The following is a 113308-nucleotide window of genomic DNA, read 5'->3' on the forward strand; positions in this document are numbered from 1 at the left end:
AGGGCTTCCTCGTCGCCTTCGGGGTCAAGGACACCGGGAACAAGTACTGGTGGAACCTCGGAGGCTGGGGCAACACCCGCTCCGCCGTGGAGAAGACGGTCGACGGCGCCAACCAGACGATGACCGAGGACAGCACGAAGATCGAGACGGGACGCGCGTACGACCTCAGGATCCAGGTGCGCGACCGGCAGGTCACCCTCTTCCTCGACGGGAAGCAATGGGGCACCTTCACCGACGACAAGCCCGCCGAACCCTTCCGGCAGGTGGTCACCCGGGACGACGCCACGGGCGAGCTCGTGGTCAAGGTGGTCAACGCCCAGGCGTCGGATGCCAGGACCAGGATCGACCTGGGGGCCGTGCCGGCCTCACGGACCGCCCGGCTGACCACGCTCCAGGCGGCCCCGGACGCGGTGAACACCGCGGACGACCGGCAGGTGGCACCGCGGAAATCGACCCTGCGGGTCGACGGACGCGTCCTCACCCACACGTTCCCGGCGCACTCCGTGACCTTCCTGCGCATCAGGGAATAGGGCCGGAACAGCGAAAACCCCCAGGGTGACCTGGGGGTTTTCTGCTGGTGTCCGAGGGGGGACTTGAACCCCCACGCCCGATAAAGGGCACTAGCACCTCAAGCTAGCGCGTCTGCCATTCCGCCACCCGGACCGGGTGTGTGCCGACCGGGCAGGGCCCGTTCCGACGTGGAAAACCATAGCAAACATTCGGGGGTGCTCGATCACGCCCCATGACGTGTGAAAGGCACGTAACGAGGAGCGGGCGGTCTTGGGTGTGCGGGGCAGGCGCGCGAGGATGAGGGGGAGCACCACCGCGACAGTGGAAGGAAGCAGCGTGAGCGAGACCAACACGGCTCGGACCGTCTCCGGTGAGGATGAGGTCGTGGACCTCTGTCGTGACCTGATCAGGATCGACACCAGCAACTACGGCGACCACTCGGGCCCCGGCGAGCGGCTCGCCGCCGAGTACATCGCCGAGAAGCTCGCCGAGGTAGGGCTGGAACCGCAGATCATCGAGTCCCACAAGGGCCGGGCCTCCACCGTGGCCCGGATCGAGGGCGAGGACCCCTCCAAGCCCGCGCTGCTGATCCACGGGCACACCGACGTGGTGCCCGCCAACGCGGCCGACTGGACGCACGACCCGTTCTCCGGCGAGATCGCGGACGGCTGTGTCTGGGGCCGGGGCGCGGTCGACATGAAGGACATGGACGCGATGACCCTCGCGGTCGTCCGCGACCGCATGCGCAGCGGACGCAAGCCCCCGCGCGACATCGTGCTGGCCTTCCTCGCGGACGAGGAGGCGGGCGGCACGTACGGGGCGCGCCACCTGGTCGACAACCACCGTGATCTCTTCGACGGCGTCACCGAGGCGATCGGCGAGGTCGGCGGCTTCTCGTTCACCGTCAACGAGAACCTCCGGCTCTACCTGGTGGAGACCGCGCAGAAGGGCATGCACTGGATGCGGCTCACCGTGGACGGCACGGCAGGCCACGGATCCATGACCAACAACGACAACGCGATCACCGAGCTCTGCGAGGCCGTCGGCAGGCTCGGCCGGCACAAGTGGCCGGTCCGGGTGACCAAGACCGTGCGGTCCTTCCTCGACGAGCTGTCCGACGCGCTGGGCACCCCGCTCGACCCGGAGGACATGGAGGCGACGCTCGCCAAGCTCGGCGGGATCGCCAAGATGGTCGGCGCCACCCTGCGGAACTCCGCCGCTCCGACCATGCTCGGTGCCGGGTACAAGGTGAACGTGATCCCCGGACAGGCCACCGCGCACGTGGACGGGCGCTTCCTGCCCGGTTACGAGGACGAGTTCCTGGCCGACCTCGACCGGATCCTCGGCCCGCGGGTCAAGCGCGAGGACGTGCACGGCGACAAGGCGCTGGAGACCGGCTTCGACGGCTCCCTGGTGGACGCGATCCAGCTCGCGCTCAAGGCCGAGGACCCGATCGCCCGCGCCGTGCCCTACATGCTCTCCGGCGGCACCGACGCGAAGTCCTTCGACGACCTCGGTATCCGCTGCTTCGGCTTCGCCCCGCTGAAGCTGCCGCCGGAGCTGGACTTCGCGGGCATGTTCCACGGTGTGGACGAGCGGGTGCCGGTGGACGGCCTGAAGTTCGGCACCCGGGTGCTCGACCGCTTCATCGACCATTCCTGAGGTCCTGGAGCAGCGTGAACGCTGTCGGCAGCCGAATTCGCCAGCGTGTACGCACCTCACCAGAACGGGTGAAAGGGGTCGCGCACTCGTAGCCCCCCAACTCCCTCCTCGTTACAGGTGATGCGGTCCGCGGCTGGGACCGCACTTGTCAACCAGGAGGAATAATGATCAAGAAGGTCGTCGCAATCGCGGCTGCTACCGGTGGTCTCGTGCTCGCAGGTGCGGGTATGGCTTCTGCCGACGCCGGCGCCCAGGGTGCTGCCATCGGCAGCCCCGGCGTGCTCTCGGGCAACGTCGTCCAGGTCCCGGTCCACATTCCGGTGAACGTGTGCGGTAACACCGTTTCCGTGATCGGGCTGCTGAACCCCGCCTTCGGCAACGCCTGCGTCAACGACTGACGTTGAACACCAACCCGTAAGGGTGTGAGTCCGGTCGGCCCCGCAGTGCGCGCCATGCACTCCGGGGCCGCTGGGCATTCGGCCCTCGCACGGTTGTGTCCGAGGGCATTCGGAAGGCAGAAGGCAGGAAACAAACCTATGCGACAGGTCACACGTAAAGGCCTGATCACCATGGCGGCGGCGGGCGGCGTGCTCGCGCTCAGTGGTGGCTACGCACACGCCGACTCGGGAGCCGCGGGCGGCGCGTCGAACTCACCGGGGGTGCTGTCGGGGAACTCGATCCAGGTCCCGATCGACGTTCCGGTCAACGTCTGCGGAAACTCCGTGGACGTCGTCGGCCTGCTCAACCCCACGGGCGGCAACGACTGCGGAAACGGATCGGCGGACGCCGGTCCCGGCCACACCAGGGACGACGGCCCCTCGTCCGGGCACGGACACGGCGGTTCAGGCTCCGGCAGCCAGGCCTCCAGGCACGGGCACGGACACGGCGGTTCAGGCTCCGGCAGCCAGGCCTCCAGGCACGGGCACGGACACGGCGGCTCAGGTTCCGGCAGCTCCGGCAGCCAGGCCTCGGGGCACGAGGGCCGGGGCGGCGGAGAGGGGACCGGCAGGCACCGTGCCCCCGGCGCCTCCGCCCAGGGGGAGGCGAAGGGGTCACCCGGTATCGGCTCCGGCAACCAGGTGCAGGTGCCGGTCGAGATCCCCGTGAACCTCTGCGGCAACAGCGTCACCATCGGTGGCCTGCTCAACCCGGTCTTCGGCAACAGCTGTGAGAACGACGCGGAGGTCGGCCCTCCGCCCGTCGTACCGCAGACGCCCCACACCCCCGAGGAGCCGGCCCTGCCGCCCGCGCAGGTTCCGCCCGCTCCCGAGGCCCAGCTCGTGCCCGGCCCGCAGCTCGCACAGACCGGTGCGGGCGGGCTCGACCTGCTGGTCCCGGCGAGTGCCGGCCTGCTGCTCGCCGGTGCGGGTACGGTCCTGTACCGCCGCTCGCGCAGCGCCGCATAACGGCACCGCGACTTCGGCGTACGGCGTCGTTCAGGGAGCGGGTTCCGCAGGCGCGGGACCCGCTCCGCGCTACCAGGTGGCCCGGAGCTGGCGGATGATCCGGCGGCGCAACCGGACGCGGCGGCTGCCGTCCAGGCGCAGGGTCAGGCGGTCCAACTCCCAGTGCCCGTACTCGGCATGGTCGGTCAGCAGGCGGGTCGCTTCCTTGCGGGAGACCCCGCGCGGCACGTACACGTCGACAAATTCGTATTCCGGCATCGCATCTATTGTGCGTGCAGAGCCCCGGTACGGATAGCGTCTGCACTATGTCTGATGCTGCGCAGCCCACCGCTGCCGAGGTACGCGCCGCCGCCGATGCAGTCAAAACCGCGCTCGACCGCCACCTCGAGGCGGTCGAGCGCCGTACGGGGGACGACGACCCCGCTGTTTTCGACGCGTTCAACGCACTGGCCGCTGCGGCCGAGGTCTACGACGAATTCCTCTACGACCGCTACGACGAGGTCACCCCCTTCGAGATCCCCGGCGCGGAGGACTCGCTGCCGCCGTACGCCGGTCCGGAGGAGCCGCACGCCCTCAGTGTGCTGATCAGGCGCGACTACGCGGTGGTGGAACCCCCGCGGCTGCTGGCCCAGGCACAGCGGCTCGCCGACCTGGACCCGGACCAGCACGACAGCGACACCGTGCCCGTTGTCGGCACCAGCGTGCACGCCGCGCTGGGCGTGCTGTTCGGCGAGTACGAGGTGGACGAGATCGCGTCCCGGCACAAGGAATTCGGGCTGGAAGAGGGCGACTCGACGCTGTGGGTCTCCGCCGTGGACGAGCTTCCCGAGCCGGGGGAGTGGCTCGGGGCACCGTTCGACGACGCCGATCCGGCGCAGGTGGTCTGCCGCTTCGACGTCAGCTCGGTCTTCGACGAGGACGAGCTGGACGGTGACGCGGACGTGTCGGTGGTCGGCGGCTCCTGACTCCTCGGACGGAAGGCCCCGGCGCGCACCGGGGCCTTCGTCGGGCTGTCCGGGGCGCACCGGGTTTCGCTAGGAGGCGTCCGGGGTCGGCAGAGCCTCCAGCAGGGGACGCAGCCGCGTCGTCCGTTCCTGGGCGGGGATCTCGGCGACCGCGCGCGGCAGCGCCTGGTCCACGCCGTGCACCACGGACAGGTGGCGCTCACCGCGGCTGAACGCGGTGTACACCCATGGGCGGCTCAGGCCCTGAGCCGCATCGCCCGGCAGGACGACGACCACGGCCGGCCAGCGCATTCCGGCCGCCTGATGGGCGCTGAGGGCCCAGCTGTGCCGAACCGACGACTCCACCGCGTCCGGGGGTACGACGACGGGAGTGCCCGCACAGTCCAGGTGCAGACCCTCGGCGTCGGCCGAGACGACCGAACCCGGAACGGCCCTGCCGGGAGCGGGTACGTGGACGACCCGGTCGCCCGGGTCGAAGCCGCCGAACCTGCCGGGGCCCGGATTGAGCCGCTCCTTGAGCGCCGCGTTGAGCGCCTTGGTGCCGGCGGATCCACCGTGTCCGACGGTGATCACCTGGGTGTCGGACGATGGCACGCCGATGGCACGCGGTACCGAGTCGGCGACGAGCTGCACGGTGCGGTGGACCGCCTCACCCGCATCGCGGACGGGGACGATCACGACTTCCCGGCCGGGCGCGTCGACCTGGGTGAGCTCACCGATTCCGATGCCCGAGACGAGCTCGCCGATCGGTCCCGGGTCCGGTGTGCGCGACACCACCTGCGGGCAGGCGCGGGCCGCCAGTACATCCGCGAACACCCGGCCCGCACCGGCGGAACCCAGCACACCCGGGTCGCCGCTCAGCACCAGCCGGGTCCCGTCGGCGAGGGATTCCACCAGCATCGCGGCGGTCTCCACATCGAGCTGCGGCGCGTCCAGCACGACCAGCAGGTCCAGGGCGAGAGCACCGTCCGTGTCCCGGCCGGGGCCCGCCGCGCCGGAGAGCAGATCCCGGAGGGTGACCGCGGACTGCGGATCACCGACCGCGGTGGCCAGCCGGTGCCGGCCGTCCACACTGTGGGTCGCGCCTAGTGCGCGCAGCCCCAGACCTCGCGCGGCGGCGACGAGGGCGGCGGGTTCCGCCCGGGCACTCTCGCCACCGCTGTGGGCGACGAGTCCGGCGGTCGCCACCGTCCTGATCAGCTCGGCCGCCGAGGGCGACGGGGCGGCGGCAGCCGCATCCGTCCAGTCGGCGCCCTTCTCGCAGGCGTTGACCAGCCGCGCCAGGCCGTCGGCGAGGCTCTCCTCGGCCAGTGCGTACCGGTCGAGGCCCAGCAGAACCTGAACCGGCTCCTGCTCGTCGTGTGCGTCCTGTGCGCCGTCCCCGTCGTCCCCCTCCGGCTCCTCGGCCTCCGCGGCGTCCGCGGGGTCGAGGCCGTCCTGGAAGACGAGCACGACACCCTCGGCGACGGCGTGCTCGACGGCGGCCTCGGGGTCGGTGACCGCGCGTTCGGCCAGTGCCGCACGTACCTGCGACGCGTCCAGCGCGGTATGGCCCTGGAGGGCGGCACGCTCCAGCAGCCAGCCCACGAGCGCCGCCGTACGCCGCTCGTCGTCCGGGCCGCACTCCGCCCCGAGCAGAGCCCTGGCGAAGCCGTCGGCCTGCTCGGGGCGGACCCCGGGCACGGACAGCAGCTGCCAGGGGTCCTCGCGCAGGAGGCCCGCGGCCTGTTCGCCGAGCGTCACGGCCGCCGGGCGTGCCAGGGCCTCGGGCGCGCCCCCCTCGGCGAGCACCGCGGCGACGGCGTCGGAAGCCTCGGGCGAGGCGGTGGGCGTGGGCTGCTGTCCGGCGGGCCGGGGCCGGGCGGCAGCGGGTACGGACGCGGGTCCGGTGGTGGTCGGGCGGGGCGCGGGCGGCTCGAAGAACGCGGTGGCGGCCTTCTCGCCGCTCTCGACGGCGCGGACGGCCGCGAGCAGGTCGGCAGCCGGGCCGCTCAGCTTCGTACCGGCGGCGATGGGTCCATCCTTCTCCGCCTTGCGCTTCTCGATCCGCTCCAGGAGCTCGCGCTGAGCCGCCAGCTCGATCTCGGCCTCCGAGAGCGCGGGAGCCGCGACGGTCCCGGGCGTGCCGTCGGCCTCGGTGCCGCCGGAGGCCTCGGCGCCTGCGGGGGCCTCAGGGTCCGCGGAGTCTGCGGGGGCCCCGGGGTCGGCCGAGGCCTCGGCGTCTGCGGCGGTCCCGGACTCCGCAGAGGCTTCGGGACTCGCGGGAACCTGCTCCGCACCGCCCTGCACGGCCTCGTCGTCGCCGGGCGCACCGGCGGCGCCGGCGGCGTCGTCGGAGCCCGCGTCCTCGCGGTCCTCGTGGTTCTCGGCCGCGGGGTCCGGGGTTTCCCCCCGGGGAAGGGCAGTCACAGCGTGCTCCAGTCCTGGTCGGGATAGCGGTGCACGGGCGCCGACACATCGTCGAGCGCCTGGCAGATCTCGTCAGGAAGACTAAGCGCCTCCACTGACAGGGCCTCGGAGAGCTGCCGCGCGTTGCGCGCGCCGATGATCGGGGCCACCACTCCCGGGCGGTCCCGTACCCAGGCGAGCGCGACCATGAGAGGTGTCGTGGCGAGGCCGTCCGCGGCTGTGGCCACCGCGTCGACGATCCGGCTCGCAGGGTCGTCGAGATACGGCTCGACGAAGGGGGCGAGGTGCTCCGAGGCGCCCCGTGAATCGGACGGCGTGCCGGTGCGGTACTTGCCGGTCAGTACCCCGCGGCCGAGCGGGGACGAGGGCAGCAGCCCCACTCCGAGATCCAGCGCCGCGGGCAGCACCTCCCGCTCGATGCCCCGCTGCAGCAGTGAGTACTCCATCTGCGTGCTGGCCAGCCGGGTACGCAGACCGGGTGCCGCGAGCTGCCAGGTGGCCGCCTTGGCCAGTTGCCAGCCGCTGAAGTTCGACACTCCGGCATAGCGGACCCGTCCCGAGGACACCGCCAGGTCCAGTGCCTGAAGGGTCTCGTCCAGCGGCGTCACGGGGTCGAAGGCGTGTACCTGCCACAGGTCGACGTAATCCGTCCCGAGCCGCTCCAGGGACGCGTCGAGCGCAGCCAGCAGATGCCCGCGTGATCCGTCGAAGCGGCGGTACGGATCGGGCACGCTGCCGGCCTTGGTCGCGATGACCAGATCCTGCCGGGGCACCAGGCTATCGACGAGCCGGCCGAGGAGGTACTCGGCCTCCCCGCCGCCGTACACATCGGCCGTGTCGATCAGCGTGCCGCCGGCGTCCCAGAAGGCTTTCAGCTGGTCGGCAGCATCGTGCTCGTCGGTGTCCCGGCCCCAGGTGAGGGTGCCGAGCCCGACCCGGGACACGCGAAGGCCGGTACGGCCGAGATGCCTCTGCTCCATGGGCGCTGAGATTACTGGCCAAGGCCCCACAGGGTGGAAGCCTGTGGACAACCGAACTGAGAGCCGTCCAGCCTGCCGGATCCCCGGCATGCGCGCTAGAGTCCGGGACACAGGGACGTTACTCATCAGTAGAGGGAGCGCGGCATGCGGCTCGGCATCAATCTCGGTTACTGGGGCGCGGGCATGGACGGCGACAACCTCGCCGTCGCCCAGGAGGCCGACCGGCTCGGTTACGACGTCTGCTGGGCGGCCGAGGCCTACGGCTCCGACGTACCGACCGTGCTTGCCTGGGTCGCCGCCCAGACCGAGTCCATCGACGTCGGGTCCGCCATCATGCAGATCCCGGCCCGTCAGCCCGCCATGACGGCGATGACCGCGGCCACTCTCGACTCGCTCTCCGGAGGCCGGTTCCGCCTCGGCCTCGGTGTGTCGGGACCGCAGGTCTCCGAGGGCTGGTACGGCGTCAAGTTCGACAAGCCGCTGGCCCGCACCCGCGAGTACGTCGACATCGTGCGCAAGGCCATGTCCCGCGAGCGCCTCTCCTACGAGGGCGAGCACTGGACGCTGCCGCTCCCCGACGGCCCGGGCAAGCCCATCAAGCTCACCGTCCACCCCCAGCGCGAGCACATCCCGCTCTACATCGCCGCGATCGGCCCGAAGAACCTGGAGCAGACCGGCGAGATCGCCGACGGAGCCCTGCTGATCTTCCCCTCCGCCGAACACCTCGAGGACACCGCGGTGAAGCACCTGCGGGCCGGCCGGGAGAAGGCCGGGAAGACCATGGAGGGTTTCGACGTCTGTCCGACGCTGCCGCTCGCCGTCGGCGACGACATCAACGGCCTCGCCGACATGTTCCGCCCGTACACGGCGCTGTACGTCGGCGGCATGGGCAGCCGCAAGCAGAACTTCTACAACCAGCTGGCCCAGCGCATGGGGTACGAGAAGGAAGCCGCCGAGATCCAGGACAAGTACCTGGCCGGCGACAAGGCGGGCGCCGCCGCCGCCGTGCCGCACCAGCTCATCGACCAGACCACGCTCCTCGGATCGGTGGAGCGGATCGCCGAACGCATGCAGGCCTACGCCGCCGCCGGAGTCACCACGCTGACGCTCGCCCCGGCCGGATTCACGCTCGAGGAGCGGCTCGCGGCCCTGCGCGCAGGCACGGACGCCCTGGAGCACTCCGGCCTCGCCGCCTAGGGCCTCTGTCACGCCCCGGGGACAGCACTACGGCCGTGGTGGGGGCTCGGGGGTCCTCCCCGCCACGGCCGTCACAGGGAACAACGCGCACCGCGCCCGACGGTTACGCCCCCGGCCGCGCCGACCGGACGGGGGCCGGGGCCCGTTCGGCCCTGCCTGGCCCCCCTCGTGTTGCCCGCCGCCCGGTTCCGCCTTTGACTTTGTTTCTGCGGACACGGTGCGAAGGGTGGCAGTGATGCTCTCGGCAAAGAGTCTTTTTCAGGAGATCCTCGACGACGACGACGCCTTCCGGCTGTTCTGCTCGATCGCAGCCAGCGGAGAGTCCCAGGGCGGCTGGGAGAACGGCCGCATCGCCGCCCTCGTCCCGGGAAGCCTGCGCGATCTCGCCCCCAAGATCACCCGGCACGGGGCCGACGAGGACAAGCACGGCCGGATCTTCAACGCCCTGCTGAAGCAGCGCGGGCTCGAACCCGTGGTCGTGCCGTACGAGACCGACTACACGCTGCTCCTGGAGAAGCACGGCATCGGCCTCGCCCATGACCAGCTCAACCGTGACGAACCGCTGTCGGAGCGGGACATCATCGTCTACCTCGCCCACAGCAGGGTCACGGAACAGCGCGCCTCCGAGCAGATGCAGCTGCTGCGCAGGCACTTCGCGGACCATCCGTCACTCGGCCGCGCGGTGAAGATGATCTCGCGGGACGAGGACAACCATCTCGCCTACTGCCACGAGGAACTGCTCCGCTTCGCCCGGGCCGGGCACGGCCGGACGATCCAGGCCGTCCTGCGGGACTGCGCCCTCGCCGAGATCCGGGTGTACCGGGACGTCAGCCTCGCCGTGATGAGCCACATGGGCACCGTGCTGCGCTGGCCCCGTGCCAAGGCGGCCGTCCTGGCCGCGGGGATCCACGCGATGTACGCGTACGAGCGGCTGGCCGGCTGGCGGCGCATGGTGAGCCTGGAGCCGCCCGCACGGCGCGACGCGCTGGGCGGCCCGGCGACGCCGGAAGCCGAGTACGCCTGACGGACGGGCCCGGCCCGACCGGAACGCGGGGCGCTACATCCACCCGCGGTGTTTGAACAGGCGGTACAGGCCGAAGACGGCGCAGCCCATCAGCCCGACCACCACCGGGTACGTCCACACCCAGTGCAGCTCGGGCATGTGGTCGAAGTTCATGCCGTAGATGCCGGCCACCATGGTCGGTACGGCGGCCATGGCCGCCCACGCCGAGATCTTCCTCATGTCGTCGTTCTGCCGCACCCCCATCTGTGCCAGATGCGCCGACAGAATGTCCGAGAGCAGCCGGTCGAGCCCCTCCACATGCTCGTTGGCACGCGTCAGGTGGTCGCTGACGTCCCGGAAGAACGGCTGTGAGTGCTTGTCGACGAAAGGCACGCCCGCGCCCGCGAGCCGGGTCATCGGCGCGCTCAGCGGGCCGGTGGCCCGGCGGAACTCCAGTACCTGCCGTTTGAAGGTGTAGATGCGGGCAGCGGTGTTCTTGGCGTCCCCGGTGCCGCTCGGGGCGAACACCTGCGCCTCCAGCTCCGACAGGTCCGCCTGGAGCTCGGCCGCGACCTCGATGTAGTGGTCGACCGCCGCGTCGCTGACCGCGTACAGCACTGCCGTGGGGCCGTGCCTGAGCACCTCGGGCTCGGCCTCGAGCCGACGGCGTACCGCCGCGAGGGGCGCCCCCTCGCCGTGGCGGACCGTCACCACGAAGGAGTCACCTATGAAGATCATCAGCTCATCGGTGCTGACCGTGTCGCTCTCCGGCTCGTAGACCACGGGCTTGATGACGGCGAACAGGGAGTCGTCGTAGACCTCCAGCTTGGGGCGCTGATGGGCGCGCAGGGCGTCCTCCACCGCCAGGGGGTGCAGGCCGAACTCGCTGCTGACGAGGTCGAACTCCTTCTCCGTCGGCTCGTGCAGTCCGATCCAGACAAAGGCGTCCCCGGCCTCCCGCGCTTCGCCCAGGGCATCGGAGAAGTCGGCGGGGCCGTCGGTCCGGCGCCCGTCCCGGTAAATGCCGCAGTCCACGATCACGCGCGCATTCTTCCCTGCATCGTGCCTCCTCGCACCTTCGACGTGCCCTCTACGCTGGCACGTATGCCCACGCTCATCCTTGTACGCCACGGACGCTCGACCGCCAACACCGCCGGAGTGCTCGCGGGGCGGACCCCCGGAGTCTCCCTCGACGAGCGCGGCGCCGAACAGGCCGCCGCGCTGCCCGGACGACTGGCCGCGATCAACCTCGTCGCGGCCGTCAGCAGCCCCCTGCAGCGCTGTCGCGAGACCCTCCAGCCCCTGCTCGACGCCCGGCCGGGCCTCGTCCTGCGCACGGAGGACCGGATCAGTGAATGCGACTACGGGGACTGGTCGGGGCGCAAGCTCGCCGAACTCTCCGACGAACCGCTGATGTCCGTCGTGCAGCAGCACCCCTCGGCCGCCGCGTTCCCCGGCGGCGAGTCCATGCGGGCCATGCAGGCCAGGGCCGTGGACGCCGTACGGGACTGGAACAGCCGCATCGAGGCGGAACACGGCGACGACGCCACGTACGTGATGTGCTCGCACGGCGACATCATCAAGGCCCTCGTGGCCGACGCGCTCGGCATGCATCTCGACCTCTTCCAGCGCATTCACGCCGACCCCTGCTCGGTCACCGCGATCCGCTACACCCGGCTCCGGCCCTTCCTTCTCCGCCTCGGTGACACCGGCGACTTCGCGTCCCTGGCACCGCGCGAACAGCCCCTGGGGGCCGACGCGGCGGGGGAGGAGGCAACGGATGCGGCCGTCGGGGGCGGCGCGGGGGCGCCGTGATCTCTCCGCGCAGTAGGGTGGACGCGCCGTAGAGGCCTTGCGGGGGACATCCCCCCAGGGCCCGGGCGGCCCCCATTCGCCTTCATATTTCAAGGGAGACAGGACGTGTCCCGTCAGGTGTTCCTCTACGACCCCCCGGACCGTTTCGTGGCCGGTACGGTCGGGCTGCCTGGCCGCCGTACGTTTTTCCTGCAGGCATCCTCGACGGGACGGGTCACCAGTGTGGCCCTGGAGAAGACCCAGGTTGCCGCGTTGGCCGAACGGATCGACGAACTCCTCGACGAGGTCGTCCGGCGGACCGGCGGCAATTCACCGGTGCCGGCGGTGGCACCCATGGACGTCACCGACACCGCGCCGCTCGACGCCCCGGTCGAGGAGGAGTTCAGGGTCGGCACGATGGCGCTCGCCTGGGACGGCGAGGAACAGCGCATGATCGTCGAGGCGCAGGCCCTCGTCGAGCTGGACGCGGACTCCGAGGACGACCTCGCGGAGGCGGAGGAAAGGCTCCTGCAGGACGAGGAGAACGGCCCGCCGATGCTCCGGGTCCGGCTGAGCGGCGCGCAGGCCCGGGCGTTCGCCAAGCGCGCCCTGGACGTCGTGAACGCCGGCCGCCCGCCGTGCCCGCTGTGCAGCCTGCCGCTCGACCCGGAAGGACACGTATGCCCGCGCCAGAACGGATACCGTCGCGGGGCCTGACGGAGGCCGGACTGAAGACCCTGCTCGCCCAGGGGGAGCTCACGGTCCTCGGACAGGTCCGCGGCGCGTCGAACGCCGTGCTCTACTGCACGGTCGCGTACGAGGGCGAGGAACGCCCCTGCGTGTACAAGCCGGTGGCCGGGGAGCAGCCGCTGTGGGACTTCCCGGACGGCACGCTCGCCCAGCGCGAGGTGGCGGCCTACGAGCTCTCCGAGGCGACCGGGTGGGGGCTCGTGCCGCCGACGGTGCTGCGCGAGGGCCCCTACGGCGAGGGCATGTGCCAGCTGTGGATCGAGGCGGACGAGACCGCCGAGGAGTCCGTGGCCGACGGCGCCGCTGTCCACGGACTGCCGCCGCTGCTCGGGCTCGTCGAGGACGATGAGCCGGGGGACGGCTGGAAGGCCGTGGGCTTCGCCGAGGTGGGAGAGGGGAAGACCGCGCTGCTGGTGCACGCCGACGACCCCCGGCTGCGCAGGCTCGCGGTCCTGGACGCGGTGATCAACAACGGTGACCGCAAGGGCGGGCATCTGCTGCCCGCTCCCGGGGGCCGGCTGTTCGGCATCGATCACGGCGTCACCTTCAACGCCGACGACAAGCTGCGGACGCTGCTGTGGGGCTGGGCGGGCGAGCCGCTGACGGCCGAGGCGGTCGAGGTGCTGGACGGGCTGTCCGCCGACCTGGAACCAGGTGCGGCGCTGGCCACCCGGTTGGGGGAACTCATCACCGCGGTGGAGCTCGACGCGCTGCGGGGGCGGGTTGCCGGGCTGCGGAAGTCCGGGAGGCACCCGCAGCCGAGCGGGGAGTGGCCGGCGATTCCGTGGCCACCGGTGTGAGAGCGGCGCTCTCGCGGGGGCAGGTGGCCGAAGGCCGGACAGCGGGTCCGGAGGGCGGCCCGACCGGTGCGGGAGCGGGCCTTCGGCGGTCCGTTCCCGGCCTCTAGCGGAAAACTGTCGCACGTACAAGACCGCCTCTTCGGCCAGGATCCTTGATCCGGTTCGTATCCGGAAGCATCGTCCGGTTACGCTCATGACATGCATGCCTGGCCCGCTTCTGAGGTCCCCGCCCTGCCTGGCAAGGGCCGCGACCTTCGGATCCACGACACCGCGACCGGCGGACGGATCACCCTTGACCCCGGTCCCGTCGCCCGCATCTATGTCTGCGGCATCACGCCGTACGACGCGACCCACATGGGTCATGCGGCGACCTACAACGCGTTCGACCTCGTTCAGCGCGTGTGGCTCGACACCAAGCGGCAGGTTCACTACGTCCAGAATGTGACCGACGTGGACGATCCGCTGCTGGAGCGGGCCGTGCGCGACGGTCAGGACTGGACCGAGCTCGCGGAGCGCGAGACGGCACTCTTCAGGGAGGACATGACCGCCCTGCGCATGCTTCCCCCGAAGCACTACATCGGGGCGGTCGAGGCGATACCCGGCATCGTCCCGCTGGTCGAACGCCTCAGGGACGCGGGTGCCGCCTACGAGCTCGACGGCGACGTGTACTTCTCCGTCGACTGCGACCCGCACTTCGGTGAGGTCTCGGGACTCGACGCCGACGCGATGCGCCTCCTCTCCGCGGAACGCGGCGGTGACCCGGACCGGCCGGGCAAGAAGAACCCGCTCGACCCGATGCTCTGGATGGCCGCTCGCGAGGGTGAGCCGAGCTGGGACGGCGGCAGTCTCGGCCGCGGCCGGCCCGGCTGGCACATCGAGTGCGTCGCCATCGCGCTGGACCACCTCGGCATGGGCTTCGACATCCAGGGGGGCGGCTCCGACCTTGCCTTCCCGCACCACGAGATGGGTGCCTCCCACGCGCAGGCACTGACCGGCGAGCATCCGTTCGCCCGTGCCTACGTGCACGCCGGCATGGTCGCCCTGAACGGCGAGAAGATGTCCAAGTCCAAGGGCAACCTCGTCTTCGTCTCGGCCCTGCGCCGCGACGACGTGGACCCCGCGGCGATCAGGCTGGCGCTGCTCTCGCACCACTACCGGTCCGACTGGGAGTGGACCGACCAGGTGCTCGCCGACGCCGTCACGCGTCTCGCGACCTGGCGTGCAGCCGTGTCCCGGCCCGACGGGCTCTCCGCGGACACGCTCGTCGAGGAGGTCCGGGAGGCCCTGGCCGACGACCTGGACGCCCCGGCGGCGCTCGCCGCCGTGGACCGCTGGGCAGCCCGGCAGAACTCCGACGGCGGTACGGACGAGGGCGCACCCGGTCTCGTCTCGCGCACCGTCGACGCCCTGCTCGGTGTCGCGCTCTGACCCGACCACCCTGCCGACACGAACCGGCCCCGGACTTCGAGGAGAAGTCCGGGGCCGGTTCGTGTACGGAGGCGGGTCGTGCGCCGTGCGGAGTCAGTCCCCGGCAGGACCTGCGGGCCCCTCGTCGGTCCCGGCGGACGGGTCCTCCGGCGAGTCCTGGGACCCGGGACCGGAGCCGGCCCCGCCCTCGGGGGCGTCCTTCGGGGTGTCCTTGGGCCGCCCGCTCTCCGGACGCTGCGGCTTCGGCGGTCTCGTGCGACCGCTCGACGTGTCCCGCAGATAGGACACGTCACCGCTCTCCGTGGCATGGCCGCCCGGCCCCTGGCCGGGACCTCCGACATCCCGGCGTCTGAGATACCGCTCGAACTCCCGGGCGATGGCCTCGCCGGACGCCTCGGGCAGCTCCGCGGTGTCCCGGGCCTCCTCCAGCGTCTGCACGTACTCGGCCACCTCGCTGTCCTCGGCGGCCAGTTGGTCGACGCCGAGCTGCCACGCGCGTGCGTCCTCCGCCAGTTCGCCCAGCGGGATCCGCAGCCCGAGCAGATCCTCCAGACGGTTCAGCAGGGCGAGCGTCGCCTTCGGGTTCGGGGGCTGCGACACGTAGTGCGGCACCGCCGCCCACAGACTCACCGCAGGCACACCGGCATGCGTACAGGCCTCCTGGAGGATGCCGACGATGCCGGTCGGGCCCTCGTACCGGGTCTCCTCCAGATCCATCGTCCTGGCCAGATCCGGGTCCGACGTGACCCCGCTGACCGGCACCGGCCTGGTGTGCGGGGTGTCGCCGAGCAACGCCCCCAGGATGACGACCATCTCGACGCCCAGTTCATGGGCGAAACCCAGGATCTCGTTGCAGAACGAGCGCCAGCGCATCGAGGGTTCGATGCCGCGGACCAGCACCAGATCGCGGGGTTTCTCCCCGCCGATACGGACCACGGAGAGCCGCGTGGTGGGCCAGGTGATCTTGCGCACCCCACCGTCCAGCCACACCGTGGGCCGGTTGACCTGGAAGTCGTAGTAGTCCTCGGCGTCGAGCGCCGCGAACACCTCGCCCTTCCATTCCCGGTCCAGATGTCCGACCGCTGTGGAGGCGGCGTCACCGGCGTCGTTCCAGCCTTCGAACGCGGCCACCATGACCGGGTCGATCAGCTCGGGTACCCCCTCGAGCTCGATCACCCAGGCCTCCTTCCGAAGTTTTCTTGCGTACGGACCAACCTTACGGCTTCCGCCCCTTCCCCCCGCAGTCCGTTTGCGTGGGCGGGTGAACCGTGCTTGCTCCCTGATTCATCCGAGCTGTGGGCCAGGAGAACAGGCCGAGTTACCGCTCTGTCCTGGGCTGCGTGCCGCGCGCCACGTCATGCACCGGCTGCCCGGTCCGGCAGTTCCTCCGGCCGAGGCCGTGGAGTGGATGCGCGCGTCCGAGCCGGTACGGCCCGTACCGGCTCGGGGAACCGGCGCGGCCACCGGCGAACACGCCGCGATCCGCGACGTGTTCGGGCGGCCGTTCCGGCAGACCCGGGCGGCTTCGCCGCGTGCGTCCCGCCACCGGCCGACCCCACCGGGCGGTGGACGCGGTCCGCCGGCCGCCGGCCCGTCACAGCGCCGAGCGCAGCCACTGCTCCACACTCGCCACATGCACCGTCGCCCAGGAGCGGGCCGCCTCGGCGTCCCGGTCCCGCAGCGCCGCGAGAATCGCCCGGTGCTCGTGCAGGGTGCGGCTGACCGCGTCCTCCTGGGTCAGCCCACGCCAGACCCTGGCCCGGGTGGTCGGCCCGGAGAGCCCGTCCAGCAACGAGCAGAGGACGGAGTTCCCGGACGCCCGGACGATCCCGCGGTGGAACTCCAGATCGCCGGCGACCAGCTCCTCCACCGAGGGATCGGCACCCAGTGCGTCCAGCTGGGCGTCCAGCGCGTCCAGTTGGGAATCCTCGATCAGCAGAGCCGCCATCGCCGTGGCCGCGGGCTCCAGGATCCTGCGGACCGCGAGGAACTCCAGCACGGTGTCGTCCCGGTGGAAGTCCACCACGAAACTCAGGGCCTCCAGCAGCAGCTGAGGATCCAGACTGGTCACATAGGTGCCGTCACCCTGGCGCACATCGAGGATCCGGATGAGGGACAGCGCCCGCACGGCCTCGCGCAGCGAGTTGCGTGACAGGCCCAGCTCGGCCGCGAGTTCGCTCTCCTTGGGAAGCCGGTCGCCGGGCCGCAGGGCGCCCGAGACGATCATTCCCTTGATCTTCTCGATCGCTTCGTCGGTGACGGCCATGGTGGGGCCTCCTCGCGCACACAAGACATCCGATGTATGCCTCCATTATGTGGCCCTCGGCCCGTGGTACGGCCACCCGCGGGCCCCAAAGGCTCCGGGCCTGCTCCACGAAGAGCCGGTGGAGGGCGCTCGCCGCGTGAGGCGGAGCCCGACCGCGGTGCTCGCCCCGTGGACACCCACTCGACTGCCGGCGCCGTGGATGGCTAGTCTGACGGGCATGAAGGACCGACGGAACCTCACACAGCGACGTCACATCGACCTCGCACGTGTTGCCAGTTCCTTCTGTTGTCGCGAAGTCTGAGGGACCCCTCCTTCGCGCGTCTGCCCATGCCCTCCTGACCAGGACGGGCCGGCCCGTCTCCGGGACCCCCTCCGCCGGTGACCCGGCATTCCCCGCCGACGCCCCGCCCAGCCCCGGGCCGGCCCGGCGCCTGGTGCCCCTCCGTGCCGTCCGGCGCGGGTCCGTGCGCCGTTCCGCGGTTCTGCCTGCACCGCCCCACGAGAAGAGAGCCCATGGCCACCGTCCTGTCCGTCTCGGGAAGCCCCTCCGCCACCTCCCGCACCGCCCGGCTGCTGCGCCACCTCGACGACCGCCTCGCAGGCCAGGGCCACACGGTCATACCGTTCGACGTCCGCACGCTGCCCGCGGACGCCCTGCTCCGCGCCGACTTCGGCCATCCGGCCGTGGTGGGCGCCCTCGACCTGTTCGCGCGTGCCGACGGTGTCGTCATCGGCACACCCATCTACAAGGCCGCGTACTCGGGACTGCTGAAGTCCCTGCTCGACCTGCTGCCGCAGTTCGCCCTCGCGGGGAAGACCGTCCTGCCCCTGGCCACCGGAGGCAGCACCGCTCACGTCCTGGCCATCGACTACGCGCTGCGCCCCGTGCTCAGTTCGATGGGCGCGTCCCACATCACCCAGGGCTGGTTCGTCCTGGACCGGCACATCACGGTGTCCCCCGACGGCGTACTCACCGTCGAGGCGACGGATGCCGAGGCGCTGGACCGGATCGTCGACGGGTTCTCGGCCGCGCTGGAGCGCACGGCACCGGTGGCAGTCCATGGCTGAGATCATCCGCGACGACGCCGAGGCACTGAAGAAGGCTGCCGAACTGGCCGCGGAATTCCGCGAAGGGGCCTCGCGGCGTGACGCCGAACGCCTGCTGCCCCGCACCGAGCTGGAGAAGCTGTCGGCATCCGGCCTGCTGGCCGTGACCGTCCCCGCGGACCACGGCGGCGCGGACGTCAGCGCCCTCACCCTCGCCCACGTCTTCCGGCTGCTCGCCTCGGCCGACGCGAGCCTCGCCCAGATCCCGCAGAGCCACTTCGCGTACGTCAACGTGATCCGCAGGCAGGGCACGCGCGACCAGCAGGCCTTCTTCCACGCGGAGCTGCTGGCGGGCAAGCGGTTCGGCAATGCCCAGTCCGAGGCGGGGACCAGGCACGTCCAGGACATCCGCACCCGGCTGGAACCCGCCCCCGACGGCTCGTACCTGCTCACCGGTGTGAAGAACTACGCGACCGGCGCACTCTTCGCCGACTGGATCCCCGTGCTCGCCCGCGGCGACGAGGACAAGCTGCACGTCGCCCTCGTCCCCGCCGGGGCACCCGGTGTGACCGTCCTCGACGACTGGGACGGCATGGGCCAGCGCACCACCGCGAGCGGCACCGTACGCCTGGAAGGGGTACGCGTGCCCGCAGACCGGGTGTTCGCGCACCATCTGACCTTCGAAGGCCCGCAACTGCACGGCGCGGTGGCCCAGTTGCTGCACGCGGCGATCGACGCGGGGATCGCGGCCGGAGCTCTGGCCGAGGCGGCGGATTTCGTACGGACGAAGAGCCGCCCCTGGTTCGAGAGCGGGTACGACACCGCGGCCGAGGACCCGCTGCTCATCCAGCGGTTCGGCGAACTCGACCTTCGGGTGCGGGCCGGCGACGCGCTCCTGGACACCGCTGCCCGTGCCGTGGACACCGCGCAGGCCACCCTCACCGACGAGACCGCCGCCGAGGCGTCACTCGCCGTCGCCGCAGCCAAGGCGTACGCCGCGAGCGCCGCCGTCGAGGTCGCGGGCGCCCTGTTCGAGGTGGCCGGCACCCGCTCGGCCCTCGACTCGCTCAACCTGAACCGGCACTGGCGCGACGCCCGCACCCACACCCTCCACGACCCGGCCCGCTGGAAGATCCAGCACCTCGGCCGCCACGCCCTCAGCGGCACCCGACCGCCCCGCCACGGCCTGCTGTGACACCCCCGAACGGAGATCACCGGTGACCCTCACCTTCCACTGGTTCCTGCCCACCAACGGCGACAGCCGCCATGTCGTCGGAGGCGGGCACGGCACCCCCGTCACCGCGGCGGGCGGCGACCGTCCGCCCACCGTCCGCTACCTCGCCCAGATCGCCCGTGCCGCCGAGGACCTCGGCTTCGAAGGGGTACTGACCCCCACCGGTGCCTGGTGCGAGGACGCCTGGCTGACCACGGCCATGGTCAGCCAGCACACCGAACGCCTGAAGTTCCTGGTCGCCTTCAGGCCCGGTTTCCTCTCGCCCACCCTCGCCGCGCAGATGGCCTCCACCTACCAGCGCCAGACCGGGGGACGGCTGCTGCTCAACGTGGTGACGGGCGGGGAGAGCCATGAGCAGCGCGCGTACGGGGACTTCCTCGACAAGGACGCGCGCTACGCCCGGACCGGAGAGTTCCTGGAGATCGTCCGGGACCTGTGGGAGGGCAGGACGGTGGACATGAAGGGCGAGCACCTCACCGTCGAGGACGCCCGGCTCACCCGGGTTCCCGACCCGGTGCCCGAGGTGTACTTCGGCGGGTCGTCGCCCGCCGCCGGTGTGGTCGCCGCCCGGCACGCGGACGTCTACCTCACCTGGGGCGAACCGCCCGCCCAGGTCGCGGAGAAGATCGCCTGGATACGCGGGCTCGCCGAGCGCGAGGGCCGCACCCTGCGCTTCGGTATCCGGCTCCACGTCATCGCCCGTGACACCTCCGAGCGGGCCTGGGCCGAGGCGGACCGCCTCCTGGCGGGCTTCGACCCCGCCGTCGTGCGTTCCGTCCAGGAGGGCCTGGCCCGCAGCGAGTCCGACGGGCAGAAGCGGATGCTCGCCCTGCACGGCGGCGGCCGCGACGGCCTGGAGATCCACCCCAACCTGTGGGCGGGCATCGGCCTGGTCCGGGGCGGTGCGGGCACCGCGCTCGTCGGCAGCCACGAGGAGGTCGCCGAGCGCATCGAGGAGTACCACCGGCTCGGCATCGACGAGTTCATCCTCTCCGGGTACCCGCACCTCGAGGAGGCGTACTGGTTCGGCGAGGGCGTCCTTCCCCGGCTGGCGGCCCGGGGCCTGTGGGCCCACCCGGACGGTCCGGCCGACCCCGGCCCCGCCCAGGTCCCCTTCGCGAAGGCCCCGGCAAGGGCCTGAGGGCCCGGCGCCCCGGGCCCCGTGCGGGCCCGGGGTCACTCCCACAGCGTGGAGGGCGCCTCGCGTCGCAGGACCGGGGCGACCTCCTCGGCGAACCGCTGCAGGGTCTCCAGCTGTTCGCCGTGCGGCAGGCCGAAACCGTCCACGGTGATCGACTGCAGGTCGTGCCGGTACACCGAGTGGTAGCCGAGGACCTTGTCGATGATCTGCTGCGGGGACCCGATGAGCTGCGGCCCGTTCGCGATGGCGTCCTCGATCGTGCGGAACGGGGTGTTGTAACCGGCCCGGCCCTCCAGATGCGGTCTGAACGACTGCGCGACCCTGGCCTCGTAGAGCTCCTTGTAGCGTTCGACGGCCCGCTGCGAGCTGTCCGCGATGAGCAGCCCGCCCGACCCCGCCGCCACCCGCGCATCGGCAGGGTCGTGCCCGTGCGCCTCGAACCGTTCCCGGTAGTGGGCGATGAGCCGGGCGTACGCCTCACGGGGCTGGATCGCGTTGGCCGTGAAGAGCGGATCGCCGTGCTTCGCGGCGAGTTCGGGGGAGTTGAGGCTGGTCGCCGAGCCGTGCCAGATGCGCGGCAGCCCGGCGTACGGACGCGGCACGGTCGTCACGTTCTTCAGGGACGGACGGAACTCGCCCTCCCAGTCCACCCCTTCCTCGGTCCAGAGCCGCCGCAGCAGCTCGTACTTCTCCTTCTGCAGATCCCACTGCCGCTCCTCGTCGAGCCCGAACAGATCGAAGTGTCCGGCCTCCGCCCCCTTGCCCACGACGAGCTCGATCCGGCCGCGCGATATCTGGTCGAGCGTCGCGAAGTCCTCCGCCACCCGCACCGGATCGAGGATCGCCACGACCGTGACCCCGGTCAGCAGCCTGATGGTGCTCGTACGTGCGGCCAGCGCGCCCAGGACGACGCCGGGACTGGAGGAGAGGAACGGCCCGGCGTGCCGCTCCCCGACCGAGTAGGCGTCGAATCCGAGGCGCTCCGCAGCCGTCGCGGTCTCGATCACCTCGTGGAACCGGTCGGCCGCCGAAGGGAGTTCACCCGTCAGCGGGTGCGGGGCGTGCCCGATGAGGGAGAGTACGGAGAACTTCACGAGGACCGTTCCTTCCGTTGCGTGGAGAGACGGGGCGTCAGACCCCGGCCGGACCGAGGTGACCGCGCAGGGTCCGGGCGGTGTACTCGGTGCGGAAGAGCCCCCGCCGCTGCAGGACGGGCACCACGCCGGCGGTGACCGCGTCGAGGTCGTCGGGGAGTACGGCGGGCCGCAGCCGGAACCCGTCGGCGCCCCCTTCGCGGAACCACTCCTCGAGGAGGTCGGCCAGACCTTCCGCAGTACCGGTGAAGACCGCCGCGTCCGAGACGAAAGGCACGCCCGCGGCCTCGTCCAGCCGTGCCCTGCGCTCGTCGGCCGCCTCCTGGGTGGCGCCCAGGACGATCTCGACGTCGGCGAAGACCCGCAGTGCCCCCACCGGGCGTCCCGCTTCCTCCCGCAGGGCCTCGACCTCCTTGCGGATGCCGACGAGACCGGCGGTGTCCTTCGGAGTCACGAACACGACATCGGCATGGGCGGCCGCCAGCCGGTAGGGAATCGTCGCGTGCGCCAGCACCACCAGCGGCGGCCGGCCCTGCACGGGACGCACGGCGGTGCCCCACGCCTGCGTCACGGCGTCCAGGAACTCGCCTGCACGCCTGAACAGTTCGGCCAGCTCGCGGTCACCCTCGGGTGTCCCGTACAGCGCCACCAGCCGCGCACGCTCGGCGGTGCTCGTCGCCACGCGCGGCCGTACTCCCGCCCGCCCCGCACTCAGATGGTCGAGCGTCGCGATCCGCGAGGCCCAGGCCTCGGGGTCACCGGTTGCGGGACCCAGCGGGACGAGCCCGATCCGGTCGGTGACCGTGGCCGCCAGTGCGAGCAGCAGCGCGGAGTCGAGCAGTCCGGGGCCGTCCTCCACGGTGATGAAGTCCAGCAGCCCCTCCTCGGCGCCGCGCACCAGTGAGGCGTACGCCTCGGGCGTGAACGACCGTGCGGGCGCGGCAGGATGGGACCCGGAACCGTTGAGTGCCACCGACAGACGGAATCCCTCGTGTGCGGTCATCCCTCCACTGTCCCCGCGTCACGTTGCACCCGTATGGCGGCTGTGTGGCACGTCCCACGGAGAGACACCGCAGGGGCGGCTCCTTCCGGAGCCGCCCCTGCGGTGTGCCGTGCGGGCGGTCAGCGCCTGTCGGCCAGTACGTCCTCGACCTGGGCCCGGATCCCGTCCGTCGCCAGACCCCGGATCGTGAGCGTCGTCCGGCGGCGCAGCACATCGTCCGCCGTCTCGGCCCACTCGCGGTCACGTGCGTACACGACCTGCGCCCAGATCTCCGGCGCGTCCGGGTGGATACGGGCCGCCAGCGCCGGGTTCTCGTTCGCCAGCCGCGCGATGTCGAAGGCGAGCGATCCGTAGTGGGTGGCCAGGTGCCGGGCCGTGTCGGCGGGCATCCGCGGACCGGGCGTGCCGCCGTCGACCATCAGCCGGTGCGCGACCGCGTCGGGATTCGCGATGCCGGGGAGCGGCAGCTTCCGCGGCAGCCGTGACATCGGCTCCATGTCCTCGGTGAGGGGGTGCCCGGGCAGAGCGGCCAGCTTGTTCATCACCGTACGGCCGATGTGGCGGAACGTCGTCCATTTGCCGCCCGCGACCGACAGCATGCCGCCGCGGCCCTCCGTCACGACGGTCTCCCGCTTCGCCTTCGACGTGCCCCCGGGACCGCCCGGCAGCACGCGCAGGCCCGCGAACGAGTACGTGATCAGGTCGCGCGACAGCTGCTGGTCGCGGACGGAGAACGCCGCCTCGTCCAGGATCTGCGCGGTGTCCTTCTCGGTGACCGCGACATCGGCCGGGTCACCCTCGTACTCCTCGTCGGTCGTGCCGAGCAGCAGCATGTCCTCCCACGGCAGCGCGAACGTGATCCTGTACTTGTCGATCGGGGTGGCCAGCGCGGCCTTCCAGGGGCGGGTGCGCTTGAGGACCAGGTGCGCACCCTTGGACAGGCGTATGGAAGGAGCCGCGTCCGGGTTCTCCATCTTCCGGAGGTGGTCGACCCACGGGCCGGTGGCGTTCAGGACGAGACGGGCGTCCACACCGAACTCCGTGCCGTCCTGGCGGTCCTCCAGCTCCGCCCCGGTGACCCGGCCCCGGGTGAAGCGCAGCCCGGTCACCGCGGCGTGGTTGAGGACGACGGCGCCGGCGTCGACGGCCGCGCGGACCGTCATCAGCGCCATCCTGGCGTCGTTCATCTGGTCGTCGCCGTAGACCGCGACGGCCTTCAGATTGTCCGTGCGCAGCTCGGGCACATCGCGCTGTGCCCTCGCCGGGCTGATCACATGGCCGACGCCGTCACCGAACCCGGACAGCGCCGAGTAGGCGAAGACGCCCGCCCCGAGCTTGGCCGCGCCGTGCGGCCCGCCCTTGTAGACGGGGAGGTAGAAGGTGAGCGGGTTGGCCAGGTGCGGTGCGACCTGACGGGACACCGCTCGCCGCTCGAAGTGGTTCTCCGCGACCAGCTTCACCGCGCCGGTCTGCAGGTAGCGCAGACCGCCGTGGAGGAGCTTGGAGGAGGCGGAGGAGGTGGCGCCGGCGAAGTCGCCGGCGTCCACCAGGGCCACCCGCAGCCCGGACTGCGCGGCGTGCCAGGCGGTGGAGATGCCCAGGATGCCGCCGCCGATCACCAGGAGGTCGTACGTCGCCTTGGAAAGCTGCTCCCGGGTCTCGGCGCGGCTCGGAAGGGAGCCGGAGGCCGGATGCGTCCCGAGGGCGGGGACGCTCTGCAGGGTGGTCATGGTTGGTTACTCCTCGCCAGTGTTCTCGTCGAGCCAGCCCATGGAACGTTCCACGGCCTTGAGCCAGCTCTTGTACTCACGGTCGCGGGTGGCCGCGTCCATACGGGGTGTCCACTCGGCGGCCCGGCGCCAGTTGGCGCGCAGTGCGTCGGTGTCCGGCCAGAAGCCGACGGCCAGACCGGCGGCGTAGGCAGCGCCGAGGCAGGTGGTCTCGGCGACCATGGGGCGCACCACGGGCGCGTCCAGGAAGTCGGAGAGCGTCTGCATCAGCAGGTTGTTGGAGGTCATTCCGCCGTCGACCTTGAGAGCGGTCAGCTCGACGCCGGAGTCCTTGGTCATGGCGTCGCTGATCTCACGGGTCTGCCAGGCGGTGGCCTCGAGCACGGCACGGGCGATGTGCGCCTTGGTCACGTACCGGGTGAGGCCGGCGATGACACCGCGGGCGTCGGGACGCCAGTACGGGGCGAACAGACCGGAGAACGCCGGGACGAAGTACGCGCCGCCGTTGTCCTCGACCGAGGACGCGAGCGTCTCGATCTCGGCCGCGGACTTGATCAGGCCCATCTGGTCGCGCATCCACTGCACCAGCGAACCGGTGACGGCGATGGAGCCCTCCAGGGCGTATACCGCCTTCTGGTCGCCGATCCGGTACCCGACGGTCGTCAGCAGCCCGTTGTACGAGTTCACGGGCGTCTCGCCGGTGTTCAGCAGCATGAAGGTGCCGGTGCCGTACGTGGACTTGGCCTCGCCCTCGGCGAAACACGTCTGACCGAACAGCGCGGCCTGCTGGTCGCCGAGCGCGGAGGCCACCGGGATGCCGTCGAGGACGCCGCCCTTGGCATGGCCGTAGACCTCGGCGGAGGAGCGGATCTCCGGCAGCACGGCCGGGGGGATGTCCATCGACCGGACGATCTCGTTGTCCCACTGCATCGTGTGCAGGTTCATCAGGAGGGTGCGGGAGGCATTGGTGACGTCGGTGACGTGGACGCCGCCGTCCGTGCCGCCGGTCAGGTTCCAGATGACCCAGGAGTCCATGGTGCCGAACAGGATGTCGCCCCGCTCGGCGCGCTCGCGCAGTCCCTCGACGTTGTCGAGCAGCCAGCGGACCTTGGGGCCCGCGAAGTACGAGGCGAGCGGCAGTCCGGTCTGACGGCGGAAGCGGTCCTGGCCGACGTTGCGGCCGAGTTCCTTGCAGAGCACGTCGGTGCGGGTGTCCTGCCAGACGAGGGCGTTGTGGACGGGCTCACCGGTGTTCTTGTCCCAGAGCAGGGTGGTCTCGCGCTGGTTGGTGATGCCGATCGCCTTGACGTCGGCGGAGGTGATGCCGGCCTTGACGATGGCGCCGGCGACGACCTCCTGGACGTTCTCCCAGATCTCGGTCGCGTTGTGCTCGACCCAGCCCGGCTTGGGGAGGATCTGCTCGTGCTCCTTCTGGTCGACGGAGACGATCCGGCCGTCCTTGTCGAAGACGATGCAGCGACTGGACGTGGTGCCCTGGTCGATGGCCGCGATGAACGGACCAGTGGTGTGTGCGTCGGTCACGGTGTGCTCCCGGAGGTCTGTGGTGTCGAGGGTTACGGCTCAGGCGAAGGCGAGGTTGTAGAGCCCGCCCGCGAGGGCGGCGCCTACGAGGGGTCCTACTACCGGTACCCAGGCGTAGCCCCAGTCGGAACCGCCCTTGTTCGGCAGTGGCAGCAGCGCGTGCACGATACGCGGACCGAGGTCGCGAACCGGGTTGATCGCGTAGCCGGTCGGGCCACCGAGCGAGAGACCGATTCCGACGACCACCAGAGCGGTGATCAGGACGCCGAGCGTCCCGAGGCCCTTGCCCTCGTTGTTGAGGCCCTGGGTGAGGATCGCCAGGATCAGTACGGCGGTGGCGATGATCTCCGTGACCAGGTTCTGTACGGCGTTGCGGATCTCCGGACCCGTGGAGAAGATCCCGAGCACGGGCCCTGCCTTCGGGGCGGCCGACTGGTCGACCATGCCCTCCTCGGCGGGCCCGCCCTTCACGATCTCCGGGTCGTTGAGGTGCGCGTGGAACTGTCCGTAGTAGACGGCCCAGACCAGCACCGCGCCGATCATCGCGCCGAGCAGCTGCGAAGCGAGGTACAGGGGTACCTCGCTCCACGGGGTGCCGCCCTGAATCGCGAGGCCGATGGTGACCGCCGGATTGAGGTGGGCGCCGGACACGCCGGCGGAGAGATAGGCGCCGGTCAGTACGGCGAAGCCCCACCCGAAGGTGATGGCCAGCCAGCCGGCGTTCTGCGCCTTCGAGCGCTTGAGCGTGACGGCGGCACAGACACCGCCGCCGAGCAGGATGAGTATGGCGGTACCGATGGTCTCGCCGATGAAGATGTCGGAGCTGGACACCCGCGACTCCTTTGTCCTTCGTCCAGGGGAAGGCGAAACACCGGTTCTCCCCGGTGGATCGCGCCCCAGGTGGGTACCCATCAGTAAGGGCACGTCACCTGTAAGGGCTTGACCGGCCCTCGGCACTGTCACACCCTAACGCGTATTGCCGTTAGGTGTTCGGCAATGCCGACCGGTGAACGGCAATGTTTCTCCCCAATGAACGACGCGTCAAGAGTTCTGTGGCTCGGGAGCGGGTGCGGGACTCGATCGTTACCGACGGCGCGGCGCGGGCTCAGAAGCGCCCGGCACCCAGATCCCGGGAGACGGCGCGGGCGCAGTCCCGTACCGCGGCGACGAGCTCGGGACGCAGGTCACCGCCGGGGCTGACCCGTTCCACGGCGCCCGTCACGGCCACGGCGCCCACGGGCATGCGCCTCCGGTCGTGAATGGGGGCGGCCACCGCGGCCACCCCTTCCCAGGTCTCCTCCACGTCGGAGGCCCACCCCTGCGCCCGGATCAGGTCGAGCAGCGACTCGAACTCCTCCTCGCCGGTGACCGTGCGCGGCGTGAAGGGCCGGCGCTCCACCTCGACGACCTCGCTGTGCGCCACGGGGTCGTAGGCGGAGAGCACCTTGCCGAGGGCGGTGGAGTGCAGCGGCTGCATGGCCCCGACCTCCAGGACCTGGCGGCTGTCGTCGGGCCGGAAGACGTGGTGGACGATCAGGACGCCGTGCTGGTGCAGCACGCCCAGGTGGACGCTCTCGCCGCTGGAACGGGCCAGGTCATCGGTCCAGACGAGGGCGCGGGCCCGCAGCTCGTGCACGTCGAGGTAGCTGTTGCCCAGGCGCAGCAGTTCGGCGCCGAGCTGATAGCGCCCGGAGGCGGCGTCCTGCTCGACGAAGCCCTCGTGCTGCAGGGTGCGCAGGATGCCGTGCGCGGTGCCCTTGGCCAGCCCCAGCGAGGAGGAGATGTCGGACAGCCCGAGCCGACGCTCGCCGCCCGCCAGCAGACGCAACATGGCTGCTGCCCGCTCGAGCGACTGGATGTTCTTGGCCATCGCGCCGTACTCCTCCACCTCGGTTCGACAATGCTGAACACTATCGGTCGATGTCGACCTCTGTCCGGTCGGTCGAAGATTCCGCGTCACCGCGCGACCGGGCCCGTTCCTCGCACAGCATGCAGTCCGCCCCGTGGGACGCGATGACCGGGCCGGGCCCCGCCCGGCTACGCTGGCGACGTGCCCTCCTCCGCAGAAGGGTGCAAAGCCGACAGCCGTCGCATCCCAGGGAGAACATCCATGGCCTCGTTGCCGACCCCCGCCGCTGACAGCCGCACCCGAGCCGCAGCCCTCCGCGAGGCGCTCGCCACCCGTGTGGTGGTGGCCGACGGCGCCATGGGCACGATGCTGCAGGCCCAGGACCCCACCCTCGAGGACTTCGAGGACCTGGAGGGCTGTAACGAGATCCTCAACGTCACCCGGCCCGACATCGTCCGTTCGGTCCACGAGGAGTACTTCGCCGTCGGCGTGGACTGCGTCGAGACGAACACGTTCGGAGCCAACCTCGCGGCCCTGGGCGAGTACGACATTCCCGAGCGGGTCTTCGAGCTCTCCGAATCCGGGGCCCGTATCGCCCGTGAGGTCGCCGACGAGTTCACCGCCTCCACCGGGCAGCAGCGCTGGGTGCTCGGCTCGATGGGGCCGGGTACCAAACTGCCGACCCTCGGCCACGCCCCGTACGGCAAGCTCCGCGACGCCTACCAGCAGAACGCCGAAGGCATGATCGCCGGCGGCGCCGACGCGCTCCTGATCGAGACCACCCAGGACCTGCTGCAGACCAAGGCATCCGTCATCGGCGCCCGGCGCGCCCTCGAAGCCACCGGCGCCGACCTGCCGGTCATCTGCTCCGTCACCGTCGAGACGACCGGCACGATGCTGCTCGGATCCGAGATCGGCGCCGCACTGACCGCGCTCGAGCCGCTCGGCATCGACATGATCGGCCTGAACTGCGCCACCGGCCCGGCCGAGATGAGCGAGCACCTGCGCTACCTCGCCCGGCACTCCCGCATCCCGCTCTCCTGCATGCCGAACGCGGGCCTGCCGGTGCTCGGCAAGAACGGCGCGCACTACCCGCTGTCCCCGTCCGAGCTCGCCGACGCCCAGGAGACCTTCGTACGCGAGTACGGCCTCTCCCTGGTCGGCGGCTGCTGCGGGACGACGCCCGAGCACCTGCGCCAGGTCGTGGAGCGCGTGCGGGGCGTGGCACCCACCGCCCGCGAGCCGCGCCCCGAGCCGGGCGCCGCCTCCCTCTACCAGACCGTCCCGTTCCGCCAGGACACCTCGTACCTGGCGATCGGCGAGCGTACGAACGCCAACGGGTCGAAGAAGTTCCGCGAGGCCATGCTCGAGGCGCGCTGGGACGACTGCGTGGAGATGGCCCGCGACCAGATCCGGGAGGGCGCGCACATGCTCGACCTCTGCGTCGACTACGTCGGCCGCGACGGCGTGGCCGACATGGCGGAGCTGGCGGGACGCTTCGCCACGGCCTCCACGCTGCCCATCGTCCTGGACTCCACCGAGCTGCCCGTCCTGCGGGCCGGCCTGGAGAAGCTCGGCGGACGAGCGGTGCTCAACTCCGTCAACTACGAGGACGGCGACGGGCCCGAGTCCCGCTTCGCCCAGGTCAGCGCGCTGGCCTCCGAGCACGGCGCCGCACTGATCGCGCTGACCATCGACGAGGAGGGCCAGGCCCGCACCGTCGAGCACAAGGTCGCCATCGCCGAGCGCCTGATCGAGGACCTGACCGGGAACTGGGGCATCCACGAGTCCGACATCCTCATCGACACCCTGACCTTCACCATCTGTACCGGTCAGGAGGAGTCCCGCAAGGACGGCGTCGCCACGATCGGAGCAATCCGGGAGCTGAAGAAGCGCCACCCCGACGTCCAGACCACGCTCGGCCTCTCCAACATCTCCTTCGGACTCAACCCGGCCGCCCGCGTCGTCCTGAACTCCGTGTTCCTCGACGAGTGCGTCAAGGCCGGCCTGGACTCCGCGATCGTGCACGCCTCCAAGATCCTGCCCATCGCGCGGCTGGAGGAGGAACAGGTCAAGGTCGCACTCGACCTCGTCTACGACCGGCGCGCCGAGGGGTACGACCCCCTCCAGCGGCTCATGGAGCTGTTCGAGGGCGTCAACATGAAGTCGATGAAGGAGGGCAAGGCCGAGGAGCTCCTGGCCCTGCCGCTGGACGAGCGACTGCAGCGCCGCATCATCGACGGTGAGAAGAACGGTCTGGAGACGGACCTCGACGAAGCCCTGCAGACCCGCCCCGCGCTCGACATCGTCAACGACACCCTGCTCGCGGGCATGAAGGTCGTCGGCGAACTCTTCGGCTCCGGGCAGATGCAGCTGCCGTTCGTGCTGCAGTCCGCCGAGGTCATGAAGACGGCGGTCGCCCACCTCGAACCGCACATGGAGAAGTCGGACGCCGAGGGCAAGGGCACCATCGTGCTGGCCACCGTCCGCGGCGACGTCCACGACATCGGCAAGAACCTCGTCGACATCATCCTGTCGAACAACGGCTACAACGTCGTCAACCTGGGCATCAAGCAGCCCGTCGCCGCGATCCTGGACGCCGCCGAGGAGCACCGGGCCGATGTCATCGGCATGTCCGGTCTCCTGGTGAAGTCGACGGTGATCATGAAGGAGAACCTGGAGGAGCTGAACCAGCGCAGGATGGCGGCCGACTACCCGGTCATCCTGGGCGGTGCCGCCCTCACCCGGGCCTACGTCGAGCAGGACCTGCACGAGATCTACGAGGGCGAGGTCCGCTACGCCCGCGACGCGTTCGAGGGGCTGCGGCTCATGGACGCCCTCATCGCGGTCAAGCGAGGCGTCCCGGGTGCCACGCTTCCCGAGCTGAAGCAGCGCAGGGTGCCCAAGCGGGACACCGCCGTACTGGAGGTCGAGGAGCCGGAGGAGGGCGTGCGCTCCGACGTCTCCGTCACCAACCCGGTCCCCGAGCCGCCGTTCTGGGGCACCCGCGTGGTCAAGGGCATCCAGCTCAAGGAGTACGCCTCCTGGCTGGACGAGGGAGCCCTCTTCAAGGGCCAGTGGGGCCTCAAGCAGGCCCGTGCGGGCGACGGGCCGACGTACGAGGAGCTCGTGGAGACCGAGGGCCGCCCGCACCTGCGCGGCTGGCTCGACAAGCTCCACACCGAGAACCTGCTGGAGGCAGCCGTCGTCTACGGCTACTTCCCGTGCGTGTCCAAGGGCGACGACCTGATCCTGCTGCACGAGGACGGCTCGGAGCGCACCCGCTTCACCTTCCCGCGCCAGCGCCGCGGCCGCCGCCTGTGCCTCGCGGACTTCTTCCGCCCCGAGGAGTCGGGCGAGACGGACGTCATCGGCCTCCAGGTCGTCACGGTCGGCTCGAAGATCGGCGGAGCCACCGCCGAGCTCTTCGAGGCGAACTCCTACCGCGACTACCTGGAGCTGCACGGGCTGTCCGTCCAGCTGGCCGAGGCGCTCGCCGAGTACTGGCACGCGCGGGTCCGCAGCGAGCTGGGCTTCGCCGGGGAGGACCCGTCGGACGTCGAGGACATGTTCGCCCTGAAGTACCGCGGAGCGCGCTTCTCCCTCGGCTACGGGGCCTGCCCGGACCTGGAGGACCGCGCGAAGATCGCGGCGCTCCTGGAGCCCGAGCGCATCGGGGTGAAGCTCTCAGAGGAGTTCCAGCTGCACCCCGAGCAGTCCACCGACGCGATCGTCATCCACCACCCCGAGGCCAAGTACTTCAACGCACGGTAGTCAGCTGTTCAACGCGCGGCAGGGCGCCGCTCCATGCGTCGTCCCCGCACGAGTCGTAGACTGGTCGGTCCAGTGCAGGCCGGTCGCCGTTCCCACCGGGAAGGCGGCCGGCCTTCTCGTCCCTCATGGAGGTGTACCGGATGACCAGTACGGTCCCCGCGTCCTTGACCCGTACGGCCGAAGGTTCCGCCCTGCAGGCCGTCCTTCTCGACATGGACGGCACCCTGGTCGATACCGAGGGATTCTGGTGGGACGTGGAGGCGGAGGTCTTCGCCGACCTCGGGCACCGCCTGGACGAATCCTGGCGCGACATCGTCGTCGGAGGTCCCATGAGCCGCAGCGCCGGGTACCTGATCGAGGTCACCGGTGCCGACATCTCCATCGAAGAGCTCACGGTGCTCCTCAACGACCGCTTCGAGAAGCGCATCGCCCGTGGCGTGCCGCTCATGCCGGGCGCCGCACGGCTCCTCGCCGAGCTCGCCGCGCACAGGGTGCCCACCGCCCTCGTGTCCGCCTCGCACCGGCGCATCATCGACCGGGTGCTGGACTCGGTGGGACACCACCACTTCGCCCTCACGGTCGCGGGTGACGAGGTCACCCGCACGAAGCCCCACCCGGAGCCGTACCTTGCGGCGGCCGCCGGGTTCGCGGCCGAACCCCGGCGCTGCGCGGTCATCGAGGACACCGCGACGGGCGTCGCCGCGGCGGAAGCAGCGGGCTGCCGTGTGGTCGCCGTGCCGTCCGTGGCTCCGATCGCCTCCGCGCCCGGACGCGTGGTGGTGCCCTCCCTCGAACACGTGGATCTCGCGTTCCTGCGCCGACTGATCACGGACCAGCACGGGTAATGCAGGTTCATGTCAAGACTTCGTCAACAGTGCGAGCGTGAGCTTCGTCACGCGTCGTGACGGTCGGGTCCTTTCGGGATCGCCCCGACTGTCCGTTTCGGTAGCCCATGTGTCCCGGTTCATGAAGCGGTGTACGAATCATTCCCGAGCGTGATGTGAACGCGCGGTCATCTGTCATCACCGAGTGCGTACGTGGCGGGATCGCCCCGGTCAAGCCCCTCCGCGGCTCCCACTAACCTCGGTCATCTCACATGTCGGAATGAGGGAGTACGTCCAGATGAACCGCAAGACGCTGGTGCTGCCGGCCGTGATCGGCCTGCTCGCGCCCGTTCTCGCCGCCTGTGGCGGGTCGGACGACGGGGGCGATGCCATCGTTGTCGGGACAACCGACCAGTTCGTCGCCTCCAAGGACAACACCGCGCCGCTCGACCCGGCGATCGGCTACGAAGCGGGTGTCTGGAACGTCCTGCGCCAGACGGTGCAGACCCTGACCCACATCCCGCGCGGCGGCGGTGAGCCCGTTCCCGAGGCGGCCCGGAGCTGCGAGTTCACCGACACGGCGAGCCAGAGCTACCGCTGCACCCTGCGCGACGGCCTCACCTTCTCCGACGGCACGCCCGTCACGCCGGAGGACGTGAAGTACTCGATCCAGCGCGTCCTGGACATCAAGGACGAAAGCGGCCCGGTGGGCCTGCTCGCGAACATCGACACGATGGAGACCAAGGGGACGAAGCAGATCGTCTTCCACCTGAAGACCTCTGACGCGACCTTCCCCTACAAGCTCGCCACGCCGCCCGCGGGGATCGTCCAGAAGGACAAGTACCCCGCCAAGGCCGCCCGCGACGGCTTCCAGGTCGACGGCTCGGGTCCGTACACCATGAAGCCCGAGGTCCAGGACGACCAGGTCGTCAAGGTCGTCTTCACCCGGAACCCCGAGTACAAGGGCGACCTGAAGGTCGTCAACGACAAGGTCGAGCTGGACCTCTTCCCCGACGCTGCGGCGATGGGCAAGGCCCTCGAGGACGACGAGATCGACATGATGACGCGCACCATGTCGCCCGAGCAGGCCCAGCAGATGCTCGAGCAGCCGAAGGAAGGCATCGAGCTCACCGAGATGCCCGGCCTCGCCATCAGCTACCTCGCCTTCAACACCGAGGACCCGGCGGTGAAGGACAAGGCCGTGCGCCAGGCGATGGCCCAGGTCATCGACCGGGGGTCCATCGCGACCGGGGTGTACGGCAGCACCGCCGAGCCGCTCTACTCGCTCATCCCGTCCGGAGTGACCGGACACACCAACTCGTTCTTCAACAAGTACGGGGACCCGAGCGTCGCCGGGGCCGCGAAAACCCTGGAGAAGGCCGGAATCGACACCCCGGTGAAGTTCACGCTGAACTACACGACCGACCACTACGGCCCCGCCACCGCCTCCGAGTTCAAGCTGCTGGCGAAGCAGCTCAACGGCTCGGAGCTCTTCGACGTCGACGTCGTGGGCACTCCGTGGTCCAAGTACCGCCCGGCCCAGAAGAACGGTGACTACGCGGTCTACGGCATGGGCTGGTTCCCGGACTTCCCGGACCCGGACAACTACACGGCGCCGTTCCTCGACAAGAACAACTTCCTCAACTCGCCCTACGAGTCGGCGCTCGCCCAGGACACGCTCATTCCCCAGTCCCGCCGCGTGGCCGACCGCAGCGCAGCGTCCGGGACCTTCACGAAGATCCAGGACCTCGTGGCCGACGACGTCCCGGTCCTCCCGGTCTGGCAGGGCAAGCAGTACGTCGCCTCGCGTGTCGGCCTGAACGGTGTGGAGTGGGCGGTCAACGCCTCGGCCGACCTGCAGCTCTGGGAGCTGTCCCGCAGCTGACGGGCACCGTCCGGAACAGCGATGCGGTCCGGGGCCACCGCCCCGGACCGCATCGCCGTACGTACCGTCTGTGCCACCCCGGCTCACTGGGCGCCGGGACGCACCAGACCGCTCTCGTAGGCGTAGACGGCCGCCTGCACCCGGTCGCGCAGGCCCAGCTTCGTCAGCACGTGGCCCACATGGGTCTTGACCGTCGTCTCGCTCACGAACAGGTCGGCGGCGATCTCCGCGTTCGACAGGCCCCGCGCCACGAGCTTCAGCACTTCCACCTCGCGCTCGGTGAGCGTGTGGAGCGCGTCCGGGACGGACTCCTCTCCCGACGGCAGATGGTCCGCGTACTTGTCGAGCAGCCGGCGCGTGATGCTCGGCGCCAGCATCGCCTCGCCCGCCGCCACCACACGGATGGCCTGCACCAGCTCATTGGCCGGGGCGTCCTTCAGCAGGAAGCCGCTGGCTCCGGCGCGCAGCGCCTCCACCACGTACTCGTCGAGATCGAACGTCGTCAGCACGAGGACCTTCGCCGGACCGTCGCGGCCGGGGCCGGTGATCTGACGGGTCGCCTCGACACCGTCCATCCGCGGCATCCGGATGTCCATGAGCACGACATCGGGCTGAAGCGCCCGCACCTGGTCGATGGCCTGCAGACCGTCACCGGCCTCACCCACCACCGCCAGATCGCCCTCGGCCTCCAGGATCATCCGGAAACCGGTGCGCAGCAGTGGTTGGTCATCGACCAGCAGGACGCGGATAGCCACGGAATCTCCTTAAGGGCCTTCGAGGGCCGCCGGTTGGCCGGCCTCTGCCCGGACCGGCTCCATTCTGCCCTGGACACCTTCCTCCGACTCCGCTGGGCGGACCGACAGCGGATAGACCGGGGGAGTCCCACCGAACTCGGGACAGACCGCACGGTGATCGCACCAGCCGCAGAGCTTCGTCGGCCGCGGCCGCCACTCACCCGTCTCCGTGGCCAGCCGGATCGCGTCCCACAGGGCCAGCAGTTTGCGCTCCACCCGCTCCAGGTCGGCCGGAACGGGGTCGTACGTCAGGACGTCGCCGCTGCCCAGATAGACGAGCTGGAGCCGCCTGGGCACCACGTTCTTCAGACGCCAGATCACCAGGGCGTAGAACTTCATCTGGAACAGCGCGCCCTCCGCGTACTCCGCCCGCGGGGCCTTGCCCGTCTTGTAGTCGACGATCCGGACGTCGCCCGTGGGGGTCACATCGATCCGGTCGATCACACCGCGCAGCCGCAGCCCCGAATCCAGCTCCGTCTCGACGAACAGCTCACGCTCGGCCGGCTCGAGCCGGGTCGGGTCCTCCAACGAGAACCACCGCTCCACCAGCTGCTCCGCCTCGCTCAGCCACCCCGCGAGGCGCTCACCCCCGGCGTCCCCGTCGAACAGCTCGGTCAGCTCGGGCTTCGACTCGAGCAGCCGGTCCCACTGGCCGGGGATCAGCGCCTTGGCCTTCGGCGCCGTACGGTCCCCCGCCGGGGAGTCGAACAGGCGCTCAAGCACCGCATGCACCAGCGTGCCCCGGGTAGCTGCCTCACTGGGCTTCTCGGGCAGCTTGTCGATGACCCGGAAGCGGTACAGCAGAGGGCACTGCATGAAATCGCTCGCGCGCGACGGCGACAGGGACGAGGGTGGCCGAGGCGGGCGCGGTACGGACGTCATGTCGAAGACCCTACGACCCGCCACCGACACCGAGCGGCATACCATCGACCACAGAGCTCGCAGACTGCATGATCGTGGCAGGACGCCACCGACCGAGAGGACCCCGTGGACGAGAGCGGCGACAGCGGGCGCCCGAAGCCCGGCGCAGGGGGTTCCGACCCCGGCACCGGGCCGGAGAACGGCAAACCGCGCCGCCCCGCAGATCCGGGCGGCGGCATCCTCATGGGCCGACCTTTCGGTGTGCCCGTGTACGTGGCGCCCAGCTGGTTCGTCGTCGCCGCGCTGATCACGTGGGTCTTCGGCGGTCAGCTCGACCGCGTCCTGCCGGAACTCGGCGCCGCCCGCTACCTGGTCGCACTGTTCTTCGCGATCGCCTTCTACGCGTCCGTCCTCGTCCACGAGCTCGCGCACACCGTCGCCGCCCTGCGCTACAAGCTGCCGGTCCGCCGCATCCAGCTCCAGTTCTTCGGCGGCGTCTCCGAGATCGAGAAGGAGTCCGAGACCCCCGGCCGCGAGTTCGTCCTCGCCTTCGTGGGTCCCCTGCTCTCCCTGGTGCTGGGCGGCCTCTTCTACATCCCCCTGCAGTTCGTCGAAGCCGGCACCGTCCCCGGGGTCCTCCTCGCCGGACTGATGATCTCCAACCTCATCGTCGCCGCCTTCAACCTGCTGCCCGGCCTCCCCCTCGACGGCGGACGCATGCTCCGCGCCGTCGTCTGGAAGATCACCGGCAAGCCGATGAGCGGCACCATCGCCGCCGCATGGGTCGGCAGGGGCCTGGCCGTCGCCGTACTCGTCGGCCTGCCCCTCCTCACCCACACCGGCGCCCTCGGCAACGCCACCAGCGAGATCAGCGGCTTCGAGACCGTGACCGACGCCCTGCTCGCCGCGATCCTCGCCGGAATCATCTGGACCGGCGCGGGCAACAGCCTGCGCATGGCCAGGCTGCGCGAGCACCTCCCGGACCTGCGCGCCCGCACCCTGACCCGGCGCGCGGTCCCCGTCGAGTCCGCCACTCCGCTCTCCGAGGCGCTCCGCCGCGCCAACGAGGCCGGCGCCCGCGCCCTCGTGGTCGTCGACGGACAGGGCAACCCCAAGGGCGTCGTCCGCGAGGCAGCCATCGTCGGAGTCCCCGAACACCGCCGCCCCTGGGTAGCCGTCAGCGGCCTCGCCCAGGACCTCACCGAGGGCATGAAGGTCCCCGCGGAACTCGCGGGCGAGGCTCTGCTGGACCGGCTCAAGGCGACCCCCGCCACCGAGTACCTCGTCATCGAGGACACCGGCGAGATCTACGGAGTCCTCTCCACCGCCGACGTCGAACGCGCCTTCGTCGCGGCGATGGCCCGGCCCGAGGCCTGACCCTCCGCCACCGGGCACACGGGCGGCCGAAAGCTTCCGGAAAGGCCCCCGAAATGGGGGACCCCGAAATACCGGTAGGCTGGCCGCATGTCCGAACCGACCGGTGCCGCCCGCCGTCGCGGCCCATTCAAAGTCGGGGACCAGGTCCAGCTCACCGACCCCAAGGGACGCCACTACACCTTCACGCTCGAGGCCGGAAAGAACTTCCACACCCACAAGGGTTCTTTCCCCCACGACGAGCTGATCGGTGCTCCCGAGGGCAGTGTTGTCCGTACCACGGGAAACGTCGCCTACCTCGCGCTGCGCCCCCTGCTCCCCGACTACGTCCTGTCCATGCCCCGCGGCGCCGCCGTGGTCTACCCCAAGGACGCGGGGCAGATCCTGGCCTTCGGCGACATCTTCCCCGGCGCCCGCGTCGTGGAAGCCGGTGTCGGCTCCGGAGCCCTCAGCACCTTCCTCCTGCGCGCCATCGGCGAGCAGGGCATGCTGCACTCCTACGAGCGCCGCGAGGACTTCGCCGAGATCGCCCAGCAGAACGTGGAGCGCTACTTCGGCTCTCCGCACCCCGCCTGGCAGCTCACCGTCGGCGACCTCCAGGACAACCTCTCGGACACCGACGTCGACCGCGTCGTCCTGGACATGCTCGCCCCGTGGGAATGCCTCGAGGCCGTCTCCAAGGCACTCGTGCCCGGCGGCATCCTCTGCGCGTACGTCGCGACCACCACGCAGCTGTCACGGACCGTCGAATCCATCCGGGAGATCGGCTGCTTCGCGGAGCCGCAGCCCTGGGAGTCGATGATCCGTAACTGGCACGTCGAAGGCCTGGCCGTCCGCCCCGACCACAGGATGATCGGCCACACCGGCTTCCTGGTCACCGCCCGCCGCCTCGCGGACGGCGTCGAGGCGCCGCTGCGCCGCCGCCGCCCGTCCAAGGGCGCCTACGGCGAGGACTACAGCGGTCCCGGCAGCAAGAGCGGATCCGCCACCCGCGACTGACCCGTACAACGCTCAGGCGCCGCCACCCAGTTCCCCGGACCGACCCGGGAGCCGGCAGGCGGCGCCTTTTCGTTGTCCGCGGCAGCGGGCGGTGACCCCGCCGTTCCCCTGCGGTGTGAGGTGTGGCACGATGCTGGCCACCCCCACCCGCCGATTTCCCGTCGGCCGCCGCCTGTCCAGGCCTCCAGGAACCACAGGAGAGAAACCGCGTGCAGTCCTCCGCGCTCCCGGATCTCGCGCACACCGACACCAAGCCGGTGCACTGGCTCGCCACGGCCGCGGCCATGGCCGCCGTCGTCGCCGCGGCGGGCCTGCTCCAGCCGGAGGCGGCCACCGCGACCGCCTCCGCGTCCGAGCACCGCACCAACGCCCAGCACGGTGCCGCGCCCGCCGCCGCAGCACCCGACCCGGCCGACGCCGACTTCCCGCTGGACTGCGGCACAGCCGGATACACCGTGGCCGAACAGGCCGCCGGCGACCTCGACGGCGACAAGAGGCCCGAGACCGTCGCCGTCGTGCACTGCGCCGCGGGTTCCGGCACACCGCCCAGCGGGATCTACGTCCTGACACGGACGAGCGGGGCCGCACCGCGGGTTGTGGCAACCCTGGTGGACCCCGCCCAGAAAACCACGGTCACGGACTTCGCGGTCCGCGACGGCCTCGTCGCGGCGACGCTCCTCGGCTACTCCTCGGCCGATGTGCCGCGCTGCTGCCCCGACGAGCAGGAGAGCGCCACCTGGCAGTGGAAGGGCAACGCGTTCATCAAGTCCGCCGGGCCCGCCGGGGACACCGCGCTGAGCGCCTGAGGCGTTACGCCGCGTCCGGACCGAAGACTTCCACGTTGTCCGAAACGCGACGTACATGAATGCAGTCGCCCGGGCATTCCTTGGCCGAGTCCACCACGTCCTGGAGCAGCGGCAGCGGCACCGGGGTGGTCGCCCCCTTGTCCTGGAGCAGCTCGTCCTCGGCGCTCTTGACGTAGGCCAGACCGTCGATGTCCAGCTCGAACACCTCAGGTGCGTATTGCACGCAGATGCCGTCGCCCGTACAGAGGTCCTGGTCGATCCAGACCTCCAGGTCCTGCGTGTCACTGCTGCCCGGAGCGTCCTGCTGCGCGGTCATGTGTCCTGCCGTTCCCTGCGTATCTGCACCAATTGAAGCCAGCCCTGACGGGTGTTGAACGGTTCGACGATACAACCGGCAGCTTCCGGGTGCCGAAGGGTGGGTATTCCCTTGGCGTGAGGGAGAGCGCAAGGGTGAAGATCGGACACACCACCGGGTCTTTGTGATCTAGGGGTTTCAATCATCACCCACCCAGGTAGGGTCAGGAAGCGTCCAGCTCCCCTTGGAGGAGGTGAGGACCGTGGCAGCCCACGACGACGACATCAACCGCGGCATCCGGCCCGGGCGGGGGTCAGAAGACCCAGCCGGCCAGGTTGCCTATCTCGAGCAGGAAATCGCCGTCCTGCGACGTAAGCTCGCCGACTCTCCGCGTCATACGAGGATTCTCGAAGAGCGGATCGTCGAGTTGCAGACCAACCTGGCAGGCGTGTCCGCTCAGAACGAGCGGCTCGCCAATACGCTCCGCGAGGCCCGCGACCAGATCGTGGCCCTCAAGGAGGAAGTCGACCGGCTTGCCCAGCCACCGGCCGGCTTCGGTGTCTTCCTGCAGGTCAACGAGGACGGCACCTGCGACATCTTCACCGGGGGCCGCAAGCTCCGGGTGAACGTGAGCCCCAGCGTCGAGATCGAAGGCCTTCGGCGGGGTCAGGAAGTCATGCTCAACGAGGCGCTCAACGTGGTCGAGGCCATGGAATTCGAGCGGGCCGGGGACATCGTCACCCTCAAGGAGATCCTCGAGGACGGCGAACGCGCCCTGGTCGTCGGGCACACCGACGAGGAGCGGGTGGTGAGGCTCGCCGAGCCTCTGCTGGACATCACCATCCGCCCCGGCGACGCCCTCCTGCTCGAACCCAGGTCCGGCTACGTCTACGAAGTGGTTCCCAAGAGCGAGGTCGAAGAGCTCGTCCTCGAAGAGGTTCCGGACATCGACTACGAGAAGATCGGCGGCCTGGGCGACCAGATCGAGCTGATCCGCGACGCGGTCGAGCTCCCCTACCTCCACCCGGACCTCTTCAAGGAGCACGAACTCCGTCCGCCGAAGGGCATCCTGCTCTACGGTCCCCCCGGCTGCGGCAAGACACTGATTGCCAAGGCCGTAGCCAACTCGCTGGCCAAGAAGGTCGCCGAGGTCACCGGACAGCCCACGGGGAAGAGCTACTTCCTCAATATCAAGGGCCCCGAGCTCCTCAACAAGTACGTCGGCGAGACCGAGCGGCACATCCGTCTGGTCTTCCAGCGTGCCCGGGAGAAGGCGAGCGAGGGCACCCCCGTCATCGTCTTCTTCGACGAGATGGAATCCCTCTTCCGCACCCGTGGTTCCGGTGTCAGCTCGGACGTGGAGAACACCATCGTCCCCCAGCTGCTCGCCGAGATCGACGGTGTGGAGGGCCTGGAGAACGTCATCGTCATCGGTGCCTCCAACCGCGAGGACATGATCGACCCCGCCATCCTGCGGCCCGGCCGTCTCGATGTGAAGATCAAGATCGAGCGCCCGGACGCGGAGGCCGCGAAGGACATCTTCGCGAAGTACCTCACTCCTTCGCTGCCGCTGCACGCGGACGACCTCGCCGAACACTCCGGTTCGAAGGAGGCCGCCGCCCACGCGATGATCCAGTCGGTCGTGGAGCGGATGTACACGGAGTCCGAGGAGAACCGCTTCCTCGAGGTCACCTACGCCAACGGCGACAAGGAAGTCCTGTACTTCAAGGACTTCAACTCCGGCGCGATGATTCAGAACATCGTGGACCGGGCAAAGAAAATGGCCATCAAGGCATTCCTCGAGCAGCGCCAAAAGGGCCTGCGCGTCTCCCACCTCCTCCAGGCATGCGTGGACGAGTTCAAGGAGAACGAGGACCTGCCCAACACCACGAACCCGGACGACTGGGCCAGGATTTCCGGCAAGAAGGGCGAGCGGATCGTCTTCATCCGCACACTCGTCACCGGAAAGCAGGGCGCGGACACCGGTCGCTCCATCGACACGGTGGCAAATACCGGACAGTACCTGTAAAACGCAGACCGGCTGCGGATGCCCGGCAGGGCATCCGCAGCCGGCCGTTTTCCCGGCAGCTCCGGCCATACCCGAACAATGACGTAATTGATCTCCCCACCGGCGCAGAGGCGCTCTAGGCTCTGCTTTACCGCCGAGTCGCGCAGTGCGGGGACGGGCACCGCACGCGTACCGGACCAGCAGCGGTACTTGAGCGGCGCTCCCGGACGGGGGCACCGCCGGGCAAGGAGGGCCGCATGACCGTACGGCGAGTAATGGGCATCGAGACGGAGTACGGGATCTCCGTCCCCGGTCACCCCAACGCCAATGCCATGCTCACCTCGTCCCAGATCGTCAACGCCTACGCGGCGGCGATGCACCGGGCGCGCCGCGCCCGCTGGGACTTCGAGGAGGAGAATCCCCTGCGCGACGCGCGAGGCTTCGACCTCGCCCGCGAGACCGCCGACTCCAGTCAGCTCACCGACGAGGACATCGGCCTCGCCAATGTCATCCTCACCAACGGTGCGCGGCTGTACGTCGACCACGCGCACCCCGAATACAGCTCGCCGGAGATCACCAATCCGCTGGACGCGGTGCTCTGGGACAAGGCCGGCGAGCGCGTCATGGCCGAGGCCGCCGAGCGGGCCGCGGCCATCCCCGGTGCCCAGCCGATCCACCTCTACAAGAACAACACCGACAACAAGGGCGCGTCCTACGGCACGCACGAGAACTACCTGATGAAGCGGGAGACCCCCTTCTCGGACATCGTGCGCCATCTGACGCCGTTCTTCGTGTCCCGGCAGGTCGTCACCGGTGCGGGCCGGGTCGGCATCGGCCAGGACGGCCACGAGCACGGGTTCCAGATCAGCCAGCGCGCCGACTACTTCGAGGTCGAGGTCGGTCTCGAGACCACTCTCAAGCGCCCCATCATCAACACCCGCGACGAACCGCACTCGGACGCCGAGAAGTACCGCAGGCTGCATGTGATCATCGGCGACGCCAATCTCTCCGAGATCTCGACCTATCTGAAGCTCGGCACCACGGCACTGGTGCTCTCGATGATCGAGGACGGCTTCATCAATGTCGACCTGGCCGTCGACCAGCCGGTACGCACCCTGCACCAGGTCTCGCACGACCCGACCCTGCAGCAGCTGATCACGCTCCGCAGCGGCCGGACACTCACCGCGGTGCAACTTCAGATGGAGTACTTCGAGCTGGGCCGCAAATACGTCGAAGAGCGCTACGGGGCGGACGCCGACGAGCAGACCAAGGACATCCTGGTCCGCTGGGAGGACACGCTGAACCGCCTGGAGACCGATCCGATGAGCCTGGCGGGCGAACTGGACTGGATCGCCAAACGGGAGCTCATGGAGGCCTACAGGCGGCGCGACGGCCTGGACTGGGACGCCCCCCGTCTGCACCTCGTGGACCTCCAGTACGCCGACGTAAGGGCCGACAAGGGCCTCTACAACCGTCTGGCGGCCCGCGGGAAGATGAAGCGCCTGCTCGACGAGAACGATGTCGAGCGGGCCCGTACGAAGCCTCCCGAGGACACCAGGGCCTATTTCCGGGGCCGCTGCCTGGAGCAGTACGCGGACGACGTGGCCGCGGCCTCCTGGGATTCGGTCATCTTCGATCTGCCCGATCGTGACTCACTGCAACGGGTGCCCACGATGGAGCCGCTGCGCGGTACACGTGACCACGTGAAGGAGCTCCTGGACCGCTGCCGCACGGCGGAAGAGCTGGTCCGGACGCTGTCGGGCGGCTGAAATGCCCCTCGGCTGGGAATCAATCAGATGACCTCCGGACGTTGAGACAAGTACCGGGCCAATGTCGGACTCCGTAGGTAGGGTCTGATCAAGTGCTTCGAACCGAGCGGGGTGAGCTACATGGCGACCAAGGACACCGGCGGCGGACAGCAGAAGGCGACACGTTCCACCGAGGAGGCCGAGGAGCAGGCGCAGGAAGCGCAGGCGTCCGAGGACCTCAAGGAGCGGCAGGAGAAGCTGGGCGAGGACGTCGACGACGTCCTCGACGAGATCGACGACGTGCTCGAGGCTAACGCTGAGGATTTCGTGCGCAGCTTCGTTCAAAAAGGCGGACAGTAGGGGCAGATGTCCGAATTGAGCGAGGAGAAGTGGTGCTCCGGCTGCAAGAGGGAATTGCCACTCCCCGCCTTCGCGTCTGACAGGAACCGGCGCGACGGACTTCAGCCGCGGTGCCGGGAGTGCGTGGCGGCCTACGGTGCCGCGCACTACCGGCGCCGCCGGGAGGCTCTAGGTAAGCCGGTGCGGGAGCGTGTGGACGTTCCACACGGGCACAAAGAGTGTCGGACGTGTGGCGAAGTCAAGCCACACAGCGAGTGGCACCGCAACTCGACTGCCCCCGACGGCTTGGCGACGCGCTGCAAAGCGTGCAAGGCGATTCAGGGACGAGCAGGTCACCTGAAGCGTCAGTACGGCATGACCGAGGCTCAGCGCGACGAGATGATCGCGTCGCAGTCGGGCGTCTGCACGATCTGTCTATCTGCTCCCGCCGTACATGTGGATCACTGCCACGAGACGGGTAGGGTCCGAGGCGTACTGTGCTTCAACTGCAATTCGGCCATCGGCAAGTTGGGGGATGATCCTGACTCCTTGCGCAGGGCCATCGCATACCTGGAGGGAAACGCGTGGAAGCCAACACTCGTAGCACCGGGCGTCTACCAGCTGCCTTCCTGACGCCGGGTTCGTCCTCGTTCATGGACTTCCTGTCCGACCAGTCGCCCTCGATGCTTCCGGGCAACCGCTCCCTGCCACCGATGCAGGGAGCCATCGAGGCGCCGCACGGTACGACGATCGTCGCGGCCTCGTTCCCGGGCGGTGTGGTGCTGGCCGGTGACCGGCGGGCGACCATGGGGAACATGATCGCGCAACGGGACATCGAGAAGGTGTTCCCGGCCGACGAGTACTCGGCGGTGGGGATCGCCGGCACGGCAGGTCTCGCCGTGGAGATGGTCAAGCTGTTCCAGCTCGAACTGGAGCACTTCGAGAAGGTCGAGGGCGCCACACTCTCCCTGGAGGGCAAGGCGAACCGGCTCTCCACGATGATCCGCAGCAATCTGGCGATGGCCATGCAGGGCCTGGCGGTCGTCCCGCTGTTCGCCGGCTACGACGTCGACCGCGAGAAGGGCCGGATCTTCTCGTACGACGTCACCGGCGGGCGTTCCGAGGAACACGGTTACGCGGCCACCGGCTCGGGCTCGATCTTCGCCCGCGGGTCGATGAAGAAGCTGTACCGCGAGGACCTGACGGAGGAGCAGACACTCACTCTGGTCGTGCAGGCGCTGTACGACGCGGCAGACGACGACTCGGCGACCGGTGGCCCCGACGTGGCACGCCGGATCTACCCGATCGTCACCGTCATCACGGACGAGGGCTTCCGGAAGCTGAACGACGCGGAATCCTCCGAGATCGCGCGCTCGATCCTGGCGCGGCGGCTCGAGCAGCCCGACGGCCCGCGTGCCGCGCTGCTCTGACCGGTCCCTGATGCTTCTCCGATGCACTCGTCACTGACAGAAAGGGACGGATAGCCGGTGTCGACGCCGTTCTATGTCTCACCCCAGCAGGCCATGGCCGACCGGGCGGAATACGCCCGGAAGGGCATCGCCCGTGGTCGCAGCCTGGTTGTGCTGCAGTTTGCCGACGGCATTGTGTTCGTCGGCGAGAACCCGTCCCGTGCGCTGCACAAGTTCAGCGAGATCTACGACCGGATCGGCTTCGCCGCCGCCGGCAAGTACAACGAGTACGAGAACCTGCGGATCGGCGGTGTGCGCTACGCGGATCTGCGCGGATACACCTACGACCGCGACGATGTGACGGCCCGTGGGCTGGCCAACGTCTACGCACAGACCCTGGGCACCATCTTCTCCAGCGCCGCCGAGAAGCCGTACGAGGTGGAGCTGGTGGTCGCCGAGGTCGGTGCCGGGCCGGAGGGCGACCAGATCTACCGGCTCCCGCACGACGGTTCGATCGTGGACGAGCACGGCTCGGTCGCGGTCGGCGGTAACGCCGAGCAGATCAGCACCTTCCTCGATCAGCGCCACCGTGACGGGATGTCGCTCGCGGAGGCGCTCAAACTGGCCGTGCAGGCGCTGTCCCGCGAGGCCAACGGCAACGAGCGGGAGATTCCCGCCGAGCGGCTCGAAGTCGCGGTCCTGGACCGTACGAGGCCGCAGCAGCGCAAGTTCAAGCGGATCGTCGGCCGGCAGCTGACGCGGCTGCTGGACGCGGACGGTGCGGGAGCGACCCCGACGGACGCCCCGTCCGACACCGAGGAAGCCGATGCCCCGGACGGGACGACCGGCGAGAGCACCGGTGACAGCACCGGCGAGTCCACGCAGGAGTAATCCGCTCGGGCAGGTATCCGTACCGGTGCCCCCGGCAGCCGCGACCGGCTGCCGGGGGCACCGTCACATCCGGGCGCCGTCGGCGGGAGGTGCCGCTGTGGAGCCGCGGATTACCAGGCGCACGGGGAGGCTGCCCGCCTCCGCGGGCCGGCCGTCCAGGACGGCGAGCAGCGCCGCCATGCCGCGCTCGCCCACCTGTTCGGCCGGGAGCTGCACCGTGGTGAGCTCCGGTTCCACCGCCGTGGCGAGGGCGAGGTCGTCGAAGCCGGTCACGGAGATGTCGCCCGGCACCCGTAGCCCGCGCCTGCGTACCGCCTTGCAAGCACCGGCGGCCAGGATGTCGTCGTCGCAGACGATTGCCGTCGGCAACGGCCCGGGGGCGGCCAGGACCGCCTCCGTGGCCTCACGCCCGGCCCGTACGTCCAGCGGGGACGTCACGCGGCGGACGGTGGCGCCGGGGACGTCCCGCACGGCGTCCGCCAGGGCACGGGCCCGCTCCGCGAAGGTCCAGGTGTCCACGCCGGAGGCGAGGTGGACGAGGCGGCGGTGGCCCAGGGCCAGCAGATGCTCCGCCACCTGGCGCATGCCGTCCGCGATGTCGAGGTTCACCTGTGCCGCCGCGCCGTGCTCGTCCGGGTCGCTGTCGAGCATCACCAGGGGCAGATCCGCGCCGCGGAGCGCACCCAGGGTGTCGGCGGCCATGGAGGAGGCGATGACGCCGTCGAGTGCCGCGCGGGCCGACGCGAACGGGTCCCTGGCCGGTCCCGTGCCATCGGGCGAGGGGTAGAGCACGACGCCGAAGTCGTGCTCGGCCGCGACGGCGGCGGCGCCCGTGTAGACCCGGGCGAAGAACTCGTTGGTGAGCGCGGGCACCACGAGGAGCGCGGTGCGGGTGCGGCCGAGCCGGAGGCTGCGAGCGGCGAGGTTGGGCCGGTAGCCGAGGTCGCGGGCGCTGTCGCGGACACGCCCGGCGGTCGCCTCGGACACCCGCCCCTGCCATTTGCCGCCGAGCACGAGCGAGACGGTGGCCTGCGAGACACCCGCGGCCCGGGCCACGTCGCGGCTGGTGGGCCGGGGTGGGGCGGGCCGCTGCGCGCTGCTCACTCGTGCCTCCGTGCTGGACCGGCCAGCTGCCGTGGGATGGACTCGCGGACTGCGCACATGGTACGTATGAACCTCGAAGTTATACGTAAAACTTCGATGGAGCACGAAGCATCGAAGGAGAGAGGCGGACATGGCCGCGGGATATCTGGACATCCTCCGGGCGCGGCATGCCGCCCGACTGCTGGCGGGAACCCTGGTGGGGCGGCTGCCGAACGGCACGGCCCACATCGCGATCGTCCTGTTCACCCGGGCCGAGGGCGGCAGCTACACGCTGGCCGGTGGCCTCGCCGCCGCGTACGGCCTGGCCACGGCCGTGGGGCAGCCCCTCCTGGGCAGGGCCGTGGACCTCCACGGCCAGCCGCGCGTCCAGTTCCCCGCCGCCGTGCTCTCCGCACTGGGCATGGCAGCGCTGGCCCTGGTGGGCCTCGGCTCGCTCCCGCTGGCCGTGGCGGCCGTGATCGTGGCAGGGGTCTTCACACCGCCGCTGGAGGGCGGCCTGCGGGCCCTGTGGCCGAAGGTGCTGGGCAGCGAGGACCGGGTCCACCGTGCGTACGCCATGGACGCGGTGGCCCAGGAAGTGATGTTCACCCTGGGACCGCTCCTCGTCACGGTCCTGGTGTCGCTCTGGTCACCGGCCGCCGCGCTGCTGGTCATCAACGCCATGGGTGTCCTCGGCGCGCTCTGGGTGGTGCTCTCCGAGCCGTCCCGCACCTGGCGCTCCGCTCCCCGCGAGGCGCACTGGCTGGGCGCGCTGCGCTCGCGCGGGCTGCTGGCCCTGCTGGGGGCGTTCTTCTTCGTCGGGCTCGCCCTCGGCTCGATCACGGTGGCGGGTGTCGCGTACGCCGACGACCACGGCCGGGAGTCCGTGTACGGCTGGCTGATGGCCGCGCTCGGACTGGGCGCGCTGATCGGTGGCGTGGCCTACGGGGCGCGCCAGTGGGCGGGAGCCCCCGAGCGGCGGCTGCGGGGCATCGTCGCGCTGCTGGCGCTGTGCTACCTGCCCCTGATGCTGACCCCCGGGGTGCCCGCCATGACCGCGCTGTCCGCGCTCGCGGGAGTCTTCCTCGCGCCGGCCATCGCCTGCTCGTTCATCGTGGTCGACCGGCACGCACCGCGGGGCACGGTGACCGAGGCGTTCTCCTGGCTCGTGACGACGTTCGGTGTGGGCGCCGCGGCCGGAACGGCCGTGGCGGGCCCGGCCGTCGAGCTCGGCGGAACGGCGTCGGGTTTCGCCGTCGCGGGGGCCGGGGGAGTGGCCGCGCTGCTGGTTCTGCTGGCCACCGGAAGGGTCCTCGCAGTTCCCGGGCGTGGGCCCGCTGTTGTGACCGGATCGGAAAATGATCGAAACGGTGCTGCCGAACCCGGTTTCAGCTCAGGCCGTAAGGCGTAATGTTCAGTCATGGACCGCCGCATTTTCGGGCTGGAGAACGAGTACGGCGTCACGTGCACGTTCAGGGGACAGCGCCGACTGTCACCTGACGAAGTGGCGCGCTACCTCTTCCGCCGTGTTGTGTCATGGGGCCGCAGCAGCAATGTCTTTCTGCGGAACGGCGCCCGCCTCTACCTCGACGTGGGATCGCATCCGGAATACGCGACACCCGAATGCGACAACGTGACCGAACTGGTCACGCACGACAAGGCAGGCGAACGCATTCTCGAAGGCCTGCTCGTCGACGCCGAACGCCGCCTGCACGAGGAGGGAATCGCGGGCGACGTCTATCTCTTCAAGAACAACACCGACTCGGCGGGAAACTCCTACGGGTGCCACGAGAACTACCTCGTGGCCCGGCACGGAGAATTCTCCCGGCTCGCGGACATCCTCATTCCGTTCCTCGTCACCCGGCAGCTGATCTGTGGTGCGGGCAAGGTGCTGCAGACCCCGCGTGGCGCGGTCTACTGCGTCAGCCAGCGTGCCGAGCACATCTGGGAGGGCGTCAGTTCCGCCACGACGCGTTCCCGGCCGATCATCAACACCAGGGACGAACCGCACGCCGACGCGGAGCGGTACCGCCGCCTCCACGTCATCGTCGGTGACTCCAACATGTCCGAGACGACCATGCTGCTCAAGGTCGGAGCGACCGACCTGGTGCTCCGCATGATCGAGGCGGGCACGGTGATGCGCGACCTGACCCTGGAGAACCCGATCCGGGCCATCCGCGAGGTCAGCCACGACATCACCGGGGCGCGCAAGGTGCGCCTGGCCAGCGGCCGGGAGGCATCGGCCATCGAGGTCCAGCGCGAGTACTACGAGAAGGCCGTCGACTTCGTCGAACGCCGTGGCATCCGCACCGGCACCGTCGACCAGGTCCTCGAGCTGTGGGGCCGGACGCTGGACGCCATCGAGGCCGAGGACCTCGACCGGATCGACACCGAGATCGACTGGGTCATGAAGTACAAGCTCATCGAGCGGTACCGGGCCAAGCACAACATGACCATGTCGAACCCGAGGGTCGCGCAGATAGACCTCGCCTACCACGACATCCATCGGCGGCGCGGGCTCTACTACCTCCTGGAGCGCAAGGGCCAGACCGCCCGTATCTGCAACGACCTGAAGATCTTCGAGGGCAAGTCGGTGCCCCCGCAGACGACCAGGGCACGGCTGCGAGGTGACTTCATCCGCAGGGCCCAGGAGCAGCGGCGGGACTTCACCGTCGACTGGGTGCACCTCAAGCTCAACGACCAGGCACAGCGCACCGTGTTGTGCAAGGACCCGTTCCGCTCCGTCGACGAGCGGGTGGAGAAACTGATCGCGGGTATGTGATCCGGACGGGAGATCTCCCGCCCCCGCAGGCGACCGGGCCCCGTACGTTCCTCGTGCGGGGCCCTTCGCTCGGCCTAGAGTGTCGGGGACCCATTCACGTGCCGTCTGAGATCTGAGGAACCAGTGCGCCGACTTGCCGGCCTTCTCGTCGTCCCCCTTCTGCTGCTGTCCACGGCGGCATGCGGCGACGACAAGGCCTCCGACTCCGCCTCGTCCGAAGGCAATCCCGCGATCACCGCGGGAGCGAAATTCGGCGAGAAGCCCACCCTGGCGAAGGGTGAGGGCGATCCGCCCAAGGAGCTGAAGACCGAAGTCATCAGTGAGGGTGACGGCGCGAAGCTCAAGAACGGCGACGCGATCCAGGTCAACTACCTCGGGCAGGCGTGGGACTCCACCAAGCCGTTCGACAACAGCTTCGACAAGGGCCAGCCCTTCGACCTGACGCTCGGTGCGGGCATGGTCATCCAGGGCTGGGACAAGGGTCTGGTCGGCCAGAAGGTCGGCAGCCGCGTCCAGCTGGTCATCCCGCCGGCCCTCGGCTACGGCGAGCAGGGCCAGGGAGACATCAAGCCCAACGCCACCCTCGTCTTCGTCGTCGACGTGGTGAAGGCGACGCAGGTTCCGAAGTCCGCCGAGGGCACCCCGGTCGCCCAGGACAACATCGACCTGCCGAAGGTCGGCACGAACACCGACGGCAAGGCACCGAAGATCACGTTCCCCAAGGGCAACCCGCCCAAGAAGCTGGTCTCCAACTACATCCTGGAGTCCGACGGGGACGTCATCAAGGAGACCGACAGCATCGTCGTGAACTACGAGGCCTACCTGTGGAAGGGTGCCAAGAAGTTCGACAGCACCTACGACACGGGCAAGACCGCGACCTTCCCGCTGGCCCAGATCACCGTCAAGGGTCTGAAGAACGGGCTGGTCGGCAAGAAGGTCGGCAGTCGTGTGCTGCTCGTCATCCCGCCGGACCAGGCTTTCGGCAAGGAGGCGCAGCAGACCATCCCTGCCAACTCCACGCTCGTGTGGTCCGTGGACATCCTGACAAAGATGTAAGACTGTCCCGGTTGCCCAGTTCATCATTTAGAGGAGCAGTTCAGTGAGCATCGAGAAGCCCGAGATCGACTTCCCGGGTGGCGAGCCGCCGGCCGACCTGGAGATCAAGGACATCTGGGAGGGCGACGGACAGGTGGCCCAGGCGGGCCAGACCGTCTCCGTGCACTACGTGGGTGTGGCGTTCTCCACCGGCGAGGAGTTCGACGCTTCGTGGAACCGCGGTACTCCGCTGCAGTTCCAGCTCGGTGCCGGTCAGGTCATCGCCGGCTGGGACCAGGGCGTGCAGGGCATGAAGGTCGGCGGCCGTCGCCAGCTGACCATCCCCGCGAACCTCGCCTACGGCGACCGCGGCGCGGGTGGCGGCGCCATCGCGCCCGGCGAGACGCTCATCTTCGTCTGTGACCTGGTCGGCGTCTGATCCGGCCGGACTACAGGAGCGAGGGCCCGCGCCGCAAGGCGCGGGCCCTCGCTTTGGTCCGGACACCCCGGGGCGGTACGGTCGACGGTCGTAGCACGTAGAGAAAGGGCGTCGATGGCGATTGCCAAGGCCGAACGGCTGATGAACCTGGCACTGTGTCTGCTGGGTACCCGGCGCCCGCTCAGCAAGCGTGAGCTCCGCGGGTCCATCGAGGCCTACATGGAAGCGGGCTCGGACGAGTCCTTCAACCGGATGTTCGAGCGCGACAAGGACGATCTGCGCGAACTCGGTCTGGTCATCGAGACCGTGGAGAACCTGGACGGCGACACCGGCTACCTCGCGCGCCGCGACAGCAACCGGCTGCCCCCCATCACGCTGGACGCCGAGGAGGCGGCCGCCCTCGGGCTCGCCGCCAAGGTCTGGCAGCAGGCAAGGCTGGCCGGGGCCGCCAGCGGCGCCCTGCAGAAGCTGCGCGCGGCGGGCATGCCGGAGGCCGAGGACGCGTACGAGGTGCACAGCGCCCTCGAACCCCGTATTCCGGTCCATGAGGCCGCCTTCGAGCCGCTGATGCTCGCCTGCCGGGACCGCCGCCCCGTCACCTTCGACTACCGCAAGGCCAACGCCGCCCGCCCCGAGCAGCGCCAGGTGGAGCCCTGGACGCTCGAGTGCTGGCGCGGCCACTGGTACCTGGCCGGCTGGGACCGGGACAGGGGCGCCGAGAGGGTCTTCCGGCTGTCCAGGATCGCAGGCAGGGTCCGCTCCCGGGCCGGGGCCTTCACGGCCCCGGTGCCCGATGTGGTGACCGTGCGCGAGACCGTGGAGAGCTGGGCGGGGGAGACCGCGACCAGGACCGCCCGGATCAGGCTGCGCGCCGGGTCCGGCTACCCGCTGCGCTCCCGCGCAATATCCGTACGGGAACTCGGCGACGGCTGGGACGAGTTGGAGATTCCGTACGGACACGGACTGGACGCCTGGCTCGTCGAGTTCGGACCCGACGTCGTCGTGAGGGAACCCGCCGATCTGCGGGCCGATGTGATGGACCGGCTGCGCGCCGTGGCCAAGGACTGAGGGGAACCGTACTCGTGGCCACGAACGCGATCGACCAGACCAGGCGGATGCTCTCCCTGGTGACGTACCTGCGCGAGCGCCCCGGCGCCCACGTCCAGGACGTCGCCAGGGCCTTCGGGATCACCGAGGACGAGCTGATCTCCGACCTCGACGTGCTTCCCATGTGCGGGACCAGCTTCCGCGGCGGTGACCTGCTCGACATCGACACCGACGGCGACCGGATCTGGTGGCACAACCCGGACGACGTGGCGGAGCCGCTCCGGCTGGCCGCGGACGAGGCCACGGCGCTGCTCGTCGCGGCCCGCGCGGTGGCCACGCTGCCCGGACTGCGTGAGAGCGACCGGCAGGCGCTGGTGCGCGCGACCGCGAAGCTGGAGACGGCGGCCGGAGAGGTCGGGGCGGCCAGTTCGCGGCTCTCGGTGATCTTCGAGTCCGAGGGCGGGGTCTTCGCCGAGGTCGACCGGGCGATCTCCGAGCGCCGCCGCCTCTGGCTGCGCTACTACTCTCCCGCGCGCGACGAGCTCACCGAGCGCGAGGTGGACCCGATCCGCCTGTTCGCCGTCGGCCACACCTATATGGAGGGCTGGTGCCGGCTCTCCGAGGCGCGGCGTACGTTCCGGCTCGACCGGGTCGCCGAGATCCGGCTGCTCGACGCCCCGGCCGCACCGCCGGAGCTCGAACTGCGTGATCTTTCGGAGGGACTGGTACAGCCGGCGGCCGAGGACCCGGAGGTCGTCGTCGAGGTGGGACCCGGGGGCCGGTGGGTCGCCGAGTACTACCCGCACGACAGCGCGGAGGAACTGCCCGACGGGGGCCTGCGGATCACCCTCCGCACCCCCGACCCGGCCTCGCTGCGCAGGCTCGCCCTGAGGCTGGGCGGAGAAGGGCGCATCACGTCGCCGGAGGACCTCGCGCAGAGTGCGCGGCTGGCGGCCCGGGAAGCACTCGCCGCCTATGACGGCGCCCTCTGAGCGGCGGCTACCGGAACACGGAGGAGACAGAGGCCGTATGACTGCGATATCGAGTAGGCAGACCGGGCCGGTAGCGGTACCGGTGCCCGCCACCGTACGGTTCCGGGCCGCCTGCCCGGACTGCCGCGAGAGATTCGAGCTGGCGGCGGGTGCCCTGCGCCTCGCGATAGGCGCGAGCCGTCGCACTACCTTCTACTCCTTCACCTGCCCCGAGTGCGGCTCGGCCGTCCGCAAGCCCGCCGGGGAGCGCATCATCGAACTCCTCACCGGCGGCGGAGTGCGGACCCTTCGCCTCCACACCGCCCTGCGGTGACCGCCGCGCAGTAACGAGAAGACATCGAGGCTCCGTCCATGTTCTGGCCCATGCTCGCCATCGCGCTGGGATTCCTCGGCCTGGCCGTGCTCGGAATCCTGGCTGTCAAGGTCTTCGTCGAGGCGCAACGGCTCGGCCGCCAGGTTTCGGCCACCACGAAGCGGATCAACCGAGCGGCGGAGGATCTCGAACGAGCGGCAACCGGTCTCGCGGACACCGGAGAGGCCCTGCGATAGCAGGGGAGCGGCCTTAAGGATTCACCGGTTCGGGGGGTACTCTGCTGGAGTCGGCCCAGGCTAGGGAGGTGCGGGCCGCCGACGGGAGTATGCACGGGCATTGCCTCGCGTTTACCCCTGCGGGTTACGATCGCTGCCAGCGCGCAGGTCGGACGTACGTCCGGTCGAACGGGTAGCGAGCCCACCCTCCAGTCGCCTCAGTGAGAAGGAAGTCGCACATGATCGGCAATCTGAAGCCCCTCGAGATCGTTCTGATCATCGCTGTCATCCTGCTGCTCTTCGGTGCCAAGAAGCTTCCTGACATGGCGCGTTCGCTCGGCAAGTCGGCCCGCATCCTCAAGAGCGAGGCCAAGGCCATGAAGAAGGACGACGCGGAGCCTGCGGCGCACACCACGGAGACCGTCGCGGACACCACCCCGCAGCCGGCCCCCGCCAAGACGATCCAGGCCGCCCCGGGAGACGTCACCAGCTCCCGCCCGGTCAGCGAGGCCAAGCCCACCACCCAGAGCTGACAGCTGCCACGCTCCACCTACAGCTGCCGCACGAGACGAGGGAAGTGGGTTGCTCAAGTCTGCCCGCAAGCAGGAGAAGGACGACGAGGGGCGGATGCCCCTCCTCGATCACCTGCGTGAGCTGCGCAACCGACTGCTGAAGTCGGTACTTGCCATCGTGATCGCCGTGATCGCGGCAGCGTTCTTCCAGAAGGAAATCTTCGAGTTCCTGATGAAGCCGATCCTGGACTCGGTCGGCTGCAAGAACGGCGCCGTGACCATGGTCAACGGTCGGCCGTGTGCGGAGATGACCACCAACGGTCTGCTGTCGCCCTTCACCATCGCACTGAAGGTGTCCCTGATGGCGGGCGTTCTGGTGGCCACACCTGTCTGGCTGTACCAGTTGTGGGCGTTCGTCGCCCCGGGCCTGCACAAGCAGGAGAAGCGCTACTCGATGGCCTTCGTGGCTGCCGGGGTTCCGCTCTTCCTCGCCGGCGCCTACCTCGCGTACATGATCCTTCCGCAGACCGCGGAGATCATGCTCGGCTTCACGCCGGACAACGTGAAGAACCTGCTGCCCCTCGACGACTTCCTCGACCTGATCACGCGGATGGTGCTCGTCTTCGGACTGGCCTTCGAGCTGCCCCTGCTGCTCATCCTGCTCAACATGACCGGGGTCCTGTCCGGAGCCCGCATGCTGCGCTGGTGGCGCGGGATGCTGGTCGGACTCACCGCGTTCGCGGCCATCGCGACGCCGGGCGGCGAGCCCATCTCGATGCTCCTGCTGGCGGGCCCGCTCGCGGTGCTCTACTTCATCGCGGTCGGTTTCTCCCTCCTCAACGACAAGCGCAGGCGGCGCCGCAACCCGGACGCCGACCTCGACGACGACGAGGCCTCGCAGCTCGACCTCACACCCGAGGACGTCGGCGCGGTCGAGGGCGTCTCCGCCTCACGGGCCGCCCTGCCCGAGCAGGCCAGTGGTGACTCCGACGGTGCCCGATCTCACCGCGTCAACGGTTACGACGACATCACCTGATCTTGTAGGGTCCTCCCCCAGACTCCGTCCAAGGGGACCCCAGTGACCAGCGAGATCACCCTCTTCGTCAATCCCACCGCAGGACGCGGCCGGGGCGCGCGTGCCGCGCAGCCGGCCGCTTCCGCGTTGCGGGACGCCGGTTTCTCCGTGCGGACCGTGCTCGGTGAGGACGCCGACGACGCCCTGAGGCGGGCCCGCGAGGCCGTGGCCGCCGGGACCGGCGCACTGATAGCCGTGGGCGGGGACGGCATGATGTCTCTTGCCCTGCAGGCTGTCGCCGGGACCGGAACACCGCTGGGCGTCGTCGCGGTCGGCACCGGCAACGACTTCGCCCGCGCGCTCGGGCTGCCGATCCGTGACCCTGCTGCGGCGGGACGGCTGGCAGCCGAGGCGCTCAAGGCGGGGACGGAGCGCGAGATCGACCTCGGCCGGGTCGGCGAGCGCTGGTTCGGCTCCGTGCTCGCCTCCGGGTTCGACTCGCGGGTCAACGACCGCGGCAACCGGATGCGCTGGGTCGGCGGACGGTTCAAGTACGACCTGGCGATCCTCGCCGAACTGGCGGCCTTCCGGCCGATTCCGTACCGGATCCGGCTGGACGGAGGTCCGGTGCGCGAGATCGAGGCGACACTGATCGCCGTCGGCAACGGGTCCACGTACGGCGGGGGCATGCGGATCTGCGCGGACGCGGTCATGGACGACGGGCTCTTCGACGTCACCGTGGTCGGGGACTGCAGCCGGGCCACCCTGCTCAAGGTGTTCCCGAAGGTGTACAAGGGGACGCATCTCGGCCACCCCGCCGTCACGGTGCACCGGGTCGCCTCGATCGAGATGGCCGCCGCGGGTGTCACCGCGTACGCCGACGGCGAGCCGCTGGGGGCGCTGCCCCTCACGGCGACCTGTGTACCCGGTGCCGTCCGGGTCCTCTCACCGTGAAATAAAGATCGGGCTGACTGTCATACCTGGCGGGTAGGCTCGTATCAAGATGACAGAGGACCTCTCACCAGCTGAGCGATACCAGGCTTCCCGGGTCCGTGCGGCCGAGCAGGCCACCGCCCTCGGGCCCTTCCGCGAGATGTACGAGTTCGGACTGGACCCGTTCCAGATCGAGGCCTGCCAGGCCCTGGAGGCGGGCAAGGGGGTGCTGGTCGCGGCCCCCACGGGGTCGGGCAAGACGATCGTCGGCGAATTCGCCGTACACCTGGCCCTGGAGCAGGGCCGCAAGTGCTTCTACACGACGCCGATCAAGGCGCTGTCCAACCAGAAGTTCACCGACCTGGTCAGGCGCTACGGCGCGGACAAGGTCGGACTGCTCACCGGGGACAACAGCGTCAACGCGGACGCACCCGTGGTCGTCATGACCACCGAGGTGCTGCGCAACATGCTGTACGCGGGCTCCCAGTCGCTCACCGGCCTCGGCTATGTGGTCATGGACGAGGTGCACTACCTCTCCGACCGCTTCCGCGGTGCCGTGTGGGAGGAAGTGATCATCCACCTGCCGGAGTCGGTGACTCTGGTGTCGCTGTCGGCGACCGTGTCCAACGCCGAGGAGTTCGGCGACTGGCTGGACACCGTCCGGGGCGACACCCAGGTGATCGTCTCCGAGCACCGGCCGGTTCCGCTGTGGCAGCACGTCATGGCCGGACGGCGGATGTACGACCTCTTCGAGGAGGAGACCGACCACGGCGGCCGGGGCACCGGCCGGCGCGAGGTCAACCCCGACCTCGTCAGGCTTGCTCGCATGGAGAACCAGCGCGGGTACAACCCGCGTGAGCGCCGCCGGGGCAAGATGGTGCGCGAGGCCGACCGCGAGCGCGAGCGGCGTCAGCGCAGCCGGATCTGGACCCCGGCCAGGCCCGAGGTCATCGACCGGCTCGACGCCGAGGGCCTGCTGCCCGCCATCACGTTCATCTTCAGCCGGGCCGGCTGCGAGGGGGCCGTGCAGCAGTGCCTGCAGGCGGGGCTGCGGCTCAACGACGAGGACAAGCGCCGTCTGGTGCGGGAGATCGTCGAGGAGCGGACCGCGTCCATTCCGCCCGAGGACCTCCATGTCCTCGGGTACTACGAGTGGCTCGAAGGCCTGGAGCGGGGCATCGCCGCGCACCACGCCGGCATGCTGCCCACCTTCAAGGAGGTCGTCGAGGAGCTCTTCGTCCGCGGCCTCGTCAAGGCGGTCTTCGCGACGGAGACACTGGCGCTCGGCATCAACATGCCGGCGCGTTCCGTCGTGCTGGAGAAGCTCGTCAAGTGGAACGGCGAACAGCACGCCGACATCACTCCCGGCGAGTACACCCAGCTGACCGGGCGGGCCGGGCGCCGGGGCATCGACGTCGAGGGCCATGCGGTGGTCCTGTGGCAGCGGGGCATGGACCCGGGCGCGCTCGCCGGACTCGCGGGTACGCGCACGTATCCGCTGCGTTCCAGCTTCCGGCCCTCGTACAACATGGCCGTGAACCTCGTGCAGCAGTTCGGGCGGCACCGGTCGCGCGAGCTGCTGGAGACCTCCTTCGCGCAGTTCCAGGCGGACCGTTCGGTCGTCGGTATCTCCCGGCAGGTCCAGCGCAACGAGGAGGGCCTGGAGGGCTACCGCGAGGGCATGACCTGCCATCTCGGGGACTTCGAGGAGTACGCGCGGCTGCGCCGCGACCTCAAGGACCGGGAGACGGACCTGGCCAAGCAGGGTGCGGCGCAGCGGCGGGCCGCTGCCGCGTCGTCGCTGGAGAAGCTGAAGCCCGGTGACATCATCCATGTGCCGACCGGCAAGTTCGCGGGACTGGCTCTGGTGCTGGACCCGGGGCTGCCGGGAGGGCGCACCAACGGGCACCGCGGGCTGGAGTACCACGACGGACCGCGTCCCCTGGTGCTGACCGTCGAGCGTCAGGTCAAGCGGCTGGCCCACATCGACTTCCCGGTGCCGGTGGAGGCGCTGGAGCGGATGCGGGTCCCCAAGTCGTTCAACCCGCGTTCCCCGCAGTCGCGCCGTGATCTGGCGTCCGCGCTGCGCAGCAAGGCGGGGCACATCGATCCGGGCCGCCACCGCAAGGAGCGGGCCGCGGCGGCCGACGACCGGGAGATCGCCCGGCTGCGTACCGAGCTGCGCGCGCACCCGTGCCACGGGTGCGACGAGCGTGAGGACCACGCCCGGTGGGCTGAGCGGTACCACCGGCTGCAGCGCGACACCCGGCAGCTGGAGCACCGGATCGAGGGGCGGACGAATACGATCGCCCGCACCTTCGACCGGATCGTCGCCCTCCTCACCGAGCTCGACTACCTGCGGGGCAGCGAGGTCACGGACAACGGCAGGCGGCTGGCACGGCTCTACGGCGAGCTGGACCTGCTGGCGAGCGAGTGCCTGCGCGAAGGCGTCTGGGAGGGGCTGAACCCCGCCGAGCTCGCCGCGTGCGTGTCGGCGCTGGTCTACGAGTCGCGTCAGGCGGACGACGCGGTGGCGCCCAAGCTGCCGTCCGGTCCGGCGAAGGCGGCGATGGGTGAGATGGTCCGTATCTGGGGCAGGCTCGACGCCCTGGAGGAGGACTTCAAGATCAGCCAGACGGAGGGGGTCGGCCAGCGTGAACCCGACCTCGGTTTCGCCTGGGCCGTCTACATGTGGGCCTCGGGGCGGACGCTGGACGAGGTGCTGCGGGAGGCGGAGATGCCGGCCGGTGACTTCGTGCGCTGGTGCAAGCAGGTCATCGATGTCCTCGGCCAGATCGCGGCCGCCGCACCCAGGGACGGGAGTTCGGTGGCGAAGAACGCGCACAAGGCCGTCGACGGGGTGCTGCGGGGCGTGGTGGCGTACAGCTCCGTGGGGTGATCCCGGACGGGGTGATTCCGGCGGGTGATCCCGTCGGGGTGATTCCGTCGGGGTGGCCCCGACGGGTCGGAACAGCGGAGTGGCCGCAGGCGTGTTCGTGCCTGTGGCCACTGCTGTGTGTTCGCGGTCCTCTCCCTACGTCTTCTTGTTCATCACCGCGAGGCCCGCGCAGACCGCCCCGAGCACGACAGCCAGGCCTCCGACGATCACGTTGTTGAGGATGACGCCCATATCGGGACTCGAGCCCACGATCCAGGGCGACACGATGAGCCAGGCGCCCAGGGCGCAGATGGCGATGCTCATGCCGGTCATCCGTTCCGGCATGGCGGTGAAGCACAGCGCCAGAACGGCGATCGCGATGCCGATGACGAGGTTGTGTGTCACCAGGGCCGGCTGGCTTGCCGTGAAGTGGAGCACCCAGGGCGAGACGGCGCAGTACAGACCGAGGAGGAACACAGGCGCGTCGGCCAGAGCGGTACTGCGGCCGCCGCCGCTCATCACACGGTCGTGGCGCTCCCGCATCTCATCGACGTCGGGATGGCCCGACAGATCACTCCTGTGCGAGACGTTACTCATGAGATCGTCTCCTTCGAACCTTGGAGGGGCGACCGCGGTACGGATGGCGCGGTCATCGTCTCTTCAGCCAGTGTGCTCTTATATGTCTCTTATGTGTAGGTTTTCTGGCGGTGGTTTCCTGCGTTTCCGTCGAGCCGCTCGGCCAGGGACACCAGGTCCGCGGCTCGCAGCACCCGGTCCCCGTACCCCGGCAGCGGCACGTGCAGGGTCCGCGTCCAGCGTTCCGGGACGGCGCCGAGCCCGTACACCGCTCCCGCCAGTCCTCCGGTGACCGCCGCGACCGTGTCGGTGTCCCCGCCCACGTCCACCGCGGCGGCGAGCGCGCCCTCGAAGTCGGAGGTGGTGCGCAGGGCCCAGAGCGCGGTGCCGAGGCAGGGCCACACCGCACCGTTGAACTCGGTCGCGTCGTCCGGATGCCAGTCGGGTGCCAGCACGGCCGCCCAGCGGTCCCGGTGGTCGGCATGGACCTCGGTGAGCGCGCCGGGGAGGGCGGCGAGGGGATCGTCGCCGTCCAGGGCGACGCGCACCAGCTCGTGGAAGACGGCGGTGCCTTCCCACGCTGCGCGGTCGCCATGGGTCAGGGCCGCGATGCGGCGTGCGGCGTCCATGGTCGCCGCACGCCCCTGCCGCGCGAAGTACACGGCGGAGGTGGTCGCCCGCATCAGCGAACCGTTGCCCGCCGCACGCGCGTTGATCTGGAAGTGCAGAGCGGCGGCCATGTCCCAGGGGTCCCCGCTCGTCAGGACGTCCTCGGTCTGCAGCCCGATGTCCTTGGGTTCGCCGGCAGCCCAGCGCCTGAACCGGTCGAAGATGTCGGAGAGTTCGAGACCGCCGTTCTCCAGCAGGGACTCGCCGACCAGAACGGCCATCTGCGTGTCGTCCGTGGCCTCGCCCGGATCCCAGCCCCCGCCCCCGCACAGCGTCCCCACGCGGTCCGGGAAACGTGCGCCGAACACACCGGGCGCCCCGAACTCGAAGGGGGCGCCCAGTGCGTCGCCGGCCGCGGAGCCGACCACGGCGCCGGCGGCCCGGTCCCTCCGGGCCGCCTTCACCGGTTCGTTCGTTCCAGGAGTGCGGCCCTCGGGGCCCGTTCCGCTCATACGGTCAGCGTACGAGCGGTAGAAGCCGTCAGGCGGCCGGCATCAGGACGGTGTCGATGATGTAGACCGTGGCGTTGGCGGTCGGGACGTTGCCGCAGACGACCTTCGAGGAGTCGTTCACGGTGTACGTCATGTCCGAACCGGACGTCGTCAGCGGCGTCTTCGCCAGAGTGTCGAAGGAGCCCTTGTCCAGCTGCGAGGGCGCCAGCTTCTCGCCCACGACGTGCGAGGTGAGCACCTTGGTGAGCGCCGCCTTGTCGGCGAGCAGCTTGTCCAGGTCTGCCTTCGGGATCTTGGCGAAGGCGTCATTGGTCGGGGCGAACACCGTGATGTTCTCGGCGCTGTTCAGGGTGTCGACGAGGCCGGCCTGCTTGACCGCCGTGACCAGGGTGGACAGCGCCGGGTTGTTCGACGCCGCCGTGGCGACCGGGTCCTGCGCCATTCCGGCGAAGGAGCCCGCGCCGTCCTTCGGGACCGTCGCACAGGCCGGGCCGAACGGCTCGTCCATGGGCTGGGTCTCCTTGGCCGGAGCGCTCGACGCGGCCTTGTCCGCGCCGGAGTCGGAGCCGGACGCCGCGGTGTCGGAGTCGCCGGAGCAGGCGGTCATCGCCAGCGGCAGCAGGGCGGCGGCGGAGACGGCGACGGCGACGCGGCGAAGGTGACGGTTGTTCATGGTGTTCTCCTGTGAGGTTTCTTGATCAATGAGGGGAAGGGGAAGAAGGGACCGGTGGAAAGGCCGGGCGGTCAGGACACGTCGACCACCACCGAGTGCCATCCGGTCGCACCGTCGGGCACGGTGCCGACCCGCTTGTCGGTCTGGGTGACGCCGCTGCGGTCCGTCGCGCGGACCTCGAGGGTGTGGTGGCCGGTCGTGGCCGGCCACTCCCACACCCATTGGCGCCAGGTGTCACGACCCGCTTCGGCGGCCAGACGTGCGATGTGCCACGCGCCGCCGTCCACCCGGACCTCCACCCGGGCGATGCCCCGGTGCTGGGCCCATGCGACGCCGGCGACGGGCACCGTGCCCGCGCGCGGGGAGGCGAAGGGACGGGGCGTGTCGATGCGTGACTGGGTCTTGATCGGAGCCTCGCGCGACCAGTCGCGCTCGACCCAGTACGCGTCGTACGCGTCGAACGTCGTGAGCTCGATGTCCCGGATCCACTTGCAGGCCGAGACGTAGCCGTACAGACCGGGAACGACCATCCGGACGGGGAAGCCGTGGTCGAACGGCAGCGGTTCGCCGTTCATACCGACCGCGAGCAGTGCGTCGCGGCCGTCCATGACCGCCTCCACCGGGGTGCCGATCGTCATGCCGTCGACGGAACGCGCCACGATCTGGTCAGCCGGCCCGCCCTTCGACGGGGGTTTCACCCCGGCCTCGCCCAGCAGGTCGGCCAGTCGTACGCCGATCCACCGGGCGTTGCCCACGTACGGGCCGCCCACCTGGTTCGACACGCAGGTCAGCGTGATGTCCCGCTCGACGAGTTCGCGCCGCAGGAGGTCCTGGAAGCCGAGGGTGACGGGTCGCGCCACCCCCTTGCCGTGGATCCGCAGCCGCCACCGGTCGGCGTCGACGCGCGGGACCACCAAGGCGGTGTCCACCCGGTAGAAGTCCTTGTTCGGCGTCACGAAGGAACTCAGCCCACGGATCCCCAGATCGGCGCCCCCGGGTATCGCGGGAGCCGGTGAGGCGGGTGCCGGGAGTGCGATGTCGCCGCGTGAGGCGGAGACCCCGGCCAGTTCGGACGCCTGGAGCCGACGGCCCAGGAGCCCCGCACCGGCCGAGGCCGCCGCGGCAGCGGTCGCCGCGATCACGAATCCGCGGCGGTCGAAGGCACCCCGCGTCCCGCCGTCCGTCTCCTCAGCCGCGGGAGACGGGCCGGCTGCCGACGTGAGCCGTCCGGCCAGGAGGTACAGGACCCCCGCGGCCACCACGGCGCCCACGACCGACGGCAGCGCGTCGGCCGGGCGGCCCTCCGGCCGCCCGGCCGCCGCGACCGCGCCGACCACACCGAAGACCAGTACGGCCGCGGCGCCGCTCCGCCGGTGCCGCAGCGCGAGGACCCCGACCGCCATGGCGAAGAGCCCCAGCAGTACGAGGATCCCGAGCCGCAGCACCAGCTTGTCGTCGGTGCCGAAGTTCCGTACGGCGAAGTCCTTGACCGCCGGGGGAGTCCGGTCGATGACCGCTCCGCCCACAGCCGTGACCGGCCCCGCCTCCGGACGTACGGCAGCCGCGACGAGTTCGGCCACGCACAGGGCCGTGAACCCGGCGATCAGACCGCTGAGCGCGGCGAACGCGGCGCGCGCCCAGCGGGATCCCCGGGACCCCGGGGCCCCGTGACTCTGCGAAACGTATCGGTCTGTGCTCACACCAGGAGTTCGGCACCGGGGACCCCGCGGATTGGTCGTTCACCCGATCGAAGGAAGTCCGTCCGGTGGCCAATCCGCGGGCCCACCTGCACCGAATGACCTCTGAGGGGCTCTCCGGCGAGCCCCGGTAACCGTGCAGCACCGGGAGGAACCCCCATGACAACGAAGCGGCGGCGCACAGCCGTGATCGGCAGCGGAGTGGCGGGGCTGACCGCCGCGTACGTCCTGGGCAGCGCACGGGACGTGACACTCCACGAGGCGGACGAGCGCGTCGGGGGACACGCGCACACCCACGACCTGACCTCGTCGGACGGCCGCATACACCGCGTCGACTCCGGGTTCATCGTGCACAACCGGCGTACGTACCCCCATCTGCTCCGGCTCTTCGACGAACTCGGTGTGACGACCCAGGAGTCGGAGATGAGCATGTCCGTGCGCTGCGAGGGCTGCGGCCTGGAGTACGCGGGAGCCCGGGGAGCCGCAGGACTGTTCGCCCGGCCGGGCGCCGTCCTGAGGGGCCCGTACCTGCGGATGCTCGCGGAAGTGCCCCGCTTCCACCGGGCAGCCCGCGCCCTGCTCGCCGGGGACGACGGCGCGTCCGCCATGACCCTGGGGCAGTTCGCCGCCCGGGGCCGCTTCTCCCCCTACTTCAGCGCCCACTTCCTGACACCTATGGTCTCCGCCGTCTGGTCCTGCGACCCGGTGACCGCGCTGCGCTACCCGGCCCGCTACCTCTTCCGGTTCCTGGACCACCACGGAATGCTCTCGATCGGCGGGTCACCGGTGTGGCGGACCGTCACCGGCGGATCGCGCGCCTACGTCGAACGCATCACCAAGCAGGTGCACTCCGTGCGCACGTCCACCCCCGTGCGGGCCGTGCGCCGGCACCGCGACGGCGTGGAGATCGTCACCGAGGACGGCGTCACCGAGGAGTACGACGAGGTGGTCGTCGCCACCCACCCCGACCAGGCGCTCCGCCTGCTCGCCGACCCCACCGACGACGAACGGCGCACCCTCGGCGCCTTCCGCTACTCCCACAACCCCACGCTGCTGCACACCGATACCGCGGTCCTTCCACGCAGCCGGCGCGCCGCTGCCTCATGGAACTACCTGATGCCGTCCTGCGCGGCCGACGCCGACCGGGTCACCGTCAGCTACGACATGAACCGGCTCCAACGGCTGGACGCCCCCGAGCGGTTCGTCGTCACGCTGAACGGTGCGGACAGGGTCGACCCGGACCTCGTCCGGGCCCGCATGCTCTACGAGCACCCCGTCTTCACCCCGGAATCGGTCGCCGCCCAGGCCCGGCTGCCGGCCCTTTCGGGACCGGTCACCGCCTACGCCGGGGCGTACCACGGCTGGGGTTTCCACGAGGACGGCTGCCGTTCCGGAGCCGAGGCCGCCGCCGCCCTGGGGGTGACCTGGTGACCGCCCTCTACCCGTGCGCCATCACCCACGTACGCACCACGCCCCGCCGGTACGACCTGCGGCACCGCGGCTATCTGTGGCTGATCGACCCGGACCGGCCGCCACGACTCCCGTCCTTCCTGCGCCCGTTGGCCCGCTTCGACGCGCGCGACCACTTCGGCGGCACGGCTCCCACGATCCGGGCCGGGCTGGAGCGGTTCCTCGCCGCCCGGGCCGTCGACCTCGCCGACGGCACCGTCACCATGCTCACCCAGGCCCGGGTCCTCGGCCATGTCTTCAACCCGCTGACCGTCTACTGGTGCCACCGCCCCGACGGCACGCCGCTCTGCGTGGTCGCCGAGGTGCACAACACCTACGGGGAACGTCACTGCTACCTGCTGCGCCCCGACGCGGCCGACCGGGCGGTGACCGGCAAGGACTTCTACGTGTCGCCGTTCTTCCCCGTGGACGGCGACTACCGGATGCGGCTGCCCGAACCCGGCCCGCGACTGAACCTGACGATCCATCTGGAACGCGACGGCACACGCCCGTTCACGGCGACCGTACAGGGCACGCGACGACCCGGTACGCCCGCCCAGCTGCTCCGGCTGTTCCTCCGACACCCCTTTTCCACCGTTGTCGTATCCGCCGCCATCAGGCTGCACGGCATCCGGCTGTTCCTGCGCCGGCTGCCCGTGCAGCCACGTCCCCGTCACCGCACACAGGAAGGCATGCAGTGAAGGTGCCCACCTCTCCCACTCCATCGGCCCCGACCGTGGCTCCCGCCCGCAGCCGTAGCATTCCGGCCCAGATCAGAGGCGCCACGGCCTCCCTCACGGGCGTCGACCCGGACAGATGGCCCGATGTCGCGGCCCAGCCGCGGGTGTCCGGGGCCAGGACCGCCGTGGCCGAACGGCTCGTCCGGCACGCCCTCTCACGGCTCCCGTTGCGTGCCCGGCTCGCCGGCCGCGACAGCATCGGGCTGGGCGGGCCGCTCATGGAGATCCGGCGGCCCGACGCGTTCTTCCGGCGGATCGGCGCGAGCGGACTGGTCGGCTTCGGCGAGTCGTACATGGCCGGCGAATGGGACTCGCCGGACCTCGTCGGCGTCCTGACGGTCCTCGCCGGCAACGCGGCGGACCTCGTCCCCGCACCGCTGCAGAAACTGCGGAGGCTGTGGGCACCGCGGCAGCCCGCCGCTCAGGCCAACACCCCCGAGGGCTCGCGCGACAACATCAGTCACCACTACGACCTGTCGAACGACCTCTTCGCCCTCTTCCTCGACGACACGCTCACATACTCCTCGGCCGTCTTCCGCGGATTCCCGGCCGAGCACGACCTGCTGGCCGCCGGCCAGCACCGCAAGATCGACCGGCTGCTCGACATGGCCGGCGTGGGCCGGGACACCGAACTGCTGGAGATCGGCACCGGCTGGGGCGAACTCGCCCTACGGGCCGCCGCTCGCGGCGCCCGCGTCACCACGCTGACGCTCTCCCGGGAACAGCAGGAACTGGCCAGGAACAGGATGCGCGAGGCCGGCCACGAGGACCGCGTGGACGTGCGGCTCTGCGACTACCGGGACGTCACCGGGGAGTACGACGCCGTCGTCAGCGTCGAGATGATCGAGGCCGTCGGCCAGGAGTTCTGGCCGGTGTACTTCCGCACGCTGGACCGCTGCCTGGCCCCGGGCGGGCGCATCGCACTCCAGGCGATCACCATGCCGGACGACCGCATGCTCGCCAGCAGCAGCACCCACACCTGGATCCAGAAGTACATCTTCCCGGGCGGGCTGCTCCCCTCCACCGAGTCGATCGAGCGCGTCACCACCGCACACACCGCCCTGCGGACCAGGCGGCGCAGCACCTACGGCATGCACTACGCGGAGACGCTCAGGCTGTGGCGTGAGCGCTTCGAGGAGCGGGCGGACCGGGTCGACGCGCTCGGCTTCGACGCGACCTTCCGGCGCATGTGGACGTTCTACCTCGCCTACTCCGAGGCCGGATTCCGGTCCGGCTATCTCGACGTGCAGCAGATTCTCCTGACCCGTGAGGACACCGCGTGAACACCATCACCCACACCCCGGGGTACGGGGCCGCGCAGCGCGTCGCGCCGGTCATCGAGCAGTTCCTCGGTGGGCCGCCGCCGGTCAGGATCAGGATGTGGGACGGCAGCGAGACCGGCCCCGAGGGCGCGCCCACGGTGCATGTCCGTTCGCGCAGGGCGCTGCGACGCCTCCTCTGGCAGCCGGGCGAACTGGGCCTGGCCGAGGCCTACATCACCGGTGACATCGACATCGCCGACAACCTCGCGGCCGGACTGCGCGCCATGCGCCGCGCGTCACGGGAGCAGGGCACGCACCTGCCCCGCCCCCGCGTAGCCGACCGCCTCCGTGCGGCCGGGACCGCCCTGCGCCTCGGAGCGGTCGGCCCCCGCCCGCCGGTTCCCGCGGCCAGGGCCGCGATCGGCGGGGCGCTGCACAGCAGGGCGCGGGACCGGGCGGCCATCAGCCACCACTACGACCTGTCCAACGCCTTCTACTCCCTGCTGCTCGACGAGACCATGGCGTACTCGTGCGGATACTGGACCGGCACCGGGCCGGACTACGGACCGGCCGACGCCCAGCGCGACAAGCTGGAGCTGATCTGCCGCAAGCTCGGGCTCCGGCCCGGGGCACGCCTCCTCGACATCGGCTGCGGCTGGGGGTCCCTGACGCTGCATGCGGCCGGCAGGCACGGGGTCCGCGTCACCGCGGTCACGCTGGCCGAGGAGCAGGCGGCGTACGTACGCGGTCAGGTGGCGGAGCGCGGCCTGGAGGATCTCGTCGAGGTGCACTGCTGCGACTACCGCGACGTCGCCGCCCTGCCAGGCTTCCGGGGAGGGTACGACGCCGTGTCCACCGTCGAGATGGGGGAGCACGTCGGGGACGCCGAGTACCCGGCCTTCACCGCGCTGCTGCACGCGGTGCTCCGGCCGCGGGGCCGCGCGCTGGTCCAGCAGATGTCCCGCGGCTCCACCGCTCCGGGCGGCGGGGCCTTCATCGAGTCGTACATCGCGCCGGACATGCACATGCGCCCGCTCGGTGAGACGGTCGGACTCCTCGAAGGGGCGGGGCTGGAGGTACGCGACGTGGAGTCGATGCGCGAGCACTACGTGCGTACCGTCGAGGCCTGGCACCGGACCCTGGAGGAGCGCTGGCCCGAGTTCGTCGCCCTGGTCGGCGAGGAGACCGCGCGAGTGTGGCGGCTCTACCTGGTGGGCGGCGCCCTGGCGTTCGAGGAGCGGCGCATGGGGGTCGACCAGATCCTGTCCGTGCGGCCCGACGCGGAGGGATCGGCCGGTCTGCCCGCCACCCGCCACGACTGGTACGCGGGCCTCGGCGCCACGGCCGGACAGGACGGCCGCACCTCCGCCGAACCCGTCGTCGCGGTGCCGCGCCCGGGGGCCGGCCGGTGAACGGCTTCGCCTGGGCGGCATTCGCCCAGAACCTGGCCGCGGCGGCGGGTGCCGCCCTCGTCGTCATGCTCGTGACGTTCCTGATCGCCCTGCGCAAGCGCCTGCACCGGATCGTCGACGTGGCGTGGGGCATCGGCTTCGCAGCCGTCGCAGTTGTCTCGTACGCGCTCTCGGAGGGCGACGGCGATGACGCGCGCCGGCTCCTGGTGACCGCGCTGACGGTCGTCTGGGGGCTGCGGCTTGCCGTGCACATCGGCCTCCGCGGCCGGGGCCACGGGGAGGATCCCCGCTACGCCGCCATGCTGGCCAAGGCTCCGGGGCACCCGGACCTCTACGCCCTGCGCAAGGTGTACCTCCTCCAAGGGGCTCTGGTCTGGCTGATCTCACTGCCCGTACAGGCGGCGCAGTATCTGACGGGACCGCTGTCCTGGTGGGCCTGGGCGGGCACCGCGCTGTGGGCGGTGGGGATCGTTTTCGAGGCGGTGGGGGACCGGCAACTGGCCCGGTTCAAGAGCGATCCGGAGAACAGGGGGCGGATCATGGACCGGGGGCTGTGGTCCTGGACCCGGCACCCGAACTACTTCGGCGACTTCTGCGTCTGGTGGGGTCTGTTCCTCTTCGTGTGCTCCGACCCCGCGGTCGCGGCGGCGACCCTCGTGGCGCCCGTGGTGATGAGCTTCCTGCTGATCAAGGGCAGCGGCAAGGCGCTGCTGGAGCGGCACATGGCCGGACGGCCCGGATACGACGACTACCGGGCCCGCACCAGCGGATTCCTCCCGTGGCCGCCGGGCAGAGAACGCTGAACAGCCCCTGGGCGCATGCGCCCAGGGGCCCTCGCTCCGACTCAGGCGCCCGGGAAATCCATCAGGGCCACGGGCGCCGAGGTCGGCTGCTCGGATCCACCCGCCGGCTCGACGGTGATACCCATGCCGGACGCCCCGTCGACCGGCCCGTCCAGCAGTACGGCGTCGTCCGTCGCCGACGGGTTCATCAGACCGGCCGACCGCATGGACCCGTCGTCGTTGAACCACAGCTGGTAGACCTTGCCCCCGGGCGGCGGGGCCAGGCCGGAGGCCAGGAAGACCGCCTGGTTCTCGCTCCGCGAGACGACGACCGCCCCGCGGGCGCCGTCATCCAGGGCCCCCGAGCCGGTCCTGGCATCCGGCGCCGCGAGCACCCGGGCCAGCTGCTCGTTCTGCTCCTGTGCCCGGTCCGCCTCCTGACGGGCGTCCTGCGCGACCTGGTTCTGCCACACGGCGACCCCGCCGAACGCGGCAGCGGCGGCGACGCACGCGGCGAGCGCGTACGTCGACCAGCGGCCCGCCCGGCCCGGAGGGGCACCGGCGAGGCCGGTCCGGCCGCGGGCCGGCGGCTCCTGCCGTACGGTCGTGATCTCCCGCAGCACCCGGTCGCGCAACCCGGGCGGCGCGGTGGTGGACACCGCGAGCCCGAGCCGGGCGGCGGTGGCGGACAGCTCCCGTACCTCCTGGGCGCACGCCTCGCAGGCGTCCAGGTGCCGCTCGAACGTGAGGCGTTCGTCCTCCGGCAGAGCGTGCAGGGCATAGGCCCCGGTCAGTGTGTGCAGATCGGCGGCGCTCATGCGTTCACCCCCAGGCAGTCGCGCAGCCGGATCAGCCCGTCGCGCAACCGTGTCTTGATGGTTCCCAGTGGTACGGAGAGCAGCTCGCCGACCTCGCGATAGGTCAGCCCCCGGTAGTACGCCAGGGTCACGGACTGCCGCTGGAGTTCGGAGAGCGTCCGCAGACAGCGCCGGACCTGTTCCCGCTCGAGCCGGGTCTCGACCTGTTCGGAGACCTCGTCGAAGTCGGGCGTGCGGTCCAGCAGCGCCGCCCTGTGCTCCCGCGCCGCGCTCGCCTCGGCCGAACGGACCCGGTCGACGGCGCGGTGGTGGGCGAGGGTGAGCACCCAGTTCATGGCGCTGCCCCGGGACGGCTGGAAGCGGGCGGCGGTGCGCCACACCTCGACCAGCACCTCCTGGGCGACCTCCTCGGACTGGGCGGGATCGCGCAGGACACTGCGCACCAGGCCGAGGACCGACCCGCTGACCATGTCGTACACCTCGGTGAAGGCGTCCTGGTCCCCACGGGCGACCAGGACGAGCAGCGCCTGCAGGTCGGGCCCCGGCGCGGGTGCCCCGCTGATGTATACGGCCTCTTTCACGCGGATGTTCCTCCCAGGGCACGCAACGGTTTCCTGGGTGATTCGAAGCCGGCGGCCGTGCGGATTGGTCGATGGGCCGGAATCGTCGCACGGCCCGGCCGCCGTCGGTGACGGGGACCGGGCCGCAGGGGTGCGTCGGGCTCGCTACGCGGCCTTCTCCTGCTCGCGCTCGACCTGCTCGTTCCACTCGCGCTTGACCGCGCGCCAGGCGTCGTCGTTCTTGCCCTCGCGCCAGTAACCGGAGATCGACAGCTGGGCGAGCGGGATCCCGCGCTCCAGCCGGAGGTGACGGCGGATCTCCTTCACGAAGCCCGCCTCGCCGTGGACGAAGGCCTGCACCTCGCCGTCGGGGAACTCAAGACCCTTCACCGCGGCGGTCAGAGCCTCTCCGACGGGACGGTCGCCCCGGTGCAGCCAGGTCACCACCACTCCGTCGGGCGTGACGATCTTCTGCTCCTCCGCGGCGTCCGCGACCTCGACGAAGGCGTGCACCAGCGCGCCCGCCGGCATCTGCTCCAGGGCCACGGCGATCGCGGGCAGCGCGCTCTCGTCGCCGACGAGCAGGTGCCAGCCGGCCGAGGCCTGAGGCCCGTACCCGCCGCCGGGGCCCAGGAACGTCACCTGGTCACCGGGCCGCGCCCGGCTCGCCCACGGACCCGCGAGCCCCTCGTCGCCGTGCACCACGAAGTCGATGGCGAGCTCACGGGCGGCCGGGTCCCAGAAACGCACCGTGTACGTACGGGTGGTGGGCCACTGCTCGCGCGGGTACTCCTCGCGGATCCTGGCCATGTCGAAGGGGTGTGCGTAGTCCGCGCCCTCGGGCGCGAAGCACAGCTTGACGTAGTGGTCGGCGAACCCCGCGAGCTCGAAGCCTGCCAGGCCGTCGCCGCCGAGAACCACCCGCACCATGTGCGGGGTGAGCTGCTCGGTGCGCACGACCTGCGCCCCCTGTGCCGTCGGTGCCTGGCGTGCCTGCCGCTCTGCCACAAGGGACTCCCTGCTCCGGTTGTGCGATGAACCTCTGGACTTAGGTATGCCTAAGTTAGCACTCTCACGCCTGGAGTGTGACGAGCAGGCGTTGCAGGGAACCGCCCAGACCCCACTGGGCCGCGAGGGCCTCGAGGGCCGCGGGGTCCCGCGGCTCGTCGGGGAGCGCGGCGTCGAATTCGGGCAGCGGTACGTCGCCGGCGACCCGGACCACCTTCGGCGCGACCGCCACGTAGTCCCGCGCCTCGTCGAGGCGCTTGCGCTGCGACGGGGTCAGCTTCGAGGCCGGATCGCCGACCGCGGCCATGATCCCGGCCAGATCACCGTAGGCGTCCAGCAGCTTCGCCGCCGTCTTCTCACCGATGCCGGGGACCCCCGGCAGGCCGTCGCTCGGGTCCCCGCGCAACAGCGCGAGATCGACGTAGCCGGCGCCGTCGACACCGTACTTCTCCCGCAGCCATGCCTCGTCGGTCATCTGGAGCGTGCCCACGCCCTTCAGCGGGTACAGCACCCGCACCCGGCGGGCGTCGTCGACCAGCTGGTACAGGTCACGGTCGCCGGTCACGATGTCCACCGGGCCGGTGGCCCGGCCGGCGAGCGTGCCGATCACGTCGTCCGCCTCGTACGGAGCGACGCCCACCCTGGCGATGCCGAGGGCGTCCAGGACGTCCTCGATGATCGGGACCTGCGGGGAGAGGGTGTCGGGGGTCTCCTCCTCGTCCGGGACCCCCGCGGGCGTCTCGGCCGCCACCCGGTGCGCCTTGTAGGTGGGGATCAGCTCGACCCGCCACTGCGGCCGCCAGTCCGCGTCCATGCAGGCGACCAGGTCGTCGGGCCGGTGGTCCTGGACCAGCCGGGCGATGAAGTCGAGCAGTCCGCGCACGGCGTTGACCGGGGTGCCGTCCGGTGCGCGCACCGAGTCCGGGACGCCGAAGTAGGCGCGGAAGTAGAGGGAGGCGGTGTCGAGGAGCATCAGGCGTCGCGTCACACCCCGATGATGCCGCACGGCACCGACACCGCCGGCTGTCGACGCCTGCGGTCCCGCCGCCGTCGCCCCCCGGAAGTGAACTGAATCACACACGTGTTTGGGCTGCGTAAGTGAGGGCAGGCGCGCCATCGGAGCGGACCACGTCCATTTTTCAACTGATGTGCGTGCTTTGCGGACCGAATCCGCACTGCTCCACGGTCTGCCGGAGGGGGTGGCAGACCGTTTTTGGTTCAACGCGTGAGGTGTATGTGTCAAGGCTGCAAGCGGAGCACCTGTACAAGGTGTTCGGCAGACGACCCGATCAAGCCGTGCAGAAGCTCGAGAGCGGAACCCACCGCGACGAACTGCGCGCCGACGGAACGACCGCAGCGGTGATCGACGCCTCGTTCACCGTGGAACCCGGTCAGATCTTCGTCGTCATGGGGCTCTCCGGATCCGGAAAGTCCACCTTGCTGCGGATGCTCAACGGGCTGCTCGACCCCACCGCCGGGCGTGTGCTGTTCGACGGGCAGGATCTGACCGCCCTGAGCCCGCGCGAGCTGCGCGGTGTCCGCTCCTCCAAGATCAGCATGGTCTTCCAGCACTTTGCGCTCTTCCCCCACAGGAGCGTGCTCGAGAACGCCGCGTACGGGCTGGAGGTGCAGGGCGTACCGCGTGCCGAGCGTGAGAAGCGCGCCGCCGACGCCCTGGAGATGACGGGCCTCGCCGGCTGGGAGAAGTCCTGGCCCGACGAGCTGTCCGGCGGCATGCAGCAGCGTGTCGGCCTGGCCCGCGCGCTCGCCACCGACGCCGACCTCCTGCTGATGGACGAGTCCTTCAGCGCGCTCGACCCGCTGATCCGCCGCGACATGCAGGACCAGCTGCTCGAACTGCAGAAGCGACTGAAGAAAACCATCGTCTTCATCACCCACGACCTCAACGAGGCCATGCGCCTCGGCGACCGCATCGCCGTGATGCGGGACGGCGAGATCGTCCAGCAGGGCACCGCCGAGGACATCCTCGTCCGGCCGGCCAACGACTACGTGGCGTCCTTCATCCAGGACGTCGACCGCTCGCGCGTGCTCACCGCCGGTTCGATCATGGAGAAGCCCGAAGCGGGCCGCTCCGACGAGGACCTGATGGCCGAGGCCCCCGCGACGGTGTCCGCCGAGACGCCCATCGCGGAGCTCTTCACCCCCTGTTCCACCAGCGGGGTCGCCGTCGCCGTCACCGACGCGGAAGGCGGCGTCATCGGCGTCGTGCCGCGCAACCGTCTGCTCGCCGCGCTCGGCGAGGAACCGAAGGTCGAGAACGTGTTGCCGGCCCAGCGTGACATCAAGAAGGTGAACGCCGGTGCCTAGGATCTCCTTCGGCGCATGGGTCGAGAGCGCCGTCGACTGGCTCCAGACGAACCTCACCTGGATCTTCGACGCCATCAAGGCCGTCCTCGGCGGCATGTACGACGGTGTCAACGCCGTACTCGGCGGCGGCGAGCCGCTGCTCATGGCCGCGATCTTCGCCGTGATCGCCTTCTGGCTGCGCGGCGTCGTCCCGGCCGTGCTCACCTTCGCGGGCTTCGCGCTGATCGACTCCCTCGCCCTGTGGGACGAAGCGATGGCGACGCTCTCGCTGGTCGTGGTGGCAGCCGTCATCACCATCGTGATCGCGGTGCCCATGGGTATCTGGGCCGCGCGCAACAACAGGGTCAGCGCCGCGCTGCGTCCGGTGCTCGACGTCATGCAGACGATGCCCGCCTTCGTCTACCTGATCCCCGGCGTCATGTTCTTCGGCGTCGGCGTCACCCCCGGTGTCATCGCCACCATCGTCTTCGCGATGCCCCCCGGCGTCCGGATGACCGAGCTCGGCATCCGCCAGGTCGACAGCGAGCTGGTCGAGGCGGCCGCGGCGTTCGGCACCACGCCCAAGGACACCCTGACCCGGGTACAGCTTCCGCTCGCGCTTCCGACGATCATGGCCGGAATCAACCAGGTCATCATGCTGGCCCTGTCGATGGTCGTCATCGGCGGCATGGCCGGCGCCGGAGGCCTCGGCGAGAAGGTGTACGCCGCGATCACCCAGCTCCAGGTCGGCCTCGCCGCCGAGAGCGGGATCGCCGTCGTCATCCTCGCCATGTACCTCGACCGGATGACCGGAGCGCTCAACGAGCGGGTCTCGCCGCTCGGCCGCCGGGCGGCGGCCAAGGTCGCCGCCGGTGCGCGTCGTCTGAAGTTCACGCACTACAAGCCCGGAACCGCTGTCGCGATGACCGGCGTCGTCGTGCTCGCGCTCGTCGCGGGCGGTCTGAACATCGCCGGCTCGGGCTCGAACGACTCCGGGACCGCCACGGCCGACAGCGGAAACGTCGGCAAGGGCCAGAAGATCAACCTGGGCTACATCCCCTGGGACGAGGGCATCGCCTCCACCTTCCTCTGGAAGGAGCTCCTGGAGCAGCGCGGCTACACCACGGGCATCACCCAGCTGGACGCCGGCCCGCTCTACTCCGGCGTCGCCCGCGGCGACATCGACTTCCAGACGGACTCCTGGCTGCCGACCACGCACAAGGACTACTGGGACAAGTACAGCGACCAGCTGGACGATCTCGGTTCCTGGTACGGGCCGACCTCGCTGGAGCTGACGGTTCCCTCGTACGTGAAGGGCATCGACTCGCTCGATGACCTCAAGGGCCAGGGCAAGAAGTTCAACGGCAAGATCATCGGCATCGAGTCGAGCGCCGGGATGATGGGCACGCTGAACAAGAAGGTGCTCAAGGAGTACGGCCTGGAGGGCGAGTACGAGGTCGTCTCCTCCAGCACCTCCTCGATGCTCGCCGAGCTGAACGCCTCCATCAAGAAGAAGGAGCCGGTCGTGGTGACCCTGTGGTCGCCGCACTGGGCCTACGGCAAGCACGAACTGAAGAAGCTCAAGGACCCCAAGGGTGCCTGGGGCAAGGGCGAAGAGGTCCACACCGTCGCCCACAAGGGCTTCGCCGAGAAGGCACCCGCGGTCGCCGACTGGCTGAAGAAGTTCAAGCTCACCGAGAAGCAGCTCACGAGCCTGGAGAACGAGATCCAGGGAGCCGGCCAGGGCCAGGAGCAGGACGGCGTACGCAGCTGGCTGAAGAAGAACCCCGGCCTCGTCGACAAGCTGGCACCGGTGCCGGGCGGCGCGGGCGGCGCGAAGCAGGGCAAGGACGCGGGCAAGACCGTCAACATGGGGTACTTCCCGTGGGACGAGGCCATCGCCAGCACCTACCTGTGGCAGAACATGCTCGAGGACCGCGGTTACAAGACGACGGTCAAGCAGCTCGACCCGGGTCCGCTGTACACCGGTCTCGCGCAGGGACAGCTGGATGTCCAGTTCGACTCCTGGCTGCCGACCACGCACAAGGACTACTGGGACCGGTACAAGGACAACCTCACCGATCTCGGTTCCTGGTACGGGCCGACCTCGCTGGAGCTGACGGTTCCCTCGTACGTGAAGGGCATCGACTCGCTCGATGACCTCAAGGGCCAGGGCAAGAAGTTCAACGGCAAGATCATCGGCATCGAGTCGAGCGCCGGGATGATGGGCACGCTGAACAAGAAGGTGCTCAAGGAGTACGGCCTGGAGGGCGAGTACGAGGTCGTCTCCTCCAGCACCTCCTCGATGCTGGCCGAGCTGAACCGGTCGATCAAGAAGAAGGAGCCGGTCGTGGTGACCCTGTGGTCGCCGCACTGGGCGTACGGCAAGCACGACCTGAAGAAGCTCGAGGACCCCAAGGGCGCCTGGGGCGAGGGCGAGCAGATCCACACGGTCGCCAAGAAGGACTTCGCCAAGGACTTCCCGGAGTTCACCGGCTGGCTGAAGGACTTCAAGCTCAGCGAGGCGCAGCTGGCCTCGCTCGAGGTGGAGATCCAGAAGGGCGGCGCGGGCAAGGAGAAGGAGTCCGCCCGCCACTGGATGGACGCCAACCCGGACGTGGTGGACCAGCTGGCCCCCGTCGGCAGCTGAATCGGTCCGCGTCAGCCGTCAACACCCTGAAGGGGACGGTCCCGGCATTGCGCCGGGGCCGTCCCCTTCGGGCTGGTCGGAGGCTTCCCGGAAGGTTTCCCGGCCATTCACTTCGGCTCCATCCCGCAAACGACATGCGTAGGGTGCTGGCAACCGGGAGGATGGCGATCCGGGGAGGGAGCCGGACATGGACGACAAGGAAGCCCTTCGAGTGGGTGCCGCGGTTCGCCGACGGCGCAGGACCCTGGGTCTCACACTGGCCGCGGTGGCCGGGCGCAGCGGCCTGTCCGTGCCGTTCCTCAGCCAGATCGAGAACGAGCGGGCCAGACCCAGCGCCCGTTCCCTGGACCGGGTGGCCGAAGCACTGGAAACCACGCCGGAGCGGCTGCGGGCAGCGGCGGACTCGGCGCGCTCCGTGGATGTCGTCCGGGCGGGTGACGACGACGGCGTACGCAGACTCGTGCGAGGACGCCACCAGCTCAGCGTCCTGGAATTCGTCGGCGAGCAGGACCTCGGACGCGAGTTCCAGCACCGCAACGACGAGGTGATGTACGTCGTGGAGGGCGCGGCCGAGGTCGAGGCCGAGGGCCAGGCCTACCGGCTGGGCCGCGGCGACACCCTCTTCCTCTCCGGAGGGGTCCGGCACCGGTGGCGCGCGACGGTGCCCGGCACGCGGCTGCTCGTCGTCGCGGTCGCCGAGCACATCGACGCGACGTACGACTCGCGTCGCTGAGCCGAAAGGGTCCTGCCGTGCGCGTCGTGTCCCTGGTTCCCTCGCTGACCGAGGCGGTGGCCGTCACCGCGCCCGGCCTGCTGGTCGGTGCCACCGACTGGTGCACCCACCCGCCGGAGCTCACCGCCACCCGGATCGGCGGTACCAAGAATCCCGACGTGGCGGCCGTCGTGGCACTGCGCCCCGACCTCGTGGTCGCCAACGAGGAGGAGAACCGGGAACCCGACCTCGCCGTCCTGCGGGAGGCCGGGCTGAACGTCCTGGTCACCGAGGTCCGCACCCTCGCCCAGGCCTTCACCGAACTGGAGCGGGTCCTCGTCGCCGGATGCGGCCTGAGCCGGCCGCGCTGGCTGGACGAGGCCGAGACCGCCTGGGCGGCGCTGCCGCCTCCCGGCACCCTGCGGCCCGCGGTCATCCCGGTCTGGCGCAGGCCCTGGATGGTGCTGGGCCGCGACACGTTCGCCGGTGACCTGCTGGCACGGTTCGGCGTACGCAACGTCTACGCGGACCACCCCGAGCGTTATCCCCGCATCCCGCTGGCAGAGCTGAACGCGGCAGGCGCCGAGCTGGTCGTCCTGCCCGACGAGCCGTACCGCTTCACCGCGACCGACGGCCCCGAGGCCTTTCCCGGACTGCACGCCGCGCTCGTCGACGGCCGCCACCTCACGTGGTACGGGCCGTCGCTGACCGAAGCGGCTGCGGCGCTGCGAGCAGCACTCCGCTGAGCAGCCCCCGCAGCGTCCGCGCGCCCGCCACCGCCCAGGCGGCCACCAGCAGCACGTAGAGCGCGACGGCCAGCCAGACGAAGGCGGTGAGCCCGGTGTGCCGGGCCAGTCCCGCCGCGCCCGTGACACACGTACCGACCGGGAACGTGAAGCCCCACCACGTCATCGTGAACCGCATGCCACGCCGCGCGGCCCGCACCACCATCGCCACGGACAGCGCCAGCCACAGCAGTGCGAACCCCATCACGGGTACCCCGTACAGCACGGCGAACGCGCCGAACGCCGAGGCGTACGGCGCCCCGATCGCACCCGGCGCCACATCGGCCAGCTGATTGACCGCGGTCGTCGACTGGCCCAGGGGGCCGAGCACGAGGAAGAGGGTCGGTGTCAGCGCGAGCGGCAACGGGCCCTGGTGCACCAGCCGGCCGAAGACCAGCGGGACGATCACCAGGGTCGCCAGCAGCGACAGACCGAACATCGCGTAGCAGGCGAGCAGCAGCGCCTCGCGCCACTGGCCCGCGGGCAGTTCCGGCACGAGCAGCGGACCGACGGCGGCGGAGACCATCGGCGCCACGAGGGGGAGCAGCCAGACCGGCGACGCGGTGCCGGGTTCCGGACGGTGACGTACGACCATGAGGTACGGGATCGCGACCGCGGCGGCGAGTCCGGCCACCGTGCCGAGCGTGAACAGCACCGCGTCCACGGCTACCGCGGCGGAGTGCCCGATGACGTCCCGGCCGACCAGGAGGGTCCCCGCGCCGACCGCGAGCAGCGCCATGGAGAGACAGCCGTAGAACGGGGCGACGGCAGGATCCAGGAGGTGGGCACGGGCCTGGTCCGGGTGCAGGATCCAGTGTCCGGCGCGGGCCGCGAGGACCACGACGAGCAGCACCGCGGACACCGCCCAGACCGCGAGGCAGGCACCGCGCAGCCCCGGCACGTGCACGGGCAGCCCCACTCCCGCCGTGGCCACGATCGCGGTGCCCATGACCGTCGCGTACCAGTTGGGGCCGATGTACCGCAGGGACGGGAGCCGGAGGGGGGCGGGAGCGGGGGCGAGCACCCGGGACTGGATCTGCGGAAAGATGGCCATGCCACGATTCTCGGCGGGCGTGTTCCCGCCCACCAGGGAGCCCGGACCTATGACGTCATAAGCTGGACTTATGTCCCTACCGATGTCCAGCGCCCCGCCGCCCAGCCACGGTGACGAACACGGTCCCCTGTCCCACCGGGTCCCCGACCTCGGGGCGATGGTGCTGCTGCTGGCCGTCGCCCGGCACGGCAGCCTGGGCCGGGCCGCGCGGGACGTCGGCATCACCCAGCCCGCCGCCTCCAGCCGGATCCGGTCGATGGAGCGGCAGCTCGGCGTCGCGCTCCTGGACCGTTCGCCGCGGGGCTCCCGGCTGACCGACGCGGGCGCCCTCGTCACCGACTGGGCGCGCAGGGTCGTCGAGGCCGCCGAGGCGTTCGACGCGGGTGCGCAGGCGCTGCGGGACCGGCGCGACTCCCGGCTGCGGGTCGCGGCGAGCATGACCATCGCGGAGTACCTGCTGCCGGGCTGGCTGATCGCGCTGCGTGCCGCACGCCCCGGAACCGCCGTGTCCCTGACCGCGGGCAACTCCGCGGTGGTCGCCCTGCGGCTGCGCGCGGGCGAGGCCGATCTCGGCTTCGTCGAGGGACTGTCGGTGCCGGAGGGGCTCGACGGCACGGTCATCGCGCACGACCGCCTCGTCGTCGTGGTCGCGCCCACCCACCCGTGGGCCCGCCGCCGCAGTCAGCTGACCCCGCAGGAGCTGGCGGCCACACCGCTGATCCTGCGGGAGCACGGCTCGGGCACCCGACAGGTCCTGGACGCCGCACTCGCCGTGCACGGCGGACTCGCACGGCCGCTGCTGGAGCTCTCCTCGACCACGGCGGTGAAGGGGGCGGCGGAGAGCGGGGCCGGTCCCTGCGTCCTGAGCGAACTGGCCCTCGGCGAGGAGCTGTCGGCCCGGCGCCTGGTCAAGGTCCCCGTGGCGGGCGTCCGGCTCAGGCGTCAGCTGCGGGCGGTCTGGCCCGCGGGCCACCGCCCCACGGGCCCCGCCCGTGACCTGCTCTCACTGACCGCCGACGGGGCGTAGGCCCGAGGCCTGTCCCCTCACCGGCCCGCTCCGCCTTCTCGGCCCGGTCCTCAGACGGCGGACGGGCTCGTCCGTGCCAGGGCCGCCGTGACCAGGGCCCGCATGATCCGGAGGTCCTCGCCCATCTCCGGGTGCCACTGCACCCCGAGCACCCACTGCGGGCCCGGCAGCTCGACCGCCTCGACCGTGCCGTCCGCCGCGTGCGCGGACACCACGAGACCCGGAGCGAGACGGTCCACGGCCTGGTGGTGGTAGGTGGGTACGGACGCCTCCTCGGGCACGAGCGAGGCGTACAGCGTCCCCGGCACCGGCGACACCGCGTGCTCGCCGAGCACCCCCGCCTTGCCGAACGGACCGGTGTGCCCGTCCAGATGCTGGGTCAGTGTGCCGCCCAGCGCCACATTGAGCAGCTGCATGCCGCGGCAGATGCCGAGCACGGGGGTGCCGGCCTCCATCGCCGCGCGGAGCAGCGCAAGCTCCCAGGCGTCGCGCTCGTGCGCGGGCGGCCCGGTCCTGAAGTCGCGCTCCGCGCCGTACAGACCGGGGTCGACGTCGGCGCCGCCCGCGATCACCAGCCCGTCCAGCCTGGCCACGACGGCCGACGCGCGCTCGGGGGCGTCCGGCGGCAGCAGGGCCGCCAGGCCGCCGGACCGCTGGACCAGCCGGGGATACGCCGAGGGGAGCACCGCTGCGGGCAGCTCCCAGACACCCCAGCGAGCCGCCGGCTCCAGGTAGGTGGTGACGCCGATGAGCGGTTCGTGCATGGTGCGGTCCCTCCGGCGGGCGGTCCGCGGACCGGGCCCGGTGCAATGGTGATGCGTCATACCTTTGTGCGTACCGGGCCGGTGCGCAAGAGACACGATCCGGAAGATCGGGTTCAAGCCAGGAAACCCCGGAGCAGTGCCGCCGTTCCGGCGCAGTGCTCGCGCATCACCGCGCGCGCGGCCTCCTCGTCGCCGTCGAGCACCGCGTCGACGAGCACCGCGTGCTGGTGCTGCGAGTGCTCGAGGTTCCGCACCAGCAGGGGTATGCAGTCCAGCAGGTCGTTCAGGCTCGCCCGCACGGCGGCGTACTGGGCGGTGAGGGACGGGGAGCCGGAGAGCTCGGCCAGCGTCAGGTGAAACAGGGTGTCGAGCCTGCGGTAGTCGGGCAGAGGTGCTTCGTGTGTCGCGATCAGTGCCCTGCGCAGCCGGTCCACGCCCTCCTCGTCGAGGCCGTGCGCCGCGCACAGCCCGGCCGCTCCGGCGTCCAGCACCTCGCGGAAGCGCAGGACGTCCTCGATGTCGACCCCCTCCACCCGGCGGCGCAGCTCGCCGCCACCGGCCCCGCCGGCGCGGGGGAGCACGAACGTGCCGCCGTACCTGCCCCTCCTGGCCTCGACCAGCCCCTGGTCCTGGAGCACCTTCAGGACCTCGCGCAGGGTGACGCGGCTGATCCCCAGCAGCTCCGCCAGATCCCGCTCGGCGGGCAGCCGCCCGCCGCCGGGCACCAGACCGAGCCGGACCACCTGGAGGATCTGCTCCAGCGCCTCCTCGAAGCCGTTGCCCGCGCGCACCGGCCTCAGTACGGGCAGCAGCCGGTCGAAGGGCCCGGTCCCACCGGTCTCCTGCGCCACGTCCCGATCCCCTTCCCCTCAATGGTTCTGTCCCATACCTTAAGCCTTCCGGCTGACCGAACGAGGAGTACCCCGTGGCAGACCGAACACCCCCGCTCAGGCCCGAGGAGCTGCGTCTGCTCGTCGCGAGCGGCGAGATCGACACCGTCGTCCTTGCCTTCCCCGACATGCAGGGCCGGCTGCAGGGCAAACGGTTCGCGGCGTCCTTCTTCGTCGACGAGGTGCTGGAACACGGCACGGAGGGCTGCAACTACCTGCTCGCCGTCGACACGGACATGAACACCGTCGACGGATTCGCGATGTCCTCCTGGGCCAACGGCTACGGCGACTTCGCGATGCACCCCGACCTGGCCACCCTGCGCAGGGTGCCCTGGCACGAGGGCACGGCCATGCTTCTCGCCGACCTCGCCTGGGAGGACGGCTCGCCCGTCGTCGCCGCGCCCCGCCAGATCCTCCGCCGCCAGCTGGAGCGGCTCGCCGCGCACGGCCTGACCGCCCACGTCGGCACCGAGCTCGAATTCATCGTCTTCAAGGACACCTACGAGCAGGCCTGGGACCGCAACTACCGCGACCTCACCCCGGCCAACCAGTACAACATCGACTACTCCGTCCTCGGCACCGGCCGCATCGAGCCCCTGCTGCGCCGCATCCGCAACGAGATGGCGGCGGCCGGCCTCACCGTCGAGTCGGCCAAGGGCGAGTGCAACCCCGGCCAGCACGAGATCGTCTTCCGCTACGACGAGGCACTGGTCACCTGCGACCAGCACGCCGTCTACAAGACGGGCTCCAAGGAGATCGCCGCCCAGGAGGGCGTCTCGCTCACCTTCATGGCCAAGTTCAACGAGCGCGAGGGCAACTCCTGCCACATCCACCTCTCGCTCCGGGACGAAGACGGACAGAGCGTCATGGCGGGTGAGGACGGCACGATGTCACCCGTGATGCGGCACTTCCTCGCCGGACAGCTCGCCGCCCTGCGCGACTTCTCCCTGCTCTACGCGCCGAACATCAACTCCTACAAACGCTTCCAGCCCGGCTCCTTCGCCCCGACGGCCGTCGCCTGGGGCCACGACAACCGCACCTGCGCCCTGCGCGTCGTCGGACACGGCCGCTCGATGCGCTTCGAGAACCGGCTCCCCGGCGGAGACGTCAACCCGTACCTCGCCGTCGCAGGCCTCGTCGCCGCCGGACTCCACGGCATCGAGCACGCACTCGAACTCCCCGACGCGTGCGAGGGAAACGCCTACACCGCCGGATACGACCAGGTCCCCACCACCCTCCGCGAAGCGGCCGACCTCTGGGAGGACAGCGACGTGGCCCGGGAGGCCTTCGGCGACGAGATCGTCGCGCACTACCGCAACATGGCGCGCGTCGAACTCGAGGCCTTCGACGCCGCGGTGACCGACTGGGAGCTCCGCCGCTCCTTCGAACGCCTGTGAGGCACCTGTGATCACCGAGCACCGAGTACTGAACCCGGCGACCGAAGGGCTCGTCGCCACCGTTCCCGCCACCACCGTCGCCGAGGTGGACGCCGCCGTCACACGGGCCGCGGCAGCGCAGCAGATCTGGGCAGCACTCGCCCCAGCCGACCGCGCCCGGCTGCTGCGCCGCTTCGCCGTCCTCGTCGACGAACACGGCGAACGGCTCGCGCGGCTGGAGGTCACCGAGGCGGGCCACACCCTGGGCAACGCGCGCTGGGAGGCCGGCAACGTCCGCGATCTGCTGGACTACGCGGCCGGGGGAGTGGAGCGCCTCACCGGGCGTCAGATCCCCGTGCCCGGCGGCATCGACGTCACCTTCCTCGAACCCCTCGGCGTCATCGGGGTGATCGCCCCCTGGAACTTCCCCCTGCCGATCGCCGCCTGGGGACTCGCCCCGGCTCTCGCCGCCGGCAACGCCGTACTCCTCAAACCGGCCGAGACGACCCCGCTCACCGCCCTGCACCTGGCCGGGCTCGCCCGGGAAGCGGGTCTGCCCGAGCACCTCTTCCAGGTACTGCCCGGCGCGGGCGAGGTCGCGGGCAGGGCGCTGGTGGAACACCCCGGGGTGGCCAAGATCGTCTTCACGGGCTCCACCCGTGTCGGCAAGCAGATCATGGCCGCGTGCGCCGACCGAGTGAAGCGGCTCACCCTCGAACTCGGCGGCAAGAGCCCCAACATCGTCTTCGCGGACGCGGACATCGAGGCCGCCGCAGCCGCCGCACCCATGTCCTTCCTGGACAACGCCGGCCAGGACTGCTGCGCCCGCAGCCGCATCCTCGTCCAGCGTTCCGCCCACGAACGCTTCCTGGAACTCCTCGCCCCCGCCCTCGCCTCGGTGGTCGTGGGCGATCCCTCGGACGAGAAGACCCAGATGGGCCCGCTGATCTCCCGCACCCAACTGGAGCGGGTCCGCGGTCACGTCCCCGAGGGCGCGGCCGGCATCCGGGGCAGCGCCCCCGAAGGCCCCGGGTTCTGGTTCCCGCCCACCGTCCTCACCGACGTCCACGCGGACGCGCCCGTCGCCACCGAGGAGGTCTTCGGGCCGGTCGCCGTCGTGCTGCCCTTCGAGGACGAGGCGGACGCGGTCCGGCTCGCGAACGCCACCGAGTACGGCCTGGCCGGATCCGTCTGGACCCGCGACGTGGGCCGCGCCCTGCGGGTCTCCCGGGCGGTGCGGGCCGGGAACCTGTCCGTCAACTCCCACTCCGCCGTCCGCTACTGGACACCGTTCGGCGGCTACAAGCAGTCCGGACTCGGCCGTGAACTGGGGCCCGACGCCCTCGCGGCATTCACCGAAACCAAGAACGTCTTCATCGGCACGGAGGCCTGAACACGCATGACCACCGACACCGGGAACATCTGCCGCCGCCTGGCCGGCCGTACCGCCGTCATCACCGGAGCGGGCAGCGGAATCGGTCGCGCCACCGCCCGCAGACTGGCGTCCGAAGGAGCGCACGTCGTCTGCGGCGACATCGACGAAACCGCCGGCAGAGCGGCCGCCGAGGAAGCCGGAGGCACCTTCGTACGGGTCGACGTCACCGACCCCGAGCAGGTCGAGGCGCTGTTCAAGGCCGCGTACGACACCTACGGGTCCGTGGACATCGCCTTCAACAACGCCGGTATCTCGCCACCCGACGACGACTCCATCCTCACCACCGGGCTCGAGGCGTGGAAGCGCGTCCAGGACGTCAACCTCACCTCCGTCTACCTCTGCTGCAAGGCGGCCCTTCCCTACATGCGGCGTCAGCGGCGCGGCTCGATCATCAACACCGCGTCCTTCGTGGCCCGGATGGGCGCGGCGACCTCCCAGATCTCGTACACCGCGTCCAAGGGCGGCGTGCTCGCGATGTCCCGCGAACTCGGTGTGCAGTTCGCCCGGGAGGGTATCCGGGTCAACGCCCTGTGCCCCGGGCCGGTCAACACCCCCCTGCTGCAGGAACTGTTCGCCAAGGACCCGGAGCGGGCAGCCCGCAGGCTGGTGCACATTCCCGTCGGCCGGTTCGCCGAGGCGACGGAGATCGCGGCTGCCGTCGCCTTCCTGGCCAGCGACGACTCCTCGTTCGTCAACGCCACCGACTTCCTCGTCGACGGCGGGATCTCGGGGGCGTACGTGACTCCCCTCTAGGGCTTCCCGCGCCGGAATCTAGAGTGGGGGCATGAGCAACGCGACCCCTCCCGGCTGGTACCCGGACGCGAGTACCTCCGGCACCGAGCGCTGGTGGGACGGCACGGCCTGGACCGCGCACACCAGGCCGTCCGCCGTCGCGCAGCCCGTCGCGTTCCAGCAGCAGTTCGCACCGCAGGTCCCAGCGGCCCCCGCCCAGGGCGGCGGCCGGACCACCCGGGTCGTCGCGGTCGCGCTGGCGGTCCTCGTGGTCGCCGGCGCGGCCGTCACCGGAATCCTGGTGCTGGGCGAGGACGACGGGACCGGCACGCAGGCGGGCCCCGGGCCCAGCAGCTCCGCACCGGCGACCGACACCCCGAGCACGGACACCCCGTCGGCCGACGACGCCCCCGCGGACGACCCGAAGGTGCTCGTCGACCAGCTCAACGGGATCACCCTCCCGATCCCCGAGGGCTGGGAGAAGCCGGAGAGCACGCTCGACGACGCGACCACGATGCGTACGGTCGAGTCCTACACCTGCCCCGGCGATTCCGGCAGTTACTGCTACCACGGCACCGTCACCGTCCGTACCGCGAGCGGCACCGACGTCACGTCCGTCGAGACTCTGGCGAAGCAGGACATCAAGACCGCCGCCGACAAGGCCTACGGGGAGAGCTTCGTCGGGGAGCCGATCCACGGCGGCATCACGTCGCAGAAGGAACTGGCGTCCAAGTCCGTGAGCGTGGCCGGGCGGACCGGATACCTGGTGCGCCGGCAGGTCACCACGGGCAAGGGCCCCGGCGGATTCGTGCAGTCGCTCGTCTTCCCCTCGGCGGTGGGCAGCGAAACACCCGTCATCGTCCGCTTCGCGTTCGACGCCGGCCAGGACAAGCTGCCGGTCTCCCTCATGGACACCCTCACCCGGGGCATCCGCCCGCTCGGTGACAGTGCCACCGGTGGAGGCGTCGGCAGCTCGGTCGGACCCTGACCCCGTACGGGTCCCGATCCGGGCGAACGACCTAGAGGAACGTACGGCCCTCGCCCCGGTACGTCGGCACGGTCGCCGTGATCCGGTCGCCCTCGATCAGCTGCAGTTCGTCGAAGCGCTCACACAGCTCACCGGCCTTGGCGTGCCGGAACCACACCTTGTCCCCGATCAGCAGATCATCGGCGGGCGAGCCGAGCAGGGGCGTCTGGACCTCTCCCGGACCCTCCTGCGGGTCGTAGCGCAGCCCCTCGGGCAGGTACGGGACCGGCAGCCGGTCCGCGCCCGCGGCCCCGGACGCCGGATAACCGCCACCCAGCACCGTCACCACGCCCACACCCGGCCGCCGCACCACGGGCTGGGCGAACAGGGCGGCCGGACGGCCCGTGAACGAGGTGTAGTTGTCGAACAGCCGCGGTACGTACAGTCCCGAACCGGCCGCGATCTCCGTCACCGCCGACTCGGCCGCGGTGTGCTGCACACTGCCGGTGCCGCCCCCGTTCACGAACTCCAGGTCCGGCGTCACCGCCCGGACGGCCCGCACGACCTCCGCCCGCCGCGCCGCCAGCTCCTTGCGGGCCGTGGCCTGCATCAGGCGGACCGCACGCGACCGCAGCGGCCGGCCGGCGACCGAGTCCCCGACTCCCGCGACATGGCCCTCGTACGCCATCAGCCCCACCAGCCGGAAGCCCGGCCTGCGGGCCACGGAACGGGCCAGCTCGGCCAGTTGGGCGGGCGAGCGCAGGGGCGAGCGCAGCGCGCCGATCCTGACCCGGCCGCCGAGCATCCGCAGCGAGGTGTCCAGCTCCAGACAGACCCGGATCTCCTCGGTGCCGCCGGCCCGTGCCGCGTCGATCAGCTCCAGCTGCGCGTGGTCGTCCACCATCACGGTCACGGCCGCCGACAGCTTGGGATCCGCCGCCAGCTCGGCGTAAGCGGCCCGGTCGGCCGACGGATAGGCCAGCAGCACGTCGTCGAAACCGGCCCGGGCCAGCCACAGCGATTCCGCGAGCGTGAACGACATGATCCCGGCGAACCCCGGACGCGCGAGCACCCGCTCCAGCAGAGCGCGGCAGCGCACCGACTTGCTCGCCACCCGGACGGGCTTCCCGCCCGCCCGGCGCACGAGGTCGTCCGCGTTGGCGTCGAAAGCCTCCAGGTCCACCACCGCCACAGGGGCGTCGAGATGGGCGGTGGCCCGGTCGTAACGGGTCCGGTCAGCGGCGCGGGCAGTCATGGCCGCAGCTTGCCAGACGGTCGTACCACTGGGTAGGGGGACGTTCGGTGCAGATCCCCCGCACCCCCAGGTCCTGTGCCCACGGGGCGCCTTCCACCCCGTAGAGTGACGGTCACGCGGATGACCGACGGCCGGTCCGGGAAAGTGATCCGCAGGCGGTACGGGGACGTGAACCAGGGGGCCGGATGAGTACCGAAGCGCAGCGCGCTCCTGTGCCGCCCCGCCCGACCACCCCGCCGCCCGTCCCCGCGCAGCCCCCGGCTCCGCCCACTGCGCGGCCTCCGGCTCCGCCCGCGCCTCCCGCCGCACCGGGCACGGGCGCGCAGCCCACGCAGGCCCCCGCGCCCCGCCCTCAGGCCCCCGCGCCCCGCACCTCGGACGACGCGCACCCGCCCGTGGAGACGACCACCCAGCTGCGCATCGTGCCGCCCGCGCCTCCCGCCGCGCCCCCTCCGCCCCCGCCCGCGACCCGGCGCAGGCCCGTCGGCGCGGTGGATCTCACCCCGCGCCCCGGAGCCGTCCCCGCCCCGCCGGGGGCGTACTACGCGTACGCCGAGACGCCCGTCGAGACCACCACCCGCCTGCGCCCCATAAAGACCCGGAACCCGGGCAGGGCCGCGGCCGCCGTGGCCTGTGTCGTGCTCGGCCTCGGACTGATCGGCGGTGCGGTCACCGGCACCTGGCTCACGGGGGACTCCGCGGCCGAGCCCGGAGCCGGTACCGCGTACTCGGCCGGCCGCTCCGCCTGGCACAGCGTCCCCGTCGACACCCTTTTCCCCCGCACCCTCAAGGGCGACGGCGCGGGACCGGGGGCCACCGACCGGGTCTGGACCCGCGTCGCCGTCGCCACCGACAGCGACTGCGCGGCGGGCCTGGACCCCCTGCTCCTCAAGACGCTCCGCCCGGTCGGCTGCGAACGCATGGTGCGGGCCACCTACACCGACGCGACGCGCAGCAGTGTCACCACCGTGGGCATGGCCTTCACCGAGGCGGACGGTGAAGGGATGCGCGCGCTCAGCACCCGGTTCACCGGCCAGCACCTCGACGTACGGGCCGACCTGATGCCCCGTACCTACCCCGCCGAGGGCACCGCCGCAGCGGACTTCGGTGACCGGCAGCGTGCCAGCTGGACGGTCAGCGTTCTGACCGAGGTGCCCGTCGTCGTGTTCGCCGTCTCCGGTTTCGCCGACGGCCGTACGGTCGCCGAGCCGCAGCCCGCAGCCGTCGCCATGGCGGCAGGCGCCACGACCGCGGTCGCCCAGGCCGGGCTCGGCCACGAGGCGAAGGGCATCGCCGACCGGGTGGAGCGTTCGCTGCGCAGGACCGTCACCGACCTCACGGAGAAGCCGGAATGACCCGCCCCCGCAGGCTCCGCGCGTTCGCCGCGGTGGCCTTCGCCACAGCCTTCGCGGTACTGCCCGCGGTCCCCGCCCAGGCCGACGCCCTGCGGGACCGGCAATGGGCCCTGGAGGCCCTCCACACCGACCGGGCCTGGCAGACCACGAAGGGCAAGGGCATCACCGTCGCCGTCCTGGACACCGGGGTCGACGGCAGCCACCCCGACCTCCGGGGCCAGGTGCTCCCGGGCAAGGACCTCATCGGGTTCGGGGCCGGACAGGGCGACCCAGCCTGGGCCGTGCACGGCACCGCGATGGCCGGCATCATCGCAGGCCACGGCAGCGGGCCCGGGCGGGGCGACGGCGTCCTCGGAGTCGCACCGGAGGTGAGGATCCTGCCCGTGCGGGTCATCCTCGAGTCCGACGACGCGTCCCGCGCCAAGGCCCGTCAGTCGCGCGGTACCGCCCTTGCCGACGGCATCCGCTGGGCCACCGACCACGGTGCCGACGTCATCAACCTCTCCCTCGGCGACGACAGCAAGTCCGCGCACCCCGAACCCGGTGAGGACGCTGCCGTCCAGTACGCCCTGAGCAAGGGCGTCTCCGTCGTCGCCTCGGCCGGAAACAGCGGTGAGAAGGGCAACGGCGTCTCCTACCCCGCCGCCTACCCCGGGGTGATCGCTGTCGCCGCCATCGACAAGTACGGCACCCACGCCGCGTTCTCCACCAGCCGCTGGTACGCCACCGTCAGCGCGCCGGGTGTCGACATCGTCGTCGCCAACCCCGACCGCCACTACTACATCGAGTGGGGCACCTCGGCCGCCTCGGCGTTCGTCTCCGGAGCCGTCGCCCTCGTACGCGCCGCCCACCCCGGGCTGTCGCCCGCCCAGCTCAAGACGCTGCTCGCGGACACCGCCCGCAACTCCCCGGCAGGCGGCCGCGACGACGCCCGGGGCTACGGGCTGGTCGACCCCGCCGCCGCGATCGAGGCCGGGGAGAAGCTCCGCCCCGACAACCTGGATGCCAAGTCCGCCCCGGCCGGTTACCGCAAGCAGTACTTCGGATCCGGCCCCGACCCGAAGGCCGGGGACGACGGCCCCGCCGGCTGGCTGGCCCCGTCCGCCGGGGCGCTCGGCGCCGTGCTGCTGGCCCTGGCCGTGGTCCTGTGGCGCGGCAGGGGAGCCCACACCGGCGGAAGCGGCACCGTCGCCGGCATCAGCCGGTGGCGCTGACCCGTCCGGCCACGCCGACGGCGGCCTTCGCCACCGACTCGACGAGGGCGACACCGGCCTCCTTCGTCGCGTGCCCGCGTGACAGCACGGCCACCAGGTAGGTGCTCCCGCCGCTCTCCACCCGCCCGATGCTGTTGATGTCCCACAGCCCGGTCGTCGTGCGGGGCATCCACCCGTTCTTCAGCACCGCGCCGCTTCCCGCCGCCGACACCCCCCACCGCTGGTCCGCCTGGACGTCACCCATCAGCTCCGTCAGGTACGCGCGCGAGCTCTCCGACAGTTCCGAATCCGTACCGAACACCGTCTCCAGCAGACGCACCTGGTCGGTGGCCGTCGTCTGCGTCAGCCCCCACGCATGTGCCGCGGTCGTCCCGGAGAGCCCCAGCCGCTCGTTCGCCGCGTCCAGTCCCTCGGCACCGCCGACCGCTTTCAGGAGCTCGGTGGCCGAGGTGTTGTCGCTGCGCCGGATCATGGCCTCCGCCCACGCGTGCTCGGCGCCGTTCAGCTCCCGCCCCTCGTCCTGGGCGAGGAGCAGCAGGGCCGCCAGGATGTCGACCTTGACGATGCTCGCGGTGTCGTACGCCCCGTCCCCGTACACCGCGCCCGCCCTGCTCGCCGTGTCCAGCACCGCCACCGACACGTCGGCGCTGCCGGTCAGGGGCGCCAGCGCGTCGGCCAGCTCCGCGTCGAGATCCACCTCGGGCTCCTCGCTCGTGCTCGCCCCGGCCGACGGGCTCGATGCGGACGATACGGATGCCACGGCGGCGGGCGCGCGATCCGCCGGGCGACCCACCAGATACGCGCCCCCGGCGGCGGAACCCGCGAGCAGCACGACAGCCGTCACGGACGCGGGCAGTGCGGACCTGCGAATTCTTCTGCGGGACATGATCCGGACGCTAGGAACCGCAGCTGGCAGCAGCCTGTGCCCGACCTGTCGCCGGGATGAGAGAACCGGTCCACTACGCTCGTCGTGTGGCGCTCAAGAACATTCCGGACCCCGGCTTCTCCGACGACGACGGCACGGCCGCCCCCGAACTGACGGCGGCGCTCGCCGCGTGGGCGGAGGACCGGACAGCCGTGGGCCCGGTCCTGGCGGCGCTCCGCGGTGCCAGGCTCCTCGTCCCGGTCGTCGCCGTCCTCGGCGAGGTCGAGGAGGACGAGAACGGGCTGCGTCGCGAGAAGACCAGTGACATGGCCGTGCCGACCCTGCAGGCCGGCGACCGGCGCGCCCTGCCCGCCTTCACCTCCACCGCCTCGCTGGCCCGCTGGGACCCGCAGGCCCGCCCCGTCGCCGTACCCCTGCACCAGGCACTGCAGGCCGCCGCCCATGAGAAGGCGGACACGGTGGTCCTGGACCTCGCCGGGCCCGTCGCCTTCGAACTGACCGGCCCGGCGCTGCTCGCGCTGGCCGAGAACCGCAGCAGCACGGATCCGCTCGACGACCCGGCCGTGGTCGCCGCGGTACGGGAAGCGGTCGCCGCCGAACCTGCGGTGATCCGGGCCCATCTGGGACCGGGGCAGGCCGACGGCACTCTCGCCCTGGTCCTCCGCCCGGACGCGGTGGTGGCCGAAGCCGCCCGGCGGGTCGCCGACGCGCTGTCCGCCAGCGAGGTCCTGCGCGCCAGGCTGGTGCGCGGTATCGACCTCGCGCTCCTGCCGGCCGGGGCCGAGGCACCCGGCGAGCCCCTCTTCACCCGCTGACACACGCGAGAGCCCGCCGCCTGTCGCAGGCAGCGGGCTCGGAGGTGTGCGGTGGGGAAGGATCAGCCGTAGACAGGACCCGTGTACTTCTCGCCGGGGCCCTGGCCCGGCTCGTCCGGTACGAGCGAGGCCTCGCGGAAGGCCAGCTGGAGCGACTTCAGGCCGTCGCGCAGCGGGGAGGCGTGGAAGGTGCTGATCTCGGTGGTGCTCGCGTCGAGCAGACCGGCCAGTGCCTGGACCAGCTTGCGGGCCTCGTCCAGGTCCTTGTGCTGCTCGCCCTCCTCGGTCAGACCGAGCTTCACGGCGGCCGCGCTCATCAGATTGACGGCGACGGTCACGATCACCTCGACCGCGGGGACCTCCGCGATGTCGCGGGCCATGTCGTCGAAGCCGGGGTTCTCGGTGCTGGGGGTCGCGTCACTCATGCCCCACACGATAAGGCCACGTCCGCACGGCTCTGTCCGTGGGAGCACCTGTGGGAGCACCCGCGAGGCGGTGCGGGGCGGCGGGTTAGCCGCCGCCCCGCGAAGCTGCTAACCTTGTGTAACGACCGGCCGGACACCTATGTGCTCGGCCCACAAGTGGAGGCTCCGATCTCCCACCTGACCGTCCTCACGGACGGCGGGTCACCGGTCAGGTAGCGACCATCGTTCCGTACGGACGATGGAGCTGCTCGATGCGCCCCGCGGTTGACCGCGCGGTGTTCCGGTATTTCCTGGAGCCCCGCCTGTGTCCCGTCCGGGGCATTTTTGCTTCCCCGGCTCGGTTGGTCTTACGAAACAGACGCTACGCGGCTGTCCGCCAGGCGGTCGCGTGGCGCTACCGAGGAGGATCCATCAGCGCCGAGCCCCGCATCAACGACCGGATTCGCGTTCCCGAGGTGCGACTTGTCGGTCCCAGCGGCGAGCAGGTCGGGATTGTTCCGCTTGCCAAGGCCCTGGAGCTTGCACAGGAGTACGACCTCGACCTGGTCGAGGTGGCGGCGACAGCCCGTCCCCCCGTGTGCAAGCTCATGGACTACGGAAAGTTCAAGTACGAGTCGGCCATGAAGGCCCGTGAGGCGCGCAAGAACCAGGCGCACACGGTCATCAAGGAAATGAAGCTCCGGCCGAAGATCGACCCGCACGACTATGACACCAAGAAGGGTCACGTCGTCCGGTTCCTCAAGCAGGGGGACAAGGTCAAGATCACGATCATGTTCCGTGGTCGTGAGCAGTCCCGTCCCGAGCTGGGTTTCCGACTGCTCCAGCGTCTCGCTTCGGATGTCGAGGACCTCGGCTTCATCGAGTCCAACCCGAAGCAGGACGGCCGGAACATGATCATGGTTCTGGGCCCGCACAAGAAGAAGACCGAAGCCATGGCCGAGGCCCGCGAAGCCCAGGCCGCCCGCAAGGCGGAGCGTCAGGGTTACGCCCACGACGCCGAGTCCGAGGGCGAAGCAGCTGAGGCCCCGGCCGCAGCTGCCGAGGCTCCGGCCGAGACACCTGCAGAAACACCTTCCGAGGCGTGACCTCTGGGGGCTGCCATCCAGGCGCCCCCAGGTCCCTCGGGAACCACCCAAAGATCTGACGCCCCTGCAGTCCGGTGCCCGCACCGAGAGGGGCGCCACTGACGAGGAGAGAACGGCGCGATGCCGAAGAACAAGACGCACAGCGGTGCCAGCAAGCGCTTCAAGATCACCGGCTCCGGCAAGGTGCTCCGTGAGAAGGCCGGCAAGCGCCACCTGCTCGAGCACAAGTCGTCCAAGAAGACCCGCTCGCTGACCGGCACGGTCGTCGTGGCTCCGGCCGACGTCAAGAAGGTCAAGAAGCTTCTCGGCAAGTGAGGACGCTGCCTCCGGTGAACCCGGAGGCGCGACCTCGATCCGACCGGGACCAATTCGTATCCGGGCCGTGTGAGTCCAACCACGGCCCCGCTGTAAGGAGTCAAAAGTGGCACGCGTCAAGCGGGCAGTAAACGCCCACAAGAAGCGCCGGGCGATCCTCGAGGCCGCCAAGGGTTACCGCGGTCAGCGTTCGCGCCTGTACCGCAAGGCCAAGGAGCAGGTCACCCACTCCCTGGTCTACAACTACAACGACCGCAAGAAGCGCAAGGGCGACTTCCGTCGGCTCTGGATCCAGCGCATCAACGCCGCTGCACGCCAGAACGGCATGACGTACAACCGCCTCATCCAGGGTCTGAACGCCGCCAACATCGAGGTGGACCGCAAGATCCTGGCCGAGCTCGCGGTCAACGACGCCAACGCGTTCGCCGCTCTCGTCGAGGTCGCTCAGAAGGCCCTTCCGAGCGACGTCAACGCCCCGAAGGCCGCCTGATCCAGGCAGTCCTTCCAGGTGTGTGAGCCGGACCCGCAGGCGCAAGCCGTCTGCGGGTCCGGTGCGTTGCAGGACGCTGTGCGTACGTAGTCATCCGTACGCAGAGAAAACGTACGCAGAGAAGCAGAGATACGCAGAGAGGCTCGCCGCCGACCATGGGCACCCCCGAACTGATCTCCGCGCGGTCGCCGCGCGTCGCCGCCGCACGACGGCTGGCCAGGCGCAACTTCCGCGGCAAGGAGCGCAGGTTCATCGCAGAGGGGCCGCAGGCCGTGCGGGAGGCCGCGGCGCACCGGGGCAGCGACGGCGAGCCCACGCTGACCGAGCTCTTCGCCACCGTCGAGGCCGCCGACCGGTACGCCGACATCGTCGACGCCGCCCACGCCGCGGGTGCCCGGGTGCATCTCGCGGACAGCGACGTGCTGGCCGACGTCTCGCAGACCGTCACCCCGCAGGGCCTGATCGGTGTCTGCCGCTTCCTGGACTCGCCCTTCGAGGAGATCCTCGCGGCGAAGCCCACACTGGTCGCCGTACTCGCCCACGTACGGGACCCCGGGAACGCCGGTACCGTGCTGCGCTGCGCCGATGCCGCGGGCGCCGACGCCGTCGTGCTCACCGACGCGTCCGTGGACCTGTACAACCCCAAGTCGGTCCGCGCCTCGGTCGGTTCGCTCTTCCATCTGCCGGTCGCCGTCGGCGTGCCCGTCGAGCATGCCGTGCAAGGGCTGCGGGACGCCGGTGTACGCATCCTGGCGGCCGACGGCGCGGGCGCGGACGACCTCGACGACGAGCTCGACGCGGGCACCATGGGCGGTCCCACCGCCTGGGTGTTCGGCAACGAGGCCTGGGGTCTGCCGGAGGAGACCAGGGCGCTGGCCGACGCCGTCGTCCGGGTCCCGATCCACGGCCGGGCGGAGAGCCTCAATCTCGCCACTGCCGCCGCCGTGTGCCTCTACGCCTCCGCACGGGCCCAGCGCCCGCGGCACACCAGCTGAGCCGGCCCGCTACCGGAGCTCCACCGATCGATCCAAGCCACACCCGCCGGTGCGCCGCCTCGGGGTGTCGCTCGCCGTCCGGCGCCTAGTAGGGTGACGAACTCGGGGGCCCACTGCACCGGTTCGAGAGGTGGGGTACGGGAATATGGCTGTCGGCATGAGCAGGCCGCGTCAGACACACACGGCCGCCGTGCGCGCCATCACCGACGGGGACGACACGAGCGGCATCATCGGGGACGCGGCAACGGGCATCGACCCGGACGACCTGCCCGACGGTCTCGTCGTCGCCGACGAGAGCGGCCGGATCATCTGTTTCAACTCGGCCGCGGCGCGGATCACCGCCACACCGCGGGCCGCGGCCCTGGGCCGCCCCCTCGAGCTCGCGCTTCCCCTCGAAGACCTCAAGGGCCGCCGCTGGTGGGCCCTGACCGACCCGTACGGGGGCCTCGCCACCAGGGTCGGACAGCCCGAGCGGAACCTGCTGCTCCCCGGAGGCCGTGAGGTCCTGGTATCGGCGCGGTACGTACGCGACGCCCCGACCGGCCCGGTCCGCCGGCTGGTCGTCTCGCTCCGCGGCACCGAGGCGCGCCGCCGCACCGAGCGCAGTCACGCCGAGCTGATCGCCACCGTCGCCCACGAGCTGCGCTCCCCGCTGACCTCGGTCAAGGGGTTCACCGCGACCCTGCTGGCCAAGTGGGAGCGTTTCACCGACGACCAGAAGCGGCTCATGCTGGAGACCGTCGACGCCGACGCCAACCGCGTCAACCGGCTCATCGCGGAGCTGCTCGACATCTCCCGCATCGACTCCGGGCGCCTCGAGCTGCGCCGCCAGCCCGTGGACATCTCCGCCGCCGTCGAACGCCACGTCCAGGCCCTCACGGCGAACGGCCAGGCACCGGACCGTTTCCTCGTACGCACCCGGCAGCCCCTGCCCGACCTCTGGGCCGACCCCGACAAGGTCGACCAGGTCCTGGGCAACCTCCTGGAAAACGCGGTGCGCCACGGCGAGGGAACCGTCACTATTGAGATCGCCCCTGCACCCGCACCGGGGAAGAGCGACGAGAGCGGAACGGCAGTCACCGTGAGCGACGAAGGTCCCGGCATCCCCGAGGAGTCGATGGGCCGCGTCTTCACCCGCTTCTGGCGGGGGAGCAAGCGCGGCGGGACCGGCCTGGGCCTCTACATCGTCAAGGGCATCGTCGAGGCGCACGGCGGCACGATCACGGTCGACCGGGGGCCCGGCGGAGGCGCCGAGTTCCGATTTATCCTGCCCGTGAGCGCCCCGGCCTACCTGGCCTGAGCGGCCCACGGGCTTCTTCGCCCCTCCCCGGCCCTTAGACTCGACTTTTGGCACCTTTGCGTCCTCAGTCGTCGAGCGAGGGTCCGCGGGGTCCGGGGTTTCCCCGGTTCAGCGCAGTATCAGCCAATCGGAAGCACGGGAAGAGATGTCGGCACCGAACAAGTCGTACGACCCAGTCGAGGTCGAGGCACTGAAACCGGAAGAGATCGAGCGCATGCGGGACGAGGCGTTCGCCGCCTTCGCCGCTGCCGGCGACCTCGACGCGCTCGCCCAGGCGAAGACCGCGCACACCGGTGGCACCTCGCCCCTGTCGCTCGCCAACCGGGAGATCGGCGCCCTGCCGCCGCAGGCCAAGGCCGAGGCGGGCAAGCGCGTGGGCCAGGCCCGTGGCGCCGTCTCCAAGGCCCTCGCCGCCCGCCAGACGGAGCTGGAGGCCGAGCGTGACGCCCGTGTGCTCGTCGAGGAGGCCGTGGACGTCACACTGCCCTACGACCGCACTCCGGCCGGTGCGCGCCACCCCCTCACGACCATCATGGAGCGCGTCGCCGACGTCTTCGTCGCCATGGGCTACGAGATCGCGGAAGGCCCCGAGGTCGAGGCGGAGTGGTTCAACTTCGACGCCCTGAACTTCGTGCCGGACCACCCGGCCCGGCAGATGCAGGACACCTTCTTCGTCCAGGGCGCCGACGGTGCCAGGAACGACGAGTCCGGTGTCGTGCTGCGCACGCACACCTCGCCGGTCCAGGCCCGTTCGCTGCTCAGCCGCAAGCCCCCCGTCTACGTGGTCTGCCCCGGCAGGGTCTACCGCACCGACGAGCTCGACGCGACGCACACCCCGGTCTTCCACCAGATCGAGCTGCTCGCCGTCGACGAGGGCCTCACCATGGCCGACCTCAAGGGCACCCTCGACCACATGGTCCAGGCGCTCTTCGGGCCGGACATGAAGACCCGGCTGCGGCCGAACTTCTTCCCGTTCACCGAGCCGTCCGCCGAGATGGACATGGTCTGCTACGTCTGCCGCGGCGAGTCCGTCGGCAACCCGGACCGCCCCTGCCGCACCTGCGGCAGCGAGGGCTGGATCGAGCTCGGCGGCTGCGGCATGGTCAACCCCAAGGTGCTCGTCGCCTGCGGCGTCGACCCCGAGAAGTACAGCGGATTCGCCTTCGGGTTCGGCATCGAGCGGATGCTGATGTTCCGCCACAACGTCGAAGACATGCGAGACATGGTCGAGGGTGACGTCCGGTTCACCCGGCCGTTCGGGATGGAGATCTGATGCGCGTCCCGCTTTCCTGGCTGCGGGAGTACGTCGACCTGCCGGCGACCGAGACCGGCCGTGACGTACAGGCCGAGCTCGTCGCCGTGGGCCTCGAGGTAGAGACCGTCGAACCGATCGGCGCGGGCCTCAAGGGCCCCCTCGTCGTCGGTCAGGTACTGACCATCGAGGAGCTGGAGGGCTTCAAGAAGCCCATCCGCTTCTGCACCGTCGACGTCGGCACCGCCAACGGCACCGGCGAACCGCAGGAGATCGTCTGCGGCGCCCGTAACTTCGCCGTCGGCGACAAGGTCGTCGTGGTCCTCCCGGGCGCCGTCCTGCCCGGCGACTTCGCGATCGCCGCGCGCAAGACGTACGGCAGGACCTCGCACGGCATGATCTGCTCCACCGACGAGCTCGGCATGGGCGACGACGGTACGCACGGCATCATCGTGCTGCCCCCCGAGCACGAGGTCGGCACCGACGCGATCGAGCTCCTCGAGCTCATCGACGAGGTCCTCGACATCGCCGTCACCCCGGACCGGGGCTACTGCCTGTCGATGCGCGGCGTCGCCCGCGAGACCGCGATCGCGTACGGCCTGCCGCTGCGCGACCCGGCGCTCCTGGACGTGCCCGCGCCGAACGCGTACGGCTACCCGGTGAAGGTGTCCGACCCGATCGGCTGCTCCCGCTTCACCGCGCGCACCGTGGTCGGTCTGCAGCCCGAGGCACGCTCCCCGATCTGGATGCAGCGCAGGCTGCAGAAGGCCGGGATGCGTCCGATCTCGCTCGCGGTCGACGTCACCAACTACGTGATGCTCGAGCTCGGCCAGCCGCTGCACGCCTACGACCGCACCCGTATCGAGGGGACGATCGGGGTGCGCCGCGCCCAGCAGGGCGAGAAGCTCACCACGCTCGACGGCACGGTACGCGTCCTGGACGCCCAGGACCTGGTCATCACCGACGACCGCGGGCCGATCGGGCTCGCCGGCGTCATGGGCGGTGCCGACACGGAGATCGCCGACGTGCAGGCCGAGGAGGCCGGCACCACCGAGGTCGTCATCGAGGCCGCGCACTTCGACGCGATCTCCATCGCCCGGACCGCGCGCCGCCACAAGCTGGCCTCGGAGGCGTCCAAGCGCTTCGAGCGAGGCGTCGACCCGCAGGCCGCCGCCGCTGCCGCGCAGCGCACCGTCGACCTGCTGGTCCTTCTCGCCGGCGGTACCGCGGAGTCGGGCGTCACCGAGATCAGCGCCCCGTCCGCGCCCCGCACCATCGCCATGCCCGCCGACCACCCCGACCGGGTGGCCGGTGTCGCGTACGGCCGCGAGATCGTCGTACGCCGCCTCCAGCAGGTCGGCTGCGACGTCTACGGGCAGGACGAGCTGATCGTCACGGTGCCGTCCTGGCGCCCCGACCTCGCAGCTCCGAACGACCTCGCCGAGGAGGTCATCCGGCTCGAGGGCTACGAGAACCTCCCGTCCACGCTGCCGACGCCGCCGTCCGGCCGGGGGCTCACCGACCGGCAGCGGCTGCACCGGCGCATCGGCCGCGCACTCGCGGGCGCCGGTTACGTCGAGGCGCTCAGCTACCCGTTCATCGGCGAGGCCGCCCTCGACCAGCTCGGCCTGGACAAGGACGACGCCCGCCGCCGTACGGTCACGCTCGTCAACCCGCTGTCCGACGAGGAGCCCGCACTGCGCACGACGCTGCTGCCGGGTCTGCTCGGGGCACTGCGGCGCAACGACGGGCGAGGCAGCCACGACCTCGCGCTCTTCGAGACGGGCCTGGTCTTCCGGCCGACCGGCGAGGAGACGAAGGCCGTACGGCTGCCCGTCGACCGCCGTCCCACCGACGAGGAGATCGCCGGTCTCGACGCGGCGCTCCCGCGCCAGCCGCGCCGCGCCGCCGTCGTCCTCGCGGGCGCCCGCGAGCAGGCCGGCTGGTGGGGCAAGGGCCGTCCCGCCGACTGGGCGGACTCCGTCGAGGCGGCACGCACGATCGCCCGTGAGGCGGGCGTCGAGCTGACCGTCCGCGGCGATCAGCACGCCCCGTGGCACCCCGGCCGGTGCGCCGCGCTGTACGTCACGGTCAACGGCGAGGAGACCCTCTTCGGGCACGCGGGCGAACTGCACCCGCGCGTCATCAAGGAGCTCCACCTGCCGGAGCGGAGCTGCGCCATGGAGGTCGAGCTCGACGTCCTGGAGCAGGCCGTGGACGGTGCGCTCCAGGCGCCGCGGATCTCCACCTTCCCGGTGGCGACCCAGGACGTGGCGCTCGTCGTCGGGCAGGACGTGTCCGCCGACGCGGTCGAGAAGGCGCTGCGCGAAGGCGCCGGCGACCTCCTCGAGTCGCTGCGGCTGTTCGACGTCTTCACCGGCGACCAGATCGGTGAGGGAAAGAAGTCCCTGGCGTACGCGCTGCGCTTCCGCGCCACCGACCGCACGCTCACCGTCGACGAGGCCTCCGCGGCCCGCGACACCGCGGTCGCCCTGGCCGCCGAGCGCACGGGCGCGGTGCTGCGCGGCGCGTAGCACCCCTGCCCTTGCCGACAAGGTCTCGGCGCAGGGCTCGCGCGCTGTTCGCGCACAGTGAGGAGGGGCGTATCCGGCCACCGGATACGCCCCTTCCTCTTTCTCGCCGGGCGTGTGGACCGCACGCGGGCCCCGGGACGGCGCCGGGGGGAACCCCGGTCCGGCCGGTCCCGCATCCACCCTCCTGTTCATCGGGGCAGTAGGTCGTGCGATCCGGCGCCGCCCGCCCTGCCACGGAGTGTCGGGCAGGTCGGCAGAACGGACGGCGCGGGTGCGGGTCGTCGAACTTTACGAGGGGGAGCCGACGACCCGGCCGCCTCTTGCGAGGCACTCATTCAAGCGACCGGTGCCCCGGCGCGGCAGAGCGCACAGCAGGATGGTTCGGGCATTCCGTTCACACCCCGTGTGAATCGTGCTCCACTAGGGTCATTGCGACGCGCACATGGGGGGGGCAATGGAGCCCAACGTCCTGCTCGAATCCCTGATCGACGAGGCGGGTGTGTCCCGCGCAGGGCTCGCCGGCCATGTCAACCAGGCAGGCCGCGCCCGCGGCCTGTGCCTGAAGTACGAACACACCGCGGTCTCCCGCTGGCTCAAGGGCCAGCGCCCACGCGGTCAGGTGCCGGACCTGATCTGCGAGGTCCTGGGCAGCCGGCTGGAGCGGCCCGTCACGCTCGACGACATCGGCATGGGTACCTCGGGGGTGTACACGGTCGCGCACGGTTCGACCCTCCCGGGATTCGTCGAGCACGCGACCGCGCTGTGGCGCTCCGACGAACAGCAGCGCCCCAACCTCGTCACGGCTCCCGCTGTCACGGGTACGACGGCCGTGATGCCCGTCTGGGAGTGGGAGAACCCGCCCGAGGACGCCGACGTGTCCCGCCCCGGGCCGTCCCGCGTGAGCATGGCCGACATAGCGATGCTGCGCGCGGCCCGCGCCCACTACGAACAGATGTACCGAAAGGCGGGCGGCATCGCGACCAGGGCCAGGGTCGTGGGCTTCCTCAACGCCGAGACGGCACCGCTCCTGCGCAGCGGGTACAGCGATGCGACGGGCCGTCAACTGCACCGTGCGACGGGCGGGCTGGTGGCCGTCGCGGGGATCTGCGCCTACGACTCGGACGCCCACGGGCTCGCGCAGCGCTACTTCCACCAGGCGCTGCGACTCGCCAAGGCCAGCGGGGACCGGGGGCTCGGCGGCTACGTGATCGCGCTGCTGGTCAACCAGTCGCTGTTCCTGGCCGACTACCGCCGGTCCGTCGCGTTCGCCGAGGCCGCACTGCGGGCGGCGGGCTCCCACATCACCCCGGCCCTGGCAGCCGATCTGTACGCGATGCAGGCCAAGGCCTACGCGCAGCTCGGCGACCACAGGAGCGCCCTGGAGTGCATCAGGCGCGCAGAGTCCCAGGACGGCCGCATCCACCCGGGCCACGAACCGGACGAGACGGGATACGTGCAGCCCGGACTCGTCAACGTCCAGGTGGCGGAGGCGCTGCTCAGGCTCGGGGATCTCCCCGGTGCCAGGGAGCACGCCGCGGCGGCCGTACGCTCCCCGGCGCACGACCGCGGCACCGTGCACAGGCTGGCGATGCTCACCCATCTCGAACTGCTCCAGGGAGAGCCGGACAAGGCGGCCCGCACCGCCTCGGAAATGGCGGAACGCGCCCGGGGCATGGAGTCGCGGCGGCTGCGAGACCGGCTGCGCTCCGTGCGGGAACACCTGGCCGCGAGCGGCTCCGCCGACGCCGAAGCGGCGGCCGGCCTCATCGACGGGGCGCTGCGCGTGCCTCTGTGAGCTCCGCCCGAGGCGCCGCCGCACGTTCCCTTGCGGGGCTGACCCTGCTCCGATGTTGCCATCGACCAGTCGGAAGGTGGCAAAACTGTGCAGTGGATGAACTTAGGCGAACAGACTGTTTATGAGAACCGCTGGTTCCGGGTCAATCTGGCAGATGTCGTTCTGCCTGACGGCCGGCATCTCGAGCACTTCCTCATCCGGCTGCGGCCGGTGGCCGCGGCGACCGTCGTGAACGAGGCGAACGAGGTGCTCCTGCTGTGGCGGCACCGGTTCATCACCGACAGCTGGGGCTGGGAGCTCGCCGCGGGTGTCGTCGAGGACGGCGAGGACATCGCTGCCGGGGCGGCCCGGGAGATGGAGGAGGAGACCGGCTGGCGCCCGGGCGAACTGCGCCCGCTGATGACGGTGGAGCCGGCCAACGGCCTCATCGACGCCCGGCACCATCTGTTCTGGACGCGGGAGGCGACGTACACCGGCCCCCCGGCGGACGGCTTCGAGTCCTCGCGCCGCGAGTGGATACCGCTCAAACTCGTGCCCGACATGATCGCGCGCGGCGAGATCCCGGCGGCCAACATGGCGGCCGGCCTGCTGATGCTCCATCACATGCAGCTGGGCTGAGCGCATACGGACATGCGAAAGGCCGGCCGGGGATGTCCCGGCCGGCCCCTTCGCGTACATGTGCGGTGCCTGACGCGTGGTCACGGCGCCGCGAAAATTCAGCCGTACGGGTAGAAGCCCGAGCCCGTCTTGCGGCCGAGGCGGCCCGCGTCGACCATCCGCTGGAGCAGCGGGGGAGCGGCGTACAGGGGCTCCTTGTACTCCGCGTACATCGAGTCGGCGACGGAGGCCACGGTGTCCAGTCCGATCAGGTCGGCGAGCTTGAGCGGACCCATCGGGTGGGCGCAGCCCATCTCCATGCCGTTGTCGATGTCCTCGCGGCTGGCGATGCCCGACTCGAACATCCGGATCGCCGAGAGCAGGTACGGGATCAGCAGGGCGTTGACGACGAATCCGGAACGGTCCTGGGCGCGGATCGCGTGCTTCTCGAGCACGTTCTGCACGACGGCTTCGGCGCGCTTTATCGTCTCGTCCGACGTCGTCAGAGCGGGGATCAGCTCGACGAGCTTCTGCACCGGGGCCGGGTTGAAGAAGTGGATGCCGATGACCTGGTCCGGCCGGGACGTGGCCACGGCGAGCTTCACCAGCGGGATGGAGGAGGTGTTCGAGGCGAGGATCGCGTCCGGCCGGGTCACCACCTGGTCGAGCACCTGGAAGATCTCGGTCTTGACCTGCTCGTTCTCCACGACGGCCTCGATGACGAGGTCGCGGTCCGCGAACTCACCGAGGTCGGTGGTGAAGCTGAGGCGGCCGAGTGTCTCGTCGCGCTCCTCCGCAGTGATCTTGCCGCGTTCGGCGGCCTTCGACAGGGAGTTGTGCAGCCGGGTACGCCCTATTTCCAGGGCCTCGCCGGTGGTCTCGGCCACCATGACATCGAGGCCGCTGCGGGCGCACACCTCCGCGATGCCTGCGCCCATCTGGCCACAGCCCACCACTCCGACGCGTGCAATGTCGGCCATAGAGTCCGTCACCTCGTGCCTTTCGCTGATCTTCGTGCGGCAGTTCCCGTCTGATTCCGGTGCCCGCCTCGACCCCACGACGTTACTCCGCAATCCGGCCGCGGTGACCTGCGGGTCGGGAGGTCCCGGGGCAGGCATGATCTGCGTCACAGGCCATGTCCGGTGTGAGACCGGAACGGTGCAGGGGACAGACGCGTGAAAGGTGTGATGAATGCGGCATATGGGCCGAAGATCCTTCGCGATGGGCGCGGCCGGGATGGTGGCCGCGCTGATGACGGCGGGCGACGCGGTCGCCGGCCCCCGGCCGGGCTCCGCACGCAGGCGCCGCAGGGCGGTTCCGGGTGAGCTGCGGGGTGTGTGGATCGCGACGGTCGCCAATCTGGACTGGCCGTCCGCCCCCGGCCTGAGCGCCGCGGCCCAGCAGGCGGAACTGGCCGCCCATCTGGACCGGGCGGTCGAGCTGCGGCTGAACGCGGTGTTCCTCCAGGTGCGGCCGACCGCCGACGCCCTGTGGCCCTCGCCGTACGAGCCGTGGGCGCAGTGCCTGACCGGGGTGCAGGGCCAGGACCCGGGCTGGGACCCGCTGGGGACCGCGGTGCGTGAGGCGCACGCCCGCGGTCTGGAGCTGCACGCCTGGTTCAATCCGTACCGGGTCGCGAACCACACGGACCCTTCACGGCTCGTCGCCACCCACCCGGCCAGACTTCATCCGGAATGGGTACTGCCCTACGGCGGGAAGCTCTACTACAACCCGGGGCTCCCCGAGGTCAGGACGTTCGTCCAGGACGCGATGCTCGACGCGGTCACCCGCTACGACATCGACGGGGTCCACTGGGACGACTACTTCTACCCCTACCCGGTGGCGGGCCAGGTCTTCGCCGACGACGCCGCGTACGAGGAGTACGGCGCGGACTTCCCGGACAAGGCCGCCTGGCGCCGGGACAACACTGACCGGCTCGTCAGCGGGACGGCCGAACGGATCAAGGAGATCAAGCCGGCCGTCCGCTTCGGGATCAGCCCTTTCGGGGTGTGGCGCAACGCCGCGACCGATCCGCTGGGCTCGGACACCAGGGCCGGAGTGCAGACCTACGACGACCTGCACGCCGACACCCGCAAGTGGGTGAAGGAGGGCTGGATCGACTACATCTGCCCGCAGATCTACTGGAACATCGGCTTCGCCGCCGCCGACTACGCGAAGCTGCTGCCCTGGTGGGCCGAGACGGTCCGGGGCACGGGAGTCGGTCTGTACGCGGGGGAGGCGCTCTACAAGGCCGGTGATCCCGCGCAGCCCGCCGCCTGGCAGGACCCGGCGGAGCTCTCCCACCACCTCGACCTCGCCGCCACCCACCCGGAGGTGGGCGGCCACGTCTTCTTCTCCGCGCAGCACGTGAAGGCCGACAGGATCGGAGCGATGGCCCGTGTGGTCGCCGACCACTACCAGGTGCGGGCCCGCACACCGCGCTGATCCGGGGGCGCGTGCAGCCGGGGGCCGCACCCCCGGCTGCTCGCGCGCGGCCCGGTTACCGGTCCCGGTCCTCGGGGGCGGTGTGCTGGACGACGCTGTCGGGGCCGGGGGACATGATCGACTCATGCCCGTCCTTGAAGCGCAGGCGGAAGGGGGGACTGCCCCCGTCGCCGAGCACTTCGATGATGTCTGCGACGCGGTCGTGCTGTCCCACGGTCCTGCCGTGCATCAGCAGCCGGTCGCCCGCATGTGCCTCCATCGGGAGTGACCTCCTCACGGGTGGCGATCCATGTCGACAAGTCTATGACCGGACGCGGGCGCCGCCTCTCGTACGGGCCGTCCCGCGGGTTCCGGGGCGTCCTGCGGGCCTGCCCGCGCGCTGGGTGACGGCGATGCACACCAGTACGGCCACCGCCGCCACCGGGGCGGCCGCGGGCACCTCCTCGCCGAGGGCGAGGAACGACCAGACCAGGGTGAGCAGCGGCTGCGCCAGCTGGAGCTGGCTCGCCCGCGCGACCCCGATCTCCGCCATGCCGCGGTACCAGACGTACAGCCCGAGGAAGGTGGAACCCCCCGCGACCCAGACCAGGCCGATCACCCCGTGCGCGGTGATCCGCACCGGTTCGAGGGGCAGCGCCACGGCCGCGCCCGCGACGGCGAGCGGCAGGCAGAGCACCAGGGCCCACCCGGCGACCTGCCAGCCCGGCATGAGGCCGGCGAGCCTCCCGCCCTCGGTGTACCCGGCCGCGCAGACCAGCAGCGCGCCGAACAGGTACAGATCGCCGCGTGCGAGGACCCCACCGCTCTGCTGGACCGTGAAGACGATCACCACGGCGGCACCCGCGCACGCGGCGACCCAGAAGGCGCGGGGCGGACGGGAGCCGGTGCGCAGCGACGCGAAGAGGGCGGTCGTCAGCGGGAGCAGCCCGACCACCACGGCCGCGTGCGAGGTCGTGGAGGTCTGCAGGGCGAGCGTCGTCAGCAGGGGGAATCCGACGACCACACCGCCCGCGACGACCACGAGACCACCCCAGTGCCGGCGATCCGGGAACGGGACGCGGCCCGCGAGCAGGAAGCTGCCGGCGATCAGCGCGGCGAGCACGCTGCGCAGCGCGACCAGCGACCAGGGGCCGAAGCTCTCCAGCCCCCACACCGTGGACGGAAAGGTCAGTGAGAAGGCGAGGACGCCCAGCCCGGCGAGCAGGGCGCCGCCAGGGCCTGTGTGCCGCCCGACCGCTATCGTTGTGGGCGCGATAGCGCTATCCTGTACTGTCATGCATGAGCGTAGCAGTGTGGCAGAACTGGTGAGCCGCCTCCGTGAAGAGCTCAACCGCTACTCACCTGGTGGAAAGCTCCCGTCGAGCCGCGCTCTCGTCGAGCGCTTCCGGGTGAGCCCCGTGACCGTCTCACGGGCCGTCGCGCAGCTCGCCGCCGAAGGCCTGGTCGTCACCCGGCCCGGCTCCGGAGCCTTCCGGGCCGAGGACCGCACCGACGCCCGCGCGCCGGGCGACACGTCCTGGCAGGAGGTCTCGCTCAGCGGCGACAGCGGACCGGAGGTCGTACCGCGGACCGTCGACGCCTCCGGAGTGCTGGTCACGCTCGCCGCGCCGCGCCCCGGAGTCATCGAGTTCAACGGCGGCTACCTCCACCCCTCGCTCCAGCCCGAGCGAGCCATGTCCGACGCGCTGGCCCGGGCCGGCCGTCGACCCGGAGCGTGGGGGAGACCGCCCACCGACGGCCTGAGCGAGCTCCGCGCCTGGTTCGCCCGCGAGATCGGCGGCACGCTCACCGGCGGCGACGTCCTGATCACCGCGGGCGGCCAGAGCGCGCTGGCCACCGCACTGCGGGCCCTCGCGCCGCCCGGTGCCCCCGTTCTCGTCGAATCCCCCACCTACCCCGGCATGCTGGCCGCCGCCCGTGCCACCGGGCTGCGGCCGGTGCCCGTGCCGGTGGACACCGACGGCGTACGCCCCGACCTGCTCGCCGCCGCCTTCCGTGCCACCGGGGCACGGCTCTTCGTCTGCCAGCCGCTCTTCCAGAACCCGACCGGCGCGGTACTCGGACCGGACCGGCGTGCGCAGATCGTGCGGACCGCCCGGGAGGCGGGCGCCTTCGTCGTCGAGGACGACTTCGCCCGCCGCCTCGCCCACGCGGACTCCGGCCCGCTGCCCGAACCTCTGGTCGCGCACGACCAGGACGGTGTCGTCGTCCACGTCCGCTCCCTCACCAAGGTCACCTCGCCGAGCCTGCGCGTCGGCGCGCTGGCGGCCCGTGGTCCCGTCCTGGAGCGCCTGCGGGCCATCCAGGTCGTCGACAGCTTCTTCGTGCCCCGTCCGCTCCAGGAGGCGGCACTCGAACTCGTCGGCTCACCGGCCTGGGGCCGTCATCTGCGTGCGGTGGCCGCCGAGCTCGGCAGCCGCCGCACCGCGATCACCGCCGCTGTCCGGAGCCGGCTGCCGGAACTCGCGCTGCCCCACGTGCCGTCGGGCGGAGGCAGCCTCTGGCTCAGGCTCCCCGGGCCGGGGGCCGAGGAGCCCGCCCTGGTCTCCGCCGCCCTGCGGGCCGGCGTCGCCGTGGCCCCGGGCCGCCCGTACCACTGCGCCGAGCCCCCGGCCGGGCACATCCGGCTGAGCTTCGCCGCGGTCGCCGGCCCTGCGGAGATCGCCGAGGGCGTACGGAGACTGCGCACCGCGTGCGACGAGCTGTTCGACCGCCAGGGCCCGGCGGATAGCCTGCGCGCATGACCGACACAGACGCCTCAGCCACCGCCGCCTCCTCTGCCGACGCCGCCTCCACAGGGACCCGCGGGCAGCGGTACGAGATCTCCAGCGACCCCTCCCGGCTGGACCCCGCCCGCATTCACCACTGGCTCTCCACGGACGCCTACTGGGCCCTGGGCCGCAGTCGTGAGCAGCAGGACCGTGCGCTGGCCGGATCCCTCAACTTCGCGGCGTACGACGTCACCTCGGGCGAACAGGTTGCCTTCGCCCGGGTGGTGACCGACCACGCCTCGTTCGCCTGGATCTGCGACGTGTACGTCGACCGGGCGGCCCGCGGCCACGGAATCGGCACCCGGCTCGTCACCGAGATCCGGGACCGGCTCGCGCCGGCGGGCGTGCGCAGGTTCCTCCTCGCCACGGACGACGCCCACGGGGTCTACGCGAAGGTCGGCTTCATGCCGCTCGAAGCACCGGGAAAGTGGATGTGCCTCCAGGTGGCCTGACCGGAAGCGCTTGTGTCCGCCGCGCCGCCCTCTTGACCGGCGCGGCGTTCGGCTCCACGATCGCGCCCATGAGTGTTCGTGTCTCCCTGGTCGCAGCCGCGCGCAGCTCCGCCCTGCTCGCCGAGCGTTTCGACGACGACCGGCCGCTCGACCACACGGGCTGGCACGAGGTGCAGCTCGCCGCGCACGCCCTGGTGCCGCTCGGCGCGGCCGAGCTGCGCTACTGCTCGCCCACACCGCGCAGCCGCGCCACCGGGGACGCCCTCGGCTTCGCGCCCATGGCCCAGCCCGCGCTCCGGGACTGCGACATGGGCCGTTGGCGCGGCCTGACCCTCGCGGACGTGGCCGCCCGGGAGCCCGCTTCCGTGGACGCCTGGCTCGCCGACCCGCGATCCGCTCCGCACGGCGGCGAACCGCTGCTCGCCTTCATCTCGCGGATAGGCGGCTGGCTCGACACCCGTCCGGCGTGCGACGGATTCATCGTCGCCGTCGCCGAACCCGCCGTCGTCCGGGCCGCCCTCGTCTACGCGCTCAAGGCCCCGCCGTCGACGTACTGGAACGTCGACGTCCGCCCGCTCTCCACCGTCACGCTCACCGGAATGCCCGGCCGCTGGAGCCTGAGCCTCGAAGCGCTTCGGCGCTGACGGTTCCCCTCGATCGAAGGAACCCGGAGTACGGCTTCTTCCCGCCAGTCCGACCAGTCGGTACGGTGAGGGCTCCCGAGACGAGGAGTGATCCGTGCCGCACTTCCATGGCCACTGCGACGACCGGTTCGCCGCGGTGCGCGACGCGTTCGCGGCGAACTTCGAGCAGCGCGACGAACTGGGTGCGGCCGTCACCGTCCTCGTCGACGGTTCCCCCGTGGTGGACCTCTGGGGCGGCTGGGCGGACAAGGACCGGACCCGCCCGTGGGAGCGGGACACCGTGGTCAACGTGTGGTCCACGACGAAGGGCCCGACCGCGCTCTGCGCCCACATCCTCGTCGACCGCGGGCTCCTCGACCTGGACGCTCCCGTAGCCACGTACTGGCCCGAATTCGCCGCCGCAGGCAAGGAGTCCGTGCCCGTACGCCATCTGCTCTCCCACCGGTCGGGCGTCGCGGGCCTGCGGGATCCGCACACCCTGGCCGAGCTGTACGACTGGGAGCTGACCACGGCCCGCCTCGCCGCGACCGAACCGTGGTGGGAGCCGGGCACCCGCTCCGGCTATCACGCCATCTCGTACGGATTCCTCGTCGGCGAGGTCGTCCGCCGGATCACCGGCCTGCTGCCCGGGGAGTTCCTGCGGCAGGAGATCACCGGGCCGCTGGACATCGACTTCACCATCGGTTTCCCGGAGAAGGACGCCCACCGGGTCGCCGAGCTCGTCCAGCCGAAGACCGTCTCGCGTGAACAGGCCGCGCTCTTCGCCCGGATGGAGCCGGTGGCCATCGCCTCACTGCTCAACCCTGGTACGGGCACGGCCGCCGCCAACACCCCCGAGTGGCGGGCCGCCGAGATCCCCGCCGCGAACGGCCACGGAACGGCCCGCGCGGTCGCCGCTCTCTACGGCATCCTCGCCGGACGGGGCAGCGCCGACGGTCGACGGATCCTCTCCGAGGAGGCCGCGGAAAGGGTCCGTGAGGGGCAGGGCAGCTGCCGGGACCTGGTGCTCGGCGCGGGCTTCGCCCACGACACCGAGCTGGGCCTCGGCCTCTGGCTGAGCGGCGAGAACGCCTCCTACGGTCCCAACCCGCGTGCCTTCGGGCACGACGGGGCGGGCGGTTCCTGCGGCCTCGCCGACCCGGAGGCCGGCATCGCGCTCGGCTACGTCATGAACCGCATGGGCGCGAACATCGCCGACGACCCACGCAAGATGGCACTGATCGACGCGGTGTACGCGTCCCTCTGACCGGTCGGACGACGTGCCCGCCGTCCCTCGTGGACGGGTGGACGGCGTGCCCCGTACCCGGCCGCGGGCGGCGTCCGGTCAGTAGCCGGCCGGGCGCACCAGCCCCGACTCGTACGCGAACACCGCGGCCTGCGTCCGGTCGCGCAGGCCCAGTTTCACCAGGATCCGGCTCACATGGGTCTTCACGGTCTGCTCCGCCACGACCAGCCGCCCGGCGATCTCCGCGTTGGACAGCCCCTGCGCGACGAGGAACAAAACCTCGGTCTCGCGTTCCGTGAGATCACCGACGCGGTCCCTGCTCGGGGCGCGCGGCGCGGTGCTCACACGGGAGAACTCGGCGATCAGACGCTTGGTGATGTTCGGGGCGAGCAGCGCGTCCCCGGCCGCCACCACCCGTACCGCCTGGGCGAGTTCGGCTGCCGACGCGTCCTTCAGCAGGAATCCGGAGGCGCCCGCGCGCAGCGCCTCGTACACGTACTCGTCGAGGTCGAAGGTGGTCAGGACGAGGACCTTGACGGTGGCGCCCGGCGCTTCGGTGATGCGGCGGGTGGCGTCGATCCCGCCGAGACGCGGCATCCGTATGTCCATCAGGACGACGTCGGGAGCCAGCGCGGCGACCTTCTCCACCGCGTCGAGACCATCCACCGCCTGGCCGACGACCTCGATGCCGGGCTCGGCGTTCAGCAGCACCGTGAAGCCCTGACGGACCATCATCTGGTCGTCGGCGATCAGCACGCGGATGGTCATGCGGGTTCCTCCAGGGGAAGCGTCGCCACTACTTCGTAGCCCCCGCCGGGGGTGGGGCCGTGGGTGAGTTCGCCGCCCAGCATGGCGGCCCGTTCGTTCATTCCGAGCAGCCCGTGACCGACGCCCGCGGACCGTGCTTGCGGGGTGTCCGGGGCGGAGTTGGTGACCCGGACCGTGACGGCCGCGGTGTGGTAACCGACCTCCACCCGAGCGCGTGCCCCAGGGGCGTGCCGCATCACGTTGCTGAGCGCCTCCTGCACGATGCGGAACGCCGACAGCTCGACGCCGGGCGGCAACGGCCGCCGGGTGCCCGCCGTCTCCGAGGTGACGGTGATGCCGGCCCCCCGCACCTTGCCGATCAGCTCGTGCAGCATGGCGAGGGTGGGCTGCGGGGCGTGCCGTACGCCGTCCGCCAGGGCGTCCTCCGAGCGCAGCACGCCGAGCACGCGGCGCAGTTCGGCGAGCGCCTCCACGGCGTTCTCCCGGATGCCCGCGAGGTTCTCCCTGAGCTCGTCCGACGGGTTCTCCACCAGGTGCGGGGCGACCTGCGCCTGGATGGAGATCACGGACATGTGGTGGGCGACCACGTCGTGCAGCTCGCGCGCGATCCGGTTGCGCTCCTCCAGGAGCGTGCGCCGGGCCCGCTCCTCCTCCGTCAGCTCCGACTGCTCCACCAACTGGGTCCGGGCCACCCGCAGGGCCCGCAGCGCGCTGCCGGCCACGACGGCCGCCACGGCGACGAGGCCGCCGCGGTCGAGCGCGTAGTTGTGGGCCTGCGTGGCGAACGTGGCGGCGGCGAGCCCCGCCAGGAGACTGACCGCCAGCGCGGTGACCGCCCGGCGGGGCTGGACCCGGAGTGCCAGCAGGAACAACGCCCCGCTCTGCAGGGCGATTTCGGGCATGGTCCACGGGAACAGCTCGTCGGGCCGCAGCACCGGCTCGGCAAGCCGCACGCTGACGACCATGAGCCCCAGCGACGCCCACCAGGCAAACAGCGGCCGGGACATACCGGCGATCAGCGCCACCGACTGGAGCACGGCGAGAAGAACCGCGTACAGGGGTATGCCGGAGCCGTGCGGTATCAGGTCGTACACGTGGAACAGCGCGATCGCCGACGCGGCGATCCCCAGCAGCATTCCGAACACCGGCCGCCATATCGGTGCGCCCGGCCGGCCCGGTGGCGGTACCGGATCGACGGGCGAGGTCCACAGGTCCTCGCGCAGCGTGCGCGGCAGCCTCCACAGAACGGCCGCCAGCCGTCGCCCGGCCGTCCCGGCCCCCGCCCACCCCGTCATGTTCTCCACCTTAAGCACGTCGCGACTCCTGGATCAGGGCCGGGGAACTCTTGCGTACGATCGTCGATCCGCTGCTCCGCCCCTGCTCGTACGCACCGAAGGCGTGCCGGAGCACCAGCAGCACCAGGGCGAAGACCGGCAGCCAGGCCAGCCGCGCCAGGACCCAGACCGGGCCGTCGGGCACGGTGTGCAGACCGGGCAACGGGCCGCCGAGGAACAGGACCGTCGAGGTCACCACGATCATCGCGGTCTGGTGCCACAGGAACACGGTCATCGCGGACAGGTTCACCAGCGCCACGGCCGCCCAGACGGCGGGACGCGCCAGGACCCGGCGCAGCGGTCCGAGCAGCAGCAGTGCCGCCCCGCACTGGGCGAGGCCGAAGGTGACGACCGCGAGCGTCGGAGGATCGAGGTTGGACAGCTCACCGCCGGGCACCCCGACCATGGACGCCGGATAGCCGGCGAACAGTACGAGCCCCGCGGTGGCCGCCGCGCCCCCGAGCAGCAGCGCCCAGGCGGTCCGGCGGCTGCGCAGCCCGCCCCGCGCCCAGGCGGCGCCCAGGCAGTACGGGACCAGCCAGCCCGCCGCCACGTTGACCCGGCCCAGGGCGGCCGGGCCGTCGAGGCCCAGGCGGATCAGGTCGACGTGGAGGACCACGGCGAGCGGCCACAGCGGATGCAGCCGCGCCACGAGCGGGGTCGCCGCCGTCAGCGCCGCGAAGACCAGCAGGAACCACAGCGGCGACCACACCAGCTTGCCCAGCGCGCGCACGGTGTCCTGGTCCACCCCGGAGGCCAGCATCACGCACGCCGCCACCGCCCACACCACCAGGACGACGGCGACCGGCCGGAACAGCCGCCCCATCCGGGCCCGCAGCCACCGCCCGTAGGACTCGCCCCTGGCCCGGGCGGAGGCATAGCCCTTGGCTCCCACGTGCCCGCCCACCAGGAAGAAGACCGCGAGCGTCTGGAACACCCAGGAGACCGGGGTGAACTGCGGCATGTACTGGAGCGGACTCGAACCGTGCACCGTGCCGCTGTCGGCGACCAGAGCCGTCACCAGCCAGTGGCCGCACACCACGCCCAGGATGGCGAGGCCGCGCAGGGCGTCGAGCGCACGGTCGCGGTCCGGAGGCGTCGCGGACCCGATACGCCGCACGAGCTCACGCATGACGGCCCGCCGTACCCGCGACGATCCGGCCGATGCTGCGCAGCGAGACCGATCCGGGCTTCAGATAGTCGCTGTGTCCGCCGTCGCCCGCGTCGAAGACCTCGGCGCCGAACTCCGGCGAGACCGGGTCGGTACCGAACCCGACCGTGACGAACGGCAGTCGCACCCGTATATGGGGTACGTCCGCGATCCAGTCGGCACCGCCCCGGCCGGCCCGGACGGTGGCCCGGGTGTGCAGCGCGGCGGCGCTGTCGGCGCCGGTGCCGGGACTGCCGTACAGCACGATCTCCGCGACATCGAGCCGGGACGCCGCCCGGGCACAGACGACGGAACCGTAGGAGTGGCAGAGCACGGAGACCCGGGCGG

General features: G+C 70.9%; 107 protein-coding genes and 1 tRNA gene (2 of these 108 only partly in view). 70 read left to right on the forward strand and 38 right to left on the reverse strand.

What is annotated here, in order from left to right; translation table 11 throughout:
• Window positions 1-530: the final stretch of an alpha-L-arabinofuranosidase C-terminal domain-containing protein gene (locus tag ACFW9O_RS00775; RefSeq protein ID WP_384603567.1), read on the forward strand. The gene continues 2023 nt to the left of window position 1, outside the view; only the last 530 of its 2553 coding nucleotides appear in the window; its start codon lies beyond the left edge, outside the window; its stop codon occupies window positions 528-530.
• Between the two features lie 45 nt (window positions 531-575).
• Here the strand turns inward: ACFW9O_RS00775 and ACFW9O_RS00780 are convergent.
• A tRNA-Leu gene (locus tag ACFW9O_RS00780) sits at window positions 576-663 on the reverse strand.
• 183 nt (window positions 664-846) lie between these two features.
• On the opposite strand from ACFW9O_RS00780, the gene ACFW9O_RS00785 reads away from it, so the two are divergent.
• The 3 genes from ACFW9O_RS00785 (at window position 847) to ACFW9O_RS00795 (ending at window position 3578) form a co-directional block, all read left to right on the forward strand.
• Window positions 847-2172, forward strand: a complete 1326-nt coding sequence (locus tag ACFW9O_RS00785) for a M20/M25/M40 family metallo-hydrolase (RefSeq protein WP_384603569.1) — start codon at window positions 847-849, stop codon at window positions 2170-2172.
• Window positions 2173-2336: 164 nt separating this feature from the next.
• Complete coding sequence (gene chpH, locus ACFW9O_RS00790) at window positions 2337-2570, forward strand: chaplin ChpH (RefSeq protein WP_384603572.1); 234 nt, start codon at window positions 2337-2339, stop codon at window positions 2568-2570.
• A gap of 138 nt (window positions 2571-2708) precedes the next feature.
• A complete protein-coding gene (locus ACFW9O_RS00795; RefSeq protein WP_384603575.1) occupies window positions 2709-3578 on the forward strand; it encodes a chaplin family protein in 870 nt (289 codons plus the stop codon).
• A 69-nt stretch (window positions 3579-3647) separates the two neighbouring features.
• Here the strand turns inward: ACFW9O_RS00795 and ACFW9O_RS00800 are convergent, their stop codons facing one another.
• Window positions 3648-3836: a DUF5703 family protein gene (locus ACFW9O_RS00800; RefSeq protein WP_185301746.1), complete on the reverse strand. Its 189-nt coding sequence runs from the start codon at window positions 3834-3836 to the stop codon at window positions 3648-3650.
• 47 nt (window positions 3837-3883) lie between these two features.
• On the opposite strand from ACFW9O_RS00800, the gene ACFW9O_RS00805 reads away from it, so the two are divergent.
• A complete protein-coding gene (locus tag ACFW9O_RS00805; RefSeq protein ID WP_384603578.1) occupies window positions 3884-4543 on the forward strand; it encodes a hypothetical protein in 660 nt (219 codons plus the stop codon).
• A 69-nt stretch (window positions 4544-4612) separates the two neighbouring features.
• Here the strand turns inward: ACFW9O_RS00805 and ACFW9O_RS00810 are convergent, their stop codons facing one another.
• Both ACFW9O_RS00810 and ACFW9O_RS00815 read right to left on the reverse strand, forming a co-directional pair.
• A complete protein-coding gene (locus tag ACFW9O_RS00810) occupies window positions 4613-6952 on the reverse strand; it encodes a helix-hairpin-helix domain-containing protein (protein WP_384603581.1) in 2340 nt (779 codons plus the stop codon).
• Window positions 6949-7932, reverse strand: coding sequence for an aldo/keto reductase (locus tag ACFW9O_RS00815; protein WP_384603583.1), 984 nt, complete (start codon window positions 7930-7932; stop codon window positions 6949-6951). Before ACFW9O_RS00815 ends, ACFW9O_RS00810 begins: the two co-directional genes overlap by 4 nt.
• A gap of 144 nt (window positions 7933-8076) precedes the next feature.
• Between ACFW9O_RS00815 and ACFW9O_RS00820 the strand changes: the two genes are divergently transcribed.
• Window positions 8077-9129 carry an LLM class F420-dependent oxidoreductase gene (locus ACFW9O_RS00820; RefSeq protein ID WP_351167999.1) on the forward strand — a complete coding sequence of 351 codons (1053 nt, stop codon included), beginning with the start codon at window positions 8077-8079 and terminating at the stop codon, window positions 9127-9129.
• A gap of 235 nt (window positions 9130-9364) precedes the next feature.
• Entirely contained in the window at window positions 9365-10153 is a 789-nt protein-coding gene (locus ACFW9O_RS00825; protein WP_384605196.1) for a ferritin-like domain-containing protein, read from the forward strand.
• A 33-nt stretch (window positions 10154-10186) separates the two neighbouring features.
• On the opposite strand, the gene corA is transcribed toward ACFW9O_RS00825, so the two are convergent.
• Complete coding sequence (corA, locus tag ACFW9O_RS00830) at window positions 10187-11173, reverse strand: magnesium/cobalt transporter CorA (RefSeq protein WP_384603586.1); 987 nt, start codon at window positions 11171-11173, stop codon at window positions 10187-10189.
• 63 nt (window positions 11174-11236) lie between these two features.
• Here corA and ACFW9O_RS00835 point away from each other — a divergent pair, with 63 nt between their 5' ends.
• From ACFW9O_RS00835 to mshC, 4 genes are all read left to right on the forward strand, one after another.
• Window positions 11237-11947, forward strand: coding sequence for a histidine phosphatase family protein (locus tag ACFW9O_RS00835; protein WP_384603587.1), 711 nt, complete (start codon window positions 11237-11239; stop codon window positions 11945-11947).
• Window positions 11948-12052: 105 nt separating this feature from the next.
• Window positions 12053-12643: a DUF3090 domain-containing protein gene (locus ACFW9O_RS00840; RefSeq protein WP_329212756.1), complete on the forward strand. Its 591-nt coding sequence runs from the start codon at window positions 12053-12055 to the stop codon at window positions 12641-12643.
• A complete protein-coding gene (locus ACFW9O_RS00845; protein WP_384603590.1) occupies window positions 12607-13476 on the forward strand; it encodes an SCO1664 family protein in 870 nt (289 codons plus the stop codon). The genes ACFW9O_RS00840 and ACFW9O_RS00845 overlap by 37 nt, the downstream gene beginning before the upstream one ends.
• A 198-nt stretch (window positions 13477-13674) precedes the next feature.
• Window positions 13675-14904: a cysteine--1-D-myo-inosityl 2-amino-2-deoxy-alpha-D-glucopyranoside ligase gene (gene mshC / locus ACFW9O_RS00850; protein WP_351167991.1), complete on the forward strand. Its 1230-nt coding sequence runs from the start codon at window positions 13675-13677 to the stop codon at window positions 14902-14904.
• A gap of 93 nt (window positions 14905-14997) precedes the next feature.
• On the opposite strand, the gene ACFW9O_RS00855 is transcribed toward mshC, so the two are convergent.
• Window positions 14998-16080 carry a PAC2 family protein gene (locus tag ACFW9O_RS00855; protein ID WP_351167989.1) on the reverse strand — a complete coding sequence of 361 codons (1083 nt, stop codon included), beginning with the start codon at window positions 16078-16080 and terminating at the stop codon, window positions 14998-15000.
• A 418-nt stretch (window positions 16081-16498) separates the two neighbouring features.
• Window positions 16499-17170, reverse strand: a complete 672-nt coding sequence (locus ACFW9O_RS00860; RefSeq protein ID WP_384603592.1) for a FadR/GntR family transcriptional regulator — start codon at window positions 17168-17170, stop codon at window positions 16499-16501.
• Window positions 17171-17387: 217 nt separating this feature from the next.
• Here ACFW9O_RS00860 and ACFW9O_RS00865 point away from each other — a divergent pair, with 217 nt between their 5' ends.
• From ACFW9O_RS00865 to ACFW9O_RS00880, 4 genes are all read left to right on the forward strand, one after another.
• Entirely contained in the window at window positions 17388-17471 is an 84-nt protein-coding gene (locus tag ACFW9O_RS00865) for a putative leader peptide (protein ID WP_383805710.1), read from the forward strand.
• A 212-nt stretch (window positions 17472-17683) separates the two neighbouring features.
• The gene (ssuE, locus tag ACFW9O_RS00870) at window positions 17684-18238 is read left to right on the forward strand and encodes an NADPH-dependent FMN reductase (RefSeq protein WP_384603594.1); all 555 of its coding nucleotides are present in this window, start codon (window positions 17684-17686) and stop codon (window positions 18236-18238) included.
• Entirely contained in the window at window positions 18231-19412 is a 1182-nt protein-coding gene (locus ACFW9O_RS00875) for an SfnB family sulfur acquisition oxidoreductase (RefSeq protein ID WP_384603596.1), read from the forward strand. The genes ssuE and ACFW9O_RS00875 overlap by 8 nt, the downstream gene beginning before the upstream one ends.
• Before the next feature lie 22 nt (window positions 19413-19434).
• Complete coding sequence (locus ACFW9O_RS00880; protein WP_384603599.1) at window positions 19435-20592, forward strand: LLM class flavin-dependent oxidoreductase; 1158 nt, start codon at window positions 19435-19437, stop codon at window positions 20590-20592.
• A 35-nt stretch (window positions 20593-20627) separates the two neighbouring features.
• Here the strand turns inward: ACFW9O_RS00880 and ACFW9O_RS00885 are convergent, their stop codons facing one another.
• The 6 genes from ACFW9O_RS00885 to ACFW9O_RS00910 all read right to left on the reverse strand — a co-directional run bounded on the left by ACFW9O_RS00885 (window position 20628) and on the right by ACFW9O_RS00910 (window position 27831).
• Window positions 20628-21686, reverse strand: a complete 1059-nt coding sequence (locus ACFW9O_RS00885; RefSeq protein ID WP_384603601.1) for an LLM class flavin-dependent oxidoreductase — start codon at window positions 21684-21686, stop codon at window positions 20628-20630.
• A 37-nt stretch (window positions 21687-21723) separates the two neighbouring features.
• Window positions 21724-22689, reverse strand: a complete 966-nt coding sequence (locus ACFW9O_RS00890) for an LLM class flavin-dependent oxidoreductase (protein ID WP_384603602.1) — start codon at window positions 22687-22689, stop codon at window positions 21724-21726.
• 119 nt (window positions 22690-22808) lie between these two features.
• Entirely contained in the window at window positions 22809-24419 is a 1611-nt protein-coding gene (locus tag ACFW9O_RS00895) for an FAD-dependent oxidoreductase (RefSeq protein WP_384603604.1), read from the reverse strand.
• Between the two features lie 6 nt (window positions 24420-24425).
• On the reverse strand, window positions 24426-25961 hold the full coding sequence (glpK, locus tag ACFW9O_RS00900; RefSeq protein WP_384603607.1) for a glycerol kinase GlpK: 1536 nt from the start codon (window positions 25959-25961) through the stop codon (window positions 24426-24428).
• Between the two features lie 39 nt (window positions 25962-26000).
• Complete coding sequence (locus tag ACFW9O_RS00905; protein WP_384603610.1) at window positions 26001-26792, reverse strand: MIP/aquaporin family protein; 792 nt, start codon at window positions 26790-26792, stop codon at window positions 26001-26003.
• Between the two features lie 274 nt (window positions 26793-27066).
• Window positions 27067-27831: an IclR family transcriptional regulator gene (locus tag ACFW9O_RS00910; RefSeq protein ID WP_351175706.1), complete on the reverse strand. Its 765-nt coding sequence runs from the start codon at window positions 27829-27831 to the stop codon at window positions 27067-27069.
• A 240-nt stretch (window positions 27832-28071) separates the two neighbouring features.
• Between ACFW9O_RS00910 and metH the strand changes: the two genes are divergently transcribed.
• The 3 genes from metH to ACFW9O_RS00925 all read left to right on the forward strand — a co-directional run bounded on the left by metH (window position 28072) and on the right by ACFW9O_RS00925 (window position 34293).
• Window positions 28072-31584, forward strand: coding sequence for a methionine synthase (gene metH, locus ACFW9O_RS00915; RefSeq protein ID WP_384603614.1), 3513 nt, complete (start codon window positions 28072-28074; stop codon window positions 31582-31584).
• Window positions 31585-31724: 140 nt separating this feature from the next.
• Window positions 31725-32429, forward strand: a complete 705-nt coding sequence (locus ACFW9O_RS00920) for an HAD family phosphatase (RefSeq protein ID WP_351175710.1) — start codon at window positions 31725-31727, stop codon at window positions 32427-32429.
• Between the two features lie 277 nt (window positions 32430-32706).
• Window positions 32707-34293 carry an ABC transporter substrate-binding protein gene (locus ACFW9O_RS00925; protein ID WP_384603617.1) on the forward strand — a complete coding sequence of 529 codons (1587 nt, stop codon included), beginning with the start codon at window positions 32707-32709 and terminating at the stop codon, window positions 34291-34293.
• An 83-nt stretch (window positions 34294-34376) separates the two neighbouring features.
• Here the strand turns inward: ACFW9O_RS00925 and ACFW9O_RS00930 are convergent, their stop codons facing one another.
• On the reverse strand, window positions 34377-35048 hold the full coding sequence (locus tag ACFW9O_RS00930) for a response regulator transcription factor (protein WP_307127887.1): 672 nt from the start codon (window positions 35046-35048) through the stop codon (window positions 34377-34379).
• Window positions 35049-35057: 9 nt separating this feature from the next.
• The gene (locus ACFW9O_RS00935; protein ID WP_384605199.1) at window positions 35058-35903 is read right to left on the reverse strand and encodes a RecB family exonuclease; all 846 of its coding nucleotides are present in this window, start codon (window positions 35901-35903) and stop codon (window positions 35058-35060) included.
• A 171-nt stretch (window positions 35904-36074) separates the two neighbouring features.
• Here ACFW9O_RS00935 and ACFW9O_RS00940 point away from each other — a divergent pair, with 171 nt between their 5' ends.
• The 3 genes from ACFW9O_RS00940 to ACFW9O_RS00950 all read left to right on the forward strand — a co-directional run bounded on the left by ACFW9O_RS00940 (window position 36075) and on the right by ACFW9O_RS00950 (window position 39127).
• On the forward strand, window positions 36075-37325 hold the full coding sequence (locus tag ACFW9O_RS00940) for a site-2 protease family protein (protein WP_351175714.1): 1251 nt from the start codon (window positions 36075-36077) through the stop codon (window positions 37323-37325).
• 87 nt (window positions 37326-37412) lie between these two features.
• Window positions 37413-38321 (forward strand): tRNA (adenine-N1)-methyltransferase, encoded by a 909-nt coding sequence (locus ACFW9O_RS00945; RefSeq protein WP_351175716.1) that lies wholly within the window; start codon window positions 37413-37415, stop codon window positions 38319-38321.
• A gap of 209 nt (window positions 38322-38530) precedes the next feature.
• Complete coding sequence (locus ACFW9O_RS00950) at window positions 38531-39127, forward strand: hypothetical protein (protein WP_384603621.1); 597 nt, start codon at window positions 38531-38533, stop codon at window positions 39125-39127.
• A gap of 4 nt (window positions 39128-39131) precedes the next feature.
• On the opposite strand, the gene ACFW9O_RS00955 is transcribed toward ACFW9O_RS00950, so the two are convergent.
• A complete protein-coding gene (locus ACFW9O_RS00955; RefSeq protein WP_351175720.1) occupies window positions 39132-39443 on the reverse strand; it encodes a ferredoxin in 312 nt (103 codons plus the stop codon).
• Between the two features lie 241 nt (window positions 39444-39684).
• Between ACFW9O_RS00955 and arc the strand changes: the two genes are divergently transcribed.
• The 6 genes from arc to prcA all read left to right on the forward strand — a co-directional run bounded on the left by arc (window position 39685) and on the right by prcA (window position 45817).
• Window positions 39685-41451 carry a proteasome ATPase gene (gene arc, locus ACFW9O_RS00960; RefSeq protein ID WP_351175722.1) on the forward strand — a complete coding sequence of 589 codons (1767 nt, stop codon included), beginning with the start codon at window positions 39685-39687 and terminating at the stop codon, window positions 41449-41451.
• 236 nt (window positions 41452-41687) lie between these two features.
• Complete coding sequence (dop, locus tag ACFW9O_RS00965) at window positions 41688-43199, forward strand: depupylase/deamidase Dop (RefSeq protein ID WP_384603623.1); 1512 nt, start codon at window positions 41688-41690, stop codon at window positions 43197-43199.
• 120 nt (window positions 43200-43319) lie between these two features.
• Window positions 43320-43538 (forward strand): ubiquitin-like protein Pup, encoded by a 219-nt coding sequence (locus ACFW9O_RS00970; RefSeq protein ID WP_351175726.1) that lies wholly within the window; start codon window positions 43320-43322, stop codon window positions 43536-43538.
• A 6-nt stretch (window positions 43539-43544) separates the two neighbouring features.
• Window positions 43545-44150 carry an endonuclease VII domain-containing protein gene (locus tag ACFW9O_RS00975; protein WP_384603627.1) on the forward strand — a complete coding sequence of 202 codons (606 nt, stop codon included), beginning with the start codon at window positions 43545-43547 and terminating at the stop codon, window positions 44148-44150.
• On the forward strand, window positions 44102-44947 hold the full coding sequence (gene prcB, locus ACFW9O_RS00980; RefSeq protein WP_384603629.1) for a proteasome subunit beta: 846 nt from the start codon (window positions 44102-44104) through the stop codon (window positions 44945-44947). The genes ACFW9O_RS00975 and prcB overlap by 49 nt, the downstream gene beginning before the upstream one ends.
• 57 nt (window positions 44948-45004) lie before the next feature.
• Window positions 45005-45817, forward strand: a complete 813-nt coding sequence (gene prcA, locus ACFW9O_RS00985; protein ID WP_384603632.1) for a proteasome subunit alpha — start codon at window positions 45005-45007, stop codon at window positions 45815-45817.
• Between the two features lie 63 nt (window positions 45818-45880).
• Here the strand turns inward: prcA and ACFW9O_RS00990 are convergent, their stop codons facing one another.
• The gene (locus tag ACFW9O_RS00990) at window positions 45881-46921 is read right to left on the reverse strand and encodes a LacI family DNA-binding transcriptional regulator (RefSeq protein ID WP_384603634.1); all 1041 of its coding nucleotides are present in this window, start codon (window positions 46919-46921) and stop codon (window positions 45881-45883) included.
• 130 nt (window positions 46922-47051) lie between these two features.
• On the opposite strand from ACFW9O_RS00990, the gene ACFW9O_RS00995 reads away from it, so the two are divergent.
• The 12 genes from ACFW9O_RS00995 (at window position 47052) to ACFW9O_RS01050 (ending at window position 59082) form a co-directional block, all read left to right on the forward strand.
• On the forward strand, window positions 47052-48311 hold the full coding sequence (locus ACFW9O_RS00995) for an MFS transporter (protein ID WP_384603636.1): 1260 nt from the start codon (window positions 47052-47054) through the stop codon (window positions 48309-48311).
• Window positions 48312-48320: 9 nt separating this feature from the next.
• Window positions 48321-49682, forward strand: coding sequence for a Pup--protein ligase (gene pafA / locus ACFW9O_RS01000; RefSeq protein WP_351175738.1), 1362 nt, complete (start codon window positions 48321-48323; stop codon window positions 49680-49682).
• Between the two features lie 123 nt (window positions 49683-49805).
• A complete protein-coding gene (locus ACFW9O_RS01005; RefSeq protein ID WP_351175740.1) occupies window positions 49806-50738 on the forward strand; it encodes an FKBP-type peptidyl-prolyl cis-trans isomerase in 933 nt (310 codons plus the stop codon).
• A 43-nt stretch (window positions 50739-50781) separates the two neighbouring features.
• Window positions 50782-51156: an FKBP-type peptidyl-prolyl cis-trans isomerase gene (locus tag ACFW9O_RS01010; RefSeq protein ID WP_329212789.1), complete on the forward strand. Its 375-nt coding sequence runs from the start codon at window positions 50782-50784 to the stop codon at window positions 51154-51156.
• A gap of 114 nt (window positions 51157-51270) precedes the next feature.
• A complete protein-coding gene (locus tag ACFW9O_RS01015; protein ID WP_351180466.1) occupies window positions 51271-52224 on the forward strand; it encodes a WYL domain-containing protein in 954 nt (317 codons plus the stop codon).
• Window positions 52225-52238: 14 nt separating this feature from the next.
• Window positions 52239-53195: a WYL domain-containing protein gene (locus ACFW9O_RS01020; protein WP_351180469.1), complete on the forward strand. Its 957-nt coding sequence runs from the start codon at window positions 52239-52241 to the stop codon at window positions 53193-53195.
• A 37-nt stretch (window positions 53196-53232) separates the two neighbouring features.
• A complete protein-coding gene (locus ACFW9O_RS01025) occupies window positions 53233-53508 on the forward strand; it encodes a hypothetical protein (RefSeq protein ID WP_383184435.1) in 276 nt (91 codons plus the stop codon).
• A gap of 38 nt (window positions 53509-53546) precedes the next feature.
• Window positions 53547-53744 (forward strand): hypothetical protein, encoded by a 198-nt coding sequence (locus ACFW9O_RS01030; RefSeq protein WP_384603641.1) that lies wholly within the window; start codon window positions 53547-53549, stop codon window positions 53742-53744.
• Between the two features lie 218 nt (window positions 53745-53962).
• Complete coding sequence (gene tatA / locus ACFW9O_RS01035) at window positions 53963-54256, forward strand: Sec-independent protein translocase subunit TatA (RefSeq protein ID WP_351180477.1); 294 nt, start codon at window positions 53963-53965, stop codon at window positions 54254-54256.
• A 49-nt stretch (window positions 54257-54305) separates the two neighbouring features.
• Window positions 54306-55271, forward strand: coding sequence for a twin-arginine translocase subunit TatC (gene tatC / locus ACFW9O_RS01040; RefSeq protein ID WP_384603645.1), 966 nt, complete (start codon window positions 54306-54308; stop codon window positions 55269-55271).
• A gap of 42 nt (window positions 55272-55313) precedes the next feature.
• Window positions 55314-56204 carry a diacylglycerol kinase gene (locus ACFW9O_RS01045; RefSeq protein WP_384603648.1) on the forward strand — a complete coding sequence of 297 codons (891 nt, stop codon included), beginning with the start codon at window positions 55314-55316 and terminating at the stop codon, window positions 56202-56204.
• Window positions 56205-56253: 49 nt separating this feature from the next.
• The gene (locus ACFW9O_RS01050; protein WP_384603651.1) at window positions 56254-59082 is read left to right on the forward strand and encodes a DEAD/DEAH box helicase; all 2829 of its coding nucleotides are present in this window, start codon (window positions 56254-56256) and stop codon (window positions 59080-59082) included.
• Window positions 59083-59217: 135 nt separating this feature from the next.
• Here the strand turns inward: ACFW9O_RS01050 and ACFW9O_RS01055 are convergent, their stop codons facing one another.
• The 4 genes from ACFW9O_RS01055 to ACFW9O_RS01070 form a co-directional block, all read right to left on the reverse strand.
• Window positions 59218-59658, reverse strand: coding sequence for an SPW repeat protein (locus ACFW9O_RS01055; RefSeq protein ID WP_384603654.1), 441 nt, complete (start codon window positions 59656-59658; stop codon window positions 59218-59220).
• A gap of 89 nt (window positions 59659-59747) precedes the next feature.
• On the reverse strand, window positions 59748-60758 hold the full coding sequence (locus tag ACFW9O_RS01060; RefSeq protein WP_384603657.1) for an ADP-ribosylglycohydrolase family protein: 1011 nt from the start codon (window positions 60756-60758) through the stop codon (window positions 59748-59750).
• A gap of 28 nt (window positions 60759-60786) precedes the next feature.
• Window positions 60787-61431, reverse strand: a complete 645-nt coding sequence (locus ACFW9O_RS01065; RefSeq protein ID WP_384603658.1) for a fasciclin domain-containing protein — start codon at window positions 61429-61431, stop codon at window positions 60787-60789.
• A 71-nt stretch (window positions 61432-61502) separates the two neighbouring features.
• Entirely contained in the window at window positions 61503-63038 is a 1536-nt protein-coding gene (locus tag ACFW9O_RS01070) for a molybdopterin-dependent oxidoreductase (protein ID WP_384605203.1), read from the reverse strand.
• Window positions 63039-63287: 249 nt separating this feature from the next.
• Between ACFW9O_RS01070 and ACFW9O_RS01075 the strand changes: the two genes are divergently transcribed.
• From ACFW9O_RS01075 to ACFW9O_RS01095, 5 genes are read left to right on the forward strand one after another with little or no spacing between them, the layout of a single operon-like run.
• Window positions 63288-64559: an NAD(P)/FAD-dependent oxidoreductase gene (locus ACFW9O_RS01075; RefSeq protein ID WP_384603661.1), complete on the forward strand. Its 1272-nt coding sequence runs from the start codon at window positions 63288-63290 to the stop codon at window positions 64557-64559.
• Window positions 64553-65278, forward strand: coding sequence for a DUF1365 domain-containing protein (locus ACFW9O_RS01080; protein ID WP_384605206.1), 726 nt, complete (start codon window positions 64553-64555; stop codon window positions 65276-65278). The genes ACFW9O_RS01075 and ACFW9O_RS01080 overlap by 7 nt, the downstream gene beginning before the upstream one ends.
• Entirely contained in the window at window positions 65275-66600 is a 1326-nt protein-coding gene (locus tag ACFW9O_RS01085; RefSeq protein WP_384603665.1) for a class I SAM-dependent methyltransferase, read from the forward strand. Before ACFW9O_RS01080 ends, ACFW9O_RS01085 begins: the two co-directional genes overlap by 4 nt.
• The gene (locus tag ACFW9O_RS01090) at window positions 66597-67991 is read left to right on the forward strand and encodes a class I SAM-dependent methyltransferase (protein WP_384603667.1); all 1395 of its coding nucleotides are present in this window, start codon (window positions 66597-66599) and stop codon (window positions 67989-67991) included. Before ACFW9O_RS01085 ends, ACFW9O_RS01090 begins: the two co-directional genes overlap by 4 nt.
• Window positions 67988-68794, forward strand: coding sequence for a DUF1295 domain-containing protein (locus tag ACFW9O_RS01095; protein ID WP_384603670.1), 807 nt, complete (start codon window positions 67988-67990; stop codon window positions 68792-68794). Before ACFW9O_RS01090 ends, ACFW9O_RS01095 begins: the two co-directional genes overlap by 4 nt.
• A 41-nt stretch (window positions 68795-68835) precedes the next feature.
• Here the strand turns inward: ACFW9O_RS01095 and ACFW9O_RS01100 are convergent, their stop codons facing one another.
• The 4 genes from ACFW9O_RS01100 to ACFW9O_RS01115 form a co-directional block, all read right to left on the reverse strand.
• Entirely contained in the window at window positions 68836-69591 is a 756-nt protein-coding gene (locus ACFW9O_RS01100) for an anti-sigma factor domain-containing protein (protein ID WP_384603672.1), read from the reverse strand.
• Window positions 69588-70172, reverse strand: a complete 585-nt coding sequence (locus ACFW9O_RS01105; RefSeq protein ID WP_384603674.1) for a sigma-70 family RNA polymerase sigma factor — start codon at window positions 70170-70172, stop codon at window positions 69588-69590. Before ACFW9O_RS01105 ends, ACFW9O_RS01100 begins: the two co-directional genes overlap by 4 nt.
• A gap of 144 nt (window positions 70173-70316) precedes the next feature.
• Window positions 70317-71159 carry a siderophore-interacting protein gene (locus ACFW9O_RS01110; protein ID WP_351172757.1) on the reverse strand — a complete coding sequence of 281 codons (843 nt, stop codon included), beginning with the start codon at window positions 71157-71159 and terminating at the stop codon, window positions 70317-70319.
• Between the two features lie 64 nt (window positions 71160-71223).
• A complete protein-coding gene (locus ACFW9O_RS01115; RefSeq protein ID WP_351172846.1) occupies window positions 71224-72132 on the reverse strand; it encodes a 5'-3' exonuclease in 909 nt (302 codons plus the stop codon).
• 263 nt (window positions 72133-72395) lie between these two features.
• Between ACFW9O_RS01115 and ACFW9O_RS01120 the strand changes: the two genes are divergently transcribed.
• The 4 genes from ACFW9O_RS01120 to ACFW9O_RS01135 all read left to right on the forward strand — a co-directional run bounded on the left by ACFW9O_RS01120 (window position 72396) and on the right by ACFW9O_RS01135 (window position 77574).
• Window positions 72396-73487: a glycine betaine/L-proline ABC transporter ATP-binding protein gene (locus ACFW9O_RS01120; protein ID WP_329212808.1), complete on the forward strand. Its 1092-nt coding sequence runs from the start codon at window positions 72396-72398 to the stop codon at window positions 73485-73487.
• Window positions 73480-76116, forward strand: coding sequence for an ABC transporter permease/substrate binding protein (locus tag ACFW9O_RS01125; RefSeq protein ID WP_384603678.1), 2637 nt, complete (start codon window positions 73480-73482; stop codon window positions 76114-76116). The genes ACFW9O_RS01120 and ACFW9O_RS01125 overlap by 8 nt, the downstream gene beginning before the upstream one ends.
• Before the next feature lie 187 nt (window positions 76117-76303).
• The gene (locus ACFW9O_RS01130; RefSeq protein ID WP_384603680.1) at window positions 76304-76849 is read left to right on the forward strand and encodes a helix-turn-helix domain-containing protein; all 546 of its coding nucleotides are present in this window, start codon (window positions 76304-76306) and stop codon (window positions 76847-76849) included.
• A 17-nt stretch (window positions 76850-76866) separates the two neighbouring features.
• Window positions 76867-77574 carry a helical backbone metal receptor gene (locus ACFW9O_RS01135; RefSeq protein ID WP_384603683.1) on the forward strand — a complete coding sequence of 236 codons (708 nt, stop codon included), beginning with the start codon at window positions 76867-76869 and terminating at the stop codon, window positions 77572-77574.
• Here the strand turns inward: ACFW9O_RS01135 and ACFW9O_RS01140 are convergent.
• Window positions 77513-78667, reverse strand: coding sequence for a TDT family transporter (locus ACFW9O_RS01140; protein WP_384603686.1), 1155 nt, complete (start codon window positions 78665-78667; stop codon window positions 77513-77515). The two genes, ACFW9O_RS01135 and ACFW9O_RS01140, sit on opposite strands and share 62 nt — an antisense overlap.
• Before the next feature lie 82 nt (window positions 78668-78749).
• On the opposite strand from ACFW9O_RS01140, the gene ACFW9O_RS01145 reads away from it, so the two are divergent.
• Window positions 78750-79694: a LysR family transcriptional regulator gene (locus tag ACFW9O_RS01145; protein ID WP_384605207.1), complete on the forward strand. Its 945-nt coding sequence runs from the start codon at window positions 78750-78752 to the stop codon at window positions 79692-79694.
• A gap of 50 nt (window positions 79695-79744) precedes the next feature.
• On the opposite strand, the gene ACFW9O_RS01150 is transcribed toward ACFW9O_RS01145, so the two are convergent.
• Window positions 79745-80458 carry a gamma-glutamyl-gamma-aminobutyrate hydrolase family protein gene (locus ACFW9O_RS01150; RefSeq protein WP_384603687.1) on the reverse strand — a complete coding sequence of 238 codons (714 nt, stop codon included), beginning with the start codon at window positions 80456-80458 and terminating at the stop codon, window positions 79745-79747.
• A 113-nt stretch (window positions 80459-80571) separates the two neighbouring features.
• The gene (locus tag ACFW9O_RS01155) at window positions 80572-81309 is read right to left on the reverse strand and encodes a FadR/GntR family transcriptional regulator (RefSeq protein ID WP_384603689.1); all 738 of its coding nucleotides are present in this window, start codon (window positions 81307-81309) and stop codon (window positions 80572-80574) included.
• Between the two features lie 74 nt (window positions 81310-81383).
• Here ACFW9O_RS01155 and ACFW9O_RS01160 point away from each other — a divergent pair, with 74 nt between their 5' ends.
• Genes ACFW9O_RS01160 through ACFW9O_RS01175 form a run of 4 tightly spaced genes read left to right on the forward strand, consistent with a single transcriptional unit; the run spans window position 81384 to window position 85879 of the window.
• Window positions 81384-82745, forward strand: coding sequence for a glutamine synthetase family protein (locus tag ACFW9O_RS01160; protein ID WP_384603692.1), 1362 nt, complete (start codon window positions 81384-81386; stop codon window positions 82743-82745).
• Between the two features lie 7 nt (window positions 82746-82752).
• Window positions 82753-84117 (forward strand): aldehyde dehydrogenase family protein, encoded by a 1365-nt coding sequence (locus ACFW9O_RS01165; RefSeq protein ID WP_384603694.1) that lies wholly within the window; start codon window positions 82753-82755, stop codon window positions 84115-84117.
• Between the two features lie 6 nt (window positions 84118-84123).
• Window positions 84124-84912: a 3-oxoacyl-ACP reductase gene (locus tag ACFW9O_RS01170; protein ID WP_384603696.1), complete on the forward strand. Its 789-nt coding sequence runs from the start codon at window positions 84124-84126 to the stop codon at window positions 84910-84912.
• Between the two features lie 31 nt (window positions 84913-84943).
• Window positions 84944-85879, forward strand: a complete 936-nt coding sequence (locus ACFW9O_RS01175; protein ID WP_384603699.1) for a DUF2510 domain-containing protein — start codon at window positions 84944-84946, stop codon at window positions 85877-85879.
• Window positions 85880-85910: 31 nt separating this feature from the next.
• Here the strand turns inward: ACFW9O_RS01175 and ACFW9O_RS01180 are convergent, their stop codons facing one another.
• Entirely contained in the window at window positions 85911-87113 is a 1203-nt protein-coding gene (locus ACFW9O_RS01180; protein WP_384603701.1) for an amino acid deaminase/aldolase, read from the reverse strand.
• 491 nt (window positions 87114-87604) lie between these two features.
• Between ACFW9O_RS01180 and ACFW9O_RS01185 the strand changes: the two genes are divergently transcribed.
• Together ACFW9O_RS01185 and mycP are read left to right on the forward strand one after the other, a co-directional pair.
• A complete protein-coding gene (locus ACFW9O_RS01185; RefSeq protein WP_384605209.1) occupies window positions 87605-88468 on the forward strand; it encodes a hypothetical protein in 864 nt (287 codons plus the stop codon).
• Entirely contained in the window at window positions 88465-89682 is a 1218-nt protein-coding gene (gene mycP / locus ACFW9O_RS01190; protein WP_384603703.1) for a type VII secretion-associated serine protease mycosin, read from the forward strand. Before ACFW9O_RS01185 ends, mycP begins: the two co-directional genes overlap by 4 nt.
• On the opposite strand, the gene ACFW9O_RS01195 is transcribed toward mycP, so the two are convergent.
• The gene (locus ACFW9O_RS01195) at window positions 89666-90568 is read right to left on the reverse strand and encodes a serine hydrolase (RefSeq protein WP_384603706.1); all 903 of its coding nucleotides are present in this window, start codon (window positions 90566-90568) and stop codon (window positions 89666-89668) included. The two genes, mycP and ACFW9O_RS01195, sit on opposite strands and share 17 nt — an antisense overlap.
• Window positions 90569-90654: 86 nt before the next feature.
• On the opposite strand from ACFW9O_RS01195, the gene ACFW9O_RS01200 reads away from it, so the two are divergent.
• Window positions 90655-91383, forward strand: coding sequence for an SseB family protein (locus ACFW9O_RS01200; RefSeq protein WP_351172808.1), 729 nt, complete (start codon window positions 90655-90657; stop codon window positions 91381-91383).
• Between the two features lie 62 nt (window positions 91384-91445).
• On the opposite strand, the gene ACFW9O_RS01205 is transcribed toward ACFW9O_RS01200, so the two are convergent.
• Window positions 91446-91808 carry a DUF1844 domain-containing protein gene (locus ACFW9O_RS01205; protein WP_329212824.1) on the reverse strand — a complete coding sequence of 121 codons (363 nt, stop codon included), beginning with the start codon at window positions 91806-91808 and terminating at the stop codon, window positions 91446-91448.
• Between the two features lie 341 nt (window positions 91809-92149).
• Here ACFW9O_RS01205 and infC point away from each other — a divergent pair, with 341 nt between their 5' ends.
• The 9 genes from infC (at window position 92150) to ACFW9O_RS01250 (ending at window position 102192) form a co-directional block, all read left to right on the forward strand.
• Window positions 92150-92893: a translation initiation factor IF-3 gene (infC, locus tag ACFW9O_RS01210; protein ID WP_351172811.1), complete on the forward strand. Its 744-nt coding sequence runs from the start codon at window positions 92150-92152 to the stop codon at window positions 92891-92893.
• Window positions 92894-93013: 120 nt separating this feature from the next.
• Entirely contained in the window at window positions 93014-93208 is a 195-nt protein-coding gene (gene rpmI, locus ACFW9O_RS01215) for a 50S ribosomal protein L35 (RefSeq protein ID WP_031097481.1), read from the forward strand.
• Window positions 93209-93314: 106 nt separating this feature from the next.
• Window positions 93315-93698: a 50S ribosomal protein L20 gene (gene rplT, locus ACFW9O_RS01220; RefSeq protein ID WP_329212826.1), complete on the forward strand. Its 384-nt coding sequence runs from the start codon at window positions 93315-93317 to the stop codon at window positions 93696-93698.
• A 155-nt stretch (window positions 93699-93853) separates the two neighbouring features.
• Entirely contained in the window at window positions 93854-94693 is an 840-nt protein-coding gene (locus ACFW9O_RS01225; protein ID WP_384603713.1) for a TrmH family RNA methyltransferase, read from the forward strand.
• Between the two features lie 145 nt (window positions 94694-94838).
• A complete protein-coding gene (locus ACFW9O_RS01230; protein WP_384603716.1) occupies window positions 94839-95993 on the forward strand; it encodes an ATP-binding protein in 1155 nt (384 codons plus the stop codon).
• A 145-nt stretch (window positions 95994-96138) separates the two neighbouring features.
• Window positions 96139-97266, forward strand: a complete 1128-nt coding sequence (gene pheS, locus ACFW9O_RS01235) for a phenylalanine--tRNA ligase subunit alpha (protein ID WP_384603718.1) — start codon at window positions 96139-96141, stop codon at window positions 97264-97266.
• The gene (gene pheT / locus ACFW9O_RS01240; RefSeq protein ID WP_384603720.1) at window positions 97266-99779 is read left to right on the forward strand and encodes a phenylalanine--tRNA ligase subunit beta; all 2514 of its coding nucleotides are present in this window, start codon (window positions 97266-97268) and stop codon (window positions 99777-99779) included. Before pheS ends, pheT begins: the two co-directional genes overlap by 1 nt.
• Before the next feature lie 454 nt (window positions 99780-100233).
• Window positions 100234-101574, forward strand: a complete 1341-nt coding sequence (locus tag ACFW9O_RS01245; RefSeq protein WP_351172828.1) for a transcriptional regulator — start codon at window positions 100234-100236, stop codon at window positions 101572-101574.
• An 87-nt stretch (window positions 101575-101661) separates the two neighbouring features.
• Complete coding sequence (locus ACFW9O_RS01250) at window positions 101662-102192, forward strand: NUDIX hydrolase (protein ID WP_351172831.1); 531 nt, start codon at window positions 101662-101664, stop codon at window positions 102190-102192.
• 98 nt (window positions 102193-102290) lie between these two features.
• Here the strand turns inward: ACFW9O_RS01250 and ACFW9O_RS01255 are convergent, their stop codons facing one another.
• Entirely contained in the window at window positions 102291-103151 is an 861-nt protein-coding gene (locus ACFW9O_RS01255; protein ID WP_351172834.1) for a 3-hydroxybutyryl-CoA dehydrogenase, read from the reverse strand.
• Between the two features lie 220 nt (window positions 103152-103371).
• Between ACFW9O_RS01255 and ACFW9O_RS01260 the strand changes: the two genes are divergently transcribed.
• The gene (locus ACFW9O_RS01260; protein ID WP_384603722.1) at window positions 103372-104616 is read left to right on the forward strand and encodes a glycoside hydrolase family 10 protein; all 1245 of its coding nucleotides are present in this window, start codon (window positions 103372-103374) and stop codon (window positions 104614-104616) included.
• A gap of 55 nt (window positions 104617-104671) precedes the next feature.
• On the opposite strand, the gene ACFW9O_RS01265 is transcribed toward ACFW9O_RS01260, so the two are convergent.
• Together ACFW9O_RS01265 and ACFW9O_RS01270 are read right to left on the reverse strand one after the other, a co-directional pair.
• Window positions 104672-104875 carry a DUF1918 domain-containing protein gene (locus ACFW9O_RS01265; RefSeq protein ID WP_351170625.1) on the reverse strand — a complete coding sequence of 68 codons (204 nt, stop codon included), beginning with the start codon at window positions 104873-104875 and terminating at the stop codon, window positions 104672-104674.
• Between the two features lie 42 nt (window positions 104876-104917).
• Window positions 104918-105892, reverse strand: coding sequence for a DMT family transporter (locus ACFW9O_RS01270; RefSeq protein ID WP_384603725.1), 975 nt, complete (start codon window positions 105890-105892; stop codon window positions 104918-104920).
• On the opposite strand from ACFW9O_RS01270, the gene ACFW9O_RS01275 reads away from it, so the two are divergent.
• The 4 genes from ACFW9O_RS01275 (at window position 105891) to ACFW9O_RS01290 (ending at window position 109729) form a co-directional block, all read left to right on the forward strand.
• Window positions 105891-107360, forward strand: coding sequence for a PLP-dependent aminotransferase family protein (locus tag ACFW9O_RS01275; protein WP_384603728.1), 1470 nt, complete (start codon window positions 105891-105893; stop codon window positions 107358-107360). The genes ACFW9O_RS01270 and ACFW9O_RS01275 overlap by 2 nt on opposite strands.
• Window positions 107357-107839: a GNAT family N-acetyltransferase gene (locus tag ACFW9O_RS01280; protein WP_384603731.1), complete on the forward strand. Its 483-nt coding sequence runs from the start codon at window positions 107357-107359 to the stop codon at window positions 107837-107839. The genes ACFW9O_RS01275 and ACFW9O_RS01280 overlap by 4 nt, the downstream gene beginning before the upstream one ends.
• Window positions 107840-107907: 68 nt before the next feature.
• On the forward strand, window positions 107908-108483 hold the full coding sequence (locus ACFW9O_RS01285; protein WP_351170637.1) for a histidine phosphatase family protein: 576 nt from the start codon (window positions 107908-107910) through the stop codon (window positions 108481-108483).
• 94 nt (window positions 108484-108577) lie between these two features.
• Window positions 108578-109729: a serine hydrolase domain-containing protein gene (locus ACFW9O_RS01290; protein WP_384603735.1), complete on the forward strand. Its 1152-nt coding sequence runs from the start codon at window positions 108578-108580 to the stop codon at window positions 109727-109729.
• Window positions 109730-109807: 78 nt separating this feature from the next.
• On the opposite strand, the gene ACFW9O_RS01295 is transcribed toward ACFW9O_RS01290, so the two are convergent.
• The 4 genes in view from ACFW9O_RS01295 to ACFW9O_RS01310 are tightly spaced (at most 10 nt apart) and all read right to left on the reverse strand, a layout consistent with a single transcriptional unit that may run on beyond the window.
• Window positions 109808-110476, reverse strand: coding sequence for a response regulator (locus tag ACFW9O_RS01295; protein ID WP_384603738.1), 669 nt, complete (start codon window positions 110474-110476; stop codon window positions 109808-109810).
• The gene (locus ACFW9O_RS01300) at window positions 110473-111771 is read right to left on the reverse strand and encodes a sensor histidine kinase (protein WP_384603741.1); all 1299 of its coding nucleotides are present in this window, start codon (window positions 111769-111771) and stop codon (window positions 110473-110475) included. The genes ACFW9O_RS01295 and ACFW9O_RS01300 overlap by 4 nt, the downstream gene beginning before the upstream one ends.
• Window positions 111772-111781: 10 nt before the next feature.
• Window positions 111782-112942, reverse strand: a complete 1161-nt coding sequence (locus ACFW9O_RS01305; RefSeq protein WP_384603743.1) for an acyltransferase — start codon at window positions 112940-112942, stop codon at window positions 111782-111784.
• Window positions 112935-113308, reverse strand: the end of a protein-coding gene (locus ACFW9O_RS01310; RefSeq protein WP_384603745.1) for an alpha/beta hydrolase. The gene runs 583 nt beyond the window's last position; 374 of the gene's 957 nt are visible here — the last part of the coding sequence; its start codon lies off the right edge, out of view — the gene reads right to left on this strand; the stop codon is at window positions 112935-112937. Before ACFW9O_RS01310 ends, ACFW9O_RS01305 begins: the two co-directional genes overlap by 8 nt.

Source organism: Streptomyces sp. NPDC059499, assembly GCF_042749285.1.
In the GTDB taxonomy this organism is placed as follows: domain Bacteria; phylum Actinomycetota; class Actinomycetes; order Streptomycetales; family Streptomycetaceae; genus Streptomyces.

Excerpts from the sequence above, each read along its gene's own strand:
- chpH (WP_384603572.1), top strand. The coding sequence starts at position 2,337 with ATGATCAAGAAGGTCGTCGCAATCGCGGCTGCTACCGGTGGTCTCGTG.
- ACFW9O_RS00795 (WP_384603575.1), top strand. The coding sequence starts at position 2,709 with ATGCGACAGGTCACACGTAAAGGCCTGATCACCATGGCGGCGGCGGGC.
- ACFW9O_RS00800 (WP_185301746.1), bottom strand. The coding sequence starts at position 3,836 with ATGCCGGAATACGAATTTGTCGACGTGTACGTGCCGCGCGGGGTCTCC.
- ACFW9O_RS00805 (WP_384603578.1), top strand. The coding sequence starts at position 3,884 with ATGTCTGATGCTGCGCAGCCCACCGCTGCCGAGGTACGCGCCGCCGCC.
- ACFW9O_RS00815 (WP_384603583.1), bottom strand. The coding sequence starts at position 7,932 with ATGGAGCAGAGGCATCTCGGCCGTACCGGCCTTCGCGTGTCCCGGGTC.
- ACFW9O_RS00820 (WP_351167999.1), top strand. The coding sequence starts at position 8,077 with ATGCGGCTCGGCATCAATCTCGGTTACTGGGGCGCGGGCATGGACGGC.
- ACFW9O_RS00825 (WP_384605196.1), top strand. The coding sequence starts at position 9,365 with ATGCTCTCGGCAAAGAGTCTTTTTCAGGAGATCCTCGACGACGACGAC.
- ACFW9O_RS00835 (WP_384603587.1), top strand. The coding sequence starts at position 11,237 with ATGCCCACGCTCATCCTTGTACGCCACGGACGCTCGACCGCCAACACC.
- ACFW9O_RS00845 (WP_384603590.1), top strand. The coding sequence starts at position 12,607 with ATGCCCGCGCCAGAACGGATACCGTCGCGGGGCCTGACGGAGGCCGGA.
- mshC (WP_351167991.1), top strand. The coding sequence starts at position 13,675 with ATGCATGCCTGGCCCGCTTCTGAGGTCCCCGCCCTGCCTGGCAAGGGC.
- ACFW9O_RS00860 (WP_384603592.1), bottom strand. The coding sequence starts at position 17,170 with ATGGCCGTCACCGACGAAGCGATCGAGAAGATCAAGGGAATGATCGTC.
- ACFW9O_RS00865 (WP_383805710.1), top strand. The coding sequence starts at position 17,388 with ATGAAGGACCGACGGAACCTCACACAGCGACGTCACATCGACCTCGCA.
- ssuE (WP_384603594.1), top strand. The coding sequence starts at position 17,684 with ATGGCCACCGTCCTGTCCGTCTCGGGAAGCCCCTCCGCCACCTCCCGC.
- ACFW9O_RS00875 (WP_384603596.1), top strand. The coding sequence starts at position 18,231 with ATGGCTGAGATCATCCGCGACGACGCCGAGGCACTGAAGAAGGCTGCC.
- ACFW9O_RS00890 (WP_384603602.1), bottom strand. The coding sequence starts at position 22,689 with ATGACCGCACACGAGGGATTCCGTCTGTCGGTGGCACTCAACGGTTCC.
- ACFW9O_RS00895 (WP_384603604.1), bottom strand. The coding sequence starts at position 24,419 with ATGACCACCCTGCAGAGCGTCCCCGCCCTCGGGACGCATCCGGCCTCC.
- ACFW9O_RS00910 (WP_351175706.1), bottom strand. The coding sequence starts at position 27,831 with ATGGCCAAGAACATCCAGTCGCTCGAGCGGGCAGCAGCCATGTTGCGT.
- metH (WP_384603614.1), top strand. The coding sequence starts at position 28,072 with ATGGCCTCGTTGCCGACCCCCGCCGCTGACAGCCGCACCCGAGCCGCA.
- ACFW9O_RS00920 (WP_351175710.1), top strand. The coding sequence starts at position 31,725 with ATGACCAGTACGGTCCCCGCGTCCTTGACCCGTACGGCCGAAGGTTCC.
- ACFW9O_RS00925 (WP_384603617.1), top strand. The coding sequence starts at position 32,707 with ATGAACCGCAAGACGCTGGTGCTGCCGGCCGTGATCGGCCTGCTCGCG.
- ACFW9O_RS00935 (WP_384605199.1), bottom strand. The coding sequence starts at position 35,903 with ATGCAGTGCCCTCTGCTGTACCGCTTCCGGGTCATCGACAAGCTGCCC.
- ACFW9O_RS00945 (WP_351175716.1), top strand. The coding sequence starts at position 37,413 with ATGTCCGAACCGACCGGTGCCGCCCGCCGTCGCGGCCCATTCAAAGTC.
- ACFW9O_RS00955 (WP_351175720.1), bottom strand. The coding sequence starts at position 39,443 with ATGACCGCGCAGCAGGACGCTCCGGGCAGCAGTGACACGCAGGACCTG.
- dop (WP_384603623.1), top strand. The coding sequence starts at position 41,688 with ATGACCGTACGGCGAGTAATGGGCATCGAGACGGAGTACGGGATCTCC.
- ACFW9O_RS00970 (WP_351175726.1), top strand. The coding sequence starts at position 43,320 with ATGGCGACCAAGGACACCGGCGGCGGACAGCAGAAGGCGACACGTTCC.
- ACFW9O_RS00975 (WP_384603627.1), top strand. The coding sequence starts at position 43,545 with ATGTCCGAATTGAGCGAGGAGAAGTGGTGCTCCGGCTGCAAGAGGGAA.
- ACFW9O_RS00995 (WP_384603636.1), top strand. The coding sequence starts at position 47,052 with ATGGCCGCGGGATATCTGGACATCCTCCGGGCGCGGCATGCCGCCCGA.
- pafA (WP_351175738.1), top strand. The coding sequence starts at position 48,321 with ATGGACCGCCGCATTTTCGGGCTGGAGAACGAGTACGGCGTCACGTGC.
- ACFW9O_RS01015 (WP_351180466.1), top strand. The coding sequence starts at position 51,271 with ATGGCGATTGCCAAGGCCGAACGGCTGATGAACCTGGCACTGTGTCTG.
- ACFW9O_RS01025 (WP_383184435.1), top strand. The coding sequence starts at position 53,233 with ATGACTGCGATATCGAGTAGGCAGACCGGGCCGGTAGCGGTACCGGTG.
- ACFW9O_RS01030 (WP_384603641.1), top strand. The coding sequence starts at position 53,547 with ATGTTCTGGCCCATGCTCGCCATCGCGCTGGGATTCCTCGGCCTGGCC.
- tatA (WP_351180477.1), top strand. The coding sequence starts at position 53,963 with ATGATCGGCAATCTGAAGCCCCTCGAGATCGTTCTGATCATCGCTGTC.
- ACFW9O_RS01050 (WP_384603651.1), top strand. The coding sequence starts at position 56,254 with ATGACAGAGGACCTCTCACCAGCTGAGCGATACCAGGCTTCCCGGGTC.
- ACFW9O_RS01055 (WP_384603654.1), bottom strand. The coding sequence starts at position 59,658 with ATGAGTAACGTCTCGCACAGGAGTGATCTGTCGGGCCATCCCGACGTC.
- ACFW9O_RS01060 (WP_384603657.1), bottom strand. The coding sequence starts at position 60,758 with ATGAGCGGAACGGGCCCCGAGGGCCGCACTCCTGGAACGAACGAACCG.
- ACFW9O_RS01065 (WP_384603658.1), bottom strand. The coding sequence starts at position 61,431 with ATGAACAACCGTCACCTTCGCCGCGTCGCCGTCGCCGTCTCCGCCGCC.
- ACFW9O_RS01075 (WP_384603661.1), top strand. The coding sequence starts at position 63,288 with ATGACAACGAAGCGGCGGCGCACAGCCGTGATCGGCAGCGGAGTGGCG.
- ACFW9O_RS01100 (WP_384603672.1), bottom strand. The coding sequence starts at position 69,591 with ATGAGCGCCGCCGATCTGCACACACTGACCGGGGCCTATGCCCTGCAC.
- ACFW9O_RS01115 (WP_351172846.1), bottom strand. The coding sequence starts at position 72,132 with ATGCTCCTCGACACCGCCTCCCTCTACTTCCGCGCCTACTTCGGCGTC.
- ACFW9O_RS01130 (WP_384603680.1), top strand. The coding sequence starts at position 76,304 with ATGGACGACAAGGAAGCCCTTCGAGTGGGTGCCGCGGTTCGCCGACGG.
- ACFW9O_RS01140 (WP_384603686.1), bottom strand. The coding sequence starts at position 78,667 with ATGGCCATCTTTCCGCAGATCCAGTCCCGGGTGCTCGCCCCCGCTCCC.
- ACFW9O_RS01145 (WP_384605207.1), top strand. The coding sequence starts at position 78,750 with ATGTCCAGCGCCCCGCCGCCCAGCCACGGTGACGAACACGGTCCCCTG.
- ACFW9O_RS01150 (WP_384603687.1), bottom strand. The coding sequence starts at position 80,458 with ATGCACGAACCGCTCATCGGCGTCACCACCTACCTGGAGCCGGCGGCT.
- ACFW9O_RS01170 (WP_384603696.1), top strand. The coding sequence starts at position 84,124 with ATGACCACCGACACCGGGAACATCTGCCGCCGCCTGGCCGGCCGTACC.
- ACFW9O_RS01175 (WP_384603699.1), top strand. The coding sequence starts at position 84,944 with ATGAGCAACGCGACCCCTCCCGGCTGGTACCCGGACGCGAGTACCTCC.
- ACFW9O_RS01180 (WP_384603701.1), bottom strand. The coding sequence starts at position 87,113 with ATGACTGCCCGCGCCGCTGACCGGACCCGTTACGACCGGGCCACCGCC.
- mycP (WP_384603703.1), top strand. The coding sequence starts at position 88,465 with ATGACCCGCCCCCGCAGGCTCCGCGCGTTCGCCGCGGTGGCCTTCGCC.
- ACFW9O_RS01195 (WP_384603706.1), bottom strand. The coding sequence starts at position 90,568 with ATGTCCCGCAGAAGAATTCGCAGGTCCGCACTGCCCGCGTCCGTGACG.
- ACFW9O_RS01205 (WP_329212824.1), bottom strand. The coding sequence starts at position 91,808 with ATGAGTGACGCGACCCCCAGCACCGAGAACCCCGGCTTCGACGACATG.
- rpmI (WP_031097481.1), top strand. The coding sequence starts at position 93,014 with ATGCCGAAGAACAAGACGCACAGCGGTGCCAGCAAGCGCTTCAAGATC.
- ACFW9O_RS01225 (WP_384603713.1), top strand. The coding sequence starts at position 93,854 with ATGGGCACCCCCGAACTGATCTCCGCGCGGTCGCCGCGCGTCGCCGCC.
- ACFW9O_RS01230 (WP_384603716.1), top strand. The coding sequence starts at position 94,839 with ATGGCTGTCGGCATGAGCAGGCCGCGTCAGACACACACGGCCGCCGTG.
- pheS (WP_384603718.1), top strand. The coding sequence starts at position 96,139 with ATGTCGGCACCGAACAAGTCGTACGACCCAGTCGAGGTCGAGGCACTG.
- pheT (WP_384603720.1), top strand. The coding sequence starts at position 97,266 with ATGCGCGTCCCGCTTTCCTGGCTGCGGGAGTACGTCGACCTGCCGGCG.
- ACFW9O_RS01245 (WP_351172828.1), top strand. The coding sequence starts at position 100,234 with ATGGAGCCCAACGTCCTGCTCGAATCCCTGATCGACGAGGCGGGTGTG.
- ACFW9O_RS01255 (WP_351172834.1), bottom strand. The coding sequence starts at position 103,151 with ATGGCCGACATTGCACGCGTCGGAGTGGTGGGCTGTGGCCAGATGGGC.
- ACFW9O_RS01260 (WP_384603722.1), top strand. The coding sequence starts at position 103,372 with ATGGGCCGAAGATCCTTCGCGATGGGCGCGGCCGGGATGGTGGCCGCG.
- ACFW9O_RS01265 (WP_351170625.1), bottom strand. The coding sequence starts at position 104,875 with ATGGAGGCACATGCGGGCGACCGGCTGCTGATGCACGGCAGGACCGTG.
- ACFW9O_RS01275 (WP_384603728.1), top strand. The coding sequence starts at position 105,891 with ATGCATGAGCGTAGCAGTGTGGCAGAACTGGTGAGCCGCCTCCGTGAA.
- ACFW9O_RS01270 (WP_384603725.1), bottom strand. The coding sequence starts at position 105,892 with ATGACAGTACAGGATAGCGCTATCGCGCCCACAACGATAGCGGTCGGG.
- ACFW9O_RS01280 (WP_384603731.1), top strand. The coding sequence starts at position 107,357 with ATGACCGACACAGACGCCTCAGCCACCGCCGCCTCCTCTGCCGACGCC.
- ACFW9O_RS01285 (WP_351170637.1), top strand. The coding sequence starts at position 107,908 with ATGAGTGTTCGTGTCTCCCTGGTCGCAGCCGCGCGCAGCTCCGCCCTG.
- ACFW9O_RS01295 (WP_384603738.1), bottom strand. The coding sequence starts at position 110,476 with ATGACCATCCGCGTGCTGATCGCCGACGACCAGATGATGGTCCGTCAG.
- ACFW9O_RS01300 (WP_384603741.1), bottom strand. The coding sequence starts at position 111,771 with ATGACGGGGTGGGCGGGGGCCGGGACGGCCGGGCGACGGCTGGCGGCC.
- ACFW9O_RS01305 (WP_384603743.1), bottom strand. The coding sequence starts at position 112,942 with ATGCGTGAGCTCGTGCGGCGTATCGGGTCCGCGACGCCTCCGGACCGC.